At 43.3% G+C, this 88,522-nt stretch carries 79 protein-coding genes, 1 tRNA gene, 1 riboswitch and 2 other annotated features; of the genes, 5 read left to right on the top strand and 75 right to left on the bottom strand.

Annotation, left to right across the window (positions count from 1 at the left end; genetic code table 11):
* Window positions 1-162 precede the first annotated feature (162 nt).
* From JOD03_RS08215 to JOD03_RS08110, 22 genes are all read right to left on the bottom strand, one after another.
* A complete protein-coding gene (locus tag JOD03_RS08215; RefSeq protein ID WP_204590368.1) occupies window positions 163-2,805 on the bottom strand; it encodes a valine--tRNA ligase in 2,643 nt (880 codons plus the stop codon).
* A gap of 67 nt (window positions 2,806-2,872) precedes the next feature.
* Window positions 2,873-3,085, bottom strand: a binding site (T-box leader).
* A gap of 72 nt (window positions 3,086-3,157) precedes the next feature.
* Entirely contained in the window at window positions 3,158-4,450 is a 1,293-nt protein-coding gene (gene hemL / locus JOD03_RS08210; protein ID WP_204590367.1) for a glutamate-1-semialdehyde 2,1-aminomutase, read from the bottom strand.
* Complete coding sequence (hemB, locus tag JOD03_RS08205) at window positions 4,451-5,431, bottom strand: porphobilinogen synthase (protein WP_204590366.1); 981 nt, start codon at window positions 5,429-5,431, stop codon at window positions 4,451-4,453.
* Window positions 5,432-5,436: 5 nt separating this feature from the next.
* On the bottom strand, window positions 5,437-6,141 hold the full coding sequence (locus JOD03_RS08200) for a uroporphyrinogen-III synthase (RefSeq protein ID WP_204590365.1): 705 nt from the start codon (window positions 6,139-6,141) through the stop codon (window positions 5,437-5,439).
* Window positions 6,134-7,063 (bottom strand): hydroxymethylbilane synthase, encoded by a 930-nt coding sequence (gene hemC / locus JOD03_RS08195; protein ID WP_204590364.1) that lies wholly within the window; start codon window positions 7,061-7,063, stop codon window positions 6,134-6,136. Before hemC ends, JOD03_RS08200 begins: the two co-directional genes overlap by 8 nt.
* Before the next feature lie 18 nt (window positions 7,064-7,081).
* Window positions 7,082-7,909, bottom strand: a complete 828-nt coding sequence (ccsA, locus tag JOD03_RS08190) for a cytochrome c biogenesis protein CcsA (protein WP_204590363.1) — start codon at window positions 7,907-7,909, stop codon at window positions 7,082-7,084.
* 94 nt (window positions 7,910-8,003) lie between these two features.
* Window positions 8,004-9,368 (bottom strand): glutamyl-tRNA reductase, encoded by a 1,365-nt coding sequence (gene hemA, locus JOD03_RS08185; RefSeq protein WP_204590362.1) that lies wholly within the window; start codon window positions 9,366-9,368, stop codon window positions 8,004-8,006.
* 591 nt (window positions 9,369-9,959) lie between these two features.
* Entirely contained in the window at window positions 9,960-10,553 is a 594-nt protein-coding gene (gene yihA / locus JOD03_RS08180; RefSeq protein ID WP_204590361.1) for a ribosome biogenesis GTP-binding protein YihA/YsxC, read from the bottom strand.
* A complete protein-coding gene (gene lon / locus JOD03_RS08175; RefSeq protein ID WP_204590360.1) occupies window positions 10,543-12,873 on the bottom strand; it encodes an endopeptidase La in 2,331 nt (776 codons plus the stop codon). The genes yihA and lon overlap by 11 nt, the downstream gene beginning before the upstream one ends.
* Window positions 12,874-13,182: 309 nt before the next feature.
* The gene (gene clpX / locus JOD03_RS08170) at window positions 13,183-14,448 is read right to left on the bottom strand and encodes an ATP-dependent protease ATP-binding subunit ClpX (RefSeq protein WP_204590359.1); all 1,266 of its coding nucleotides are present in this window, start codon (window positions 14,446-14,448) and stop codon (window positions 13,183-13,185) included.
* Between the two features lie 117 nt (window positions 14,449-14,565).
* The gene (gene tig / locus JOD03_RS08165; protein ID WP_204590358.1) at window positions 14,566-15,849 is read right to left on the bottom strand and encodes a trigger factor; all 1,284 of its coding nucleotides are present in this window, start codon (window positions 15,847-15,849) and stop codon (window positions 14,566-14,568) included.
* A 97-nt stretch (window positions 15,850-15,946) separates the two neighbouring features.
* Entirely contained in the window at window positions 15,947-16,942 is a 996-nt protein-coding gene (locus JOD03_RS08160) for a hypothetical protein (protein WP_204590357.1), read from the bottom strand.
* A 94-nt stretch (window positions 16,943-17,036) separates the two neighbouring features.
* Window positions 17,037-17,110 (bottom strand) — tRNA-Arg (locus tag JOD03_RS08155).
* Window positions 17,111-17,194: 84 nt separating this feature from the next.
* Window positions 17,195-17,788, bottom strand: coding sequence for an XTP/dITP diphosphatase (locus JOD03_RS08150; RefSeq protein ID WP_204590356.1), 594 nt, complete (start codon window positions 17,786-17,788; stop codon window positions 17,195-17,197).
* Entirely contained in the window at window positions 17,788-18,543 is a 756-nt protein-coding gene (gene rph, locus JOD03_RS08145; protein WP_204590355.1) for a ribonuclease PH, read from the bottom strand. Before rph ends, JOD03_RS08150 begins: the two co-directional genes overlap by 1 nt.
* A 53-nt stretch (window positions 18,544-18,596) precedes the next feature.
* Window positions 18,597-19,391, bottom strand: a complete 795-nt coding sequence (gene racE, locus JOD03_RS08140) for a glutamate racemase (RefSeq protein WP_338032454.1) — start codon at window positions 19,389-19,391, stop codon at window positions 18,597-18,599.
* 17 nt (window positions 19,392-19,408) lie between these two features.
* Window positions 19,409-19,867, bottom strand: a complete 459-nt coding sequence (locus tag JOD03_RS08135) for a MarR family winged helix-turn-helix transcriptional regulator (RefSeq protein WP_204590354.1) — start codon at window positions 19,865-19,867, stop codon at window positions 19,409-19,411.
* A gap of 78 nt (window positions 19,868-19,945) precedes the next feature.
* A complete protein-coding gene (locus tag JOD03_RS08130) occupies window positions 19,946-20,158 on the bottom strand; it encodes a helix-turn-helix domain-containing protein (protein ID WP_275580377.1) in 213 nt (70 codons plus the stop codon).
* Window positions 20,159-20,215: 57 nt separating this feature from the next.
* Window positions 20,216-20,662, bottom strand: a complete 447-nt coding sequence (locus JOD03_RS08125; RefSeq protein ID WP_204590352.1) for an acyl-CoA thioesterase — start codon at window positions 20,660-20,662, stop codon at window positions 20,216-20,218.
* Between the two features lie 193 nt (window positions 20,663-20,855).
* Window positions 20,856-21,635: a succinate dehydrogenase iron-sulfur subunit gene (gene sdhB, locus JOD03_RS08120; RefSeq protein WP_204590351.1), complete on the bottom strand. Its 780-nt coding sequence runs from the start codon at window positions 21,633-21,635 to the stop codon at window positions 20,856-20,858.
* A gap of 3 nt (window positions 21,636-21,638) precedes the next feature.
* Window positions 21,639-23,396 (bottom strand): succinate dehydrogenase flavoprotein subunit, encoded by a 1,758-nt coding sequence (gene sdhA / locus JOD03_RS08115; RefSeq protein WP_204590350.1) that lies wholly within the window; start codon window positions 23,394-23,396, stop codon window positions 21,639-21,641.
* A gap of 33 nt (window positions 23,397-23,429) precedes the next feature.
* On the bottom strand, window positions 23,430-24,041 hold the full coding sequence (locus JOD03_RS08110; protein ID WP_204590349.1) for a succinate dehydrogenase cytochrome b558 subunit: 612 nt from the start codon (window positions 24,039-24,041) through the stop codon (window positions 23,430-23,432).
* Window positions 24,042-24,325: 284 nt separating this feature from the next.
* Here JOD03_RS08110 and JOD03_RS08105 point away from each other — a divergent pair, with 284 nt between their 5' ends.
* The gene (locus tag JOD03_RS08105; protein ID WP_204590348.1) at window positions 24,326-24,718 is read left to right on the top strand and encodes a DUF2507 domain-containing protein; all 393 of its coding nucleotides are present in this window, start codon (window positions 24,326-24,328) and stop codon (window positions 24,716-24,718) included.
* 377 nt (window positions 24,719-25,095) lie between these two features.
* Here the strand turns inward: JOD03_RS08105 and JOD03_RS08100 are convergent, their stop codons facing one another.
* From JOD03_RS08100 to zapA, 13 genes are all read right to left on the bottom strand, one after another.
* Complete coding sequence (locus JOD03_RS08100) at window positions 25,096-26,325, bottom strand: aspartate kinase (RefSeq protein ID WP_204590347.1); 1,230 nt, start codon at window positions 26,323-26,325, stop codon at window positions 25,096-25,098.
* Between the two features lie 90 nt (window positions 26,326-26,415).
* Window positions 26,416-26,591, bottom strand: a riboswitch (Lysine riboswitch).
* Window positions 26,592-26,626: 35 nt separating this feature from the next.
* The gene (gene uvrC, locus JOD03_RS08095; RefSeq protein WP_204590346.1) at window positions 26,627-28,420 is read right to left on the bottom strand and encodes an excinuclease ABC subunit UvrC; all 1,794 of its coding nucleotides are present in this window, start codon (window positions 28,418-28,420) and stop codon (window positions 26,627-26,629) included.
* 91 nt (window positions 28,421-28,511) lie between these two features.
* Window positions 28,512-28,826, bottom strand: a complete 315-nt coding sequence (gene trxA, locus JOD03_RS08090) for a thioredoxin (protein WP_204590345.1) — start codon at window positions 28,824-28,826, stop codon at window positions 28,512-28,514.
* A gap of 103 nt (window positions 28,827-28,929) precedes the next feature.
* On the bottom strand, window positions 28,930-29,904 hold the full coding sequence (locus JOD03_RS08085) for an electron transfer flavoprotein subunit alpha/FixB family protein (RefSeq protein WP_204590344.1): 975 nt from the start codon (window positions 29,902-29,904) through the stop codon (window positions 28,930-28,932).
* A gap of 35 nt (window positions 29,905-29,939) precedes the next feature.
* Window positions 29,940-30,710: an electron transfer flavoprotein subunit beta/FixA family protein gene (locus JOD03_RS08080; protein WP_204590343.1), complete on the bottom strand. Its 771-nt coding sequence runs from the start codon at window positions 30,708-30,710 to the stop codon at window positions 29,940-29,942.
* Between the two features lie 21 nt (window positions 30,711-30,731).
* Window positions 30,732-31,505: an enoyl-CoA hydratase gene (locus JOD03_RS08075; RefSeq protein WP_204590342.1), complete on the bottom strand. Its 774-nt coding sequence runs from the start codon at window positions 31,503-31,505 to the stop codon at window positions 30,732-30,734.
* 13 nt (window positions 31,506-31,518) lie between these two features.
* The gene (locus JOD03_RS08070; protein ID WP_204590341.1) at window positions 31,519-32,103 is read right to left on the bottom strand and encodes a TetR/AcrR family transcriptional regulator; all 585 of its coding nucleotides are present in this window, start codon (window positions 32,101-32,103) and stop codon (window positions 31,519-31,521) included.
* Between the two features lie 75 nt (window positions 32,104-32,178).
* Complete coding sequence (locus tag JOD03_RS08065; protein ID WP_204590340.1) at window positions 32,179-33,873, bottom strand: long-chain-fatty-acid--CoA ligase; 1,695 nt, start codon at window positions 33,871-33,873, stop codon at window positions 32,179-32,181.
* 249 nt (window positions 33,874-34,122) lie between these two features.
* Window positions 34,123-34,539 (bottom strand): DUF350 domain-containing protein, encoded by a 417-nt coding sequence (locus tag JOD03_RS08060; RefSeq protein WP_204590339.1) that lies wholly within the window; start codon window positions 34,537-34,539, stop codon window positions 34,123-34,125.
* Window positions 34,540-34,602: 63 nt separating this feature from the next.
* Window positions 34,603-36,969 carry an endonuclease MutS2 gene (locus tag JOD03_RS08055; protein WP_204590338.1) on the bottom strand — a complete coding sequence of 789 codons (2,367 nt, stop codon included), beginning with the start codon at window positions 36,967-36,969 and terminating at the stop codon, window positions 34,603-34,605.
* A 13-nt stretch (window positions 36,970-36,982) separates the two neighbouring features.
* Window positions 36,983-38,689 carry a DNA polymerase/3'-5' exonuclease PolX gene (gene polX / locus JOD03_RS08050; protein ID WP_204590337.1) on the bottom strand — a complete coding sequence of 569 codons (1,707 nt, stop codon included), beginning with the start codon at window positions 38,687-38,689 and terminating at the stop codon, window positions 36,983-36,985.
* A gap of 69 nt (window positions 38,690-38,758) precedes the next feature.
* Entirely contained in the window at window positions 38,759-39,310 is a 552-nt protein-coding gene (locus JOD03_RS08045; RefSeq protein WP_204590336.1) for a CvpA family protein, read from the bottom strand.
* Entirely contained in the window at window positions 39,303-39,575 is a 273-nt protein-coding gene (gene zapA, locus JOD03_RS08040; protein ID WP_204590335.1) for a cell division protein ZapA, read from the bottom strand. Before zapA ends, JOD03_RS08045 begins: the two co-directional genes overlap by 8 nt.
* 77 nt (window positions 39,576-39,652) lie before the next feature.
* On the opposite strand from zapA, the gene rnhC reads away from it, so the two are divergent.
* Window positions 39,653-40,573, top strand: a complete 921-nt coding sequence (gene rnhC / locus JOD03_RS08035) for a ribonuclease HIII (protein ID WP_204590334.1) — start codon at window positions 39,653-39,655, stop codon at window positions 40,571-40,573.
* A 339-nt stretch (window positions 40,574-40,912) separates the two neighbouring features.
* On the opposite strand, the gene pheT is transcribed toward rnhC, so the two are convergent.
* The 6 genes from pheT to JOD03_RS08005 all read right to left on the bottom strand — a co-directional run bounded on the left by pheT (window position 40,913) and on the right by JOD03_RS08005 (window position 48,502).
* The gene (gene pheT / locus JOD03_RS08030; protein WP_204590333.1) at window positions 40,913-43,321 is read right to left on the bottom strand and encodes a phenylalanine--tRNA ligase subunit beta; all 2,409 of its coding nucleotides are present in this window, start codon (window positions 43,319-43,321) and stop codon (window positions 40,913-40,915) included.
* A 12-nt stretch (window positions 43,322-43,333) separates the two neighbouring features.
* Window positions 43,334-44,371 carry a phenylalanine--tRNA ligase subunit alpha gene (gene pheS, locus JOD03_RS08025; protein ID WP_204590332.1) on the bottom strand — a complete coding sequence of 346 codons (1,038 nt, stop codon included), beginning with the start codon at window positions 44,369-44,371 and terminating at the stop codon, window positions 43,334-43,336.
* Window positions 44,372-44,414: 43 nt separating this feature from the next.
* Window positions 44,415-44,637, bottom strand: a binding site (T-box leader).
* Between the two features lie 37 nt (window positions 44,638-44,674).
* Complete coding sequence (locus JOD03_RS08020; RefSeq protein ID WP_204590331.1) at window positions 44,675-45,439, bottom strand: TrmH family RNA methyltransferase; 765 nt, start codon at window positions 45,437-45,439, stop codon at window positions 44,675-44,677.
* A gap of 303 nt (window positions 45,440-45,742) precedes the next feature.
* Window positions 45,743-46,705: an ornithine carbamoyltransferase gene (gene argF / locus JOD03_RS08015; RefSeq protein WP_204590330.1), complete on the bottom strand. Its 963-nt coding sequence runs from the start codon at window positions 46,703-46,705 to the stop codon at window positions 45,743-45,745.
* A 150-nt stretch (window positions 46,706-46,855) separates the two neighbouring features.
* Window positions 46,856-47,947, bottom strand: a complete 1,092-nt coding sequence (locus tag JOD03_RS08010; protein WP_204590329.1) for a M42 family metallopeptidase — start codon at window positions 47,945-47,947, stop codon at window positions 46,856-46,858.
* Between the two features lie 66 nt (window positions 47,948-48,013).
* On the bottom strand, window positions 48,014-48,502 hold the full coding sequence (locus tag JOD03_RS08005; protein ID WP_204590328.1) for a dUTP diphosphatase: 489 nt from the start codon (window positions 48,500-48,502) through the stop codon (window positions 48,014-48,016).
* 91 nt (window positions 48,503-48,593) lie between these two features.
* Here JOD03_RS08005 and JOD03_RS08000 point away from each other — a divergent pair, with 91 nt between their 5' ends.
* Complete coding sequence (locus JOD03_RS08000; protein WP_239584901.1) at window positions 48,594-48,983, top strand: sigma-w pathway protein ysdB; 390 nt, start codon at window positions 48,594-48,596, stop codon at window positions 48,981-48,983.
* Between the two features lie 11 nt (window positions 48,984-48,994).
* On the opposite strand, the gene JOD03_RS07995 is transcribed toward JOD03_RS08000, so the two are convergent.
* The 32 genes from JOD03_RS07995 to JOD03_RS07840 form a co-directional block, all read right to left on the bottom strand.
* Window positions 48,995-49,255, bottom strand: a complete 261-nt coding sequence (locus JOD03_RS07995; RefSeq protein ID WP_338032453.1) for a DUF1294 domain-containing protein — start codon at window positions 49,253-49,255, stop codon at window positions 48,995-48,997.
* 298 nt (window positions 49,256-49,553) lie between these two features.
* Window positions 49,554-49,913 carry a 50S ribosomal protein L20 gene (rplT, locus tag JOD03_RS07990; protein WP_094944136.1) on the bottom strand — a complete coding sequence of 120 codons (360 nt, stop codon included), beginning with the start codon at window positions 49,911-49,913 and terminating at the stop codon, window positions 49,554-49,556.
* A gap of 36 nt (window positions 49,914-49,949) precedes the next feature.
* On the bottom strand, window positions 49,950-50,150 hold the full coding sequence (rpmI, locus tag JOD03_RS07985) for a 50S ribosomal protein L35 (protein ID WP_094944135.1): 201 nt from the start codon (window positions 50,148-50,150) through the stop codon (window positions 49,950-49,952).
* A 31-nt stretch (window positions 50,151-50,181) separates the two neighbouring features.
* A complete protein-coding gene (infC, locus tag JOD03_RS07980) occupies window positions 50,182-50,700 on the bottom strand; it encodes a translation initiation factor IF-3 (RefSeq protein WP_338032455.1) in 519 nt (172 codons plus the stop codon).
* Window positions 50,701-50,951: 251 nt separating this feature from the next.
* Window positions 50,952-52,886, bottom strand: coding sequence for a threonine--tRNA ligase (gene thrS / locus JOD03_RS07975; RefSeq protein WP_204590326.1), 1,935 nt, complete (start codon window positions 52,884-52,886; stop codon window positions 50,952-50,954).
* 312 nt (window positions 52,887-53,198) lie between these two features.
* Window positions 53,199-53,912 (bottom strand): ABC transporter ATP-binding protein, encoded by a 714-nt coding sequence (locus tag JOD03_RS07970; RefSeq protein ID WP_204590325.1) that lies wholly within the window; start codon window positions 53,910-53,912, stop codon window positions 53,199-53,201.
* Complete coding sequence (locus JOD03_RS07965; RefSeq protein ID WP_204590369.1) at window positions 53,909-55,468, bottom strand: ABC transporter permease; 1,560 nt, start codon at window positions 55,466-55,468, stop codon at window positions 53,909-53,911. Before JOD03_RS07965 ends, JOD03_RS07970 begins: the two co-directional genes overlap by 4 nt.
* Window positions 55,469-56,066: 598 nt before the next feature.
* Window positions 56,067-57,134, bottom strand: a complete 1,068-nt coding sequence (locus JOD03_RS07960; RefSeq protein WP_204590324.1) for a Fe(3+) ABC transporter substrate-binding protein — start codon at window positions 57,132-57,134, stop codon at window positions 56,067-56,069.
* Between the two features lie 93 nt (window positions 57,135-57,227).
* Window positions 57,228-58,172 (bottom strand): primosomal protein DnaI, encoded by a 945-nt coding sequence (gene dnaI / locus JOD03_RS07955; RefSeq protein ID WP_204590323.1) that lies wholly within the window; start codon window positions 58,170-58,172, stop codon window positions 57,228-57,230.
* Between the two features lie 5 nt (window positions 58,173-58,177).
* Window positions 58,178-59,512, bottom strand: coding sequence for a replication initiation and membrane attachment family protein (locus tag JOD03_RS07950; RefSeq protein ID WP_204590322.1), 1,335 nt, complete (start codon window positions 59,510-59,512; stop codon window positions 58,178-58,180).
* 14 nt (window positions 59,513-59,526) lie between these two features.
* On the bottom strand, window positions 59,527-59,994 hold the full coding sequence (gene nrdR, locus JOD03_RS07945) for a transcriptional regulator NrdR (protein ID WP_204590321.1): 468 nt from the start codon (window positions 59,992-59,994) through the stop codon (window positions 59,527-59,529).
* Between the two features lie 101 nt (window positions 59,995-60,095).
* Window positions 60,096-60,470 (bottom strand): adenosylmethionine decarboxylase, encoded by a 375-nt coding sequence (speD, locus tag JOD03_RS07940; RefSeq protein WP_204590320.1) that lies wholly within the window; start codon window positions 60,468-60,470, stop codon window positions 60,096-60,098.
* 211 nt (window positions 60,471-60,681) lie between these two features.
* The gene (locus tag JOD03_RS07935) at window positions 60,682-61,701 is read right to left on the bottom strand and encodes a glyceraldehyde-3-phosphate dehydrogenase (protein ID WP_204590319.1); all 1,020 of its coding nucleotides are present in this window, start codon (window positions 61,699-61,701) and stop codon (window positions 60,682-60,684) included.
* Window positions 61,702-61,812: 111 nt separating this feature from the next.
* Window positions 61,813-62,415 carry a dephospho-CoA kinase gene (gene coaE / locus JOD03_RS07930; protein WP_204590318.1) on the bottom strand — a complete coding sequence of 201 codons (603 nt, stop codon included), beginning with the start codon at window positions 62,413-62,415 and terminating at the stop codon, window positions 61,813-61,815.
* A 9-nt stretch (window positions 62,416-62,424) separates the two neighbouring features.
* Window positions 62,425-63,297, bottom strand: coding sequence for a bifunctional DNA-formamidopyrimidine glycosylase/DNA-(apurinic or apyrimidinic site) lyase (gene mutM / locus JOD03_RS07925; RefSeq protein WP_204590317.1), 873 nt, complete (start codon window positions 63,295-63,297; stop codon window positions 62,425-62,427).
* Window positions 63,298-63,309: 12 nt separating this feature from the next.
* Window positions 63,310-65,937 carry a DNA polymerase I gene (gene polA, locus JOD03_RS07920; protein WP_204590316.1) on the bottom strand — a complete coding sequence of 876 codons (2,628 nt, stop codon included), beginning with the start codon at window positions 65,935-65,937 and terminating at the stop codon, window positions 63,310-63,312.
* 73 nt (window positions 65,938-66,010) lie between these two features.
* Window positions 66,011-66,943, bottom strand: coding sequence for a protease modulator HflC (gene hflC / locus JOD03_RS07915; RefSeq protein WP_239584904.1), 933 nt, complete (start codon window positions 66,941-66,943; stop codon window positions 66,011-66,013).
* A gap of 44 nt (window positions 66,944-66,987) precedes the next feature.
* Window positions 66,988-67,947 carry an FtsH protease activity modulator HflK gene (gene hflK / locus JOD03_RS07910; protein ID WP_204590314.1) on the bottom strand — a complete coding sequence of 320 codons (960 nt, stop codon included), beginning with the start codon at window positions 67,945-67,947 and terminating at the stop codon, window positions 66,988-66,990.
* Window positions 67,948-68,116: 169 nt separating this feature from the next.
* Window positions 68,117-69,334, bottom strand: a complete 1,218-nt coding sequence (locus JOD03_RS07905; protein WP_204590313.1) for a carboxylate--amine ligase — start codon at window positions 69,332-69,334, stop codon at window positions 68,117-68,119.
* 14 nt (window positions 69,335-69,348) lie between these two features.
* Window positions 69,349-70,770 (bottom strand): two-component system histidine kinase PnpS, encoded by a 1,422-nt coding sequence (gene pnpS / locus JOD03_RS07900; protein WP_204590312.1) that lies wholly within the window; start codon window positions 70,768-70,770, stop codon window positions 69,349-69,351.
* On the bottom strand, window positions 70,767-71,471 hold the full coding sequence (locus JOD03_RS07895) for a response regulator transcription factor (protein WP_204590311.1): 705 nt from the start codon (window positions 71,469-71,471) through the stop codon (window positions 70,767-70,769). The genes pnpS and JOD03_RS07895 overlap by 4 nt, the downstream gene beginning before the upstream one ends.
* A gap of 48 nt (window positions 71,472-71,519) precedes the next feature.
* Window positions 71,520-71,996 (bottom strand): MaoC/PaaZ C-terminal domain-containing protein, encoded by a 477-nt coding sequence (locus JOD03_RS07890; RefSeq protein ID WP_204590310.1) that lies wholly within the window; start codon window positions 71,994-71,996, stop codon window positions 71,520-71,522.
* Window positions 71,997-72,099: 103 nt separating this feature from the next.
* Complete coding sequence (gene icd, locus JOD03_RS07885) at window positions 72,100-73,365, bottom strand: NADP-dependent isocitrate dehydrogenase (protein WP_204590309.1); 1,266 nt, start codon at window positions 73,363-73,365, stop codon at window positions 72,100-72,102.
* Between the two features lie 73 nt (window positions 73,366-73,438).
* Window positions 73,439-74,554, bottom strand: a complete 1,116-nt coding sequence (gene citZ, locus JOD03_RS07880) for a citrate synthase (RefSeq protein ID WP_204590308.1) — start codon at window positions 74,552-74,554, stop codon at window positions 73,439-73,441.
* A 347-nt stretch (window positions 74,555-74,901) separates the two neighbouring features.
* The gene (locus JOD03_RS07875) at window positions 74,902-75,288 is read right to left on the bottom strand and encodes an FxsA family protein (protein WP_204590307.1); all 387 of its coding nucleotides are present in this window, start codon (window positions 75,286-75,288) and stop codon (window positions 74,902-74,904) included.
* A gap of 12 nt (window positions 75,289-75,300) precedes the next feature.
* The gene (pyk, locus tag JOD03_RS07870; protein WP_204590306.1) at window positions 75,301-77,061 is read right to left on the bottom strand and encodes a pyruvate kinase; all 1,761 of its coding nucleotides are present in this window, start codon (window positions 77,059-77,061) and stop codon (window positions 75,301-75,303) included.
* Between the two features lie 18 nt (window positions 77,062-77,079).
* Window positions 77,080-78,039: a 6-phosphofructokinase gene (gene pfkA, locus JOD03_RS07865; RefSeq protein WP_204590305.1), complete on the bottom strand. Its 960-nt coding sequence runs from the start codon at window positions 78,037-78,039 to the stop codon at window positions 77,080-77,082.
* A gap of 171 nt (window positions 78,040-78,210) precedes the next feature.
* Window positions 78,211-79,164 (bottom strand): acetyl-CoA carboxylase carboxyl transferase subunit alpha, encoded by a 954-nt coding sequence (gene accA, locus JOD03_RS07860; RefSeq protein WP_204590304.1) that lies wholly within the window; start codon window positions 79,162-79,164, stop codon window positions 78,211-78,213.
* The gene (gene accD / locus JOD03_RS07855) at window positions 79,158-80,021 is read right to left on the bottom strand and encodes an acetyl-CoA carboxylase, carboxyltransferase subunit beta (RefSeq protein ID WP_204590303.1); all 864 of its coding nucleotides are present in this window, start codon (window positions 80,019-80,021) and stop codon (window positions 79,158-79,160) included. The genes accA and accD overlap by 7 nt, the downstream gene beginning before the upstream one ends.
* A complete protein-coding gene (locus tag JOD03_RS07850; protein WP_204590302.1) occupies window positions 80,018-80,650 on the bottom strand; it encodes a FadR/GntR family transcriptional regulator in 633 nt (210 codons plus the stop codon). Before JOD03_RS07850 ends, accD begins: the two co-directional genes overlap by 4 nt.
* 109 nt (window positions 80,651-80,759) lie before the next feature.
* A complete protein-coding gene (locus tag JOD03_RS07845) occupies window positions 80,760-83,777 on the bottom strand; it encodes a DNA polymerase III subunit alpha (RefSeq protein ID WP_204590301.1) in 3,018 nt (1,005 codons plus the stop codon).
* A gap of 9 nt (window positions 83,778-83,786) precedes the next feature.
* Complete coding sequence (locus JOD03_RS07840) at window positions 83,787-84,713, bottom strand: DHH family phosphoesterase (protein WP_204590300.1); 927 nt, start codon at window positions 84,711-84,713, stop codon at window positions 83,787-83,789.
* Between the two features lie 90 nt (window positions 84,714-84,803).
* On the opposite strand from JOD03_RS07840, the gene JOD03_RS07835 reads away from it, so the two are divergent.
* Window positions 84,804-85,106 carry a YtpI family protein gene (locus JOD03_RS07835; RefSeq protein ID WP_204590299.1) on the top strand — a complete coding sequence of 101 codons (303 nt, stop codon included), beginning with the start codon at window positions 84,804-84,806 and terminating at the stop codon, window positions 85,104-85,106.
* A gap of 37 nt (window positions 85,107-85,143) precedes the next feature.
* Here JOD03_RS07835 and JOD03_RS07830 read toward each other — a convergent pair whose 3' ends face one another.
* Both JOD03_RS07830 and JOD03_RS07825 read right to left on the bottom strand, forming a co-directional pair.
* On the bottom strand, window positions 85,144-86,451 hold the full coding sequence (locus JOD03_RS07830; protein WP_204590298.1) for a DRTGG domain-containing protein: 1,308 nt from the start codon (window positions 86,449-86,451) through the stop codon (window positions 85,144-85,146).
* Window positions 86,452-86,499: 48 nt separating this feature from the next.
* The gene (locus JOD03_RS07825; RefSeq protein ID WP_204590297.1) at window positions 86,500-87,177 is read right to left on the bottom strand and encodes a metal-dependent hydrolase; all 678 of its coding nucleotides are present in this window, start codon (window positions 87,175-87,177) and stop codon (window positions 86,500-86,502) included.
* A gap of 95 nt (window positions 87,178-87,272) precedes the next feature.
* Between JOD03_RS07825 and JOD03_RS07820 the strand changes: the two genes are divergently transcribed.
* Window positions 87,273-88,358, top strand: a complete 1,086-nt coding sequence (locus JOD03_RS07820; protein WP_204590296.1) for a M24 family metallopeptidase — start codon at window positions 87,273-87,275, stop codon at window positions 88,356-88,358.
* The last annotated feature ends 164 nt before the right edge of the window (window positions 88,359-88,522 follow it).

Here is an 88,522-nt window from a genome sequence, read left to right as displayed (position 1 = left end):
ACCTGAAAATATCGTATGATGAGGGGATTTTTTTGTCCATAGCTGAAAGCTCTCAGGAACCCCCTGCATTGCAGGGGGTATTCAGATTACAAAAACACCCCTGAGGTTGTCTCACTTGCCAAGCGTACTTGGTAAGAGACAACCCCAGGGGTTTAAATCAAGTTAGAGATTCTTCAATTCTTCTAAACGCTTGATGACTGTGTCGCGTTTTTCCAGGTAGTCCGCTTCTTTAGCACGTTCTTCTGCTACAACAGCTTCTGGTGCTTTTGAAACAAAGCGTTCGTTTGAAAGTTTGCCTTGAACGAGTTTCACTTCTTTTTCCCACTTCGCAAGTTCTTTTTCAAGTCGCGCAAGTTCAGCGTCGATATCGATTAACCCTTGTAGTGGTAAGAACAGTTCAGCTCCTGTAACAACAGCAGACATTGCTTTTTCTGGTGCATCTAGACGTAAGCCGATTTCAAGTGTTTCTGGGTTACAGAATTTCTCGATGTAGGCAGCGTTGTTCTCTAGAGTCGCCAGTGCTTTTTCATCTTTCGCAGATAGGATCAGCGGTACTTTTTTGCTCATTGGTGTCTGCACCTCTGCACGGATTGTACGAACCGAACGAATGATTTCCGAAAGAAGTTTCATTTCTTCTGCTTGCTCTGGGAAGTTCAAGTCGTCACGTACTGTTGGCCAGCTTGCTGTAACAATGGACTCGCCTTTGTGCGGCAAGTTCTGCCAGATTTCTTCCGTGATGAATGGCATGAATGGGTGCAACAAGCGCATTGTTTGGTCGAGTACGTACGCAAGAACTGAACGCGTCATCTTCTTCGCTGCTTCGTCTTCACCATACAGTGGCAGTTTCGCCATCTCAATGTACCAATCACAGAAGTCATCCCAGATGAAGTTGTAGAGGGCACGGCCCACTTCCCCGAACTCATAGCGATCAGACAAGCGTGTTACGGTTTCGATTGTTTCGTTCAAACGCGTCAAAATCCATGCATCTGCAACTGATTTTTCACCCGTTAAATCGATTTCTTCATATTTCATGCCGTCCATGTTCATGAGGGCGAAACGAGAAGCATTCCAAATCTTGTTCGCAAAGTTCCATACGGCTTCTACTTTCTCCGTTGAGTAGCGAAGGTCTTGACCTGGTGATGAACCTGTTGATAAGAAGTAGCGAAGTGCATCCGCACCGTACTGTTCGATGACATCCATCGGGTCAACGCCGTTACCAAGAGACTTCGACATCTTGCGGCCTTCCGCGTCACGTACAAGACCGTGAATCAATACGTCTTGGAATGGGCGTGTGCCTGTAAATTCTACACCTTGGAAAATCATACGCGATACCCAAAAGGCGATGATGTCATAGCCTGTAACTAATGTGTTCGTCGGGTAATACTTCTTGAAATCTTCGTTGTCGGCATCCGGCCAGCCCATCGTTGAAAACGGCCAGAGTGCAGAGGAGAACCACGTGTCGAGTACATCGTCTTCTTGGCGCCAGTTCTCAAGGTCTGCAGGTGCTTCGTGTCCTACGAAAACTTCACCTGTCTCCTTATGGTACCAAGCTGGAATGCGATGGCCCCACCACAGTTGACGAGAAATACACCAGTCGTGGAGGTTTTCCATCCAGCGCATGTACGTGTTTTCGAAACGGTCCGGAACAAAGTTCACTTTGCCGTCTGTCTCTTGAATGTCCATGGCTTGCTGCGCTAGTGGTTTCATGCGAACGAACCATTGTGTAGATAGGTAAGGCTCAACAACTGCCCCACTTCGCTCCGAATGACCAACCGAGTGAACGTGCGTTTCGATGTTAAAAAGAACATCCATCTCTTGTAGGTCTTTGACGATTTGCTTGCGGCATTCGAAACGGTCCAAGCCCTCGTATTTACCAGCATTACCGTTCATAGATCCATCTTCGTTCATGACAAGAACGCGTTCTAAGTTGTGGCGGTTACCGATTTCGAAGTCATTTGGATCGTGTGCAGGTGTGATTTTTACAGCACCGCTTCCGAATTCCATGTCTACGTAGTCATCTGCCACAATTGGGATTTCACGTCCAACGATTGGCAGTGTTACAGTTTTGCCAATCAAATGCTTGTAGCGTTCATCTTCTGGGTGAACTGCGACCGCAGTATCCCCAAGCATCGTCTCAGGACGCGTCGTTGCAACATCGATCGAACCTGTTCCATCTGTTAGCGGGTAATGCAAATGATAGAAGGCACCCTCTATTTCTTTATGAATAACTTCGATATCCGATAATGCCGTTTTCGTCGCTGGGTCCCAGTTGATGATGTACTCACCGCGGTAGATCAAGTCTTTTTCGTATAGCTTTACGAATACTTCGCGTACTGCGTGAGATAGGCCTTCATCAAGTGTGAAACGTTCACGTGAGTAATCGAGACCGAGACCAAGCTTCGACCATTGTGAGCGGATGTGACCTGCGTATTCTTCTTTCCACTTCCAAGCTTCTTCGACAAATGCCTCGCGACCAAGGTCATAACGTGTTTTTCCTTCCGCGCGTAGTTTTTCTTCAACTTTAGCTTGTGTCGCGATACCCGCATGGTCCATTCCAGGAAGCCATAATGCATCATAGCCTTGCATACGTTTCATACGAATAATGATATCTTGTAGCGTCGTATCCCATGCGTGTCCAAGGTGTAGCTTCCCAGTTACGTTTGGTGGCGGAATCACGATTGTGTAGGGCTCTTTATCGCTCTCTGGATGTGCTTCGAAGTATTTTCCTTTCAACCACCACTCATAGCGGCCTTGTTCGATCGATTGCGGATCGTACTTTGTCGGCATTTCGATTTCGTTTGTCATGTACGTCACTCCTTTTGGTTTGTGTGAATGAAGCGGTCGGAGAATACAAAAAACCCCCGTCCTTAGGAAAAAGGACGAGGGTATAGTCGCGGTACCACCTTTACTTCATGCCGAAGCATGCACTTCATTCACTAACGGCTCTTCACCGGCTGTCACTACTGTAAGTTCACGACAGCTGCTCCCGGGCTACCTTCATGACGCTTGACCGAAGACCTTTCACCAAATGGCCTTCTCTCTACAGATCAAGGAAATCATTACTCTTCCCGTTCGATGCATTTATTGTATATGTTCTTATTGTAAGGAATCGCACGGGTGCCGTCAAGTCACCATGAAAGGAGGTGTTCAATTAGATTTAGTTTTTCAATTGTTTGAATGCTTCGCGGAATGCGGCAATCGTTTTATCGATATGCTCTTCCGTGTGCGCAGTTGAGAGGAACAATCCTTCGAACTGAGAAGGTGGCAAGTAGACACCTTGCTCCGCCATCAAACGGTATACATCTGCAAACAAGCCTAAGTCTGACGTTTTTGCTTGGTCGTAGTTCGTCACGTCTTCGTTTGTGAAGAAGAATCCGATCATCGAGCCTGCACGGTTCACCGTGTGCGGAATATCAAATTCCGTTGCTACTGCGCGGAACCCTTGCTCTAAACGGTCCCCAAGCTTTTGGAAATACGTATAGCTGTCTGGAGTCAGCTGAGACAATGTCGCATAACCAGCTGCCATCGCAAGTGGATTTCCTGAAAGAGTACCTGCTTGGTAGACAGAACCTGCTGGAGCGATTTGTTCCATGATGTCACGACGTCCACCGAATGCGCCTACTGGAAGGCCGCCTCCGATTACTTTTCCTAGACACGTGATATCAGGTTTTACCCCGTAGTAGCCTTGTGCACAACCGTAATCTACACGGAAGCCCGTCATGACTTCATCAAAAATCAACAATGCGCCATTTTCTTCTGTGATGGCACGCAAGCCTTCTAAAAATCCAGGTTGTGGTGGAACGACACCCATGTTCCCTGCAACCGGTTCAGTAATAATGGCAGCGATATCGTCACCAAAATGTTTAAACGCTTCTTTTACAGCCTCTAAGTCGTTGAATGGCACTGTTAACGTGTTTTTTGCAACAGACTCTGGCACACCTGGTGAATCGGGAAGTCCAAGAGTCGCAACACCGGAACCAGCCTTGATTAATAAGCTATCGCCATGTCCGTGGTAGCTACCTTCGAATTTTAAAATCTTGTTGCGGCCAGTGAACCCTCGAGCTAAACGAAGTGCTGACATTGTTGCCTCTGTTCCAGACGACACCATGCGAATCATTTCGATTGACGGTACACGATCCATCACAAGTTTCGCCATCTCGTTTTCAATCAGCGTCGATGCACCAAAGCTTGAACCAAGTTCAGCAACACGCTGAATTTCAGCCACAACTTTTTCATTTGTATGACCTAGAATCAGTGGACCCCATGATAATACATAATCGATGTAGTCATTGCCATCGATATCCGTCACGATCGCGCCTTTTCCTTTTTCCATAAAGATCGGGTCCATATTGACCGATTTAAACGCACGAACAGGGCTGTTTACGCCCCCTGGCATCAAATCTTTTGCTTCTTCAAATGCGTGCTGAGATTTTGTATAGGTTTTTGCCATTTACTTCTCCTCCAGCCATTTTGCTACATCTTTCGCGTGGTACGTCAGAATAAGATCTGCACCTGCGCGTTTCATTCCTGTCATAGTTTCAAGCACGACAGACTTTTCATCGATCCAACCGTTGATTGCTGCTGCCTTGACCATCGCATACTCGCCACTTACGTTGTACGCAACAATTGGCAGGTCATGTGCATTGCGGACATCACGAATAATATCTAAATAGCTTAGTGCAGGCTTCACAATCAGGAAGTCTGCGCCTTCTTCCACATCGGACTGTGCTTCACGAAGCGCTTCTAAACGATTCGCATAATCCATTTGATACGTTTTACGGTCACCAAACTTTGGCGCACCGTCTGCTGCTTCGCGGAACGGTCCATAGTATCCTGATGCATATTTTACAGCATACGACATGATGGGAATGTCTTCGAATCCTGCATCGTCAAGTGCTTTACGAATCACAGCGACAAACCCGTCCATCATGTTCGAAGGTGCAATAATGTCAGCTCCGGCTTCCGCTTGGCTGACAGCCGTCTTCGCGAGTAGATTTAACGACGCATCATTGACGATACGTTCCGATTCATCGACGACTCCACAATGACCATGGCTCGTATACTCACATAAACACGTATCCGCGATGACAAGTAATTGTGGGTGGCGTTCTTTTACAAAGCGAGTCGCTTCTTGGATGATTCCGTGATTGTGATAGGCACCCGTTCCCATCTCATCTTTCTCAGCAGGAAGGCCGAATAAGATGATGGACTGAATACCAAGTTCTACGATTTCATCGAGTTCTTCGCCTAGACGGTCTAAAGAAAATTGGAAGACACCTGGCATCGATGACACTTCGGTTTTGCGATTTTCGCCCTCAGCGACGAATAAAGGATAAATTAAGTCTTCTTTATGAAGATACGTTTCTTTTACTAATGCACGCATGGCTGCAGATGTACGCAGTTTGCGGTGACGTTTAAAAGTCGGTTGCATGGCATTCACTCCTTGTAATGAAGACGCGCGTTCACGACGTCTTCCAATGTATAGCGCTCAGGCATCACGTGGACAGTCATTCCCGCGTCTTCTAACGCTTTTTTTGTAATATGACCGATTGCACAGAAAATGACATGGTCTGTTATGGCGCCTCCTGCTTGTGTATATGAACGCACTGCAGAAGGACTCACAAAGACAAGCGTCACTTGGTGATGCTGTGCGATCCAGTCATTGATTGTAAGAACATTTTGTGGAACAGAAGTCGTCTCGTAAACTACGACAAAATCAACACTAGAATGAAGACCTTGCTCGATTGTCGGCTTTGCAAGATTGCCTTTTACAAATCCCACACGACAATCATTGGGTTGACTTGCATTCCATTCTTCGACAAATACATCTGCACTGTAAACTGATGGTTTAAAGCTTGCTTCGTAGCCATGGGATTGCAGTGCTTTTTCTGTCTTTGATCCGACGACGGCAAACTTACCGGTGAAAGGCGTTTCTAATTGGTCAAAAAACGCATGAACAGCCGTCTGACTTGTAAAGAGGAGCCAGTCGCACGCTGTAATGCGCGCGATTTCAACCTCGGAAAGAGTCAGCGGTCGCGTCTCAATCAACGGGAGATGCACAGCTTGAAACCCTGCTTGTTCAATTGTCTTCAGCAGAGTCTGATCGTGCAGTTGCCCGGTTACAATAAACGGCTCAGACATCGGCCTGTTCTTTAACACGTTGAATCAAATCATAGGCCCCTTCTTTTGTCAGGGTCTCTGCAATTTCTTTACCAAGTGCTACTGCATCTGTACCTGTCTTTGTTTCCTTATATACAATCGAAGCATCTGGTGCGGCTACTAAACCTGTCAATGTAATGGTGTCACCATCAATCGTCGCGTGTCCTGCGATTGGCACTTGGCATCCACCATCCATTGCGTGTAAGAATGCACGCTCCGCTTCAATTGTTTTCCACGTGTTTGCATCTGTCAGTTTGCCAAGCGCTTCGAGTAATTCCGCATCGTCTTCGCGACACTCGATTGCTAGTGCGCCTTGTCCAACTGCCGGAATACATGTCTCGACATCCAAATATTCCGTTACTGTATTTTCGCTCCAGCCTAAACGCTTCAAGCCAGCTGCTGCTAGTATAATCGCATCATATTCACCTGCTGCAAGTTTCGCTAAGCGCGTATCTACATTTCCACGAATCCACTTGATTTCAACGTCTGGGCGTTGCAACAAGATCTGTGCACTACGGCGTAGACTACTCGTTCCGACAACTGCACCTTTTGGGAGGTCTGCAAGCTTCACATGATTGTTCGAGATAAATGCATCCCGCTCATCCACGCGGTCCGGCACACAACCGATGACAAGTCCTTCTGGCATAGCTGACGGCATATCTTTCATGCTGTGTACAGCGAAGTCGATTTCTTTGTCGTATAAAGCTTGCTCAATTTCTTTCACAAACAATCCTTTACCACCGACTTTTGAAAGGGTGACGTCTAAAATTCGGTCTCCTTTTGTCACGATTTCTTTGATTTCAAACTCAAATGGAGCTCCTGAATTTTTCATCTGCTCGATGAACCAATTTGTTTGCCAAAGAGCGAGTTTACTGCGGCGTGAACCGACGATAATTTTACGCATATCTCTCAACCTTTCTAGTTACCATAAGTGAAATTCGGAAAACGAGCTTCCGAGGAAAAAATTAATGAGTACAAATAAGAACGCATAGATATGGATCCATGCATATGTCGTTCCAATCACACGTGGTCGTTCTCGTACAATAAAGACGATCAGATACACGATGAGAAGGACGAATGAGGTCACGATTTTAGAATCGAACCAGTTGAATCCGACTATAGCAATATAGCCCCATTCTAAGCCTAACAATAAGCTGACAAATAATAAAGGAATACCGGCTAAAATCGAATAGGTCATCATCGATTCAGCTTGTGACAAAGATGGAAGGCGCGTAAAATGTGCATTCCATTTTTTCTGTTTCAACATCCGGTGCAAAACCAAATACAAAATCGAGAATACAAAGGACACGGAAAATGCCACATAGGCAAGAATTGCAAACGTGATATGAATAATCAATAGTTCATTGATTAAGTACGCAGACACTTCCCCGCCGGAAAATCGCCCTGCGCCAAATGTATGAATGACGAGAAAGATAAAGCCGAGACAACTGAACAATAAGGCAGGGATGTCGAGTTTCCAAAACACTTTTAGCGCTATCGTCAGTCCTAAGAGTAACCATGCATAAAAATAGAAGCCTTCCTCAAGTGATAAAATCGGAAAGCGGTTGTCACCAATCAATAAATACAGCAAGAGCAACGTCTGGACCGCCCAACCGGTGATGAGTAGAGACGTCCCGATGCGGTTCATGCGTGTATTCTTTTTCAAGAAATCAATCACATAAAACACGAGACTGACAGCAATCATGATTACGATGATTTCTTGCAGCCGTAGCATCCATAACTCATTCATTGAAATCATCCTCTGCTGAAATTGAAACTGAAAAAAGGCATTTCTCTATCATCTATTATGCCACAAATAGATTGGAGAAACGCCTTTTCAGTCTTTAAAACGAGTATTCACCGCGCAGTGCTTGCGCTTCTTTTGTAGTCGGCGCTTTCACTGTTTTCGCTTTTTGTTGCGCGAGTTGCACTTCGTCTTTGACCTCTTCTTCAATGCCAAAGATTTGCTGGAACATCGCAAGTTGTTTCGCGGCATCCGGACTCGTCGAGAGCTCTTTTGCTTGAAGGATCGGTTCCTTCAATAGCTGATTGATAATGGATTTTGTATGTTTGTTTAAAATTTTACGCTCACGTTCTGTTAGTTCTGGCATTTTGTTTTCAATCGATGCCATTGTCTCTTGTTGAATCGTGCTTGCTTTTTTACGTAGTGCAGAAATTACAGGAACAACACCAAGCGTCGCAATCCAGTCATTGAATGTCGTCACTTCAGTTTCAATCATATCTTCAATGCGCGCTGCTGCACGTTTTCGTTCTGCAAGGTTTGCTTCTACGATGCCTTGTAAATCATCGATGTCATACAAGAATACGTTCGGAAGATCCCCGATTTTCGGATCTAAATCGCGTGGTACCGCGATATCGACCATGAATAAAGGCTTCCCTTTACGAAGTTTATCTACAAATTGCATCAGTTCGAAGTCAATGACGTATGTCGAAGATCCTGTCGAACTGATCAAGATATCTGCTTCAAGTAACGTACATTGCAGTTCATCCAGTGGCTTTGCTTTTCCATCAAATTTCGCTGCAAGCAGTTCCGCTTTTTCAAATGTACGGTTGATGACCGTGACTTTTCCAGCTCCAGAACCGTGGAGATTCTGAATAGCTAGTTCGCCCATCTTCCCTGCACCTAAAATGACAATGTGCTTGTTTCTTAACGAACCGAAGATTTTTTTGCCAAGCTCAACAGCCGCGTACGAAACAGACACCGCATTTTCGCCAATCGCGGTTTCAGCATGCGCACGTTTTGCAAACGTCACAGCTTGTTTGAACAGCTGATTGAACACTGTACCTGTTGTGCCGTGTTCTTGTCCAGATAAGAAACTCTTTTTGACTTGGCCGAGAATTTGCGTTTCGCCAAGAACCATCGAGTCAATACCAGCAGACACTTTAAATAGGTGTTTTTTTGCGTCGTCTTCTTCTTTGACAAACACATAGCGTGAGATCTCATCAATACTAAGATCAAACCACGCTGCTAGGAATTGCTTTATATAGTATTTGCCTGTGTGTAGCTGATCGACAGTTGCATAGACTTCTGTACGGTTACACGTTGAGACAATTACGTTTTCGAGTATGCTTTTTTGCTCTTGCAACGCCTCCATGGCATTCGGAAGTTCAGCTTCGATAAACGAAAGCTTTTCACGAATCTCCACTGGCGCTGTTCGGTAATTGACACCGACCACGAGAGTGTTCATTGCGTCATATCTCCTTTATACGTCCATTTCACTAGTCCTAGTATAGCACAGGTGTAGGACAGCGTACTTCGACATTTGTGAACAGTGTATGAAAGTCCTACACTAGATTACGTTCTACATTAGAATGATTCTAAATATAGTGTACCAAATTGTGTCGAGGCTTACAACGATACGGCATTAGTCAGAGTATTCCCTCTTTTAGATGTGGAGCCGCTACTCGATTTCATGCGAAGTCCCTTATCTAAAACGTTGAGTTCCATTACGGGGCTGCTTTCCGTGGGCGCTCCGTGAGCTTCCTCGTCGCAAGCTCCTGCGGGATCTCACGACAGACTTTGATCCCACTGGAGTCAACCCCTTCTTTCCACTCAACTTATATAGTAGTCAACTGTTAATTACCAGCTGTTCCCAAAAGGTACCTGGACCCCAAACAATTCCAACACAATTTATAAATATTTACCATCGAATGTAGCAATGCGGGTTCAGGATGCATATCTATTGAATAGTCGTGAATGTCAGAATAGTGTTTGGGACAGGTACCTAAAAAAAGTACCTAAAAAAACCCGCCAACATAATGTCAGCGGGTTTGAACTATTAGTTTTCTTCACCGATTGCTTTACGGATTTCAGTCCAAGCTTCGTCGTGGCCTTTTCCTGTCTCAGATGAAAACAACACGAGTGGGTCAGATGGATCCATGTCGAGTGTTTCTTTGACGATTTTTTTATGCTTCTCCCATTTGCCTTTTGGAATCTTGTCGGACTTTGTTGCGACAATGATACATGGGATAGCGTAATGCTTTAAAAAGTCATACATCATAGTATCATCGTTTGTTGGCGGATGACGTAAATCCACGATTAAGACAACCGATTTTAAAGATTCACGTGACGTGAAGTACGTCTCGATCATTTTTCCCCAAGCAGCACGCTCAGTTTTTGAAACTTTTGCGTACCCGTAGCCCGGGACGTCGACAAACACTAATTGTTCTTCGATTTTGTAGAAGTTCAAAGTTTGTGTCTTTCCTGGCTTAGATGAAATACGGGCCATACTTTTACGCCCAATCATACGATTGATAAACGATGATTTTCCTACATTTGATCGACCTGCAAGTGCGATTTCCGGTAATCCCGTTTCAGGGTACTGTTCCGGGCGCACTGCGCTGATCAATAACTCAATATTATTAATTTGCATAATTACTCTCCTCTAGTGCGATGGCCAATACTTCCTCCATCTGTGAAACTGGATGGAAAGTCAACTCTTCGCGAATGCTTTCCGGAATGTCGTCCATATCCGGTACATTGTCTTTCGGTATGATAATTGTATCAATACCGGCACGATGCGCACTCAATGTTTTTTCTTTTAGTCCACCAATTGGTAAGACTCGACCACGTAATGTTACTTCACCTGTCATCCCGACTTCGCGCTTCACGGGACGGCCTGTTAATGCGGATACTAGTGCAGTGGTGATCGTAATACCAGCCGATGGGCCATCTTTTGGAACAGCGCCTTCCGGTACGTGGATGTGGATATCATATTTCTCATGGAAATCGGTAGCAATCCCTAACGATTCAGCATTTGAGCGTACATAGGAAAGAGCAGTTTGCGCAGACTCTTTCATGACGTCGCCAAGTTTTCCGGTTAGTTGCAGTTTGCCTTTTCCGGCTGATAAAGACACTTCAATTTGAAGCGTGTCTCCACCAACAGACGTGTAAGCAAGACCTGTTGCTGCACCTACCTGATTCGACAATTCAGCCTGGCCATGTCGGAACTTGCGCTTGCCCAGGAAATAATCCAAGTTCTTCGGAGTCACGGTAACTTTTTTCTTTTCACCTTTAACGATTTGGAGAGCCGCTTTTCGGCAGATCCCTGCGATTGTGCGCTCAAGTGAACGTACGCCTGCTTCTCGCGTGTAATAACGCACGACATCAAGCAGTACATCGCGCTTGATCGAGATCTTCGATTTTGTCAGACCGTGCTCTTTCATTTGCTTCGGAAGCAAGTGATGCTCTGCAATATCGACTTTTTCCATCTCTGTGTAACCGGCTAACGAAATCACTTCCATGCGGTCACGAAGAGGACCTGGAATGGAAGATAAATCGTTCGCTGTAGCGATGAATAATACATTTGATAAGTTGTACGACTCTTCAATATAGTGATCGCTGAACGAGTTGTTTTGCTCCGGGTCCAGTACTTCAAGCATCGCAGACGACGGGTCGCCTCGGAAATCATTGCTCATCTTGTCAATTTCATCGAGTAAGAACACCGGGTTGATTGTGCCTGCTTTTTTCATTCCTTGAATAATTCGTCCTGGCATTGCTCCAATATACGTGCGGCGGTGTCCACGAATTTCTGATTCATCGCGCACGCCACCTAATGCGACACGGACAAATTTCCGGTCAAGCGACTCTGCAATCGATTTAGCTAATGACGTCTTCCCGACTCCAGGCGGCCCCACTAAACAAAGGATAGGTCCACGGAGTGATTTCGTAAGTTGACGAACAGCCAGATACTCTAATATTCGTTGTTTTACTTTCTCGAGACCATCGTGGTCACGATCTAAAATCTCTTGAGAACGGTGAATATCGAGTTGATCTTCGGTCTTCGTCGTCCATGGAAGTGAAGTCATCCAGTCCAAATAGTTGCGAATGACTCCGCTCTCTGGTGACTGAGCCGGGATACGTTCGAAACGATCCAGTTCTTTTAACACATTTTTCATCGTCGCTTCAGGGAAGCCAGTGGATTCAATCTTCTTGCGTAAGTCAGACACTTCACCTGTCTTGCCGTCTTTATCACCAAGCTCTGATTGAATGGCTTTCATCTGCTCGCGAAGATAAAACTCTTTTTGCGTTTGCTCCATCGCTTTTTTTACTCGAATTTGAATTTTCTTTTCTAAATCCAGAATTTCTTTTTCATTTTCGAGCTTTTCAATCAAATACATCAATCGCTCTGTCACATCAAGCGTTTCGAGGACCTCTTGTTTGGCTGTGATTCGAAGTGGAAGATGTGTCGCCACAGTATCCGCCAAACGACCTGGTTCGTTGATTTCTGTTGCAGCACGAGCTGAGTCCTCGGATACTTGTTTGGATAGCTTACTGAACTTCGTGAAGCCTGCGTGCAATGTTCGCATCAATGCTTCCTGTTCTGGAGATGGCTGCTTCGATTCAGTGATTGTTGAAACGACTACATGATCGAACTCTTTTGCATCTTCATAAGATTCCACCACAGCTCGCTCAAGACCTTCGACTTGGACGCGCATCGTTCCGTTCGGAAGTTTCATCAGTTGACGAATATGCACAAGAACGCCGACGTCGTATAGATCGTCTTGTCCCGGATTGTCTAGTTCCATATCCTTTTGTGCAATGAGGACGATTTTCTCGTCTTGTTTCATCGCAGCTTGGAGTGCTGCCATTGATTTTTTACGACCCACATCGATATGTAGGGTTAATGTTGGGAATACGAGAAGTCCTCGTAAAGGAAGTATTGGGTAGCGTGTTGTTTCTTGAGAGGTCATCTTTCGTCCACCTTTCATGGTCTAATGACCAGCTTGTTCATTTAGTATACTCGATAGTGGGGAAATATCCCTAAAGACATGCTTTTTGTTTGCATAAACCGCGTTCTATACATTTTGAGTAATCGAGTTCCGAACGCCAGAAACACACTCCGGAATCCGTCGCACCCGCAAAGTCTGAAAAGCGCCTTCACGGGCACGCCGGATTTCCTCGGAATTTCTAGAGCGGCGTTCTACACATCTAGAACAAAAAAAGCCGACCTTCTATTAGCTCAAAGTTGAGCTAACGGAAAGCCAGCTGGATGTTCGCTGTTAAGCAGACGTCTTCGTATCATTTTGGAACTCAGTACCGTCTTCTTTTAATAACTTCGGCGGAGTGCCTTCCGTTATTGTCTCTTTTGTGATGACACATTCTACGATGTCTTCACGAGAAGGAAGATCGAACATGACGTCCAACATGATATTTTCGATAATTGAACGAAGTCCACGTGCTCCTGTTTTACGTTCGATCGCAAGTTTTGAGATCTCCGAAAGAGCGTCCGTTTCAAACGTCAATTTGACGCCATCAAGCTCCATCATTTTTTCGTATTGTTTGACGAGCGCATTCTTAGGTTCCGTTAAGATTTGAACGAGTGCGTCCACATTTAACGTCTCTAAGCTTGCTAACACCGGCAAACGACCGATGAATTCTGGAATCAGACCAAACTTTAATAAGTCCTCCGGAATCAGATTTGCCATTAAGCTATCTGCTTCTGGGTCTTTTTTATTTGGATCCGAACCAAATCCGATGACTTTTTCGCCCATGCGGCGTTTGATAATGGATTCGATTCCATCAAATGCACCACCGACGATGAACAAGATGTTCGTAGTATCGATTTGTAAAAATTCTTGATGAGGATGCTTACGACCGCCTTGTGGTGGCACGCTCGCAGTTGTACCTTCTAGAATTTTTAGAAGCGCTTGTTGCACTCCCTCACCGGAAACATCCCGTGTAATCGATGGGTTTTCAGATTTACGCGCTACTTTATCGATTTCATCAATATAAATGATTCCTTTTTCAGCACGTTCAATATCGTAATCCGCTGATTGAATCAATTTTAGAAGGATATTTTCTACGTCTTCCCCAACATAACCCGCTTCAGTAAGTGACGTCGCATCTGCAATAGCAAATGGTACGTTCAGAATACGTGCCAATGTTTGAGCAAGAAGAGTTTTCCCGCTTCCTGTAGGTCCAATCAAAACGATATTTGATTTTGACAATTCCACTTCGTCAATGACACTGTTTGAATTGATACGTTTGTAATGGTTATAAACGGCAACAGCTAGCGCTTTTTTCGCACGCTCTTGTCCGATAACATATTCATCGAGAATTCCTTGAATCTCGCGTGGTTTTGGAACTTCACGGTATTCTACTTCTTCTTCTGTTCCTAGTTCTTCCTCTACAATCTCAGAGCAAAGATCGATACATTCGTCACAAATATATACGCCAGGGCCAGCTACAAGTTTGCGTACCTGCTCTTGAGGTTTGCCGCAGAATGAACACTTTAGGTTCCCTTTTTCATCATTAAATTTGAACACTGTACTCACCCCTATTCAGAGATTTAGTTTACAAGATTATGGTATGTATAGCAAATGAAATGATTATGTAAAGAACAAGGTACAGAATCATCTGCACCTTGTTCCGTAAATGGTCTCTTATTCAGTTACTTTCGCGTTGTCTACTAAGAACTCAACTGTTTTTTGGAAACGGATATCGTTTTCTAAGATAGCAGTTCCGCCAAGAGCAGTTTTGATTTGGTCAACTGACATACCGAATTGAGCTGTCATTTTTTCAAGCTCTGCATTGATGTCTTCTTCTGTAACTTCAATGCCTTCAGCAGCAGCGATTGCTTCTAATGTAAGAGATACACGCACGCGGCTTTCAGCATCTTCTTTCATTTGTGCACGTAGTGCGTCTTCGTCTTGACCAGAGAACTGGTAGTAAAGATCCAAGTTCATACCTTGTTGAGATAGGCGTTGGCCAAACTCTTGAAGCATGCGGTCAACTTCTGAAGTTACCATTGCTTCTGGGATGTCCACTTCTGCATTTGCAGCCGCTTTTTCCACTAGGTCGTCACGAAGTGCTTGTGCAGCCGTTTGTTTTTTCTCTTCTGTTGTTTGTTCTGTTAACTTTGTGCGAAGTGCATCAAGACCTTCTACATTTTCATCAACTTCTTTTGCGAAGTCATCGTTTAATTCAGGAAGTACTTTTCCTTTAACTTCTTTTACTGTTACTTTGAAAGTCGCTTCTTTACCAGCTAGTTCAGCAGCGTGGTACTCTTCTGGGAATGTTACAACAACATCCTTAGAGTCGCCAGTTTTAGAACCAATTAATTGCTCTTCAAAGCCAGGGATGAATGTGTTTGATCCGATTTCTAGATCGTAGTCTTCACCTTTACCGCCTTCGAATGCTTCTTCGCCAACAAATCCTTCGAAATCGATTGTCGCTGTATCGCCTTCAACGATTTCGTCTTCTTTTACTGACATTTCAGCAAGACGCGCTTGGTGGTTAGACAGTTGCTCGTTGATTTCTTCTTCTGTAACTGTCTCGTCTAGTTTAGACACTTCAAGACCTTTGTATTCACCTAATTTAACTTCAGGCTTTACTGTTACTTTAGCTGTGAAAACAACTGGCTCGCCTTTTTCGATTGACTCGATGTCGATTTCTGGACGATCAACTGGATCGATTCCTGACTCATCAAGTGCTTTCGTGTAAGCTTCTGGAAGCACGATGTCGATAGCATCTTGGTAAAGTGCTTCTTCACCATATTTTTTATTGAACATTTGACGTGGCATTTTTCCTTTGCGGAATCCTGGCTCGTTGATGTTTTTTACGACTTTTTTGAACGCTTCGTCGATAGCTTTCTTGAATTCTTCTGCAGAAACTTCAAACGTTAATACGCCTTCGTTTCCTTCTTGTTTTTCCCATTTCGTAGACATGTATTCGACCTCCAACAATTGGTTTCATTTTTGACTAATCCATTAATAAATGTATTGACAACTTGTACATTATACCATAGTTCACGGCACTTTCAACCTATTGTATTTCTAGTAGAGCATAGAGCTGGTCAATCTTATGAATCATGCGCAGTACGCGATGATCCGCTTTATTCGTTTCACCTTGGAGGAGTTCTTCAAAATACAGCGTATACCCGTCGACCACTTCTTCATCCGAAAAACCGTTCCACACATACGGGTATTGTAAGTAACAATGATGTTGAAATGTGTCACGAATCAGCAAGTAAGCTGTTGGCTCATTTTCAAGACGTTCTTCAATTTTCGACACGAGTTGCGTGAATCGACTGTTTTCAAACGGTTCATCCAGAGCTGCAGGAATCCAAGGCTGATCCCAGTTGAATTTTTTCACTCGAATCGTTTTTTGACTATCTGAAGAGATGAGCAGCAGAAGTGCAAGTGTCTGGATGACTGGATGAACAGATTCGTGTTCCACAATTTGTTTCCATTCAAGCTCAAGTTTTTGACAATCCCCTTCAAATGCTGCAAGGAGACGCTGGTATTGAACAGCGAGCGGCTGCATAAAAAATGTCTCAGGGTCGTATTCGTGTTGTTTGAGCTCTGCAAGTGGCTCCGGCACTTCTTTAGTTTCTGCATTCGCGGCTAGTCGTCCGCTCAGATCACGAAGATGGAGCCACTTTTCTTTTCGCTCCGGTGACAATACGCGTTCTTCAATGAGTGTAGCGATCAGTGCATCGGCCTCTTCAAAGCGGCGCAGTTCCACGAGCAATGTCACGTAAAGGTCCATAAGTTCTTCGTATTGATCGAATCCTTCATGGAGCAATGTGTCACATAGTACAAGTGACTTTTCGAATTCTCGAATTTCGTAAAGGGAGTATGCATAGATGAGTTGTGCTTCCGGCTCAAGTGTCCCGAGTTCTGCGGCCGTCTCGAATTGACGAACAGCTTCCATGAAATCGTGCCGGTCCGCTGCGCGAAGTGCTTTGTCGATTTGAATGGTGAGGGCGCCTGGGAAGATGATCATGTTGCCACGGCGTTCTGGTTTTTGTTTTTTCATGAGCTCACCTGCTTCCTGCAGTTTACGTTCTGTAAATAAAAAGCCTTCTTCTTTCTATTGTAATGTAGAAAGAAGAAGGCTTACAAGTAAATTACGACCCTGGAGGGATTCGAACCCCCGACCGACGGCTTAGAAGGCCGTTGCTCTATCCTGCTGAGCTACAGGGTCAAAGTACTTTCCTATCCACAGACAGGAAAGACATTTCTCATTATAGATATCCCTAGAATCAAAGTCAATGGTATTTCAGGAAAATTAATTTAGGCCATCCCAGTCCGCGCGTAACTTCTCAATCGCTGCACCGCGATGAGAAATTGCCGCCTTTTCTTCCGGACGCAATTCCGCCATCATCTTTTGCTGATTCGGCACCCAGAAAATTGGGTCATATCCGAACCCAAATTCTCCTTTGCGTTCTGTCGCAATCTCGCCTTCACATGTCCCGCGATACGTCTTCGTCGCTTCGCCAGGAGTCGCTAACGCAATAGCACAGACGAATCGTGCGGAACGTGCTGCACCTTCTATCCCTTTCAAGTTCTCAAGTAGTTTAGCCATATTGGCCTCATCACTTTTCGCTTCGCCCGCATAACGAGCCGAATAAATACCCGGTTCGCCGTTTAACGCATCGACCTCTAACCCACTATCATCTGCAATGACAATTGTGTTTAGTTCATTTGCAAGTGCCTCTGCTTTTAAAATTGCGTTTTCTTCAAACGTCGAACCTGTCTCTTCCACATCTAGATGCGACGCGACATCATCCAGTGTTTTGACAGTATAGCCAAGAGGACCAAAAATCGATTCGAAATCTTTGGCTTTTCCTTTATTTTTTGTAGCAATTAAAATCTCTTTCATTACTCAAGACCTCCTGTTTCGTTCCCCACTTCATCCGCAAGTGCGCCAAGTGTTTCTTTTTGAATTTGAATCAGTTCACGAATCGCACCTTCTCCAAGTTCTAGAAGCTCGTTCAATTGCTGACGAGTGAACGTCGCTTCCTCACCTGTCCCTTGAATTTCGACGAACTCACCTTTTCCTGTCATCACTAAATTCATATCGACGTGCGCTGCAAAATCTTCAACGTAATCCAAATCTGCTACTGGTCCTTCTTCTAACACACCAACGCTAACAGCAGCTAAGAAATCTTTGATTGGAAATACAGGTAATTGTTTTTCTTCCACTAATCGTCCAATCGCAAGCGTCATTGCAACAAATGCACCTGTGATGGAAGCTGTACGTGTTCCGCCATCCGCTTGAATGACGTCACAATCCACCCAAATCGTGCGTTCCCCTAATGCTTCAAGATCGACTACTGAGCGCAGCGCTCGACCAATTAGACGTTGAATTTCCATCGTACGACCACCGATTTTCCCTTTGGCCGCTTCACGAGGAGACCTGCTGTGCGTCGCGCGTGGAAGCATCGAGTATTCAGCAGTGACCCACCCCTTGCCTTGCCCGCGTAAAAATGGAGGAACTTTCTCTTCAATCGTTGCGTTACAAATGACACGCGTTCCTCCAACTGTTATAAGAACCGAACCTTCTGGGTGTGTAATAAAATCTTTTTCAATCGTTACAGGGCGAATTGCCTGTGGTGTGCGTTCATCATGTCGCATCCTATCATCCTTTCTGTCGTAGAAAGACCCTCTGCAGGAAATCCTGTCGAGGGTCAAAATTGAATTCGTCGAACATCCGCAGCGTCGAGTTCGAGCCAACGCTCCGCAATATCCTTGAACATCGGGATTGAGCCAGTCGCATAAAAAATTGGCGGCTTTTTCCCGGGTTTAGTATTGTGTTGGTTATGAAAATCTAAGTAATCGCGTACATCGCTCGCTGTCTCTTGGGCAGAAGAGACGACATGCACATGATCTCCCACTACATTCTCAATGTGAGATTGTAGCAACGGGTAGTGCGTGCAGCCTAAAATGATTGTATCGAAGTCTTTCCCTTTTAAAGGGGTGAGCGCTTCTTCTACCATCTTGTGCGCAAATTCCCCGTCATATTCATTACTTTCTACAAGGGGAACGAACGTTGGACAAGCCAGCGCTTCCACTTGACTCGAAGAACTCAGAGCAGCGACTGCATACTCATACGCTCCACTTTTCACTGTGCCTACTGTCCCCAGTACGACAACTTTATGATTGCGCGTCGCTTTAGAGGCAGCGCGTGCACCAGGGAAAATAACGCCAAGCACAGGAAATGGCATCTGGCGGCTCAGAGAGTTTAATGCCACAGCTGTTGCTGTATTGCAAGCAATGATCAGCATTTTGACATCCATCTTCTGCAGAGCCAGTGAAATCTGCCAGGTGAATTTCCGGACTTCTTGCGGGCTACGCGGACCATACGGACATCGCGCCGTATCTCCTACATATATAATTTGTTCGTTCGGTAACAGGCGCATAATTTCTTTTGCAACAGTTAAGCCGCCGACACCTGAATCGAGAATACCAATCGGACGATCCACACGAATTCCTCAGTTCTTTACTTTTTCATTTCTTTGTGTAATTTGTGAAGCAGTTCTGTCAATTGCTCGACTTCTTGCTTTGTGAACGTTTCAAGTTCAGCTGTTAAATACGCACGGCGCTTGTTGATGACTTCTTCAATGATGCGCTCTCCTTCTGATAGAAGGTGTATACGGACAACGCGACGATCGGATTCGTCACGTACACGCTGAACAAGATGATTCGCTTCCATGCGGTCTACTAGATCCGTCGTCGTACTGAAAGCTAAATACATTTTAGTCGATAAATCACCAATCGTCATGTCTCCTGATTCGTGCAACCATTGTAGGGCAATAAATTGGGGCGGTGTAATTGTGTACGAATTTAATATTTGTCTACCTTTTTGTTTAATTACACCCGAAATATAGCGTAATTCTTTTTCGAGCACGGCCACGCGATCTGCATCGTGTTGTACCGGACTATTCTGTTCGTTCGTCATCAAATCCCTCGCTTTTGCATATCCTTGTAGTACTTATTGTGACGTCTTCTGCGTGAAATTACAAGAGTCTGTCGTGCTTTACTGAATTTCCCCTAATCGTACTAGTTCTTCAAGTGCTGCTTTTCGCCCGGAAACACCTAATTTTTGTATCGCATTTGAGATCTGATTCCGCACCGTCTTCTGTCGAATGTCCAGTGTCGCAGCCACTTGTTTTGTAGAAAGCCCCGCAAGCAAAAGCTGGAATACGTCCTGCTCACGTTTCGTCAAAATGAAATAATTGGATTGAAACAAAAAATCCCTCCCCGTGTCTATCCATACGATATGAATAAATACGAAGAGGCGTGCCATTTACGCATGTTGCAATTGTTTTTTTGTATCTTCTGACCAAGCAACTGGTTTTCCAGTAAGGCGATGAATTTGTACGATTGTCCCTCGCCCTGTTGCTGTTATTTCATTTTTTTCGTTGACCATCATGTAATGCACGTCCATAGAAGATGTACCCACTGAATTTGCTTTTACATAAATGCGGAGTTTTTCATCAAAGTAGACTTGTTTCACGAAGTCACATTGGAGATCCGCCACAACTGGTATTGTTTCCCCTTTTGGATCTAACCAGTCGTTCATTAATTGAATGTGTTTAAAAAATTCAATTCGCGCATATTCAAAATACGCAAAGTTCACAGTGTTGTTCAAGTGTCCATACATATCGGTCTCACTAAACCGAACACTTACTTCAGAATAAAATTGAAATTCGTCGCGCCATGCCTCGACATCTTGGATGTAGCTAGCTCTCATTCGTTCTCCCCCTTAAAATGAATGACTATTCAGTCAATAGTATAGCATAGTTCGGGTTGCGAAGGAAGATACTTTATAGGGTGACAGGCACCAAATGGGAACTGATGGTAAATGGTGACAGGCACCGCGTTGGCAGACAGAAAAAACCCCTGTTACTTTTTTAAGTAACAGGGGCGTCCTGCACATCTAAATCTTAGTTATCCACCATGTAATCCGAACCGAAGAAGTTACGGAACATTTGAACCGTTGTGTCACGGTTAAGAGCAGCGATAGATGTTGTTAATGGAATACCTTTTGGACACGCCACTACACAGTTTTGTGAGTTACCGCAGTTTGCGATACCCCCTTCGCCCATGATTGCATTCAAACGCTCATCTTTGTTCATAGAACCTGTTGGATGCGCATTGAATAGACGAACTTGTGAAAGTGGTGCTGGACCCATGAAGTTTGATTTGTCGTTCACGTTTGGACACGCTTCTAGACAAACTCCACATGTCATACATTTTGAAAGCTCATATGCCCATTGACGCTTACGCTCAGGCATACGTGGACCTTCACCAAGATCGTATGAACCATCAATTGGAACCCATGCTTTCACACGTTTTAATGAATCAAACATGCGTGTGCGGTCAACTTGAAGGTCACGAACGACTGGGAATGTACGCATTGGCTCAAGTCTAATTGGATGCTCTAATTTATCAACTAGTGCCGAACATGACTGCATCGGACGACCGTTGATCACCATTGAACACGCTCCACAAACTTCCTCTAGACAGTTCATATCCCATGTTACAGGCTTCGTTGCTTTTCCGTCTTTATTGACTGGGTTTTGACGAATTTCCATAAGTGCAGAAATCACGTTCATATTTGGACGGTAATTGACTTCAAAGGCTTCGAAATAAGGTTTCGAGTCAGGTGTATCTTGACGCTGAATTTCAATAGTAATTTTCTTTGCTTCAGTTGCTGTCACCATTGATTATTTCCCTCCTTTAGAAGAATAATCACGTTTACGAGGTGGAATCAACGATACGTCGATTGCTTCGTAAGTGATGATTGGTGCACCTGTTGCTGGATCGAAGTCCGCAACTGTTGTTTTCATGAATTCCTCGTCATTACGCTCTGGGAATTCTGGTTTGTAGTGCGCCCCGCGGCTTTCGTTACGCATTAGCGCTCCGATTGTAATAACACGTGCAAGGTATAACATGTTCTTCAACTGACGTGTGAATGAAGCACCTTGGTTCGACCACTGTTGTGTATCGTCCATGTTGATGTGCTCCCAGCGGTCCATCAATTCAAGAATCTTTTTATCTGTTTGTTCTAGCTTGTCGTTGTAACGTACAACTGTTACGTTGTCTGTCATCCACTCGCCAAGCTCTTTATGGATTAGGTACGCGTTTTCTGTACCCTTCATATTCAACACTTTGTTCCACTCTTCTTCTTCCTTCTTCACTTCACGAGTAAAGATTTCGTCCGGAAGATCAGCAGCAGACTTTTCAAGACCTTTCATGTACTTCACAGCGTTTGGTCCAGCAACGCTACCACCAAATACAGCTGAAAGTAATGAGTTAGCACCTAGACGGTTTGCACCGTGTTGTGAGTAATCACACTCACCAGCAGCAAATAATCCAGGAATGTTCGTCATTTGATCGTCATCGACCCATAGACCACCCATTGAGTAGTGAACAGCTGGGAAGATTTTCATTGGAACTTTACGTGGGTCATCACCAGTGAACTTTTCATAAATCTCGATGATTCCACCAAGTTTTACATCAAGCTCGTGTGGATCTTTGTGAGAAAGGTCAAGGTATACCATGTTTTCTCCGTTGATTCCAAGCTTCTGGTTGACACACACGTCAAAGATTTCACGTGTTGCGATATCACGTGGTACTAAGTTACCGTAGTCTGGATATTTCTCTTCTAGGAAGTACCAAGGCTTCCCGTCTTTGTATGTCCAAACACGTCCACCCTCACCACGCGCTGATTCTGACATCAGACGAAGTTTGTCATCACCAGGGATTGCAGTTGGGTGAATCTGAATGAATTCACCATTTGCGTATTTTGCACCTTGTTGGTACACGATAGACGCTGCAGAACCTGTGTTGATGATAGAGTTCGTTGTTTTACCGAAGATGATACCAGGTCCACCCGTTGCCATAATTACAGCATCTGAACGGAACGCTTGGATTTCTCCAGTGTTTAAGTTTTGTGCTTTAATACCACGGCAAACGCCTTCGTCATCTTTAATAATACCGAGGAATTCCCATCCTTCGTATTTCGTGACTAAACCGTCTACTTCGTAGCGACGTACTTGCTCGTCAAGTGCGTATAGTAACTGTTGACCAGTTGTCGCACCAGCGAATGCTGTACGGTGATAAAGTGTTCCACCAAAGCGGCGGAAATCTAAAAGACCTTCTGGAGTACGGTTGAACATAACACCCATACGGTCAAATAAGTGAATAATTCCAGGTGCTGCATCAGCCATTGCCTTTACAGGGCCTTGGTTCGCTAAGAAGTCACCGCCATACACTGTATCGTCAAAGTGTTTGTACGTTGAATCTCCTTCACCTTTTGTGTTAACTGCACCATTAATTCCACCTTGCGCACACACTGAATGAGAGCGCTTTACTGGAACTAATGAGAATAAATCAACAGGCGTGCCATTTTCGGCAGCTTTCATAGTTGCCATAAGACCTGCAAGGCCTCCACCGACAACGATCAATTTACTTTTTGCCATGCTTTTCTCACTCCTCGAATTTTTAGTAGTGGTTTAGACGAATGCAAGCAATGCGCGGATACCCACTACTGTCAATGCTACGAAAATACCTAGAGTTGCGTATGTAGCCAAACGTTGTGAAGCAGCGGATTGTGTAATCCCCCAACTTACTAGGAATGACCAAATACCATTCGCAAAGTGGAAAGTTGCTGCCACAACACCAGCAACGTAGAAACCAAACATCCAAGGATTCGCTAGAATATCAGCCATCATGTTGAAGTCAGCTGTATCTGCTCCGATTGCAACCTGCCAGCGTGTTTCGTATACGTGCCATGCAATGAATACTACTAAGAAAATCCCTGTGATACGTTGTGCCACGAACAGCCAGTTACGGAATGTGCTAAAGCGGTTCGTGTTATTTTTTGCAGTGAAAGCAATGTAGATTCCGTAAAATGCGTGGAACATTAAAGGTAAGAAAATCACAAAGATTTCAAGTGCATAACGGAATGGTAAGCTTTCCATAAAGTGTGCTGCATCGTTAAATGCTTGTTCTCCGCGTGTTGCAAAGTGGTTGACAATTAAATGCTGTGTTAAGAACAGCCCAACCGGAATAATTCCTAATAAGGAATGCAGACGACGCCAAAGAAATTCGTTGTTTTTCGCCAAGATGGTTACCCCCCTCAAATTTTGCGATTGAGTTGCCACGGCGATGTGACAATTCAATGAATGTTACGACAAGCGAAATATCGTTATTCGTAACGGCCTTGTAGTTTAACATAACTATTGTACTCCCCTAGTATAGGCAGGTCAAGGCACTTTGGGATTGAGAATCCTTCTCAAAGTCTAGATGTCTCTAAGGGTTGCAATGCATTGTGTCTTTTTTCACATACGCAAATTTTAGTACTACATGCTATACTGATATCGTTGATTTTGGAAAGTGAGTGGACTGTATGGAAAAGACACAAGAAAAAATGATTCCTCAGTTTGGGTACGAATTGATTCGTGACCACCTGATTGCCAACCTATTAGGAAAACATGAACAGGAAGTTTTATATTGGGCCGGTAAAGATTTGGCTCGAAAATTCCCATGTCAGTCGGTTGATGAGATTTGTGCGTTCTTTCAACAAGCCGGCTGGGGCGAGTTGCAATTACATACACAAGCAAAGCGTGAAAGCATCTTCCACCTACAGGACACGATTCGTTCATCGTCGCGGTCCGATCGCTGCTTCAAGCTTGAGGCAGGATTTTTAGCAGAGCAACTTGAACAGTTAGAGAGTCGGATGACGGAGTGTCTGGAAGATGTCTCATCTACACTTGTTGTTTTTACAACAAAATCAGAATAGCAGTTGTCTTTAGTTTACATCTGGTGTGAGAGCGCTCCCATTTATCTGCTCACATTTGTGAACAAATTGCGTGTTTTGTTCACACTATTGTAACTATTTTGTAGAATGCTGATGTCGAAATCAGCATTCTTTTTTATGGTCATTTTTTTCACAGGGTAGATTTCTCTCAGAATTGTTTATGCCCTCAATTTCGTTGTTTGTGCCCTGGAATAGGCTTTTTATGCCCTGATCGAGCGGTTCTGTGCCCTCAAATGGCTGGTTTGTGCCCTCAGTCATATTATGGAAACTAATTCACAGTCTTCTAGTACAAAAAAACAACCCCTTCCCCGCAACGAGAGTGCGAGAAGGAGCTGTTCTTTATCTACTCAAACGAAAGTTTACACTTGTACCTCAAGCTCCGACAAGCGGAACTCGTCGTGAAGCGCATTCGCCGACTGAATCATTTGTTGTTGCGGAACGACTACAGATACTTTGATTTCTGATGTACTGACCATTTTAACTGGAACCGATTCTTGGCGTAAGCGATCAAACATTTGTGCTGCTACTCCTGGATTGGAAACCATTCCTGATCCTACAATCGATACTTTTGCAAGGCCGACTTCGAAATCTGCCACTTGGAACCCTAGCTCTTGTTTTTTCTCTTCTAATACTTGAATCGCTTCGGACAATGCTTCTTTTTTAATAGTGAACGAAACCGTTGGCGTTGTGCCATCGACTATAGATTGCACAATGATATCGACATCGATATTGTGTTTTGCTAGTGTCGTAAAGATCATAGCGAGTGACCCATTAAATGCTTTTTCATACCCTATTGTTAACCGAACGACATCAGATTCAAATGCCACACCTCGTACAATCAGATTTGACTCCATCGATGTAACCTCCTCAATAACTGTCCCCTCCTGATCTGTCAAACTCGAGCGGACAGTCAGTGGAATTTTGTAGTTTTTTGCATACTCAACAGCGCGTGGATGCAAGACGCCTGCGCCTAAGTTGGCAAGCTCTAACATCTCATCGTACTCAATTGATTGTAATTTACGTGCACCTTCGACAAAGCGTGGGTCGGACGTGTAGACTCCATCCACGTCTGTATAAATATCGCAGCGGATGGCTCCAACAGCTGCAGCAATTGCGACGGCCGTTGTATCTGAACCTCCGCGGCCAAGTGTAGTAATCTCCCCGTCTTCTGTAATACCTTGGAAACCAGCAGCGACGACTATATTTCCAGCATCTAGCTTCTCACGAATTTTGTCACCTTTCAGTGAAACGATTCGTGCATTGCGATGCACTTTTTCAGTTTGTAATTCTGCCTGCCATCCTGTCATAGAAACGGCTGGGTAGCCTTGTGTCTCAAGAGCCATTGCAAGTAATGACATCGAGACCTGTTCGCCAGTTGATAAGAGCATATCCATCTCTCGTTTTGATGGCGACGATGTGATTTCTTCTGCAAGAGTAACCAAGTGATCGGTTGTTTTGCCCATTGCGGATACAACGACTACGACTTGATTCCCTTGTTCTGATTCCATGATGACGCGACGTGCTGCATTTCGGATACGCTCCACTGAGCCAACCGATGTTCCTCCAAATTTCATGACGACAATTGCCATTTTCCTAATCTCCTCCGGTAGCGGATGGGACAAAAAAATGCTTTCCACGAATGGAAAGCATTTTGTCTAACACGGTCAAAGTATATGTCCATGCAAGATAGCCCTCCAGAATGTGTATTCTGACAATCTTGGGTTTGTTCAACACAAGACCAACGAAGCGCTGGATCAGCAGCTCTTCATTTCGGCGATTGCCCCTTTCCCATTTCGTCGTCGGATCTGTCATCCTCAAAAATGGTACTGTTGACGCTCGCACCTCTATCTTCACGTAAAGTGAATATGAAATTAGGAATACTTTAGCACACTATTCCGGCGAAGGCAATGTTTCTTCTGTTAATTTTTTTTGAACCGCAACAGCAAGCGCCTCCGGAAGACCTGCTTGTATAAACTCTTCAACAGTACCTGCTTTCATGTTTTTCACCGAACCAAAGTGCTTCATAAGTTGTTGACGGCGCTTTGGTCCCACGCCAGGAATCGTATCCAAAATCGATTGGATACTATTTTTTTGACGTTGTTGGCGATGGAATGTAATCGCAAACCGGTGCACTTCGTCTTGAATACGTTGCAGCAAATAAAACTCTTGCGACGTCCGCTTCATGGCAACAGGAAGCGGAGGCTCTCCGTAAAGAAGTTCTGCCGTTTGGTGTTTTAAATCTTTCGCAAGCCCTGCAATCGGAATATCTAGTCCGAGTTCATCTTCTAATACTTCACGCGCAGACGACATCTGCCCTTTTCCCCCATCAATCAAAATTAAATCCGGAAGAGGCAAACGTTCCCGAAGCACACGTGTATAGCGGCGACGAATGACTTCACGCATCGCTCCGTAGTCATCATGTTTTTCAGCCGTCTTTGTTTTGTACTTTCGGTATTCTTTTCTTAAAGGTTTTCCGTCCTCAAAGACGACCATCGCAGAAACTGGATCTGTCCCGTAAATATGGGAGTTATCAAATGCTTCAATGCGACGCGGAGCAGGAATGCCCATATGAAGCCCAAGTTGCTCTATTGCCCCAATAGTTCGTTCTTCTTGACGCTCGACTAGATGGAACTTTTCGTTCAAGGCCACTTCTGCATTATTGATGGCCAAATTCACAAGTTCTAGTTTTTTCCCTCGTTGCGGTACGGCTACTTTTACATCTAATAACTGGTGAATGATTTCCGCATCGACAGTTCTAGGGACAAGAAGTTCTTTCGGTTTGATGTGGGACGGCTGCTCATAAAAACGACCGATAAATGTTAAAAACTCTTCTTCCGGCTCTCCGTATATCGGAAACATCGAGGCATCGCGTTCAATTAGCTTCCCTTGACGAATGAAGAAGACTTGTACACACATCCACCCTTTGTCGACAGCGTAACCAAAGACGTCCCGATTGGTGAAATCATTCATCTGCATCTTTTGTTTTTCCATAACGGTATCGATGTGCGCGATTTGATCTCGGTATTCTTTTGCACGCTCGTATTCCATAGATTCTGCGGCTGCCATCATCTTCTGTTCAAGCTCTGTACGCACTTTAATATGGCCCCCATTTAAGAACTTGGAAACTTCATCAATCATGTACTGGAATTCCGATCGTGGGATTTCTTTCACACACGGCCCTAAGCATTGACCAATATGATAATAGAGGCATAAGCGGTCGGGCATCTTCACACATTTTCGGAATGGATAAATACGGTCCAAGAGCTTCCGCGTCTCATTCGCTGCATAGACGTTCGGATACGGCCCAAAATATTTCCCGTTATCTTTTCGTACTGTGCGCGTTGTAATAATGCGTGGGTAGGCGTCCCCTGTAATTTTTATATATGGATACGTCTTGTCGTCTTTAAGCATGACATTGTATTTAGGGTCATGCTTTTTGATTAGATGAAGCTCTAGAATGAGTGCTTCTAAGTCGGACGACGTGACGATGTATTCAAAGTCTTGGATGTCCTGCACGAGTCGCTGAGTCTTCCCATTATGTGTTCCCGTGAAATACGAGCGGACTCGGTTTTTTAACACTTTTGCCTTCCCGACATAAATGATGGTTCCGTTGCCATCTTTCATCAAATAGCACCCAGGTTGTTCGGGAAGGATCTCTGATTTTTGCCGAACGAGTTCGTTCATCTGTGCACCTACTTTCTGCACGCGTTCCGTACAAGTGTTCGAGTGGTCCTTTGAAAAAACCGGAATCCCCTAAGGACTCCGGCTCTATGACTTACGCGTGTTTGTTTACTAAGTTTGCAAGGTTTTCTTTTGGTTGGTAACCAACCACTTTATCGACTGGTTGACCGTCTTTGAAAAGGATCAATGTTGGAATCGACATAACCCCGAACTGGCTAGCAGTTGCTTGGTTCTCATCTACATCTAACTTTGTAATTTTTACTTTGTCAGATAGTTCGCCGTCAAGCTCTTCAAGAACTGGAGCGATCATTTTACATGGTCCACACCATGGTGCCCAAAAGTCTACTAATACTAAACCTTCTTGAGTATCTTGTGCAAATGTTGCATCTGTTGTGTGTGTAACTGCCACGATAATTCCTCCTTCATTTGTATCTATATGCGATTATATCAAATGATACCCGAACCACCTAATAATAAAACTCGGCTTCCGTGAAGGAAGCCGAGTGATTGGTTTACTTCGATAAAACTGCGCGGAACTCTTCTGTTAGAAGTGGAATGACTTCGAAAAGATCCCCTACAATTCCGTAATCTGCAACTTTGAAAATGCTTGCTTCTGGGTCTTTGTTGATTGCAACAATGACTTTAGAGTTCGACATACCCGCTAAATGCTGGATTGCTCCAGAGATACCTGCTGCGATGTATAAGTCAGGTGTAACAACTTTACCAGTTTGACCGATTTGTAATGAGTAATCTACATAATCCGCGTCACATGCTCCGCGTGATGCACCAACTGCTCCACCTAATAGGTCAGCAAGTTCTTTTAATGGCGCAAAACCTTCTGCACTCTTCACACCACGACCACCCGCTACAACAACTTTCGCTTCCGAAAGATCGACGCCGTCTGTTGATTTGCGCACAACTTCTTTAATGATTGTACGTAAGTTCGTGATATCTACTGATACAGATCCAACTTCAGCAGTCTTGCCTTCTTCTTTCGCAAGAGGCGCGATGTTGTTTGGACGGATTGTGATGAATTTTAACTCATCTTTTAATTTTACTTTTTCGAACGCTTTACCAGAGTAGATCGGACGAACGAATACTGCGTCGTCTCCTTCTCCTTCGATATCTGTTACATCGGATACTAGTCCGACTTGTAGTTTCGCTGCAACTTTAGGAGATAAATCTTTTCCAAGAGCTGTGTGACCAAATACGATAGCATCTGGCTTTTCTTGTTCGAAAACAGCCATCAATGCTTGACCGTATCCATCTGAAGTATATTGTTTTAAATGTGGGTGTTCTACAGTGATGACGCGGTCCGCACCATAAGCACCTAGTTCAGCTGCCAAGTCGCCGACTGAATCGCCAAGTAAAACTGAGACAACTTCTCCGCCACCTGAGATTTTTTTACCTGCTGCGATTGCTTCAAATGAAACGTTACGTAAAGATCCTTCACTGGATTCTGCTAATACAAGTACTTTCGTTGACATGCTAAGTTCCTCCTTCAGTGTTGTTCAAATCAGATTTAGATTACTTTTGCTTCCGTGCGGAGTAAGCCGACAAGTTCCTTGACTTGGTCTTGTAAGTCGCCTTGTAAGACTTTTCCAGCTTCTTTCTTCGGAGGAAGATAGATTTCGATTGTTTCTGTTTTTGCTTCTACATCATCTTCGTCGATATCTAAATCGTCTAACTCGATCTCTTCAAGAGGTTTTTTCTTTGCTTTCATGATACCTGGAAGAGATGGGTAACGTGGTTCGTTCAATCCTTGTTGTGCTGTCACAAGAAGTGGAAGCTTTGTTTCAAGCTCTTCTGTGTCTCCTTCTACATCGCGTTTGATAGAGACTGTATCTCCATTGATTTCTAGGTTTGTGATGGTCGTTACATAGTTAATGCCTAATAATTCTGCAACACGAGGACCTACTTGACCTGATCCACCATCGATCGCGACGTTTCCTGCAAGAATAAGGTCTGCCTCTTTGTCTTTCAAGTATTCCGCTAGCACGTGTGCTGCACTGAACTGATCCAATTCTTCCACATCTTCTGTATTGATTAAAACTGCTTTGTCAGCACCCATTGCTAGAGCTGTACGTAGTTGCTTTTCTGCTTCTTCGTCACCCATTGTGATGACGGTTACTTCGCCGCCGTGTGCGTCACGGACTTGAATAGCTTCTTCGATTGCATACTCATCGTAAGGATTGATGATGAATTCTGCACCGTCCTCTTGGATGTGGCCACCAGAAACGACGATTTTTTCTTCTGTATCGAATGTACGTTTAACTAAAACATAAATATTCATTGAATTCCCTCCAAAAGTGAATTAATTTCCTTTAAAGTTTGGTTGACGTTTTTCTAAAAACGCTGTAATTCCTTCTTTGGCATCTTCTGACACGAAAACGGTTCCAAAAGAATGCGCTTCAGCGTCTACACCTTTATGATACGAGTCATCTTTTGTATATTGGAGCATTTCAAGTGCGTATTTCATCGCAACTGGACTCTTTTTTGCAATTTTAGCTGCCAGCGCATGTACAGTTTCCTCAAACTGTTCTTCTGGAACAGCGTGATTTGCAAGCCCATAATGCGCTGCCTCTGTACCACTAATTGGATCACTTGTTAAGAGCATCTCTGCTGCTTTTGCGAAACCAACATAGCGTGGAAGTCGCTGCGTTCCTGCAAAACCAGGAATCAAACCTAACTGCAATTCCGGAAGTCCAAGCTTCGCGTTTTCCGTCACGATGCGAATGTGACAGCTCATTGCGAACTCAAGACCTCCACCAAGTGCTGCTCCATGAATCGCAGCAATGATTGGTTTTGAGAATGTTTCAACACGTTCAAAAATGTCTTGCCCATTTTTCGCTAGTTTTGAAAATTCTTCTCCGCTTGTGATTGACGTGAATTCTTTGATGTCTGCACCTGCTGAGAAAAAGCGTCCTTTCCCTTTGAACACAATTACGCGTACGTCGTCATTGTTTTCAACTTCGTCTAAAAACGAATTGATGTCTAAAATCAATTGACGTGATAGTGCATTTGCTGGTGGACGATTCAATGTGACGACTGCCACATGATCTTTAGTTTCCCATGAAAGAAATTCCATTCGTTCACATCCCCTATTCAGCTTTGATGGCATTAACTAACAACTGATGGACTTTTGATGAGAGCGCTACCAAATTATATTTGTATTCGTTCATCACCCATGTCGTAGTTGTCTCATCAATTGTACCAAAAACCATCTGTCTCGCTAAGCGAATATCCATATTCTTATCGAATTCTCCGTTTGCGATGCCTTCTTTTAGTATCGTATCGAGTAAAACCAAATAGTTTTTTAACACTGCGTTGATGCGTAAACGAAGTGCAAGATTCGACTGGCGAAGCTCCAACTGAGTCACTGTTGCAAGATGACGATCCGCAGATAGCACGGTAAAATGATTTTCGACCATTTTGTATAGTTTTTCAGATGCACTGATTGGTTCTTCGATGATTTCATGTAGACGATCCGCAAACATTTCCATCTTTTCATCAAACACAGAAATTAAAATGTCTTCTTTGTTTTTGAAATACAAATAGATGGTGCCATCTGCGACGCCTGCCTGCTTCGCGATTTTGGAGACTTGGGATTGATGGTACCCGTTCTCGGCAATCACTACTATGGCCGCATCAATGATTTGTCGGTATTTAGGTTTTTCCTTCTTCATCATCTCAACCCCAAAAATAAAAATATGAATGACTATTCATTCATATTTTTATAGTAGTATTTATTTTGTTTTCTGTCAACTCGTTTGTGCTTGCTTTACTTTCTCTTTTTCCTCTTCAATCAATGTACGACGCAATATCTTCCCGACAGCTGTTTTTGGCAGCTCATCACGGAATTCATAAAAGCGTGGTACTTTGAATGAAGCAAGTTTTGTACGGCAATACTCATTGAGCTCGTCTTCTGTAATGGTATGGCCTTCTTTCAAGACGATGTATGCCTTCACTGTTTCACCACGGTATGGATCAGGAATTCCAGCAACCACACATTCTTGGATTGCCTCATGTTCATAGAGCACTTCTTCAATTTCGCGTGGGTAAATATTAAACCCACCAGCAATGATCATATCTTTTTTACGGTCTACTACATAGAAGTAACCATCTTCATCCATATAGCCAAGGTCACCTGTGAGCAACCAACCCTCCCGAAGTGTCATTTCTGTCTCTTCTGGGCGGTTCCAATATCCCTTCATCACTTGAGGGCCTCGTACAGCAATTTCTCCTACTTCTCCGACTGGTAGTGGTTCTGTAGAATCCATTTGGAATACAGCAGAATCTGTGTCGGGCCAAGGAATTCCTATAGAGCCTTTCACACGCTTATCTGTATACACCAAATTTGCATGTGTGACTGGTGACGTTTCTGTTAATCCGTATCCTTCAACTAGTCGTCCACCCGTGACGCTTTCAAACTTCTCTTGAATCTCAACTGGTAAAGCGGCCGAGCCACTGATACATGCATTAATAGAAGAAAGATCATATTTCGATAAGTTTGGTGAGTTTAAGATACCAATATAAATGGTTGGTGCGCCTGGGAATAAAGTAGGCTTTTGCTTGTCAATTGTTTTGAGAGCGGTTTCAACATCAAATTTAGGAAGCAAGATCATCGTGTTTGCCTGCATTACCGACAAGACGAGGACTGTGGTCATTCCATAGACGTGGAAGAATGGTAAGATTCCCATTACACGCTCTTTGCCGTCTTCACACTCATATAGCCAATGTTTACACATTGTCACGTTGGTGACAAGATTTTTATGCGTCAACATAACACCTTTCGGGAATCCTGTTGTACCCCCTGTGTATTGTAACATCGCTAAGTCATTCTCAAAATCGACGGGAGACGTGATTTTTTCCGCCTTGCCGACTTTCATGACTTCTGTAAACAAGTGATTGGATCCACGATGTTCTACTTTTACGCTGAACCCGTACTGCTTCTTTTGGATGAACGGGTAAATCATATTTTTAGGGAACGGAAGATAATCTTTGATTCCCGTGATGATGAGGTTTTCAAGGTCTGTCTCTTGCATGATTTTTGAAATACGTGGATATAAAATGTCGAGTGTGATAATGGCTTTTGCACCGGAATCTTTTAATTGGTATTGAGCTTCTCGTTCCGTATAAAGTGGATTCGTTTGAACGACGATTCCGCCAGCATATAAAATACCATAATACGCAATGACACCTTGTGGACAGTTTGGCAGCATGATCGCTACACGATCCCCTTTTTCAATGCCAAGTGTTTGTAAGTAGTTTGCAAACTTTAATGATGACTCATATAGTTCTTGGTAATTCATCTCTTTCCCCATGAAATGAATCGCCGTGTTGGATGGGAATTTTGTTGCAGATCTTGTTAAAAACTCTTGAATCGGTATTTCTTCATACGTTAACGTGTGCGGAATTTGTTCTGGGTAGTGCTTTAACCATATCTTTTCTGCCATGTGAAGACCCCCTTGATTAGAATAGCGTGAATATTCCTAACTTTAGTATATGAAAAAATGAATGGGTATTCAATGAATTTATCAAGTTTTTCATGAATTCTATCAAAAAAATAACAAGAATCGCCTTGATTTCAATGAATTCTAGGCAATCCTTGTCGTTTAGCGCAAAAATACGTAATATATACCAACTGCTATAAATAATACACTTACTACAAGTAAAACTTTAGCTAACTTTTCCATACGTCACTCCTAGTTTGAGATACTGGCCCCAATGACAAAGGATAAACCGACCGATAGTATAAAGGAAATGAAACCGACCGAGCGATTGTCTTTTTCGATTTCTTGATCGACATTGAAGGATGGGGTGAGAAATTCAAATAACCAATACGCGATGATGAGAAGTGCAAATCCAAATGTTCCCCATCCAATCATCTCTAAAAAAGACGCATGCTTTTCGATGGAAAAGCGAAAGATATTTGCTACACCAAATATCTTCCCACCAGTCGCCATAGCAACAGCTATGTTCCCATTTTTAATTTCTTTCCAATTATCGTACTTCGTGACCACTTCAAATAGAACCATCGCAATAATAAGGCATAAGATCACGACACTAAAATAACCTGCTGATTCTACAAGTGGGTGTTTCCAAAATGATAAAAGTGTCACACCGATTCCCCTCTACTTTTGACTGTTTCATAGATGTACGTTTTAGTTCGTGAGAGGTTTCATTTATTTTAATTCAACGATTGTCACACCATATCCACCTTCGCCTGCTTCACCAAAACGATAGCTTTTTACACGACGATCCTTCTTCAACATCTGTTGAATCCCTGTTCGAAGTGCTCCAGTCCCTTTTCCGTGAATGATTGACACACGCGGATAGTTGGCAAGCACTGCATCATCTAAATATTTCTCTGTTCGAAGCAGGGCATCTTCATAGCGTTCGCCTCGTAAATCAAGCTCTAATTTAACACCACCAGCCGAACGTCCCGCAACGTTATGCACGGAAACAGTTTTGAGTGGTTTGTCCGGCTTCATATACTCAAGGTCAGACTCATTCAACTTCATTTTCAGCACACCGATTTGAACCGCCCATTCAGTAGCTGAGACTTTTTCAAGCAACGTTCCTTTTTGACCGAATGACAACACTTTTACTTCGTCTCCAGCTTGCAAGTTTTCTGCGCGCTGCTTCTTTTGTTTTTCTTTTTTTAGCACTGGATTTGTAGGAAGAGCATTTTCTAAACGTTTTCGAGCGTCAATGAGTTCATGTTCTTTCACACCAGCAGCTGCTTGTTTTTGAAGCTCCCGAAGTTCTTGTACAACTGCTTCAGACTCACGGCGCGCGTCTTCCACAATTTTGCGCGCTTTTTCACGCGCTTTCTCTGCTAATTGCTCTTTCTTCCCTTCATAGGCTGCAAGTTCTTCAGCAAGTTGACGCTTCAATTGCTCTGACTCTTTTAAAATACGTTTTGTTTCATCTGCATCTTGTTCTGCCCGTTTGCGGCTTTCTTCCAACGAAGCAATCATCGTATCGACTTCACTACGGTCTGTTCCCGTAAAGCTTTCAGCATGTTGAATGATGTGATGTGGAAGTCCAAGTCGTTTGGAGATTTCAAAAGCATTACTTCGCCCCGGAACGCCTAGTAAGAGTTTGTAGGTCGGACTAAGCGTCTCGACATCGAATTCCACACTAGCATTGACAACACCCGGCCGGTTGTAGCCGTACGCTTTCAATTCAGGGTAGTGCGTTGTCGCCATCACGCGTGCACCTTTTCCATGCACTTCGTCCAAGATAGAGATGGCCAGTGCCGCCCCTTCCTGCGGATCAGTCCCCGCACCTAACTCATCAAAAAGAATGAGGGATTTGTCATCAAATTTCTTTAAGATGTCTACAATATTGACCATATGGGAGGAGAATGTACTTAAACTCTGCTCAATGGATTGCTCATCCCCGATGTCTGCAAAAATCGATTCAAAAATAGCGACTTCGGAACCGTCTAATGCTGGAATCGGGATACCACTTTGCGCCATCAGTGTGCACAGTCCGACTGTTTTTAAGGTAACGGTCTTTCCTCCTGTATTTGGGCCGGTAATGACAACTGCTGTGTCAGGATCCCCAAACTCAATTGTATTTGCGACCGCTTCACTTTTAGAAATGAGTGGATGGCGCGCGCGTACTAATCGAATGCGTCCTTCTTGATTAATGAGAGGTCGCGTACAGTTTTCAGCCGTCCCGTATTTCGCTTTTGCAAAAATTGTATCAAGTGTAGCCATTGTTTTGACAAGATGGAATAAATCAGATGCCACAATCTCGACTTGTAACGTCAGTTCTTTTAAAATGCGTTCAATTTCTTCTTGTTCTTTCACACGCAGTGCTCGCGCGTCGTTATTTAACTGCACAACAGCGTTTGGCTCGATGAACAATGTTTGTCCTGATGAAGATTGATCATGGACAATGCCGCCGTAGTGACTGCGGTATTCTGCTTTGACAGGAATTACGTAGCGATCATTACGAATCGTTACAATTGCATCGGATAACATCTTCGTGGCATTTTGACCACGTGTATAACTATCCAGTTTTTCTCGAATGCGCTGGACAGCCGTGCGCAGTTGTGACCGGATCGAGCGTAGTGTTTGACTCGCGGAGTCTAGCACCATTCCATTTTCATCCACGCACGCGTTGATTTCATGTTCAAGCTCTGTCAAGACTGGAATACTTTCTGTATATCCGTGTAGGTGCTTTACGGAGAAGTCTTCTGCACCTCGCACATCTTCTATGAAGCGGCGAATAATTTTACTCGCTCGGATCGTGGAGGCAATCTCCATAAGCTCTGTTGCACTCAAAATTCCACCGATTTGCGCACGGCGGGCATGCGGGCGAATATCAAACAAACCGCCTAGTGGCACGTTGCCTTTCACGCGTAAAACTGCTAAAGCTTCATCTGTTTCTTCTGTCCACTGTTCAATTTCCGAAAAATCTGTTGAAGGTTTTAACTCTTCAATCATTGCCTTTCCGACGGAAGAGGTCGTATAGGTTTTGACGTGTTCAATTACTTTCGGAAATTCTAAAGTCTTCAGCGCTTTTTCTGTAATCATTGTGCGCCTCCTTTTACTTACGAGCTAAATAGTCGAGTAGTTGTTTGGGTTCCCAGGTGTTGACGATCAATTCTTTTTTCAGCCATGCTTTTTGCGCATGACGTACACCGATATCCATAAAGCGTAAATGGTCAAGATGATGGGCATCTGTATTGATTGCCACTTTCACCTCTAACTCTTGTGCGCGCTCTAACCAATTCACTGCAAGGTCTAATCGGTATGGATTTGCGTTTAATTCGACAATCTTATCGAACTCTTTTGCCCAGTGTAAGAGTTGTTCTACATCCGGCTCGTATCCCGGACGTTCTCCGACTATTCGACCTGTCGGGTGCGCAATCATGTCGACATTGGGGTTCGAGATTGCTGCATATAAGCGTTCCATAATTTTCTCTTGTGGTTGCGAAAAGCTAGAATGAATCGATGCAATGACATAATCAAGTTCTGCCAGGAGTTCGTCCTCAAAGTCGAGTGTTCCATCCGGTAATATGTCCATCTCCGTTCCAGATAAGATATGAATACCGGGATATGACTTTTGGAGTTCTTTAATTTTTTTGTTTTGCTCACGTAGTCGTTCAGGAGTCAATCCGTTCGCGACCCGCAGATAGCGCGAATGATCCGTTATGACCATTAGTTCATAGTCTTTTGCTAGGCATCCCTCAATCATTTCTTCTAATGAATGGGCACCATCTGACCATGTCGTATGCATGTGTAAGTCTGATTTTATGTCTTCTAATTGCACAAGCTCGTCAAGTAGATCGAGTTTATCGAGTTCTTGCCCGGACTCCCGGACGCTCGGTGGAATGAATGACAAATTGAAGTCTGCGAAGAATGCTGCTTCTGATTCGTATGTCGTCACCGACCCATCTTCTTTTTCCACTCCGTATTCACTGATCTTCCAGTCGCGCTCTTTCGCGAGTTGACGAATCCGAATATTGTGGTCTTTCGAGCCGGTGAAGTGATGCAGTGTCGAGACAAACTCTTCGTCTTTCACAAATCGGAAATCAACATCCACGCGTTCCGGTTTAGCAAGTGCTACCGACATTTTCGTATCTCCATTGGCAATCATTTCTTCGATATCTAATGTTTCTTTCAGCAGTTCCTTGACTGCTGGGACATCTGTCGTTGCAATGACGAAGTCGAGGTCTTTACTCGTCTCTTTCGTGCGTCGGAATGAACCCGCAACAGATGCACGTGAGACGGCTTCATGATTGTGTAACAGTGATTCAATGTGCGCCACAATCGGTTCAAGTTTCCAAATCGGATACCGGTCTGGGCGGCTTGCAAGTTGGTCGAGCTCTTTTAAAATCTTTTCTTCTGTCTTTTTACCGAAACCTGCTAGGGCCTGGACTTCGTTCTTCTCGCAAGCTTCACGCAGTCCTTCAAGTGTTTCAATACCTAGTTCTGCGTGCAGTTTGGCAATTTTTTTGCCTCCCATTCCAGGGATTTGCAACATCTCCACTAAACCTTGTGGTACTTTTTCCTCGAGCTCTTTTAACAGAATCGACTCTCCGTCGTTTAATAAGTCGGTAATCACGCCTCCGGTAGCGGCGCCAATACCTTTTAACTTTGTCAGATCCTCCATCTCGGAGAGGCTTCGAGAATCCAGTTCTAATGTTTGTGCCGCTTTACGAAAAGCACTGACTTTAAACGGGTTCTCTCCTTGCAGTTCCATTAGAAGTGCAATGCGCTCAAGTGCGCGAATGATTGTTTTTTTATCCATGACGTACCACTCCTTTGTCGTAAAAGCGAGAAAAACTCCTCCCAACTGGCGAGAGAAGTTTTTGATTCGTTATGCGGAACGGTTCTCCTGGTAGATATACCACCAGTCCTTCACCGCCTCTGATAAGAAAGGTGTATTTTCTAAAACAAAATTAGCGATTGCTGACCCACCGATTGCCGTCTGAATCATGTCTACAGGCAGTAGCGCTAGTACATACAGCAATACAAATAGTAGGAAGTAAATTTCGATAAATCCTAAAATCGCACCTAAAATACTGCTGATTTGTCCGAGCACTGGTAAAAACTTAAGGAAATCAAACATAGAGGCAACGATTTGTAAGGCAAATTTTACAATAAAGAAAATAAGTGCAAATGCAATGATACGATAAAACGTTTGATCAAGATCTAGTGCTTCCACTGCAAATGATAATTGCGAGTTCGATGTGATGGCTGGGAATGGAACCCACAGCACAAACTTTTCTGCGAGAGGTTTGTAATACTTGAAGGCAACAATCAAAGCGACGACGAATCCAATCATATGGATCAATTGTACAATCAGTCCACGCTTTGCCCCTACTATGATGCCTCCAACAAGAATAATCAGTAATAAAATATCAATCATTTAGACCGCCCTTTAACTGTTTCAATTGCTGTTCAAGTTCTTCTAGTTGTTCTTTCACTTTTAAATAGTCGTGCATCGTATTGACGGCTGTTAGTACGGCAAGCTTTGCCGTGTCAAGACTTGGATTTGCCGATTGGATCTCACGCATTTTATCATCGACCATCGTCGCGACTAAACGCATATGTCCTGCTGGCTCGTACCCTGCCATTTTGTATGTAGTACCGTAAATATCCACAGCTACTCGTGTAATTGTTTGATCTGACAAAGACAAGACCTCCTCAGAAAATCCTAATAACTATGATACCATGAAGTGGAGAGAGATGGAAAGAAAGGAACATAGCTATGTCAAACATTGTCATCGTATTAGATAAATCCCAAATAAATCATTTGATTTCGCAGTATGATTTGCACGCAATTCCTGCTAAAGCTCCTGGAATGGTATTTGCCGCTAAGCTTCCAGACACACGCATCAGCGTTTACAAGTCTGGAAAAGTGATGTTTCAAGGAGACGGTGCCACGCGTGAAGCAGAACAGTGGCAAGCTTTTACGTCGTCTGAACCTATTCAGTCGAATTTGCTGCCAGAAGGTTTTCATAAATTGTCCGTTATCGGATCTGATGAGACAGGTACGGGTGACTTTTTCGGACCCATCACTGTTGCAGCATGCTATATTCCTGCCGATAAAATTTCGCTTGCCGAAGAACTTGGGTGCAAAGACTCTAAACAATTGAACGATGCATTCATACGAAAGGTTGCACCGGATATTAAAGCAGCCTTTACCCACAGTATTCTTATCCTTCCCATGGCCAAGTATAATGATGCGACTGACAAAAAATGGTCGCAGGGTAAAATCAAAGCGTTGTTGCACAATCAAGCATTAAAACACGTCTTGCGGAAACTCGGTGATGAAAAACCAGATGCAATTTTGATTGATCAGTTTGCGGAGAAAAGTATCTATTATCGTCATATCGCGAAGCAAAAGGAAATCATCGAAGAGAATGTGTATTTCGCCACAAAAGCAGAAGGTCTGCATGTTGCTGTTGCTGCCGCCTCTATTTTAGCGCGCAATGCGTTTTTAGAGGAGATGGACAAGTTGTCTCAGCAGGTCGGCGTCACAATTCCGAAAGGCGCCGGGGCAAAAGTTGATGAGGTTGCTGCACGGATTCTCCACAAGAAAGGATTGGCGTATTTAAAGACGTTGACAAAGGCGCATTTCGCGAACACACAGAAGGCTATTAAGATCGCTGAGAAGTTGAAACATTGATAAACAGCACCTTCTGATTTAGAGGGTGCTATTTTCTATACTAAGAAGTGCGAATTAGTTTCCATAAAACGACTTCGGTAGAAGAAATCTAGACTTGGGTAGAATAAATTACACTTTGGGTACAATAAAACTGCATTTCGGTAGAAGAAATTTCATTTTCGGTAGAAGAACGGTCGCTCAGTTTTCAAGCTACCAACTTTTCTTGTTATAAACCCTTCACTACTTCCCCTAAACCTACTCTTTTTCTCCCCAACCACTAGAAAAAGGGCTGATTACAATCAGCCCTCAAGTCATAAAGCCCTTACTAGGAAAAGATTCAACAGGATTTCACTCTAAAACTTATCCGCGTAGTTCCGCATTTGCTTCTGATGCTAGAGCAGCGACTACTTTATCGTGTGCCGCCACAACTTCTTCATCCGTCAACGTACGCTCCGCATCTTGATATGTGATTGAGAATGCAACAGACTTCTTATCATCTGCCATCTTCTCCCCTTGGTACAAATCAAACAGACGAACTGCTGAAACTAAGCGACCACCCGAACCACGAATAATCGTTTCAAGCGTTGACGCCGGCAATGCACGGTCCACAACTAATGCAATATCACGTGTGATTGCTGGGAAACGCGAAACTGGCGTGTAGCTAATTGTTGGTTTCTGTTCAGTAATCAATCGCTCCAAGTTTAATTCGAATACAAACGTATCTTTCAAATCAACGCGCTTTTGTTCATTCGGGTGCAATTGACCGATGAAGCCCACTAGCTCTTCCCCTAAAAAGATTTCTGCTGTGCGACCAGGGTGCAAGCCGTCCATCTTCGCTTGTGTGTAGGAAAGTGTCACGCCTAATTTTGCAGCAAGAGCTTCCACGATACCTTTTACAACGAAGAAATCAACTGGCTTTTTCTCACCTTGCCACATGTGATCTACCCAAAGACCTGTCACGATTCCAGCCACATGCTCGATTTCAGTAGGAAGCTCGTCCACACCATTGTCTAGGAAGACTGAACCTACTTCATAAAGCGCAACACTCTCAACACGGCGTGCAACATTGTAGCTCGCCGCTTCAATTAAGTGAGGAATTAAACTTTGACGAAGGGTGCTGCGTTCTTCTGACATCGGCATCAATAACTTTGTTACGTCTGCTTGGTGCAATGCAAACTTTTGCGACTGCTCATGGGACGTTAATGAGTATGTTACAGCTTGATAGAGGCCAGCCCCCTCAAGTGTTTGACGCACAAGACGACGCTTTGCTTGGTAAGGTGACAACCCACCTGCTTGATGTGCGCCTTCTGGAAGAGTCATCGGAATGCGATCATAGCCGTACATACGCGCAATCTCTTCGACGATATCTTCTGGAATGACGATATCTTGGCGACGAGTTGGGGCGTCAATATAGAACAAGCCGTTTGCAACCTCAAACGGGAATTGTAGACGTGTCAAAATGTGCTGCATTTCATCCAATGAGATTTTCATCCCTAAACGTTCGTTTATGAAGTCTGGAGACACTATGACTTTTTTCGGTGTTTTATCGAGTTCATCGACAACAACTGAGCCTGTTAACACTGTTCCACCCGCAAGTTCTGCAAGTAGTTGTGCCGCTCGCTCTGCTGCTGCTTCTACACGGTTCGGGTCGACACCTTTTTCAAAACGTGCCGATGCATCCGAACGAAGGCCAAGTTTCTTCGACGTTTGACGAACAAAACTGCCTGTGAAATAAGCAGACTCAAGAACGATCGTTGTCGTCTCGTCACTTACTTCACTATTTGCACCGCCCATGACACCCGCAACTGCAACAGGTACTTCACCATTTGTAATCACAAGGTCCGTCTCCGCAAGCGTGCGTTCTTGATCATCGAGCGTTGTGATTTTTTCGCCTTCCGATGCCATACGAACAACGATTTTTTTCGTTTCCAATCGGTCATAGTCAAACGCATGTAGTGGCTGACCATATTCCATCAAGACATAGTTCGTGACGTCAACAACATTGTTGTGTGGACGTACACCAACCGCCATCAAACGGTTTTGTAGCCATTGTGGGGATGGTCCGACTTGGACATCTTTAATGACTTTTGCACTATAGTAAGGGTTTGCGTCTTTCGCCTGCACCTCTAATGCTAAGTAATCTGCCGCTTTTTCAGAGCCTTCTGTGTAGCTAATTTCTGGAAGTTTCACGTCTTTCCCTAAAATCGCTGCTACTTCATAGGCCACACCAAGCATGCTCATCGCGTCTGCACGGTTTGGAGTCAAGCCGAGCTCCAACACTGTGTCGTGGAGTGATAAATACTCAAGCGCATCTGCTCCGATTTCCGCCTCTTCCGGCAATACAAAAATGCCATCTGCAAATGCTTTTGGTACTGCTTTCCCTTCGATGCCTAACTCTTGAAGCGAACAGATCATACCATGCGATTCTTGCCCACGTAATTTTGCTTTTTTAATTTTGAAACCGCCTGGTAGACGTGCGCCTGGAACGGCGACTATGACTTTTTGTCCTGCATCGACGTTTGGTGCGCCACACACGATTTGCGACAATTCGTCTGCTCCTACATTGACTTGGCAGATGTTTAATTTATCTGCTTCCGGGTGCTTCTCTTTGGAAACAACATGCCCAACCACAATATTTTTCATATCTTGTGAACGAACTTCGAGTGCATCGACTTCAATGCCAGAACGCGTAATTTTTTCAGCGAGTTCAGACGGGTTTTCGCCTGAAAGATCGACGTAGTTTGCTAACCAATTTAGTGATACTAACATATGCTTTCCACCTTACCCTTCCGTGCGTTCAAACTGTTGAATGAACCGCATATCGTTTGTATAGAAGTGACGAATATCTTCGACTCCGTATTTCAGCATCGCAATACGCTCTGCTCCGATTCCGAATGCAAATCCCGATACTTTCTCCGGGTCGTATCCTGCCATCTCTAAAACATTCGGGTGTACCATTCCGGCCCCTAAAATCTCAATCCAGCCAGTGCGCTTACATACAGAACATCCTGAACCGCCACATTTGAAACACGAGATATCCATTTCAACGGATGGCTCTGTGAACGGGAAGAAGCTTGGGCGTAGACGAATTTCACGGTTTGAGCCGAACATTTTCTTGCCGAGTAAGTCGAGTGTTCCTTTTAAGTCCGTCATGCGAATATTTTCGCCAATGACAAGTCCTTCAATCTGCATGAACTGGTGTGAGTGTGTTGCGTCATCGTTGTCACGTCGGAATACCTTACCTGGACAGATGATGCGAATCGGCTCCCCTTTTTTCTTTTCCATCGTACGTGCTTGCACGGGTGACGTATGTGTACGTAATAAAAGCTCTTCTGAAATATAGAACGAGTCTTGCATATCACGTGCTGGGTGACCTTTTGGAAGGTTCAGTGCTTCAAAGTTATAGTAGTCTTTCTCTACTTCTGGTCCTTCTGCGATTTCATAGCCCATACCGATGAACAAGTCTTCAATTTCTTCGATGACTTTTGTTAATGGATGGTGATTCCCGATTTGTACAGGACGACCTGGTAACGTGACGTCGATTGTCTCATTCGCAAGTTGCGCTTCCACTGCAGCCGCTTCAAGTTCTGTCATACGTGCATCTAAAACAGCCGTGACTTCTTGGCGCATCTCATTAACAAGCGCCCCCATCTTCGGTCGTTCTTCAGCAGGAAGTTTCCCCATGCCTTTTAATAGATCCGTGATAGGCCCTTTTTTTCCGAGATAAGCTACACGGACGTCTTGTAATTCTTTGACTGTTGAAGCGGCTTGGATTTTTTCAAGAACTTCTTGTTTTAACGCGGAAAGTTGTGCTTCCATTGTCGATTCCTCCTTATTTTGACAAAACAAAAAACTCGCCCCAAAAAGGGACGAGTTATCATCGCGGTACCACCCTAGTTATCATGCTCAAAGCATCATCACTCAAACGAATAACGGCTCGGAACCGGCCACCTTTACATTTCTGGTCCAAGTGGCAGCTACCTGGGGTGAACTTCTAAGAAGACAATGGGAAGTGGTTTCAGTCTAGCCACATTCTCCCTGAGCCATTGTGCTCTTCTTATACTTTTCCCGGTCATTGCTGTTGTATTTTCATACTCATTATACGAGTCAGTTCTAGGAATATCAAGCTTTTTCAGCGAAGTGATAGAGTACGATGGCAGAGGCAATGGCTACATTCAACGACTCTGCCTGTCCATAAATCGGAATTTTCACGCGTGCATCCACTTGTTCTAAAAGGTTCGCTTGCACGCCTGCTCCTTCATTTCCTAAGATGAACGCCATTTTGTCAGAAGGTTCGACATCTTTATAATTCTTGGCACCTTCTAGAGCAGTTCCAATCAAGACAAATCCTTCATCTGCTAAATTGGCGATCCAGTCTTCGAGGTCCGCTTTCAGAACAGGTAAATGGAATGTTGAGCCTTGTGCTGAACGCAGGGTTTTCGGATTAAATGCATCTGCACTTCCTTTGCCTAAAATCACAGCATCCACTCCTGCTGCATCTGCCGTACGGATCATAGTTCCGACATTTCCTGGGTCTTGCACAGCGTCAATCAGCAATACACGAGACCATGCGCTGAGTGCGAGCTTATATGCAGGTTGTTGGCAATGTGCGAAAATCCCTTGTGTATGTTCCGTATCTGCTAGTTCCTGGACAACTTCTGGACTGATTTCAAGCAGTTGAATGTCCTCGGTCTGCCATTTATGATCGAGAGTAGCATGGTCGCCAATCATAATGTGTTTGACCATACCAGACACCTTGAGTGCTTCTTCTACTAAATGATGACCTTCTACAAGAAATTCTTTTGTTTTTTCACGTTCTTTGCGAACAGTTACAAGCTTCTTCCAATGCTTGACGAGTGCATTGCTTTTTGATTCGATGCGCTTCATAAAAGCCTCCTATTTTTTCTTTCAGTGTATCATACCTTTTTGTATAAAAAAGACTATCAGAAAACATACTATACAGGAAACGGAGGGATGATGAAATGGCTTTTCAAATTCGCGAATCAATCTCTTCAAGTGTCGCAGGTTCCACTTCCGAAGACATCTACTCGATGATCGAGGATGCTGTTAAATTGCTTGAAAAAACAATCCATTAAAAAATGGTCCAGCGTCTCCCGGGCCATTTTTATGTACTTATTTTTATGCCCTCTGGCACGAATGTTCTATAGCGGACACCTGCCGTTTTAGAAATTATAAGAGTGAGGCTAGTACTGCCTTTTGTGCATGTAAACGATTTTCAGCTTGTTGGAATACATAAGAATTCGGTCCATCTATCACACTCGCTGTCACTTCTTCTTCGCGGTGCGCAGGAAGACAGTGTAAAAATACATAATCCGACTTTGCATGCGCAACTAAGTGATCATTTACTTGGAATTGTTCAAATGCTGCAAGTCGTGCTTCCGCTTCTTGTTCCTGTCCCATCGATGTCCACACATCTGTGTAGATACAGTCGGCAGATTTCACAGCTTCCACAGGATTGCTTGTCACTGCGTATGACCCTCCATTGGTAATGGCAAGTTTTGAGATCTTTTCACTGATCCACTCAACAGGTTCATACCCTTTCGGAGATGCGATATGAATATGCATCCCCATGTGCGCTGCGGCAATGGCTAAAGAGTGCGCGACATTGTTGCCATCTCCGATATACGCAAGTTTTTTCCCTGCAAGTCCTCCTTTAACTTCTTGAAGAGTGAGAAGATCGGCAAGTGCTTGGCACGGGTGAAACAAATCAGTCAACCCATTGATTACTGGAATCGACGCATGCTCTGCAAGTTCTTCTACCATCTCGTGGGAATTTGCACGAATCATAATACCGTCTAAGTAACCGGATAATACTTTCGCAGTATCTGGAATGCTCTCTCCGCGTCCGATTTGTAAATCCCGAGAATGCATAAACATACCATGCCCTCCTAACTGTTGCATGCCTACTTCAAATGAAATACGCGTGCGTGTCGAATGCTTCTCAAAAATCATTCCAAGTGTCTTCCCTGCAAGAAGTGGAGGGCATTTTTCTTCTTTTGTTAAAAACTTCAGATTTATTGCTAGTTCAAGAAGTTCTTTTACTTCTTCAGTTGAGTAATCAAAAAGTGTCAACAGATCCTTCCCTTTCAAACTCTCTATAGGTTTAATGTTCACCCATTCTAACAACTTCATATTGCCTCATCTCCCTAAAATGTATATTCATGTACTTTATATTATAAATATACATAACAGTGTATGTCAATGCATGAAATAAAATAACCCCTGCAGTTATCACAAAAGGGAGCGAACTCGCTTTCGTGTAACCCAGGGGTTAAACTTCTATTAGTTGAACTTCAATGTCTCAACCGTATCTTTATCCAATTTTTTAATGACTTCAACAATCAATTTCACAGCATTTTCGTAATCGTCACGATGCAAAATACCTGCATGCGAGTGAATGTAACGTGTCGCAACACCGATTGCAACTGCTGGTACTCCATTCATCGTCAAATGAATTGCACCTGCATCTGTACCGCCTCCAGCAATTGTTTCGAACTGGTACGGGATACCTGCTTCATCTGCTGTGTCAACAACTAGGTCACGCAATCCTTTGTGAGAGACCATAGAAGCGTCGAACAGGACGATCTGAGGACCTTCTCCCATTTTTGACGTTGATTCTTTTGGTGTAACACCAGGTGTGTCACCTGCGATACCGACGTCAACTGCGAATGCGATATCTGGTTGCACTTTCATAGCTGCAGTTTTCGCACCACGTAGACCCACTTCTTCTTGCACTGTTCCAACACCGTAGACCGTGTTTGGATGTTGTTGATCTTGAAGGCCTTTTAAAACATCAATCGCAATGGCACAGCCGATACGGTTATCCCATGCTTTTGCAAGAAGCAATTTCTCATTGTTCATCACGTGGAATTCGAAATAAGGTACAATCATGTCTCCTGGTAATACACCCCAAGACATTGCTTCCTCTTTAGAAGAGGCACCGATATCAATAAACATATCTTTGATATCTACTGGCTTTTTACGAGCTTCTGGTGATAAGATGTGAGGCGGTTTTGATCCGATGACCCCAGTAATGTCCCCTTTTTTACGCGTAACAATCGTCACACGCTGAGCAAGCATGACTTGATTCCACCATCCACCTACTGGTTGGAAAAATAAGAATCCTTTGTCGTCGATACGAGATACCATAAAGCCAACTTCATCTAAGTGACCTGCGACCATGATTTTCGGTCCATCTTCTGTAGAACCAGTTTTTTTCGCAATCAAGCTACCTAAATTGTCATATGAAATTTCATCAGCAAATGGCGTGATGTACTTTTCCATAACCTCTCGTGCTTCACGCTCATTGCCTGGAATTCCGCGTGCATCTGTTAAATCTTTTAGCATTGTCAATGTTTCATCTAGCTTCGTCATTATTTCGACCTCCTAAACAATCTATTCCCATTATACGAAAAGACTGAATAGAATGTAAACAACAAGTTAGTATCCTGTCTGTTGTCTAGTATAATTTACTTCATTTTTGGCGTGGTACGCCTCGACTACTTCATCCGTTGTGAACCCAAGAAGTCGTGCAATTTCTGCATAGCCTTCCCATATTGAGGTATAGTTTTTTGCAGACGGCACTTGTTGGAAATTCGAAATTCCTTTGTAAGTCGCTAGAAATGCTTCATTTACATCCATATATTCTGCTCCGATTGGCCATTCAATGAGCTCATCGGCAAGTGACTTTTCAATTCCTATCGAGAGCAGGAAGTGAATCGAATCCACATATTCTTCGAGAATAATCGCTTTTTCAGAAGGCCCCTTATCACTCCAAAACTTGAAACTTCTCGTTTCGTTGGCCAGTTCTCCAAGTTCTACTAATAGAGCAATCACTTTTCGGTCAAAAACATCTTCTTCAATACCACGTTTTTGTTCAATATAGCTATCTAATTCTCGTTGCATCTTCACTAAAGATTGGAGATTCAAAGTTTTTCACACCTTTTTCAAATAGTTTGAAACCAAATCAATTTTGGTTCGTATAGATAATGGAATGGTTATGTATAAAGGGAGTGGTGTCATGATATTTCGGCTCGTACTGATAGTTGTTGTCGCCTACGCATTGTATAAAGTCATGCGATATTTACTCGATCCAAAACGAAAATTGGATGAAGCGGTGCAACAGGAGTCCTACTATTTTTATGACGACAGTAAAAATGCGCGAAAAAACTTTTTGATCGCGTACCAAGGTGCGTTATTTGAAGGTGAAAAATACCTCGGCACAACAGAAGACGCATTCGACGTCGTCTCCATTTTTGTCTGGGCACATGACGCTACAAAACTGCAAGGAATGACGCGTGAAGATTTTTTATTCCTTGAAAAAGAGATTCAGCTTAGCTATCCAAATGCCGTAATCAGCTGGAAGAACCCAATCGAACAGTTGATGAAAGGTTACCGAGAGTCCGTGTAAACGGGCTTTTTTTAATTGTAGAGATATACAAGTAGAAACAGTTGTGCTACGGCAAGCATTAAAAATCCGATTCGGAAAGATGTATGTTTGGTCTTATGACGAAACATTTGCATCCCCGCGTAAGCACCTGGTCCTCCTCCAAGAATTGCGAGCAACCACAGTGTTTTTTCAGGAATACGCTGCCCTCCTTTTTGTGCTTGTCGTTTGTCATGGCGCATTGTGAATAGTGCAGCGATCGACATCCCAACGACGATGATCCACATGTATTCCATGTTTAGACGCCCCCTTTCTTTACTTAGTGTATAGGAAAATTACCGGAGGAACAAAACAAAGTTACGAGTTGATTCGTAACTAGTTTTCCCCAAGAGCAAGTTGTGCGCAATGGAGGGGCTGACTCCGGAGGGATTAAAAGCGGAACGTGAGACCCCACAGGCGTATTCTTCCGCCGAGGAGACTCACGATGCGCCCTCGGAAAGCAGCCCCGGAATGGAGCACAACTTGCGCTATTAAATAAAATGCTAAACAAAAAAGCTCCCCTTCCATAAAGGAAAGAGAGCTCATAGCTTGAACTTATTTGTCCATTGCTTTTTTAGCAGCATCTGCTAACTGAGTGAATGCAGCAGCATCCGTTACAGCTAGGTCAGCTAACATTTTACGGTTAACTTCGATACCTGCTAATTTAAGACCGAACATTAAACGGCTGTAAGAAAGACCATTCAAACGTGCTGCCGCGTTGATACGTGTGATCCATAATTTACGGAAATCACGTTTCTTTTGACGACGGTCACGGTATGCGTACATACCAGACTTCATAACTGCTTGGTTAGCAACTTTATAAAGTGTGTGTTTTGAACCGTAGTATCCTTTAGCTAATTTAATGACTTTTTTACGACGCTGACGCGTTACTGTTCCACCTTTTACACGTGGCATATTAAACAACCTCCTGCTATTTCATTTATAGTCGAATTACTTCATGTACGTTAATAGTGTGCGGATGCGCTTGTAGTCGCCTGAAGAAACTACTTTAAGCTTGCGAAGTTTACGTTTCGCTTTTGTAGATTTGTTTCCAAATAAGTGGCTACCATATGCACGGTCGTGCTTAAGTTTACCAGTACCCGTCTTTTTGAAGCGCTTAGCTGCTCCACGGTGAGTTTTCATTTTCGGCATGTCGAATTCCTCCTAAACAATTTCTAAATGCTTATTTCTCGTTCTTTGGCGCTAAAACCAAGAACATGCTGCGTCCGTCCATTTTCGGTTTCTGCTCTACAGTAGAAACCTCTGCACATGCTTCTGCAAAACGATCAAGGACACGTTGTCCAATCTCTTTATGCGTAATCGCACGGCCTTTGAATCGGATCGATGCTTTCACTTTGTCCCCTTTTTCAAGGAACTTAATGGCATTACGAAGTTTCGTTTGGAAATCATGTTCGTCAATCGTCGGGCTCAAACGAACCTCTTTCAATACAACGATTTTTTGATTTTTACGAATCTCGCGATCTTTTTTCTGCTGTTCGAATTTGAATTTACCATAATCCATAATACGAGCAACAGGTGGCTTGGCTTGAGGGGCCACAAGGACAAGGTCTAAGTTAACGCGAGCAGCAATCTCGAGTGCTTCGTTACGTGTTTTGAGTCCAAGCTGATCACCATTTTGGTCAATTACACGAATTTCTCTTGCACGGATGCCTTCGTTTACATACATGTCTTTGCTAATAATAATCCACCTCCAAATAGTATCGCGAATACAAGGTCGGGTATGAAGTGCAGTTGCTATTCACAACTTGTACCCATATAAAAAGCGGGCAGACATCTCTGTCTGCCCGCCGCTATACGACATGCAAAATTGCATGTGAAAGTCGTTCTTGTGCGAACCAGTCAACAAAGAGTCGAACAGGTGAGAAGCGGGCAGCCTCTTCTTATACCACAAACATGTATTCAATAACCTTATTTACTATAGCACCTGAACAATCAGTTGTCAACAGATGACTGCACTTCTTTTACAATATGCGCAAAGAAGTCTTCAATTGCCATGCTCTCTGATTTTTGTTCGCCGTATTTACGGACGTTCACTTCGCCTGCTTCTTTTTCTTTATCCCCAAGAACCAGCATGTACGGAATCTTTTGCATCTGGGCCTCACGAATCTTGTAGCCAAGTTTCTCTTCACGGTCATCAATGTGTACTCGGAAGCCTTTTGATTTGAATTTCTCTTCTAATTGCTTCGCGTAGTCATGGTGTACTTCGTTTGAAACCGGAATAATCTGTACTTGGACTGGAGCCAACCATGTTGGGAATGCCCCTTTGTACTCTTCAATAAGGAAGGCAACAAAGCGTTCCATAGTAGAAACGACTCCGCGGTGGATAACGACTGGGCGATGTTGCTTTCCATCTTCTCCGATATAGTTCAAGTCAAAGCGTTCTGGAAGAAGGAAATCAAGTTGTGCAGTCGACAACGTCTCTTCTTTTCCAAGAGCCGTCTTGACCATGACATCAAGCTTTGGTCCGTAGAATGCTGCTTCGCCTTCTGCTTCATAGTACTCAAGGCCAAGCTCGTCCATCGCTTCTTTTAACATCCCTTGTGCACGTTCCCACATTTGATCGTCATCGAAGTATTTCTCAGTGTCAGCCGGATCTCGGTATGACAAACGGAACGAGTAATCTTCTAAGTTAAAGTCTTTGTATACTTCTAAGATTAATTGAACAACGCGTTTGAACTCTTCTTTGATCTGGTCTGGACGAACGAAGATATGCGCGTCATTTAAAGTCATGCCGCGAACGCGTTGCAGCCCGGATAGAGCACCTGACATCTCGTAACGGTGCATTGTGCCAAGCTCTGCAATGCGAATCGGCAAGTTCCGGTACGAGTGAATGCCGTTCTTGTAAATCATCATGTGATGCGGGCAGTTCATCGGACGAAGAACGAGCTCCTCATTGTCCATTGCCATCACAGGGAACATGTTTTCCTGATAGTGATCCCAGTGACCACTTGTCTTGTACAGTTCCACACTTGCCATGACTGGAGTATACACATGATCATAGCCAAGCTGTACTTCTTTGTCGACGATGTAACGCTCGATAATGCGGCGGATTGTTGCGCCTTTTGGTAGCCATAACGGGAGACCTTGACCAACTTTTTGGTTGTTCATAAACAGGTCGAGCTCTTTTCCGATTTTGCGGTGGTCACGTTCTTTTGCTTCTTCAAGTAAACGAAGATGTTCATTCAGATCTTCTTTAGTGAAGAATGCAGTCCCGTAAATACGCTGAAGCATCTTGTTGTCACTGTCTCCTCGCCAGTAGGCACCGGCAACGCTCAATAATTTGAACTCTTTTAACTTCCCAGTTGATGGGACGTGTACACCACGACAAAGGTCGAAGAATTCACCTTGTTCATAAATCGATACTTGTTCATCCGCTGGAATCGCCTCAAGCAATTCGAGTTTATAAGGATCCTCAATTTCAGAAAAACGTGCATAGGCTTCGTCACGCGATACATCGTGTCGTGTGATCGCAATATTTTCGTTAATGATTTTTTTCATTTCTTTTTCAATTGTAGGAAGATCTTCAGATGTGATGGCAGTCTCCGAATCAATATCGTAGTAGAATCCACCTTCAATGACTGGACCTACACCAAGCTTTGCATCTGGATATAGTCGTTTCACAGCTTGCGCTAACAAATGGGCGGATGAATGACGTAAAATTTCAAGTGCGTCGGGTGCGTCGGGTGTGATGATTTCCATCTTTCCACCTTCAGCAAGCGGTGCTTTCAAATCAACAAGTTTGCCATCGATCTTAGCAGCGAGCGCTTTTTTTCGAAGTCCTGGACTGATTGACTGAGCAACATCTTCCATCGTTGTGCCTTGTTCAAACTCCTTAACAGCGCCGTCTGGATAAATCAATTGAATCATACGAATCTCTCCTTTTCATGTGGTGCAGAACGCAAAAAATCCCCGTCCCAATAAAGGGACGAGGAATAAATTCGTGGTTCCACCCTTCTTCTGTCTACACGGATGCAGACGAAGCTCTACGTCGGATAACGGCCGGTGCCGGTATGCATTGGTTTGCATACTGTTCAGAGGTGGTAATTTAAGGGCTATCCATAAGAAGCTCACAGCCTAGGCTTCTCTCTCTAGAATGGCAGGACCAAAAATCATGTCCTCGTCACTACATGTAACGATTATGAAAATTAGTATACCGATACGGGCACGATTCTGCAAGACTTATTTCAAGATGACCTCTGGACGCTTGAGTGGTGTACCCAACATGTCGCAAGGGCGGCCAATCTTGGATATCTTTCCTTTGTCGAGTTTGACGATGCGATCCGCAATCGTATGTGCATCATCTTCATCGTGTGTCACAAAAATCGAAGTGATCTGAGCACGTTTTAAAATCGAGTACAATTCTTCTCGGATTTTGTATTGCAGTTCTTTATCTAAATTTGAGAATGGCTCATCCAGCAGTAACAACTTCGGATTTGGCGCTAAAGCACGTGCGAGAGCCACACGTTGTTGCTGCCCGCCACTCAGTTGATGCGGATACCGTTTCTTATATTCCGTCATCTCAACTAATTCCAACACTTCATTTGCACGCTTCAATCGGTCCGTGCGTGATAATTTGCTAAGACCAAATTTCACGTTATCGAGCACTGTCATATGTGGGAAGAGCGCATAGTCTTGGAACACCAGTCCAATCCCCCGCTTTTCGGGCTGCACGAAATGATTCCCATCAAACAATACGTCATCGTATAATTGAAATTTTCCTTTTGAAGGAATTTCAAGACCTGCTAAGATCCGAAGCATTGTGCTCTTTCCACTTCCACTTCGTCCGAGTATCGAAATCACTTCTCCAGTCTCGATCGACATCGAAAAATGATCAATTGCTAAGTCTTTGCTGTTGCGGTACGAAAAACATACATCTTTTATCTCAATCGTCATTTCGCATCCTCCTTATCCAGAAGTTTATAAAACACAAAGATGGCCAAGGCACTCATCGCGATGATGATAATGGACGGTTGACTCGCTTGCATGATTTTTTCATCGCTGGCATACTGGAATGCTTTTGTTGCGAGTGTATCAAAGTTAAATGGACGTAAAATCAGCGTTAGTGGTATTTCCTTCATAATATCAACAAACACTAGGATGAAGCCAGAAATAATAGCTCCTTTTAATAATGGGATGTCTACCTTGAAAAATGTCTTTGTCACCGAAGCGCCGAGCATTCGGGAAGCCAAACTAAAATTGACACCAATCTTATCGTAGCCTGATTCAACCGCATTGTAGCCGATTGCAAAGAATCGCACGATGTACGCTACAATTAGCATCACGACGCTTGTGCTCAGTACAAGTGACGAGCTAAAGCCCCATGCTGTATAGAGAGGCACGAGTTGACGATCTAACCAAATGAACATCGTCACGATTGCCACGGCAATGACCGCTCCTGGAATCGAGTACCCGACAATTGTAAACTTCGGCAAGATTTTTCCGATACGTCCTCGTGTGAAGCGCTGGAAGTTCCCAACGATTAATGCGCCAATGACAATTACAAATGCAGCTACTCCCGCAACATATACCGAGTTTCGAATGTACGTTGTAAATTCACCATTAGGAATGGATCCCCATGTCAATACGAACCAATCGACAAGTTGAATGACAGGAATCAAGAATGCCAAGCTGAAAATAAACGTTACATAACCGAATGCTCCCCATTTTTTAAACCCCTTCAGTTGGACTTTCGGAAGCGGATTGACTTTTGTGTTCGAGTAACTAAATTGTTTTGTTCCGCGTAACAGCTTCTCAATTACGAGCATCAACACAACAAACGTCATCAAAGATCCTGCTAGCTTGATTGCTGCATCTATATCCCCGAGTCCAAACCAAGTTTGAAAGATTGCTGTACTAAACGTCTGGATGCCATAGTATTTCACAACACCATAATCATTAAGCACTTCTAGTGATACTAAGCTTACCCCACCAATAATGGCAGCACGTGAGATTGGCAACACTACTTGCAAGAAGATAGACCATGGCCCTTTTCCAAGTAGTTTAGCGCTTTCAACAAGTGACGCCGCTTGCTGGGACAAGAATACTCGTGTGATGGTGTAAACATATGGATACAGGAACATCGTATAAATGAAAATAGCTCCTGGAATATTCATAATGTCAAAGAACCGCTGATCGACTTGAACATCGAAAACGTTCCGTAATGTCGATTGGATGACACCTGTGTAGCTCACCATACCTGAGTATGTATAGGCCGCTATGAACGGTGGAATTGACAATGGTAGAATCAACGCCCATTTGTAGAACCGACTGAGCGGAAATTCATACTGGGCAATCAACCAAGCAAGACTCGTTCCAATTACAATGGTTCCAATTGCCGTATAGAAGACCAACAGGAAAGTGGTTTTCATATAGTTCCACAGCATATATTCTTGAATATGCTCCCAGTTCTCACTTGCTGGTGCTATTAGTCCACTGATAATGGGTAGCATAGGTGAGAGTAAGGAAAGCACGATGATGACCGAGAGAATAGTCCACCCGTTCAAGTAATACGATAGTTTTCTCACGTGGCTTCAGGCCCTTCTGAAATCCGATTTCTTCGCGAGTTTCATTATAGCATGACCACTGCCCTGGTGTATGTGAAATGATACTCATTCTCGATGAATGTTCACAACTTAGCAACTATTTGGTTTTTGACCCCCCTACGGTCAGGTCACCTTTTCCTGGGGGAGTTTCCCTGAGCCTCCCCACGTAAGCTGAAAGAAGAACACTTTCAGCTTCGTTGCCGGGTCTCAGGAAAACTCCGATTGCCCGGGAAAAGGCAACCTGACCTCCGGGGGTTCAAATTTAAAGTAATTAGTTTCCATAAAATCATTTGTGGCGCTAAACGAGGGTCTGCGGTCGTTAAATACCAGTTCACGGTCTTTAAATGTATGATTACAGTCGTTAATTGCCGGCTCTCGGGCCTTAAAGAAGTAGAAGGTGACAGGTATCTTTTGCCAGGAAAAGGTGACCTGACCGTAGAGGTTCAAACTTTCAGGACAAATCAAGAGTACTAAAAGAGCCCCCCGAAATGGGAGGCTCACTGTATTATTTCCAACCTACTTGGTTGAAGATCATAATTGTTTTTGCATTGTTCGTACCAAGCTCAGACAAAGGAATATCTTGCTCTTTGAACTCGCCCCAAGACTGAAGAAGTTCAGAAGCTGGTACACCTTCATTTACTGGGTATTCATAGTTTGTTTCTGCAAACACTTCTTGTGCTGCATCTGCTGATAAGAACTCAAGAAGCTTAATAGCATTCTCTTTGTTTTTCGAACCTTTTACAACACCCGCACCTGAAATGTTCACGTGTGTTCCAGTTGTTTCTTGGTTCGGGAAGAAGACGCCTAAGTTTTCAGCGACTTTTACTTCTTCTGGGTCTTCAGAGTTTAACATTTGCCCTAAGTAGTATGTGTTCATGATGGCAACATCACCAATACCAGCTGCGATTGCTTTCGCTTGGTCACGGTCTCCACCTTCAGGGTCACGCGCGAAGTTATTTACTAAACCTTCTGCCCACTCAGTAGCTTTTTCTTCTCCATCGATTGCGATGAATGAAGCAAGTAGTGATTGGTTGTACACATTTTCAGATGAACGGATCAACACGCGGCCATTCCACTCGTCTTCTGTTAATGCTTCATATGTTGAAAGGTCTTCCGGTTGAACAGTGTCTTGGTTGTATACAAGAACACGTGCACGTTTTGTTAGACCAAACCATTGGTTGTCTACATCACGGTATTTCTCAGGAATTTGCTCATTTAAAACATCACTTTCCGCTGCTTCCAAAACGCCTTCTTCTTTCGCACGGAACAAACGACCTACGTCAGCTGTGTATAGAAGATCTGCTTCAGTTGCTTCGCCTTCACGCTTGATGCGCTCGAGCAGCTCATCAGCTTCACCTTTGATTACGTTTACTTTGATTCCAGTTTCTTCAGTGAACTGTGCATATAATTCGTCATCCACATCGTAGTGACGGCTTGTATAAAGGTTTACTTCGCCAGACTCCTCAGTTGCTGCTGGTTCAGTAGAAGATTCTGTTTCAGCTGGCTCGTTGGTAGAAGAACAAGCTGCTAGGAATAGTGCCAAGATGGCAATCAGTGAGAATAATTTCTTCATGATATAGCTCCTTTTTAATTGATAATGAATTTCATTTCCATGGATTAGTATAGCGTCATTGAGAATGAAAATCAACAAAAAAGACGAAAAAGTTTAGTAACTTTCTCGCCAGTTCTTTCCTTGCAATTGTATAGGAGTTGTAAGAGCTTTGATTCGTTCCATGATACGTCCTGCTTTCACAGGCTCTTTTTCACCTCGTTGCGTGGTTGTAAAATGGTGTTTGAGTTCATCATACGTAAAGTTTGAAGAGATGAATGTTGGAAGTCCTTGAGCCATTCGATGTTGCAAAATCGTGCCGATAATATCATCCCGGGTCCAACTCGACATAGTCTCTGCTCCTAGATCATCAAGCATCAATACAGGTGCATTTTTTACCACTTCCATCTTCTCACTAAGAGAATTCTCTTGAATGGACTGACGCATCTCACGCAGAAACTCAGGAACGTAGACTAAGACCGTAGCAACTTGACGGTCTGCTAACTCGTTTGCAATCGCCCCGAGAATATAGGATTTGCCGACACCAAATGGCCCGTGCACATAAAGACCTTTCGTCGGAAATTCTCCTGAGGATTCATACGAATCTATAAACGTTTTCGCAGCGCGAATTGCGAGCACGCGCGAACCATCCGTCAAATCGACATTCGAGAAAGTGGCCTGCAACACGTCTTTTGGCATATGCATACTGTGTATCATAGCAGAAATCGATTGGCGCTCGTCTTCGATGCGGCCGTTTCGGCAACGAAGATAATCAAGTTCAATACGTCCTCTTCCCATTACAAGACGCGGTTCGAAGCCTTTAATCAGATTCACACAACCGGCAACATTGGGACAGCCTTTGCAGTCGTGGGTCTGCTCGATGTATTCATACAGTTTGCTCATACTCGATTCCAATACAGCAGGAGATACTTCCGCCTCATTTTCTTGTAGAAACTCTTGGATATCTCGATTTTCTAATACTTCTCGTTTCATTTCTTCCATTCGTGTCGCAAACGAAGGATTTGAAATCATCCGTTTAAGCGTTCGATTGATGGGTTCCACTTCGATCACCGGCCTTTCGTTGCGCTGATTTCAGCAAGCAACTTTTGACGTTCTGCTTCTATATCTATAGAGTCATCCACTTTACTAGCTTTTGGTTTTTGATCTAACCAGTCCGGAACCTTCTCTTGACGTTTGTATGGTTTCCCGGATGCACTTTGAGCGGTCTCCCCATTTTTCCATTTCATGTATTGCGTATGTTCTTTACGCGCAAGTTCCATCGCTTCTTTTGCAGTCTTGACATTTTTACGCACCCAATGCGAGGCAATTTTTTCAGCGAACGATTTCGTGAGTTTCATGTCCGTCCGCAACATGACGTATTGGATGAGAACATTGATCACACCGACTGGCATTTCGTAAACGGTCGCAAATCGATTGACCAGTTCAACGTCTGCTGGGAACGGTTCTTTTCCACCCGCACTATCACGAAGCACATCAAGCGGCGCACTTTCCTCTAGATAAACAAGATACTCTTGTTCTTTTGAAAGTTTGGGAGACGCCGATTCTGGAGAATTCTCCCGTTGCACTTCAGGTGTTTTCATTGATTGCAACCCGATTTGTTCCCTCGCATGCAATTTGAAATAATCTTCACAAGATTTTTTTAGACGCTCCGGAGAGATCTTTGTCGGATCGTCGACTGCGAGGAGAATAATTTTTTGCATATCGAGCGGTGAAAAACTATATAAAAATGCAAGCTTTGCAATCAGTTGTTTAATGTCCGTCGTCAGCAATTTTCTTGGTAATAGATGCTCACTTAATCCGTCGAGTAGGAGTTGGAAGTCAAATTCATGCTCAAACTCATAATTTTGTGTTTTGGGTTGGCGGATATCACGTGTAGCACGCGTATTTTTTAAGTTTGGTTGGAATACATCCGTGAATGTGCGAGTCACTTCTAGTGCAGATGATTTCCACGTGTTAGAAGGTAAATAGCGTTTTTCAAGATTTTTAAACCCTTGATCGCCTACTTTATTCCATAGAAACACGGATAATAACGGGTCAGCAAAAAAACTTTGAGGTGAAAGTGGCTTTTGAACTTCGTAATAGAATGTCCGTGTTTCACCAGAATCACTCCGCCAAGTGCGTAGTAGACCGATTGCCTCCAAATGCGCGCGTGCTTCAAAGATTCGATTGATTGATAAGGATAGCGCATTCATCAAAGTATAGTGTGAATACTCTACTTGTTGAGTTCCCGTCATCGTCCAAAGGTGCTGATACAGTGTAAAAGCTTCCGGACCAATAAGTGGTTGATAAAGTAGCGTTACTGTTTGTAGATCGTCACTGGATAGAGGAGCAGCGACACGGGTTTGAAAGTGATCCATCGGTTGCAGTTCGTTGTGTACCATCTGCTCTCCTCCTTTTAGTGTTGAGTGGGGTTACGTTTTAAAAGTTCACGGACCTCTTCCATGAACACATTGATGTCTTTAAATTGACGGTAGACAGATGCAAAGCGTACATATGCGACTTCATCGACAGCCGCCAATTTTTCCATGACTTGCTCGCCCACCACTTCAGATTTGATTTCCGAATTGCCTGTACGACGCAGTTCTTTCTCAATCGTAAAAACGACTTCTTCTAATTGTTCGAGTGTCACCGGGCGTTTTTCACATGCACGGATCAAACCACGTAACATTTTTTCTCGACTGAATTCTTCACGCGAGCCATCTTTTTTCACGACGATGAGTGGGGTTTCTTCTACTTTTTCAAACGTTGTAAACCGAAAGCCGCACTGCTCACATTCTCGTCTTCTTCGGATGGATTTATTTTCGTCAACCGGTCGTGAATCGACTACTTTCGTGCCGTTGTATTGGCAGGAAGGACATCTCATAATTAGCGCTCCTATATGCTCGTATTTCATTCATTATACTAAAGTTAGGCCTATTCTGCACCCACAGAAAAAGCAGAGGGAGATTCCCCTCTGCTTGTAAATTACACAGTTTGTAATGATTTTGCTGCAACTGGGCCCATACCACGTGGAAGCTCAATCAATTCACGCGTTTTCGCGTTCAAAGCTTCGGCAATATAATTGGCTGCAATTGTTGGATCTAGGTCACCGCATGTATAAACATCGATACTTGCGTAACCGTGTTCCGGAAAGCTGTGAATCGTTAAATGTGATTCAGAGATGATGACGACTCCACTTACACCTTGTGGCGCAAACTTGTGAAACGCAACTTCGCGGACTTCCGCACCTGATTTAAGTGCAGCATCTACAAAAGTTTGTTCGATGAAGTTCATGTCATTCAGCTTGTCAAAATCGCATTCCCACAGTTCAGCAATGATGTGACGTCCCATTGTTTCCAATGTCCGTTTCCCCCTTTGACTGGATTTTTTAATCAAAGTGACTACCACGGGGGAAAGTTAGTCCAGAGAGGTCCTAACCCTTTAAGTAGCCGGTGCTATTTGGCACGATTTTCATTATAGGACGCCTTGTCGGGAAATGCAATAGAATTTTGATTTTCTAGTAAAAAAGAAGCCTCTCCATTAAGAGAGACTTCCATTCATCCGTACACTATTAAGCTGTAATAGCTTCCAAAGATTTTGCGACACGCTGTGTTAAATCTACAACACGTGCAGAGTAGCCCCACTCGTTATCGTACCAAGCAAGCACTTTTACTTTGCGCTCACCGATTACCATCGTTGTTAACCCATCAACCGTAGCAGAAGCAGTCGTTGTGTTGAAATCAACGGATACTAATGGATCTTGCGTAATTGCTAAAATCCCGTTCATTGAACCAGCTGCCGCTTTTTCAAACGCCAAATTCACTTCTTCGACCGTCACATCACGCTCGACATCCACAACTAAATCAACTAGTGAAACGTTAGGTGTAGGAACGCGAAGTGCTAGACCATGCATCTTCCCTTGCAACTCTGGTAACACTAATGTTAGGGCTTTTGCAGCACCTGTAGAAGTTGGAATGATCGATTGTGCACATGCACGTGCACGACGAAGATCTTTATGTGGGTTGTCTAAGTTATTTTGATCATTCGTGTATGCATGAACTGTTGTCATCAAACCGTTTACAATGCCGAATTCATCATTTAATACTTTCGCTACAGGAGCTAGACAGTTGGTTGTGCAGCTAGCATTTGAAATAACGTCATGCTTTTCTAAATCAAGTTTGTCGTCATTTACACCTAAAACGACCGTGATGTCTTCATTTTTACCAGGAGCCGTCAAAATGACTTTCTTTGCACCAGCTTCTAAGTGAAGAGCTGCACCCGAGCGCTCGTTGAACTTACCCGTTGCTTCGATGACGATGTCGACACCCATCTCTTTCCATGGAAGGTTTGCTGGATTGCGATCGCTCACGATTTGAATGCGCTTTCCATTTACGATAAGCGCGTTTTCAGCTGTTTCGACTTCCCCTTGGAAAGTACCATGTACTGAATCGTAGCGAATCAAATGTGCTAGAGTTTCAACTGGGTAGCTCGCGTTGATTGCTACAATGTTTACATCATCCTTTACAATCGCTTGGCGGAAAACCATGCGTCCAATTCGTCCAAAACCGTTAATCGCAATAGAAGCTGTCATATATACCGTTCCTCCTGTTAACTATGTGATACTAATTCACTTAATATGCAATTAGTATAACACATTCGAGTCGTTATGGTACGCTAATCCAAACATTCTAAAAAAGTTCAATTATTCTGAAAGCGATTTCATCCAGTTGCTCACAAGTGCATCTACTTGAGCCTCTAATTCTTCTAAAGTTCCATCATTTCTAATCACTTCATCCGCCCATTTGGCTTTATCATCGATTGATAACTGAGAATTCATTCGCTCCAGAGCCTCTTGTTCAGACAACCCATTCCGAGCCATCAGACGATGCTTCTGAATCTCTCTAGAAGTAGCGACAACCAAGATCTGCTCTACAAAATGTTCGAGCTTGCTTTCAAACAATAATGGAATGTCTAAAATCACGATTTTCTTCCCATTTGCCAGATGGTGATCTTTTTGACGAAGCATTTCCTTTCGAATTGCAGGATGGATAATGCCATTTAGTAGGGCACGTTTCTCTTCATTCCCGAAAATTTGGCGCCCGATTTCTTCTCGGTTCATCGTGCCATCTGCATGAAGTGCACTTTCTCCGAATGCTTGTGCAATTTTCTGTAACGTTTCACTTCCTGGCTCGACGACTTGGCGGGCAATCAAATCTGCGTCGACTACTGGAATGCCATGTTCTTTGAAACGATTCGCTACCGTACTTTTGCCGGTAGCGATACTTCCTGTTAATCCAATAATCATAGGGCCCTCCTATTTCTGACAGGTCGGACAGTAAGTAGATGTCCGGCCCCCAATTACTTTTTGTTTTGTGGCTGTGCCGCAGGTCGGACAAGTCTTCTTGCCGTACATCTGTAAAAAGTGTTGCATACTTCCGGCTCCTCCATTGACGTTACGGTAATCCGAAATACTACTTCCACCTCGTTCGATACTCTCACGAAGGACAGCGACAATTGCTTCATAAAGAGCCATTTTCCGTGCCGTTGAGATGCGTCCCACTTTTCGACTTGGGTGGATGCGCATGCGGAATAGTGCCTCTGTTGCATAGATGTTTCCGCACCCTGAAATGACGTGACCATCCATGATGAACTCTTTAATAGGTTTATTAATGTATTTTGTGCGCTGTGCCATCTCTAAATAATGCGGTAACCCTTCCTCCGCAAATGGTTCAGGCGCCATTTGTAAAAGTGGCGGATGATCTGAGATGTCATTCAGTAAACGCATTTCCCCGAAACGGCGAATATCGGAATAGACTAGTAAATAGCCACCGGACAGTTCGAACACGACATGAACATGATTACGAAACTTAGTTTCTGTTATTTCATCAAGAGAATGTACAGGAAACCAGGCTCCTGTCATCCCTAGATGGCCAACAAGAACGGCAGCGCCTTTTTCGTTCATCAAATCAAAGAACATATATTTAGAGCGACGGATCAAACTGGTAATCCGGTAGCCGACCATCGCGTTTTGAAAGTCTTCAGGTGTAGCGCCTTTAATAATCGCTTGTTTTCCCTCTATATGACTCTTCCTCACTTGATCTGACACATGGACGGCCACAATCGTTTGGTCGATGACAAAGGGGCGAAGGGATTCGACGACCCCTTCGACTTCTGGTAGTTCGGGCATTGCGTTCTCTCCTTACTTCGTTTCGTACCATGTCGTGCCAAATGCAAAATCGACTTTCAAAGGCACCGATAGTTCTACGGCATTTTCCATGACTTCGGGCACGAGCTTTTGAATTTCCTCTAACTCGTCAACAGGTACTTCAAAAATTAGTTCATCATGTACTTGAAGAAGCATTTTGGTTTTCAATCCGCGTGACTCAAGTTCGCGGTCCATGTCGATCATCGCTTTTTTGATGATGTCGGCTGCACTCCCTTGAATCGGTGTATTCATCGCAGTACGTTCTGCAAATCCACGCAGGTTGAAGTTTGAACTCGTGATATCCGGCAAGTATCTGCGGCGGTTCATGATTGTTGTGACAAACCCATCCCGTTTCGCACTCGTAATCGCATCATCCATGAAGTGTTTAACACCGGGAAAACTCGTCAAATAGTTATCGATAAACAGAGCCGCTTCTTTGCGTGTGATGTTCAGGCTTTGGGACAATCCGTAGTCACTGATGCCATAAATAATTCCGAAGTTCACTGCTTTGGCAGCTCGGCGCATGTTGCCGTCTACTTCATCTGCCGCTACTCCAAACACATCCATTGCCGTTTGCGTATGGATATCACGGTCTTCTTGGAAGGCTCGGACTAGCTTTTCGTCTTGAGACATGTGTGCCATGACGCGAAGCTCGATTTGTGAGTAGTCGGCGGCGAATAATACCCATTCTTTTTCAGATGGGACAAACGCTTGGCGAATCTTTCGGCCTTCTTCAATCCGAATCGGGATGTTCTGCAAGTTCGGATTGATTGAACTCAAGCGACCTGTAGACGTCAATGCCTGTTGATAGCGTGTGTGTACTTTCCCATCGTCATGAATCTCTTTTAACAAACCTTCGATATACGTCGACTGAAGTTTCCCTAATTGGCGGTACAACAAAATTTCTGAGATAATTTCGTGTTCCCCTTGCAACTTTTCAAGTACATCTGCAGCAGTAGAGTAGCCAGTCTTCGTTTTCTTAATGGGTGTCAAACCGATTTTTTCAAACAATATGACACCTAATTGTTTTGGCGAATTGATATTGAATGATTCACCAGCCATCGCATGGATACGTTGTTCTATTTCAGCTAGACGTCCTTTTAGTTCGACACCCATTTTTTCTAGTGTTTCTCGGTCCACTTTGATTCCGAATGATTCCATTTCACCTAAGACACTTGCAAGGGGTAGTTCAAGCTCATGGTATAAATCATACTGTTTCGTTTCTTTCAGTTTTGCTTCGACTGGTTCCTTTAACTCCCACACGGCAGTTGCTTTGCGAAGGGCATGATGAAACAATGCTTCGTCTTCTGGAGCTTTTTTCTTAGCCCCTTTTCCATACACAGCTTCTTCTTCATCCACTTCCGTATATCCGAAGTGTTTTGCAAGGGAAGCAAGATCTTGGCTTGATGAAATGGAGGGATCCGAAATATACGCAGCTAAAACTAAATCAAAACTCGCCCCTTTCAGTTCGCATCCGAACCGTTTCGACACCGCTTGGAACGCTTTGACGTCATAACAACGCTTTTGCTTTGAATCGTCTTCAAGCCACGCTTTGAAGAGTGGTTGCGAAAAAGCCGCGTCCCCTTTCATTACATAGTGCTTTGAATCAGTTGCAAGGACGACTGCCAAAACTTCTGTTGTGTGATAGTGCTCATCGTATAACTCGATATGAAACGTCATGTTGTCTTCAAAATGACTGTCTTCCCAACTAGAGATCACTTCGAAATCAATGTCTTTAAGTTCTTTTGCCTCTGTTTGGAATGCGGACTTTTCTAAAAGTGTCTTGAATTGCAGTTGGTGCCAAATTTCATGGACAGCCTCCATATCTGGACCTGGGTAATGTAATGTATCTAGAGTGACTTCAATCGGTGCTGCGCGCTCAATTGTTGCGAGCTGTTTACTAATATGTGCTAACTCTTCATTCGCAACAAGCTTTTCTTTCATTTTCGACGCCTTCATCTCATCGATATGTGCGTACACACCTTCCACGGTTTCATAGGCTGACAGTAACTTGATTGCTGTCTTTTCACCTACTCCAGGCACTCCAGGAATATTATCGGAAGTATCGCCCATCAATCCTTTCATATCAATGATTTGAATAGGGGTTAGACCGTATTTCTCTTGAATATGCGCAGGTGTGTAGCTTTCTAGATCGGTGATGCCTTTTTTTGTAATTTGAACGGTCGTCTTGTCACTAGCCAGTTGAGTCAAATCTTTGTCTCCACTAATCACAATCGTTTCGATATTTTTTTCTTCTGCGATGCGTGAAAGCGTACCGATGATATCATCGGCCTCGTATTGATCTAATTCATATTGTAGAATCTGATACGCATCTACAAGTTTTCGGATATAAGCAAACTGCTCGGATAGTTCAGGTGGTGTCTTTTGGCGTCCACCTTTGTATTCTGAGAATGTTTCATGACGGAACGTCGTCTTTCCTGCATCCCATGCAATCAGCATATGAGTCGGCTGTTCTTCCTCTACAATCTTTTGCAACATCATTGTAAAGCCATATGTGGCATTGGTGTGGATGCCTTGCTCGTTTGTGAGTAATGGCAATGCGAAAAATGCTCGGTACGCTAAACTGTTGCCGTCAATCAGTACTAATTTTGGATTGGTCACTACATGTCACTCCTTTTAATAAACGAAAAAACCTTGCCTTCAGTTTACCATGACTGAAAGCAAGGTGTTGTCTTTACGGTGTAATCCCGGAAAGAATTTGTGCGTATGGTGAGTCAGATGGAAGCATAATGACAGTATCTTCACCGATTGTAGATTTATACGTTTCTAACGTCCGGAACAAGTTATAGAATTCCGGATCTTTTGAGAAAGACTCGTTGTAAATACGTGCAGCTTCCGCTTCTCCTTCAGAGATAATAACAGCTGCTTCACGTTCTGCATTGGCAATGATTTCACGCACTTCACGGTCTGTCTCTGCTTCGATACGACGTTTGTCTGCATCCCCTTCAGATAAGAACTTCTGTGCAATCTTCTCACGTTCTGAAATCATGTCTTGATAAACCGCTTGTTCATTTTCTACTGGAAGATCTGTGCGTTTGATGCGCACATCGAGCACTTCAATTCCGTAGTTGTCTGCCGAGAGCAATTCGTTCACGCGAGCTGTGACTTGCTCTCCAAGACTGCCGCGTGATGAATCTTCATCATTGATGATTTCTGCATACGCTAAACGACCAAGTTCTGTTCGGACAACCGAATAAATGAATTCTTCCATACGAGCTTCTGCATTGATCAATGTCCCTGCATTGGCAATCATCAATTGCGGATTATTGACTTTCCAGACCGCATAATTGTCAATGATGATGCGTCGTTTATCAAGTGTATTGATTTCTGCTTCTGAAATCTCATAGTTCATTAAGTACTTCGGAACAGTCGTTGTACTTTGAATAAATGGAACGGTTACACCTAAACCAGGTTCATCGACAACTTTTACGATTTCACCAAACTGGCGCACAATTTTGTACTCGCCTTCTTTCACGACATACACATTGGTGAGCAAGATGACTAGAACGATGAATCCAACAATGACACCTGCAATGATTTTGCCGTGTTTTTTCCAGTCGATTTGAAAGTCAGATGCTTTACCAGCGGGCTTTTTCTTTTTGTTCATAGAAAACCGCTCTTCAAGTGAGACAAACTTTGGATCTTTATCGGTCATTCATTATCCGTCCCTTCTGTTACGACTGGTGCAGCTGCACGAGGACCCGTTAATGGTAGGTACGTCATTGGTCCATTGTCGCCATTCATGATGTAGAGTTGTGCATTCGGAAGCACCGCTTCTAACGTTTCCAATATCAAACGGTCCCGCGTGATTTGTTCGTTTTGCGCGTATTCCGCATAGAGCTCATTAAATAATGCTACATCTCCGCGCGCTTGTTCGATACGAGCAATCTTTTCTCCAGTAGCATTTGAGATAATAGCATCTTTTTCACCATTTGCTTCTCCAAGGCGTTGATTTTCGTAACGACCAGCTTGGTTCACTTTAATATTTTTTTGTTCTTCAGCATCACGAACTGCAGTGAAGGCTTGACGCACTTCTTCATTCGGAAGTTCAACGTCTTGTAGGTTTACAGATAACACTGAGATGCCGATATCGTATTTTGTTACAAGGTTAGCTAGTAGATCGCGTGTGGAAGCTTCAATTTCTGCTTTACCAGAAGTTAATGCATCGTCAATACGTGAGCTACCAATTACAGATCGAATGGAAGCGGATGTTGCAGAGTGCAACAATTCCCTCGGGTTTTCTGAATTGAAAAGGTAATCACGTGGATTTGTAATACGCCACTGCACCACGAGGTCAGCAAGGACGATGTTGTCATCCCCTGTAATCATTTTTGTTTCATCATCATACGAGACGATTTCACCGTCTGCTGTTTGTTGATAGCCAAATTGAAGGCTAAACGTTTCTTTCGACAATTTTTCAACAGTCTGGACTGGCCATGGCATTTTGAACTTTAGCCCTGGTTCTGTAATCGGGTCACCTGCATCACCGAATGTGATGACAATAGCTTGTTCAGATTCGTCCACTGTATACCATGAGGTAGCAAGTGCAATAAGTAGGAAGAGTCCAGCAATCGACACACTGATAATTGTAAGTACGCGTTTTGTAGTCATTATGTAATCTCCTTTCAGTTGTCTGTACTTTATACGGACGACCTTCTGGAAAGTTTCATAAAAAAAGAAAACCGAGCCAGCATTTGCCGACTCGGTTTCCTTTTTCCAGTTTGGAAAAGGGGTTATCTTTATAATAAGCGAACATTGTAAAGGACATATGAAGCGCTTGTTAAGATTCCCACTGATTATTCTTATACTTCCGGTAATAGTTCACCTGACGCGCAACTAAATAGAATTTCCGTTTAAAGTTTGTATCGCCTTTATAAAACATCGGGTTGCCCCATTTGCCTTGGCGAATCAACTTTCGGCATTCTTCATTGATGGCATGGTTATCGACAAACTTTTTCAGGACAATTTTAGGAACGACTGTAAACAAATACTCCGTATTCAAATAGGTCAGTTCTTTCTCAACACCTAGTAAAATATCGTCAACAAAGTATTTTGCCATGTTGTGCCCACAAGCCGTTGTGTAGTAGCTTGATCGTCCTTGGCGAATATTGACTTCAAACACTTTGTACTTACCGTCACGTGCATCGTATTTTAAATCAAAGTTTGCAAAGCCTTGATAGCCGACTGCCTCTAAAAAGTGTTGCAACTTTTTCATCAGCTCTTCATCATAGCGCGTCACTAGTGCTGTATAATTTCCGATAGCTGTCACGGTATGTTCTTGTAACACAACTTGCGCAAGCGTCCCAAGCTCAGATTTTCCGCGAGAGTTCACATAAAACACGGAGTCCCACATGAACGTGTCGTCCCCTGGGATGAAGTCTTGAATAATCATGTCTTCTTGATAGCCAGACGCATTCACTTGATCAAGGACGTGTTGGAGCTCTTGTTTCGATTCAACACGGTAGACTTTTTGTTGCCCAGGGAATTTATTTTTATAATATTCGACTCCATTACTTGGTTTGATAATAACGGGGTATTGGATGTCTTTATCAAAAATCCCTTGCTCTTTACAGCTATAGAAATACGTATCCGGGGTGTCCAATCCGTGTTCGTCGCAAAGTCGATAAAAATTCTTTTTCACGAGCAAATCGTTCATTAGATCTTCTGACATGTAATTGAATACATACCATTGACGTAATTGTTCTTGATTTTCAATAATTAAACGTACATAAAAATCGTTTGTTCCAATGAGTACAAGCTGCACGTCTGGCTGTTGGTACTTCTCTGCTACAGAACCTAGAATCGACACAAATGCATCTTTGTTCCATAAATCTTTATCATATTCAATCGCTCGAGGAATCGAGCTTAAGCTCGTAAATGACATCTCTTCTTTTCCTACGAGTACGGAGTGAACTCCGTATTCTTCATGAAATGAAATCGCCATATTGTAAGCATTCATATCTGTTCCTATAATGACCGGTAAAAACTTCTGTTGCATAACTTTCCTCCAAACTAGGAAGTGACTAAAGGGACATACACTTTGAATGTTGTTCCTTTTCCAACTTCACTTTCTACTTCTATTTTTCCATTGTGTGCTTCTACTAAATGTTTGACGATAGCGAGTCCAAGACCTGTTCCCCCGCTATTTCGTGACCGTGCTTTATCCACACGGTAAAACCGCTCAAAAATTCTCGGAAGTTCATCAGGACCCATACCAATCCCTTCATCTTGAATGATCAAAATACCGTATTGCTGGTGTTTGTCACTTCTTAGGGTGATGGCGGTGCCTGGACTTGAGTACGTTATAGCATTACTCACTAGATTGACGACAATTTGTAGCAAACGGTTCTCATCGCCTTTTACAAGCAGTGAGTCATCTCCTTCAATGAGTGGATGAATTTCTTTTGCTTCAGCCGATTGCCTTGTAATCTGGAGAGCTCTCTCAAAGAGAGTCTGTACAGAGACCGCTGTTTTTCGCATTTCAAATTCCTGCTGTTCCATTTTTGAAAGGTCAAGCAAATCATCAATCAACAATTGCAGACGGTCGCTCTCTAGTTTAATGATTTCTAAGAACTCTAGCAAGGTCTCTTCCTTTTGATAAGCGCCGTATAGTAATGTTTCGGTGAATCCTTTAATCGATGTGACCGGTGTTTTGAGTTCATGTGACACGTTCGCCACGAAGTCTTGACGCACTTTTTCAAGGTGTTTCAGTTCGGTGATGTCGTGAATGACGATGACCATGCCCAGCCATTTACCGTACTCTCCGATAACCGGTGCTCCGTAACACTCTGTATACCGAAAACCCTTCGCTGTATTTAAGCGTAATTGTTTTCGTGTTGGCGTTTCTGTCATCAAGAGCTGATAAGCAAATGATTCTAAATCTTTAGGAAGGCCAATGTCTTGATAGTTTTTGGAACGAACTTCTTTGAACTGTAAGCCAAATAACTGGCCAAATGTTTTGTTCATGATGGAAATCGTACCAGATCGACCAAGTACAATAAGACCCGAACCCATTGTCTCAATCAATGTTTTTAGTCGCTCTTGCTCACTTTCACGCTGTTGAGACATCTCTTGAAGATTCCGTGCTAAAACGTTTAGAGAATGGCTAAGTGTAGTGATCCCTGTCAGATCATCTTCAAAAACACGCACTGTGTAATCGCCATCAGCAAGCTGCAGCGCCGTCGTTGAAATATCATCAAATGGCTTAATGTAACGAGCAAGTACTCTACTCGCTACCCATAAAGAGACGAGATAAAACAGTCCAAGAACGACAAACAATACGATATAAAAAATATAAAGGTCTTCACGCTCTACCTGCAATCGCTGGGCGAAAACAATTGGAAAAAGCTGTCCTAAGACGATGCCGAGAGCAGCGAGCATCACGGCATACAGGACAGCAAAGACGAAGAGGAGTCGACTATAAAACGTTCTCATCCTCTTTTCGGCTCCTCAAATTTGTACCCCAATCCACGAATCGTTTTGATGTAGAAAGGTTTGCGACTATTTTCCTCGATTTTTTCACGAATATGACTGACATGAACATCCACAATACGTGTGTCACCTGCAAAATCGTAATTCCAAACCGAACTCAACAGCTGATCACGTGTTAATACGCGGTTTTTATTTTCAACCAAGTACACCAATAGCTCAAATTCTTTTGGCGTAAATTCAAGACTCTCGCCACTTTTCAAAACCTCAAAACGGTCTGGATAAATGACAAGATCGCCAAACTGGTATTTCTTTTCACCTGATGAATCGAAGCCTTCGTTAATACTGGAGCGTCGAAGTAGAGCTTTCACACGTGCAAGTACTTCCCGTGGACTGAATGGTTTCGTCATATAATCATCGGCTCCAAGCTCAAGCCCCAACACTTTATCAAATTCAGCATCTTTCGCTGTTAACATGATGATAGGCACTTGGTTTTTTTGAAGGCGAAGATTTTTGCATATATCCATTCCATCCATATGCGGAAGCATCCAATCCAATAAAATAAGATCAGGATTTTCCTGCTCCGCTTTTTCAAGCCCTTCACGACCATCTAGTGCATTGATGACTTCATAGCCTGCCTCTTTTAAATTGTACGTCAATAACGTTTGAATCGATTGTTCATCTTCAATAACAAGAATTTTAGCCATCGTCTTTTCCCCCTCAGTGATATGAAAACCCCTTTTCAAACCTGAGTATTAGAAATTCTCCATTGATTGTTCCATCATTCGATTTGAAAGTCTTGGCGGAAGCACCTGTAACTCCCCAACAACCACGACTTTTTGTTGCTCATTTTTCGCTTCGACTGCCACAGTAATTTTATTGTTGGCAGCGTCTACTTCTTTCACCTCAAAAATAAATTCAAGCGTATCATAGTGATAGCTTGCATGAGGAAACGAGAGAATTTGTTGGAAGACATGTGAACCAGGACCTGGCATATATTTCGACACAGCGGATGTGACAATACCAGTGAGCATGATCGTTGGCACGACTGGCTTTTCAAATGTGGTTTTCATGGCATAGTCATGTTGTATGTAAAGCGGATTTGCATCATTTGTAAGACCTAAATAAAGTAGTAAATCTTTATCTTCTATTTTTTCAGTGATGACGAGCTTTTCACCGACTGAGATATCTTCTATTTTGCGCCCTAGTTTTCGCTTCTTCCCTAATAACACGGACAATTCCTCCATTCTTCCCTTTGATTCTAGTGTATCAAGAAAGGCAATCTGTCGCTAGTCAAATAAAAAACCGGACCCAAAAGGATCCGGTAAAAAGCAATTACATGTTTTTGATTAACTCGTCAGCGAACTCCGAACATTTCACTTCTGTAGCGCCGTCCATTAGACGTGCAAAGTCATATGTTACAACTTTAGAAGAAATTGTTTTCTCCATAGAGTCCATGATTAGTTTCGCAGCTTCTGTCCATCCAAGGTGCTCAAGCATTAATACTCCTGAAAGGATTACTGAAGATGGGTTTACTTTATCAAGACCTGCATATTTCGGAGCAGTTCCGTGAGTTGCTTCGAAGATTGCGTGACCCGTTACATAGTTGATGTTTGCTCCTGGTGCGATTCCGATTCCACCTACTTGTGCAGCAAGTGCATCTGAGATGTAATCTCCGTTCAAGTTCATTGTAGCTACTACATCGAACTCTTTTGGACGAGTTAAGATTTGTTGTAAGAAGATATCAGCAATCGAATCTTTTACTAAGATTTTGCCTGAAGCCAGTGCATCGCTTTGCGCTTTGTCAGCTGCTTCTGTCCCTTGCTCTTCTTTAATTTTATCGTATTGGTTCCAAGTGAATACTTTGTCGCCAAACTCTTGCTCAGCCACTTCATAGCCCCAGTTTTTGAAAGCTCCTTCAGTGAACTTCATGATGTTCCCCTTGTGAACAAGTGTTAATGATTCGCGGCCTTCTTTGATTGCATACTCAAGAGAAGCACGTACTAAACGCTTTGTTCCCTCTTCAGATACAGGTTTGATCCCGATACCAGAAGTTTCAGGGAAGCGGATGTTTTTAACGCCCATTTCACCTTGTAGGAAATCAACAAGTTTTTTCACCTCGTCAGAACCTTTCGCGTACTCGATACCTGCATAGATATCTTCTGTGTTTTCACGGAAGATGACCATGTCTGTATCTTCTGGACGACGAACTGGTGAAGGAACACCATCGAAGTAACGGACTGGACGTACACATGCGTATAGGTCAAGCTCTTGACGAAGTGCTACGTTCAATGAACGAATTCCGCCACCGATTGGTGTAGTAAGAGGTCCTTTGATTGCTAAAAGGTACTCATCAATTGTGTCTAGAGTTGCTTGTGGTAACCACTCACCTGTTTGGTTGAATGCTTTTTCTCCAGCTAAAACTTCTTTCCACTGGATTTTTTTCTCGCCACCGAATGCTTTTTCAACAGAAGCATCTAATACGCGAACTGCTGCGTTCCAGATATCTGGGCCAGTTCCATCACCTTCGATGAATGGAATTACTGGTTCGTTTGGTACGTTAAGTACACCGTTTTCTACTGTAATTTTACCGTTTGTCATTGTAGTAGTCTCCTCCTAAAGGTCATGAGTAAAGGGCTAGACGCATAAAATGCGGTAGCCCTCGTCGTACTGATTAGCGCTCGTCAATCGGTACGTAAGTCTGCATGCCAGGTCCTGTATATTCAGCACGTGGGCGAATTAGACGGTTGTCTGAATATTGCTCTAAGATATGTGCTGTCCAACCAGATACACGGGAAACCGCGAAAATTGGTGTGAACAAATCGTGATCAATATTCAATGAGTGATATACGGAAGCCGAATAGAAGTCCACGTTTGGTGGAAGTTTCTTCTGGCCAGTTACCAACTCTTCAATTTTAACAGACATCTCGTACCATTTCGACTCTCCACGTAAAGCTGTCAATTTCTGTGACATTTCGCGAAGGTGTTTAGCACGAGGATCGCCATTGCGATATACGCGGTGACCAAAGCCCATAATTTTTTCTTTGTTGTCGAGCTTGTTTTGAATATAGCTCTCTACATTTTCAACTGAACCGATTTCAGAAAGCATTTTCATTACTTGTTCGTTTGCTCCGCCGTGAAGTGGCCCTTTTAGTGCACCGATTGCAGCTACAACACCTGAGTACATGTCTGAAAGTGTAGCTACACAAACACGCGCTGTAAATGTAGAAGCGTTTAGCTCGTGGTCAGCGTGAAGAACTAGTGCTTTATCGAACGCTTCGATTTCAATTGCTTCTGGCTCTTTACCAGACAACATGTATAAGAAGTTAGCAGCATATGTTAAGTCTTGACGTGGTTGTACTGGCTCTTCACCTTTACGCACACGTGCAAATGCTGTTACAAGAGTTGGTAACTTTGCTTGTAGTTTGATTGCTTTTAAGTAGTTTGCTTCGTCTGACATATCTTCAGCTGCCTCATCAAAAAGACCAAGCATCGATACTGCCGTACGTAGAGCAGTCATTGGGTGAACAGATTGACTATCATATGTTTTAAAGTGAGCTAACACTTCCGCTGGTACTGCCATATGCTCAGCTAGTTGCTGCTTCAATTCTGCTAATTCATCGTGCTTTGGAAGACGTTTGTGCCATAAAAGGTAGACAACTTCTTCAAAGCTTGCGTTGTTCGTTAAATCATCAATGTCATAGCCTACGTAAGTCAACGTATCGTCAATAATTGAACTGATCGCTGATTGCGTTGCTACAACACCTTCAAGTCCACGTGTGGATGTCATGTGTCTCTCTCCTTTGAATTGTTTCTATGTACCTCTCAACAACCTTACCTTTCGTATTATAGCTAATTATGGCGGGTTTGTGAATGAAAACGCTTGAATTTATAAATAAATAACAATTGTGCGACAGTTCATTCCCTAAATATTTGAAAAGATTGGATGTAATTGATGAGTCCTTCTAGCAAAAAAATACTATTCTTTGGTAGTTCACTTGTACTCGTTCTTTTTTTCCTACAATTTGTGACACCCGTTTATACTGCTCTTTTTCTAGCCTTTGCTTTATCCCCTATAATGACCTGGGCTAAAGCACATCACAAAAAAAGCCTGACCAGTAAACTGGCCAGACACGATTAACGCACAACAATAATATTCCCTTTACGGATTTTACGTTGGATGAATCGATTGATAGCAGGTCGATACAGTTTTCGAGTTGGCGCTAACAGTAGCGTAATTCCAATGACATCTGTCAAAAAACCTGGTAGCAGCACTAGAACTGCTCCAATACCAATCAATACACCATCCACTACGGTATTGGCAGGATGCTCTCCTCGCTCAATCTGTTTGGGGAGTTCTTTAAAAGCTTGAATTCCTACAGTGCGAACTAAATAAATTCCCACGATTCCTGAAACGAGAATCAGCCCGAGCGTCCATAAGACACCGATCGCCTTACCAACTGTCAGAAAAAGAATGAGTTCGACGATAGGAAAAAGAACAACGGACAATAGAATCCATTTCACGTCATCACGTCCTTAAATAATATGGGCCTGACCGTGATAAATTGCACCAGACTCTGCATCTATTGTAATTTCTTGCTCGTCTTCAATCAAGGAAGTCGCATTCTCTACTCCTACGATTACTGGTTTACCAAGTGTTAAACCTACAACTGCTGCATGGCTTGTTAAACCACCTTCTTCAGCAACGAGGCCTGCACAGTTTTCAATTGCTGGTACCATCTCTTTATCTGTACCGACTGTAACCAAAATTTTGCCCTGCGCTCTTTCAGGATCTGCTATTTCACCAGGTTTAACAACATACGCATTACCGATCGCAGTTGTTTTTCCGATTCCTTGACCTTTAGCAACCATGTCACCTATAACATGGACTTTCATAAGGTTTGTTGTACCAGCTTTTCCGACAGGAACACCAGCAGTGATGATGACCAAATCACCATGTGACACGTAACCATGTTCTAAACTCTCATCAATCGATGTTTCTAAAATTTCATCCGTCGTATGTGCTTTTGCACCAATAATTGGATAGACACCCCATACGAGTGTTAGTTGGCGTGCAGGTCGAGGAGAAGGTGTTACACCGATGATTGGAACACCAGGACGGAATTTTGAAATCATTTTTGCTGTGTGACCACTTTCCGTTGGTGCTAGCACTGCTTTTACATTTAAGTTAAGGGATGTATGCGCAACTGCTTGACCAATTGCATCCGTCATGTTGACACCACGTTTTTTGCTCAGTTTTCCTACAACTGAACGATAATCGACTGCTTTTTCAGTACGTACTGCAATTTTATGCATCGTCTCAACTGATTCTACTGGATACATCCCAGCAGCTGTCTCACCTGAAAGCATGATTGCATCTGTTCCATCTAAAATTGCGTTTGCAACGTCAGAAGCTTCTGCGCGTGTTGGGCGTGGGTTACGTTGCATCGAATCCAACATTTGCGTAGCTGTAATAACCGCTTTCCCAAGTTGATTACATTTTGAAATCAATTTCTTTTGAACAAGAGGCACTTCTTCAGCAGGTATTTCAACGCCTAAATCTCCACGGGCAACCATCAACCCGTCCGATACTTCTAGAATTTTGTCGATGTTGTCGACACCCTCTTGGTTTTCAATCTTTGGTACGATTTGAATATGGCTTCCACCATTTTTCTCAAGTAACTCACGAATTTCTAATACATCCGAATCGCGACGCACGAAAGATGCGGCAATGAAGTCAACGTCTTGTTCGACTCCAAATAAGATGTCTTGTGCATCTTTTTCTGTAATTCCTGGCAATTGTACAGATACACCTGGAACGTTTACACCTTTGTTGTTCTTAAGAGTTCCTGCATTGATGATTGTTGTGTGGATTTTCCCAGCTTCCATGTCGATGGATTCTACGCGAAGTTCAATCAAACCATCATCCAATAAGATAATCGAACCTGGAGTAACATCTTCAATCAACTTATCATACGTAATCGAGAAGACTTCATTGTTCCCAAGAACTTCTGTTGTTGAGATGGCAATCTTTTGTCCTGTTGCCAATTCAATCGCATCATTTTCCATTTTGTGTGTGCGAATTTCAGGCCCTTTTGTGTCGAGTAAAATACCTACAATTTTGTTTAATCGTTTTGATACTTCACGGATGCGCTGAATACGAGCACCATGTTCTTCATGACTTCCATGTGAAAAGTTTAAACGTGCAACGTTCATGCCTGCTAAAATCAACTTTTCTAACATTTCCTCGCTTTCACTGGCTGGTCCAATGGTACATACAATTTTTGTTTTTCTCATGTTTAACTAGCTCCTCGCTTAGATAGATAATTCTTTTGATAGATGATACATGGATAGATCTAAATCATGTTGCCCTTCGAAAGCTTCTTTCATATCATAATCGACCACTTTATTGTGGCGTAAACCGATTGCACGTCCGCCTTTATTTTGTAAGAGCACTTCAACTGCTTTTGCTCCGAACTGGCTGGCCATTACACGATCGCGCGCAGAAGGTGTTCCCCCACGTTGAATATGTCCAAGAACAGACACACGCGTATCCATCGTTGTATACTCTTTAAGTTTTGCAGCAAAATCGTTTCCACTCATCACGCCCTCAGCTACAACAATAATACTATGTTTTTTCCCGCGCTCAGAACCGCTTTCTAAACGTTTCACTATGGACTCCATCGATTCGTTCACTTCTGGAATCAAAATTGTTTCCGCACCTCCAGCAAGTCCTGCCCATACAGCAATATCACCAGCATCACGGCCCATCACTTCAATGATAAACGTGCGCTCATGAGATGTTGCGGTATCACGGATCTTATCGATCGCTTCTACCACTGTATTGAGTGCTGTATCAAATCCTAACGTATAATCCGTACCTGGAATATCATTATCAATAGTACCTGGAATACCAACACATGGAATACTATGATTTGTTAAAACCATAGAACCTTGATAGGATCCGTCTCCACCAATGATGACTAAACCATCGATTTCATGCTTTTTAATTTGTTCTAGAGCTTTTTGTTGCCCTTCTTTCGTACGGAACTCTGGACAACGTGCGGAATACAGCTTCGTTCCACCACGCTGAATGATATCTCCTACGAAACCAAGGGTCATCGGTTCAATTTTACCTTCAATCAAACCCTGGTAGCCGTTATATATGCCATAAACCTCAAGTCCTTCATAAATCCCTTTTCGAACGACTGCTCGAATAGCTGGATTCATACCAGGTGCATCTCCACCACTTGTTAATACAGCAATTCTCTTCACAAGAAATCCTCCTCGCGTCACCATTTCTTCATTTAGCTTATCATGCAGGATGTCAGATGTCTAAGTTGTGAAACAATGAAAACGCTTTATTTTCAGAAATATTTTCATTGGACAAAAAAACCTTTTCTCGTTTCCGAAAAAAGGTAGGTGTATCTTTAAAACCATGCGATTCTAGGACGAAAATGATCCCATCTTCGCAAATTTTTCGTAGCGTTGCTCCACTAATTGCTGCGCATCTAAAGAAGAGAGTTCGCGTAAAGAAGACACAATTGCCTCTTTTACAAATACAGCTTGTTGCTGCTGATCTAGATGTGCACCGCCCCTCACTTCTGGAATGATCTCATCGATGATTCCCATCTCTTGAAGGTCAGCTGCTGTTATCTTCATAGATTCTGCGGCCTTTTGAGCTAAGCTCGCGTCTTTCCAAAGAATTGAGGCTGCTCCTTCTGGAGAGATTACTGAATAGGTGCTGTTTTCAAGCATGTGCACGTGATTTGCTACACCTAGTGCTAACGCTCCTCCACTACCGCCCTCACCGATAATAATACTTACGACTGGAACTGAGAGATCCGCCATTTCAATTAAGTTTCGTGCAATGGCCTCACTTTGCCCACGTTCTTCTGCCGCTTTTCCAGGGTATGCGCCTTTTGTGTCAATCAAACAAAGGATAGGGCGACCAAATTGTTCCGCTTGCTTCATTAGACGCAACGCTTTCCGGTAACCTTCTGGATGTGGCATCCCGAAGTTACGGCGCACGTTTTCTTTCGTGTCACGCCCTCGTTGATGTCCGATAATTGTGATCGGGTTGCCATTTAATTTTCCTAAACCGCCTACGATTGCGGCATCATCTCCGTAATTACGATCTCCGTGCAATTCGATGAAATCTTCAATTAAAGCATCAATGTAATCATACGTAGTCGGGCGCTCAGGATGGCGTGCAATTTGGACGCGGTCCCAAGGTTGAAGATTCGAATAGACATCTTCACGGAGTTCGTGCAAGCGCAGTTCTAGCTTTTCAATTTCTTCGGATAAATCCACATCAGCGTCTTCTGTATAGGATTTGAGTTCAATAATTTTTGCTTGGAGCTTTTCAATCGGTTCTTCAAACGATAATGTTTTTACCATTTGACTACCTCCTTACTGTGCAAGGCTACTAAAGTTGAGAGAGTTTGTTTCAATTGATGGCGATGAACTACAGCATCGAGCTGTCCTTTTTCAAGTAAAAATTCTGCAGTCTGAAAATCTTCCGGTAATTTCTCTCGAACTGTCTGCTCGATTACGCGACGACCTGCGAATCCAATTAATGCTTTTGGTTCAGCTAAGTTAATATCTCCCAGTGAAGCAAAGCTTGCAGAGACACCACCTGTTGTCGGATGCGTCAAAACTGCTACATATAATAAGCCTTCATTTCGGTGACGGTTTAATGCAACGCTTGTTTTGGCCATTTGCATCAGTGAAAGAACGCCCTCTTGCATGCGTGCACCTCCACTTGCTGTAAACAAGATGAACGGTAATTTGTGTTTTGTTGCATATTCAATGGCACGTGTGATTTTTTCACCGACAACAGACCCCATTGAGCCCATGCGGAAAGTTGAATCCATGACACCAAGAACCACCTGTTGGCCTTCCAACTTGCCAGTCCCTGTCCAAACCGCTTCGTTTAAACCTGTCTTCTTTTGATCCGACTGAATCTTTTCTGTATAACCTGGGAAGCCTAGTGGATTTGTCGTTTGAAGGTCTGTATCAAATGATTGTTGTCCTTCCTCCTCGAGTAAAAGCGCTACTCGCTGCTTAGCATTTAATGTATAGTGGTGTTCGCAGTGTGGACATACCCATAGATTTGCTTCAATTTCTTTGGTGAATGTATTTTTTTTACATGAAGGACACTTCATCATTATGCCTTCTGGAACATCATTTTTATGTGTTTTTCTTGGGACAGTTGCGTACTTCACTTTATTTTTTGCAAATAGTTCTCGAATCATTCAGTCTCTTCCCCTTTCAAATCACCTTGCCACTGTTCTAGCAACTGATGTGCCTTGGGCCAATCCGTTGTTTCAATGGCTGTCAGGAGCTTCTCCCACACCACTCGGTCTTCATCAGTTAGAGATGTACGTAGTGGATTGCTGCTGTATTCATTAAGTAAAAGCCAAATTTTTAATGCCAATCGATTACCAGAAGCAATGATCAATTCTTTTACTAGCCATTCTTGCTGGATGTCATCTGTTGTTTCTAAAGCTTTTTTTAGTCCTACAAGATTTAGTGCATTTTGAGCACTCATTTCAAATAGCGCTTGTTTTTCAAGTGCTTGTCTTGTAGAAAGAATGTCTTCTAAAGACTTGGTATCTTTTAAAATAAATGTCGCAAGGACTTCTACTAATTTATGTTTACGAAAGTCTGCTAAAAAAGTTCCTTCTCCGCGTCTAGTTTCAATTAGTCCAAGTAATTCAAGGCTTCGTAGTGCTTCTCGAACGGTGGACCGGCCTACTTCTAAGCGTTCAGCTAATTCGCGCTCGGACGGGAGTTTCCCTCCGATTGGAATGCGTTGTTGCTCGATGATTTCTCGAAGTTTACGGACAATCTCAGTAAATAGTTTAGGTGAAGCATTCGTCATCTCGTCACCTTTTTCCATTTTTTTGAAAGTGGTCTGACCACTCACATGTAGTAGCATACCGTATTTTTTTCATGCTGACAACAAAAAAAACCGCCAAATATCTTGGCGGTTAGACAGATTCTACTGTTGAAACGATTAATTGCATTCTTCCGTTTCTTTGGTCAAGCTTTCCTTGTATCTTGTAGACCTGTTGCTCTTTCAGCTGCACATTGACAACAGCAAATGTCTCTGGGAAAAAGGTGAGGTCAAGTTCATCACGTTCATCTTCTATCACAGCAAAAGCCATTGCTTGACCTTTTTTTGTGCGGATTTTTCGGATTTCCTTAAGGAGTCCTATGACTTTTACCTGCTTACCAATCTGTTGTCCGATTTCATCTAAAGACTGTAAAGAAGGATGGAGCTTTGACCGAAATTCCTCTACTGGATGTGTTGAAATATAGGTCCCCACCACTTCTTTCTCATACGCAAGTTTATAGACTGTCGGCATTGCTGCACTCTCTGTATATTTGGGTTCTCCAAAAGAGGCAATCGATCCAGACAACAAATCTACTTTATCACTTGGTCGCACAAGTTCCGCATGCATGACAGCTGGATCAAGACTTGCAAGTAGAACAGCTCGATCTTTCCTTAAAAAATCTAGTGCTCCAGCTTTAATAAGTGGCTCAATTGTTTGACGCGTGAAATGCACTGCTGATAAATCAGAAGCGAGTTCAAATAACGATTTCCAAGGCGACTGCCTGAGTTTTCTCACTTCAAGAAGCTTAACTAAAAAGGGTTTTGAAATGCCTTTGATGCTGCTTAATCCAATTCGAATTCCCTCACCGTCAACAGTAAATCGTGTTGAACTTTTCCAAAGATCTGGAGGCAGAAGAGGAATCGATCGCCGCTTCATCTCACGGAATAGTGCCAACTGTTTGTCACGATTGCCAGCTGATGAAGTAAGTAACGTAGCATAAAAGATTTTTGTATAATGGGCTTTGATATACGCCATTTGCATCGCAATTAAACTGTAAGCTGTCGCATGGCTTTTTGGGAATCCGTACTCAGAAAAACGTACAATCAATTCATATAAATTTGATGCAACCGATTCATCAACTTGTTGTCGACGTGCCGAATCTACAAATTTCTTTTTCTCGCTCATCAAAACAGCTCGATCTTTTTTACTCACTGCTCGGCGTAGCAAATCCGCTTCGGCATATGTATATCCTGCAACTGCACGTGCAATTTGCATGATTTGCTCTTGATAGACAATGATTCCATAGGTTTCCCGTAAAATCGGCTCAACTGAGGGATGGGGATAGCTCACCTTTTCTTGACCTTTTTTCCGAGCAGCAAAATTCGGAATAAATGCCATTGGTCCTGGTCGAAACAAGGCATTTACAGCTACAACTTCACGGAATGACTCTGGATTCACAACCGTCAACGCCTTGCGCATTCCGGCGGATTCAAACTGAAATACGCCAAGTGTGTCACCGGATGCTAGAAGCTTTAATGCTCCTCTATCTTCTCTATCAATTTGCTCGGTACGAAAAGAGACGTTCTCAGTTTCTCGTATCCGCGCTGTCATTTGCTCGATCAACGTCAAATTTCGGAGTCCTAAAAAGTCCATTTTCAACAGTCCCGCTGCTTCTACTTCTTTCATTGTCCACTGCGTCAAATACATACCATCTTGATGCTCTTCAATTGGTACAACATCGACGAGTGGTACTGGTGAAATAATGACACCTGCAGCGTGAACAGTAACATTGCGCGGCATCCCTTCAAGCCTTGTTGCCAGGTCAAGCCAGAGCGCATGTTTCTCATCACGGGCTACAAAGGCTTGTAATTCTCTATTTTCTGCAAGCGCTTTTTGCAGGGATGACACTTGAGAAGGAATGGCTTTTGATAAAAAACTTAATGTTTCTTGTGAAAATTCCATCACCCGGGCTACTTCGCGAGCAACTGCTTTTGTTGAGAGTGTTCCAAACGCTAAAATCTGTGCAACGTACTGAGTACCATATTTATCACGCACATAAGCAATCACTTCATCACGGCGATAATCTGTAAAATCCACATCAATATCGGGAAGTGAGACACGCTCGGGATTTAAAAAACGCTCAAACAATAAACCATACTCAAGAGGATCGATACCAGTTATCCCAAGAGCATATGCAACTAATGAACTTGCAGAAGAACCGCGGCCTGGTCCGACAGAGATTCCTTTTGACTTTGCATAGTGAATAAAATCTTGCACGATTAAGAAATAATCACTGTAGCCCATCTTCTCAATGATAGATAGTTCGTAGTCGATCCGCTCCTGATAAGCCGTGGGTAAATTCCCCATTAATTTCTCTAATCGACCATAAGTCAATTGGCGCAAGTAGTCCGCAGTATTTGCACCTTCAAGCATAGGGAATTTCGGTAGTAAAGGCGTTTCAGATACCAAGGAATAGGATGAGGAAAACAACTTATAAAATGACTGATCCCATCCTTTTAGAGGTGCGAACAATTCTTCCCATTGAGTTGTCGAATAAAGGGAATGAACCTCGGGCTCTGCTACTTCATGCAATTTTTTGCCTTGGTCAAGTGCTTGCAAAAGGCGATAGGCTAATTGGTCGTCTTTGGTCTCAAGCTGCGCAGGAGCGTATGGCATCACAAAAGGATGATTGGACTTTAACTGCGCTATAAATTCTTCGTCCGTTGCTGTTTCAAACGAGATAGCTGGAACAGTAGTGGGAGAATACAATGCGGAGAGTTGTGGGTACACGTGTCGCGTCGTTACAAGTAATGAAACCAATCCTTCAGAATACGCCGTAAACCATTTTTGTGGAACGGCTGGCACATGTCTCGTCTCGATAGCGCTTGAGAGCTTCAGTAAGTTTTTCCACCCTTTTTGTGTGCGCGCGTAACTCACCACTTCCACCCGCTCCCCTTCATTAATTTCCAATTGATAGCGAAGACCAATGATAGGTTGGATATTGCGTTTTACCATTTCAGAGTGAAACGCCTGCACCCCATAAAGGGTAGAATTGGTTAGTGCAGCTAATTTAATAGCATTTTTACTCAGATGGTCCCCTAGACGATCTAGCCGGATCGTACTTTGTAATAGATCCATCGATGTAATAATTTGTGGATAGCAGATCGTCATAGGCCCCTCCTATAAGTGATACATTTCGTTTAAGACATCTTCTACTTCATTCCATTCGTAAATCGTGGCACCAGAGGCTAGTGGGTGACCACCGCCATTAAACTTTTTAGCAATGCCGTTAATCACTGGGCCTTTAGAGCGTAAACGAACGCGAATACTCTCAGAATCTTCAATGAAAAACACCCATGCCCGCATGCCTTGAACATCTGCAAGAGCACTCACTAAAAGAGATGCTTCAGATTGACTTACGCCATATTCTTCAAGTAGACGCTTCGATAATTTCACATGCCCGATGCCATTTTTCATCTCAAAATTCTCGTACACGTATCCTTTTAATTTCAATACATTTGGAGACACTTCATACATCTCATTAAATAATTTCGTACGATCGAAATCATAGCCCATTAGTTCTCCTGCATAGCTCATCGTTTTGAGTGATGTACTAGTGAACATGAATCGACCAGTGTCCCCTACGATTCCTGCATACAGGAGCCGTGCTGCTTGATCCGGAAGTGTCCAGTCTTCTTGCTGCTCTCCTGTTTTGAATAACGAGTAAATAATTTCGCTAGCTGAACTTGCTTGTGTATCTACATACACGATATCTCCATAGGGATCTTCGTTTGGATGGTGATCAATTTTAATCAAGAATTCCCCTTTTTTATAGCGTTCATCATCGATTCGTTCTGTGTTTGCAGTATCTGTTACGATAATCAAGGCATTTTCAAATGCAGAATCCGGAACAACCATTGGTTTTGCAAGATAATCTAGAGTTAAATCATGTTTGCCTGTTACATAGATCTCTTTTTCTGGGTAGTTGTGCTTGAGTAGCATGTGAAGGCCGATTGAGGAGCCGTACGCATCTGGATCAGGTCGAACGTGGCGGTGAATCACAATTTTAGAATAGTGTTTAATTTTGTCCAGTATTTGACGATGCATATAGTTTCCTCCTGTAGAGTCGTTCCCAAATGTCGCATTTTCATGTAAAAGTCGTTAAACTAGAGAAAGCACGGTTTTGGAGGGAAACGAATGAATTCAATATTAGTAATTGCTATAGTTATCTCTATTGTATGGTATTTCTATTTTAAAACAAGACAATTTCGAACGGATCTTCCAATACGCAAGAAGTGGTATGCAGCTAAAGCAAGTAGTTGTTTAGGCGCCTTCGTCTTCTTATTTGGATTAAATTATGTCTTTTTATTTCCAGAAACGTTAACATACGTTATTGCGGGTATCTTTATGGTACTCGGTGGATATATGGCTGTCTTTAATTATAAAGCATCGAAGCATTATGGGAAGTATGTGCAAGAAGAGTTTGAATTGAATCAGTGAGTGAAAACCGTTCTGCCATAAGTGGCAGAACGGTTTTTTAATGGTCGAATATTTGATACGTAATAAGAGCTTTCCCTACAAGTTGTTTATCGTTATATGCCTCTACATCCACTTTCGCCATACGCCGAGTAAAATCGAGAACTTTCGGATACAATTTGATATTCGCTTCTAGTGGAACCGGCTTGGTATGGTAAATCGTAATATTTTCAACAACACTTTCGATGCGCTTTTTCGTGCGCAATGCTTGAGATCCTGCTTCTGCCAAAACAGTAGTAAAAGCTCCATAGGACAAGGTTCCAAAATGATTCGTCATTTGAGGTGTCACCGTAAAAGCTGTTCCTGATTTTTCATCAGTTGCAGGCGTCATTTGAGACTTGATCAAATCATCAATCGTCTCTCCGTTTTGTGGCTGGCGTGAAGATGCTTGCAATGCTTTTAAAACATCTTGCCTACTGATGATACCTTTTAGTCGGTTCGAGTCATCAACGACCGGAAGAAGGTCAATACTCTCCCACACCATTCTGTGGCTCGCTGCTGCAACACTCGTCGTCAATGTGATAACAATCGGGTTTTTCGTCATCACCTTGTCGATTGTATCCATACTTTGTGCGTCCATTACATCTCGTGCCGTTACGACTCCTACAACTACATCTTTTGAATCAAGAACTGGATACCCTCCGTGGCTTGTTGTGCTGTTCAGTTCACGATATTTCTCAACCGTATCTGTGACATGCAGATATGCAGTCTGTTCTTTTGGTATAAAGATGTCTTCTATTAATAGCACATCTTTTTTAATCAATTGATCATCAATTGCGCGGTTAATCATTGTTGCTACAGTGAATGTATCGTAGCTTGTTGAAATTAAAGGCAGTTCTAGCTCGTCGGCTAAGCGTTTAGACGATTCCGGCACGTCAAATCCTCCGGTTACTAGCACAGCCGCTCCTGCTTTGAGCGCATGTTCATGAACTTTGTAGCGATTTCCGACAATCAACAAGTTTCCAGGATCCACATAGCGCATCATGTCATCGACTTGCATGGCACCGATCACAAATTTACTTAATGACTTATGTAACCCTGATTTCCCGCCAAATACTATTCCATCTACAATGTTCACAACTTCTGCGAAAGTTAAACGTTCGAAGTTTTCTTTGCGTTTCACTTCAATACGAATTGTCCCCACGCGTTCAATCGTTGAGACGAGTCTACGATTCTCCGCTTCTTTTATTGCGCGGTAAGCAGTTCCTTCACTAACTGTTAAATCCTTTGCAATTTGCCGAACCGAGATTTTATCTCCAATAGGTAACGACTCGATGTAACTCAAAATTTGCTCGTGCTTTGTTGCCACTGTCTTTCACGTCCTGTCTGATTGGTGCTCTTATCTTACCACAGTCTACTAAAAACGAACCTCTTCCCCGGCTTTAAGAAGTTGAACATCAGCACTGTGTACAAGAGATTTGAAATGTTCAGGGTCTTGTTCGATTGGTGGAAAAGTATTGTAGTGCATAGGCACAACGATCTTTGGTTCAATAAATTCCACCGCGCGTGCAGCATCACGAGGTCCCATCGTAAAGTTATCACCAATTGGCAAGAAAGCAAGATCAATGCCGTGCTCCCCGATTAATTTCATGTCGCTAAACAACCCTGTGTCTCCAGCATGGTAAATCGTTTTACCTTCAATCTTCAAGAGTAATCCCGCTGGCATACCGGTATAGTGTACTGTCCCCTCGTTGTCTGTATAAGAGGAACTGTGGAAGGCTTGTGTAAACTTTACAGTTCCAAAATCAAACTCTCGGCTCCCGCCAATTCCCATGCCATGTGTGTCTGCACCTTGAGTAGCTAAATAATCCGCCAGTTCAAATGTTGCAATAACAAGTGCGCCATGGTCTTTGGCCAGATGAATTGTATCGCCAACATGGTCATTATGGCCATGAGTTAAGAGAATATGTGTAGGTTTTTCATTCTTCGCTTGCAAATCTGTCTGTCCGTTCCCCGTAAGAAATGGATCAATTAAAATTGTGTGGTCTCCAGTTTCAATTTTTACAACCGAATGTCCATGGTACGAAATTTTCATAGGAATCACTCCAATAGTCAGATTTTACTGCTAACTTTTATTCTACTATGTTAGGATGGAAAATAGGTAGTCATATACATAGGAGGTCTTTTCACATGCAGAAGATTACAGCTCTACAACATCAATTGAAAGAACATCAGGTCGACGCAGCTTTTATCACACACCCTGATAATGTTTTCTATTTCACAGGGTTTCGTAGCAATCCCCACGAACGATTACTCGGGGTATTCATTCCTGCTGATGGTGAAAGTTTTTTAATTTGCCCTCAAATGGAAGTACCAGATGCAAAAGAATTCTTTAGTGGCCTGTTGATAGGACATGTAGATACTGAAAACGCTTGGGATAAACTTGTCTCATCGTTTACAGTTCCTGTCGCAAAGCTTGCGATTGAGAAAAGCCACATGACGGTTGAACGGATGGAATTTTTAGAAAGTCGCATCCAAGGCGTGACATTCTCTGGTATTGATGACGTCGTGACGGAAATGCGTTTGATCAAAACGGAAGAAGAACTCGTCCATCTTCGTAAGGCAGCAGAACTTGCCGATTATGCGATTGAAGTTGGATGCTCACTGATTGCAGAAGGAAAAACAGAGATGGAAATTTTGTCTGAAGTGGAGACCGCTGTTAAAGCAAAAGGTGCGGATGGCATGTCCTTTAGTACGATGGTACTGAGCGGATTGAAAACAGCATCTCCTCATGGAACACCTGGAAATCGAAAAATCCAAAAAGGCGATTTTATCTTGTTTGACTTAGGCGTTTTAGTAAATGGCTATTGTTCGGATATCACGCGTACCGTAGCATTTGGTGAACCAACGGAAGAACAGCGAACGATTTATGAAACAGTGAAAGAAGCGGAAGAAAAAGCCGTATCACTTGTTAAAGCTGGAGTGCTCGCGAAAGATTTGGATAAAGCAGCACGCGACATTATTACGTCGGCAGGATACGGAGAGTATTTCACACATCGTCTTGGACATGGTCTTGGCATTTCGGTTCACGAATTCCCATCGATTCACGGGGAAAATGATATGGCTTTACGCGAAGGAATGGTCTTCACAATTGAGCCAGGTATTTACCACCCAGAAGTAACGGGTGTGCGAATTGAAGATGACGTTGTGGTTACGGCAGATGGTGTGGAAGTTTTGACGAAGTTTACGAAGGAATTACTAGTTTTAGATGTGTAGAACGGCACTCTAGCTGGCCTCAATCTCTGGCGCTGCGGCAGTGAGTTCCAGGGGGAGCATACCGGAGCCCAATGTCATCAAGCTAACAATACATTTTCTGTAAGTTATATTTCTGACTTTCCAAACAAATTACTTGACTTTTCAAAAAAAGCACCAAAATCAAC

The sequence above is a fragment of the Chryseomicrobium aureum genome (genome assembly GCF_016909155.1).
GTDB lineage: Bacteria > Bacillota > Bacilli > Bacillales_A > Planococcaceae > Chryseomicrobium > Chryseomicrobium aureum.
This window is presented reverse-complemented; position numbering and strand designations above follow the sequence as displayed.

What these genes read in the sequence shown, in the direction of transcription:
- hflK (WP_204590314.1), bottom strand. Translation starts at nt 67,947, where the DNA reads ATGACTACAAAACGCGTACTTACAATTATCAGTGTGTCGATTGCTGGA.
- hemC (WP_204590364.1), bottom strand. Translation starts at nt 7,063, where the DNA reads ATGCGTAAAATTATCGTCGGTTCACGCCGCAGTAAACTCGCTCTTTGG.
- JOD03_RS08010 (WP_204590329.1), bottom strand. Translation starts at nt 47,947, where the DNA reads ATGACGAAGCTAGATGAAACATTGACAATGCTAAAAGATTTAACAGAT.
- sdhA (WP_204590350.1), bottom strand. Translation starts at nt 23,396, where the DNA reads ATGGCAAAAAGTAAATTGATCGTTGTCGGTGGAGGCCTTGCAGGTCTT.
- pheS (WP_204590332.1), bottom strand. Translation starts at nt 44,371, where the DNA reads ATGGAAGCACAACTTTCCGCGTTAAAACAAGAAGTTCTTGAAAAAATC.
- JOD03_RS08100 (WP_204590347.1), bottom strand. Translation starts at nt 26,325, where the DNA reads ATGGCAATTGTCGTCATGAAATTTGGAGGAACATCGGTTGGCTCAGTG.
- pnpS (WP_204590312.1), bottom strand. Translation starts at nt 70,770, where the DNA reads ATGAGAACGTTTTATAGTCGACTCCTCTTCGTCTTTGCTGTCCTGTAT.
- ccsA (WP_204590363.1), bottom strand. Translation starts at nt 7,909, where the DNA reads ATGAATGAGTTATGGATGCTACGGCTGCAAGAAATCATCGTAATCATG.
- JOD03_RS08105 (WP_204590348.1), top strand. Translation starts at nt 24,326, where the DNA reads ATGGAAAAGACACAAGAAAAAATGATTCCTCAGTTTGGGTACGAATTG.
- argF (WP_204590330.1), bottom strand. Translation starts at nt 46,705, where the DNA reads ATGAAGTTGTTAGAATGGGTGAACATTAAACCTATAGAGAGTTTGAAA.
- JOD03_RS07895 (WP_204590311.1), bottom strand. Translation starts at nt 71,471, where the DNA reads ATGGCTAAAATTCTTGTTATTGAAGATGAACAATCGATTCAAACGTTA.
- JOD03_RS07825 (WP_204590297.1), bottom strand. Translation starts at nt 87,177, where the DNA reads ATGAAAATTTCGTACCATGGACATTCGGTTGTAAAAATTGAAACTGGA.
- JOD03_RS07835 (WP_204590299.1), top strand. Translation starts at nt 84,804, where the DNA reads ATGAATTCAATATTAGTAATTGCTATAGTTATCTCTATTGTATGGTAT.
- citZ (WP_204590308.1), bottom strand. Translation starts at nt 74,554, where the DNA reads ATGACATCCACACGTGGACTTGAAGGTGTTGTAGCAACGCAATCAGCG.
- JOD03_RS07960 (WP_204590324.1), bottom strand. Translation starts at nt 57,134, where the DNA reads ATGAAGAAATTATTCTCACTGATTGCCATCTTGGCACTATTCCTAGCA.
- JOD03_RS08020 (WP_204590331.1), bottom strand. Translation starts at nt 45,439, where the DNA reads ATGAAGCGCATCGAATCAAAAAGCAATGCACTCGTCAAGCATTGGAAG.
- JOD03_RS08150 (WP_204590356.1), bottom strand. Translation starts at nt 17,788, where the DNA reads ATGAAAGAGATTTTAATTGCTACAAAAAATAAAGGAAAAGCCAAAGAT.
- polX (WP_204590337.1), bottom strand. Translation starts at nt 38,689, where the DNA reads ATGGATAAAAAAACAATCATTCGCGCACTTGAGCGCATTGCACTTCTA.
- JOD03_RS07950 (WP_204590322.1), bottom strand. Translation starts at nt 59,512, where the DNA reads ATGGTACACAACGAACTGCAACCGATGGATCACTTTCAAACCCGTGTC.
- JOD03_RS07905 (WP_204590313.1), bottom strand. Translation starts at nt 69,334, where the DNA reads ATGCAACAGAAGTTTTTACCGGTCATTATAGGAACAGATATGAATGCT.
- icd (WP_204590309.1), bottom strand. Translation starts at nt 73,365, where the DNA reads ATGACAAACGGTAAAATTACAGTAGAAAACGGTGTACTTAACGTACCA.
- rpmI (WP_094944135.1), bottom strand. Translation starts at nt 50,150, where the DNA reads ATGCCGAAAATGAAAACTCACCGTGGAGCAGCTAAGCGCTTCAAAAAG.
- hemA (WP_204590362.1), bottom strand. Translation starts at nt 9,368, where the DNA reads ATGAACACTCTCGTGGTCGGTGTCAATTACCGAACAGCGCCAGTGGAG.
- JOD03_RS07845 (WP_204590301.1), bottom strand. Translation starts at nt 83,777, where the DNA reads ATGACGATCTGCTATCCACAAATTATTACATCGATGGATCTATTACAA.
- lon (WP_204590360.1), bottom strand. Translation starts at nt 12,873, where the DNA reads ATGACCTCTCAAGAAACAACACGCTACCCAATACTTCCTTTACGAGGA.
- JOD03_RS08160 (WP_204590357.1), bottom strand. Translation starts at nt 16,942, where the DNA reads ATGAAAAAACAAAAACCAGAACGCCGTGGCAACATGATCATCTTCCCA.
- pyk (WP_204590306.1), bottom strand. Translation starts at nt 77,061, where the DNA reads ATGAGAAAAACAAAAATTGTATGTACCATTGGACCAGCCAGTGAAAGC.
- JOD03_RS08055 (WP_204590338.1), bottom strand. Translation starts at nt 36,969, where the DNA reads ATGATTACAGAAAAAGCGCTGAAGACTTTAGAATTTCCGAAAGTAATT.
- coaE (WP_204590318.1), bottom strand. Translation starts at nt 62,415, where the DNA reads ATGATTATTGGATTAACAGGAAGTATCGCTACCGGCAAAAGTACGGTA.
- JOD03_RS07995 (WP_338032453.1), bottom strand. Translation starts at nt 49,255, where the DNA reads ATGGAATACATGTGGATCATCGTCGTTGGGATGTCGATCGCTGCACTA.
- rplT (WP_094944136.1), bottom strand. Translation starts at nt 49,913, where the DNA reads ATGCCACGTGTAAAAGGTGGAACAGTAACGCGTCAGCGTCGTAAAAAA.
- JOD03_RS08065 (WP_204590340.1), bottom strand. Translation starts at nt 33,873, where the DNA reads ATGGCAGAAAAGATATGGTTAAAGCACTACCCAGAACAAATTCCGCAC.
- accA (WP_204590304.1), bottom strand. Translation starts at nt 79,164, where the DNA reads ATGGTAAAAACATTATCGTTTGAAGAACCGATTGAAAAGCTCCAAGCA.
- JOD03_RS08215 (WP_204590368.1), bottom strand. Translation starts at nt 2,805, where the DNA reads ATGACAAACGAAATCGAAATGCCGACAAAGTACGATCCGCAATCGATC.
- JOD03_RS07935 (WP_204590319.1), bottom strand. Translation starts at nt 61,701, where the DNA reads ATGACAGCTTCTATTGCGATTAACGGTTTTGGACGAATTGGACGCATG.
- JOD03_RS07850 (WP_204590302.1), bottom strand. Translation starts at nt 80,650, where the DNA reads ATGACGAATGCTTCACCTAAACTATTTACTGAGATTGTCCGTAAACTT.
- hemB (WP_204590366.1), bottom strand. Translation starts at nt 5,431, where the DNA reads ATGCAACCGACTTTTAAACGTCACCGCAAACTGCGTACATCTGCAGCC.
- JOD03_RS07820 (WP_204590296.1), top strand. Translation starts at nt 87,273, where the DNA reads ATGCAGAAGATTACAGCTCTACAACATCAATTGAAAGAACATCAGGTC.
- nrdR (WP_204590321.1), bottom strand. Translation starts at nt 59,994, where the DNA reads ATGAGATGTCCTTCCTGCCAATACAACGGCACGAAAGTAGTCGATTCA.
- JOD03_RS08045 (WP_204590336.1), bottom strand. Translation starts at nt 39,310, where the DNA reads ATGATTGATATTTTATTACTGATTATTCTTGTTGGAGGCATCATAGTA.
- JOD03_RS07970 (WP_204590325.1), bottom strand. Translation starts at nt 53,912, where the DNA reads ATGACGATTGAGATAAAAGATGTATGTTTTTCGTACCGCAACAGCAAA.
- rnhC (WP_204590334.1), top strand. Translation starts at nt 39,653, where the DNA reads ATGTCAAACATTGTCATCGTATTAGATAAATCCCAAATAAATCATTTG.
- tig (WP_204590358.1), bottom strand. Translation starts at nt 15,849, where the DNA reads ATGTCTACGAAATGGGAAAAACAAGAAGGAAACGAAGGCGTATTAACG.
- JOD03_RS08000 (WP_239584901.1), top strand. Translation starts at nt 48,594, where the DNA reads ATGATATTTCGGCTCGTACTGATAGTTGTTGTCGCCTACGCATTGTAT.
- JOD03_RS07965 (WP_204590369.1), bottom strand. Translation starts at nt 55,468, where the DNA reads ATGCTACCCATTATCAGTGGACTAATAGCACCAGCAAGTGAGAACTGG.
- JOD03_RS08135 (WP_204590354.1), bottom strand. Translation starts at nt 19,867, where the DNA reads ATGACGAACGAACAGAATAGTCCGGTACAACACGATGCAGATCGCGTG.
- mutM (WP_204590317.1), bottom strand. Translation starts at nt 63,297, where the DNA reads ATGCCCGAACTACCAGAAGTCGAAGGGGTCGTCGAATCCCTTCGCCCC.
- JOD03_RS08200 (WP_204590365.1), bottom strand. Translation starts at nt 6,141, where the DNA reads ATGTCTGAGCCGTTTATTGTAACCGGGCAACTGCACGATCAGACTCTG.
- thrS (WP_204590326.1), bottom strand. Translation starts at nt 52,886, where the DNA reads ATGATTCAATTGATTTATCCAGACGGCGCTGTTAAGGAGTTTGAACAA.
- JOD03_RS08080 (WP_204590343.1), bottom strand. Translation starts at nt 30,710, where the DNA reads ATGAATATTTATGTTTTAGTTAAACGTACATTCGATACAGAAGAAAAA.
- JOD03_RS08085 (WP_204590344.1), bottom strand. Translation starts at nt 29,904, where the DNA reads ATGTCAACGAAAGTACTTGTATTAGCAGAATCCAGTGAAGGATCTTTA.
- uvrC (WP_204590346.1), bottom strand. Translation starts at nt 28,420, where the DNA reads ATGAACGAACTCGTTCGGCAAAAATCAGAGATCCTTCCCGAACAACCT.
- sdhB (WP_204590351.1), bottom strand. Translation starts at nt 21,635, where the DNA reads ATGGTGACAGCAACTGAAGCAAAGAAAATTACTATTGAAATTCAGCGT.
- accD (WP_204590303.1), bottom strand. Translation starts at nt 80,021, where the DNA reads ATGATTCGAGAACTATTTGCAAAAAATAAAGTGAAGTACGCAACTGTC.
- hflC (WP_239584904.1), bottom strand. Translation starts at nt 66,943, where the DNA reads ATGAACAAAAAGAAAAAGCCCGCTGGTAAAGCATCTGACTTTCAAATC.
- JOD03_RS08075 (WP_204590342.1), bottom strand. Translation starts at nt 31,505, where the DNA reads ATGGAATTTCTTTCATGGGAAACTAAAGATCATGTGGCAGTCGTCACA.
- JOD03_RS08070 (WP_204590341.1), bottom strand. Translation starts at nt 32,103, where the DNA reads ATGAAGAAGGAAAAACCTAAATACCGACAAATCATTGATGCGGCCATA.
- JOD03_RS07840 (WP_204590300.1), bottom strand. Translation starts at nt 84,713, where the DNA reads ATGCATCGTCAAATACTGGACAAAATTAAACACTATTCTAAAATTGTG.
- pheT (WP_204590333.1), bottom strand. Translation starts at nt 43,321, where the DNA reads ATGTTAGTATCACTAAATTGGTTAGCAAACTACGTCGATCTTTCAGGC.
- rph (WP_204590355.1), bottom strand. Translation starts at nt 18,543, where the DNA reads ATGCGACATGATGAACGCACACCACAGGCAATTCGCCCTGTAACGATT.
- yihA (WP_204590361.1), bottom strand. Translation starts at nt 10,553, where the DNA reads ATGCAAATTAATAATATTGAGTTATTGATCAGCGCAGTGCGCCCGGAA.
- JOD03_RS08125 (WP_204590352.1), bottom strand. Translation starts at nt 20,662, where the DNA reads ATGAGAGCTAGCTACATCCAAGATGTCGAGGCATGGCGCGACGAATTT.
- hemL (WP_204590367.1), bottom strand. Translation starts at nt 4,450, where the DNA reads ATGGCAAAAACCTATACAAAATCTCAGCACGCATTTGAAGAAGCAAAA.